This is a genomic window from Vibrio sp. 1CM23M, from assembly GCF_023161755.1.
Lineage (GTDB): Bacteria > Pseudomonadota > Gammaproteobacteria > Enterobacterales > Vibrionaceae > Vibrio > Vibrio coralliirubri.
The window spans coordinates 115,203-230,545 of record NZ_JALNTR010000004.1; the positions used below are offsets into that span (position 1 = coordinate 115,203).

Here is a 115,343-nt window from a genome sequence, read left to right on the forward strand (position 1 = left end):
AAGATACGCTTACCAGCCTTAACCGCAGACATAGTAGGAAGTAAACCAGCGGCACCAACAATCGCGGCCATTACCGTGTCTACGTCCTCTAGAGAAGCAACCTGACACATGCCTTCAGTGCCTGAAAGCACTTTTACGTTAGGGTAACTCGCGGACAACACTTCAGTCAGTTGAGACGCTGCATCAGGGCAAGCCATAGCAACATAGCTTGGTTGCCACTTTTCAACTAGCGCCAGCATCTTTTCAACATTCGAGCCTGCAGCCAGTGCAACCACTGAATAGAGATCTGGGTTTTGCTCAACGACTTTTAGTGTACTTGCACCAATTGAGCCGGTGGCGCCAAGGATAGTTAGATTTCGCATCACATATGACCGTAGAAATGTAATAAAGGGCAGAATCACTGCCCTTTTTTATTAGAATGCTAAATAAAGCAGAGCAAAGACAGGGAATGCAGCCGTTAAGCTATCTATTCTATCTAGTATACCACCATGACCAGGAATCAGATTACTGCTGTCTTTCACCCCAGAAACACGCTTAAACATGCTTTCAACAAGGTCACCTAGAACAGAAATAACAACGGTCACAAGGGTAATAACAATCATGTGAAGTGGGCTTGTGAATTGGATGTCAAACAAGTCAGCAAAGATCCAAGCCACGATCACCGCAGTAATAATGCCACCAATAAGACCTTCAATCGTCTTATTCGGGCTTACCGCTGGTGCCATTTTACGCTTACCAAAACTCTTTCCTGAAAAATAAGCACCGCTATCCGCCGCCCAAACAAGCAAGCAAACAAACATCACCAGTTTTGCACCGTGGTAAGGATCAACATCTATACCGTTAGCACGCAGGATAACCACACTCCAGAAGAATGGCAGCAGAGTCAACACACCAAAGGCGTGACGAAGAAGAGAAGAGTCTTTCCATGCAGGCATAGACTTAGGATAAGTCACCGCCATGCCACTCGCGATTACCCACCAAATTGAGCCAATCGTTAGAATAGCGTAGTGAGCAGTAGACAAGTTATTAAGGCTAAATGCATCAAAAGGGATAAAAGCAAAACTTGCAGCACTAACCACAACCGTTGGAATCAACGCTAAATAACGCGATTTGCTTTCAACAAACTGAGTCCACTCCCAAAAACCCAATAGCGAGATTACCGCTAGTGAAAGAATAAATGTAGGAAGTGATAACTCGAAAATACCTAGAATAACTAGGGGAGCTAAAATCAACGCCGTAATAATTCGTTGTTTCAAACCAAAAAATCCTTATTAACTGTCCATCAGAGCTTTAATTTGCTCACCGGTGCATCCAAAACGACGCTCACGGTTTACAAACCAAGTCACAGCTTCTACTAAGCTGTCTTCATTAAAGTCTGGCCAGAATTGTTCAGTGAAATACATTTCGGCGTAAGCCAACTGCCAAAGCATAAAATTACTAATGCGGCATTCGCCACTGGTGCGGATAAGCAAATCGACTTCAGGAATATCTGCCATGGTCAGGTGCTGTGTAATCATAGCTTCATCAATGTCATCTACATTAATATCGCCAGACTTTACCTGTTGAGCAATAGAGGTCATTGCTTGCTGAATATCCCACTTACCGCCGTAGTTAGCTGCAATATTAATAACCATACCGGTATTGGTGCTAGTCAAAGCTTCCGCTTCTTCTATCTTCTTTTGTAGTCGATCATTGAAACGACTTTTATCACCAATAACACGAAGTTGTAGATTATTTTTATGAAGCTTTTTAACTTCACTCGACAGCACTGAAATAAACAGTTCCATCAAGATACCGACTTCTTCTTCAGGACGACGCCAGTTTTCGCTACTAAATGCAAAAAGAGTAACGGCTTTAATGCCAAGTCTGGCTGCAGAAGAGATAGTTTTACGAACGGCTTGAACGCCGTTTTTATGGCCAAAGACGCGAGGCTTGCCCTGAGCTTTTGCCCAGCGACCATTACCATCCATAATGATAGCAATGTGTTTAGGAAGAGAGTCTGTGAACGCTTGAGAATTATGCATAAAAGAGTGAATCAAATTCTAATAGTCGAACAGAGTAGCATAAAAAAACGCTGCACCGTGAGTACAGCGTTTTTCCGGAAAGAAAAGAATATGGAAAATTAAACTTCCATCAACTCTTTTTCTTTAACAGCTAGAACTTCGTCTACGTTCTTAACCGCAGCGTCAGTTAGCTTTTGAATTTCGTCTTGTGCTTTACGATCTTCATCTTCAGAGATTTCTTTATCTTTAAGAAGTGCTTTTAGATCGCCATTCGCGTCACGACGGATGTTACGGATAGCAACACGACCACCTTCAGCTTCGCCACGAACGATTTTAACTAGGTCTTTACGACGCTCTTCCGTTAGCGGTGGAAGTGGAACACGGATAACTGTACCCGCAGACATAGGGTTTAGGCCTAGGTCAGATGTCAGGATTGCTTTTTCAACTAGAGGAGTCAGTGTTTTATCAAACACTGTAATAGCTAGTGTACGTGCATCTTCAGCGATAACGTTAGCTACTTGAGTCAAAGGCGTTGGAGCACCGTAGTACTCAACAGTAAGACCAGAAAGTAGGCTCGGGTGCGCACGGCCTGTACGAATCTTTTGTAGGCTGTTTTTTAGTGCATCAACACTTTTTACCATGCGCTCTTGAGCGTCTTTTTTGATTTCGTTAATCACAATTTCACCTTGATTATGTTCTTTCTTCAAGAAAGCTTTTTATTTGGAGTGATAAGGATAAGCTTACCAAGGTATAACACCTCAGTAAGCCCGAAAAATTAGTCAGCGTCGCTGATTAATGTACCTTCAGTTTCACCCATAACCACGCGACGTAGTGCGCCTGGTTTATTCATGTTAAATACACGGATTGGCATTTTGTGATCACGTGCTAGCGTAAATGCAGCCAAGTCCATTACTTTAAGTTCTTTATCAAGAACCGTGTTGTAAGACAACGTATCATACAACTCTGCGTCTGGGTTTGCTACAGGGTCAGAAGTAAATACACCATCTACTTTTGTCGCTTTTAGAACTACGTCAGCTTCGATTTCGATACCACGTAGACATGCAGCAGAATCCGTAGTGAAGAATGGGTTACCAGTACCAGCAGAGAAGATCACAACGCGACCTTGACGTAGTTGGCTGATTGCGTCTGCCCAGTTGTAGTCGTCACACACACCTTTAAGAGGGATTGCAGACATTACACGTGCGTTTACGTAAGCACGGTGAAGAGCGTCACGCATTGCAAGGCCGTTCATTACCGTTGCAAGCATACCCATGTGGTCACCAACAACGCGGTTCATACCTGCTTCAGCAAGGCCTGCACCACGGAAAAGGTTACCGCCACCGATAACAACGCCTACTTGAACACCTAGTTCAACCAATTCTTTCACTTCTTGAGCCATACGATCAAGGATCGTAGGGTCAATACCAAAACCTTCTTCGCCTTGTAGTGCTTCACCGCTAAGTTTTAACAGAATACGTTGATACGCCGGTTTAGGGTTCGTAGTCATGGAGTTTACCTTCCAAAGAGTTGATGATTAACAGTCATGGATAAAAACTGAATAGCTCAGTTTGCATTCATAACAGCTAAAAAATAATTCACTATTCATAAAAAGACCGCAGCATTTGCCACGGTCTCTTTTCAAACAATACGCTAAGGATTAACCTTTTTGTACCGCTGCAACTTCGTCAGCAAAGCTCATTTCAGCTGCTTTCTCGATGCCTTCACCAACTTCTAGACGTACGAAGTTAGATACTGAAGCGCCTTTCTCTTTAAGGATAGCGCCAACAGTTTGCTTAGGCTCCATGATGAAAGCTTGACCAGTTAGAGAGATTTCGCCCGTGAATTTCTTCATACGGCCAACAACCATTTTCTCTGCGATTTCAGCTGGTTTGCCTTCGTTCATAGCGATTTCAACTTGAACTGCTTTTTCTTTCTCAACTACGTCTGCAGGTACGTCTTCTGGGTTTAGGAACTCAGGACGTGATGCAGCAACGTGCATTGCAACGTGCTTAAGAGTTTCAGCTTCGCCTTCACCAGCAACAACAACACCGATTTTCTCGCCGTGACGGTAAGAAGCTAGTGCAACACCTTCAACGAATTGTACGCGACGGATGTTGATGTTTTCACCGATTTTAGTTACTAGTGCGATACGCGCTTCTTCAAATTTAGCTTGAAGATCAGCGATTTCTAGACGTTCTGCTAGAGCAACTTCAGCAACTTCGTTAGCGAATGCAAGGAAACCTGCATCTTTAGCTACGAAATCAGTTTGGCAGTTAACTTCAAGAAGAGCAGCTGCGCCGTTTGCTTCTTTGATGATGATTGCGCCTTCAGCAGCAACGTTACCAGCTTTCTTAGCTGCTTTTGCTGCGCCAGATTTACGCATGTTTTCAATTGCTAGCTCGATGTCGCCTTCAGCAGCAACAAGCGCTTTTTTACATTCCATCATGCCCGCAGCTGTGCGTTCACGAAGTTCTTTAACTAGAGCTGCAGTTACAGTTGCCATTCTCTATTCCTCAGTAAATTCTAAAAAAGATAAAAAACAGGGGCCTAATTAATTGGCCCCTGATATTGACTGTATTCAGTCCGTTAAGCCATCGATTATGACCGCTTAATGTGAACTAAATATGGCTCAGAGCCGCTATTATTCAGCTTCTACAAAACCGTCTTTTTCAGCAGCTACAGCAGCAACATCTTTGTTGCGACCTTCTTTAACCGCGTCTGCAGCAGCGTTTAGGTAAAGCTGTACTGCACGGATTGCATCATCGTTACCTGGGATAACGAAGTCAACGCCGTCTGGGTTAGAGTTAGTATCAACTACAGCGTAAACTGGGATACCTAGGTTGTTTGCTTCTTTAACTGCGATGTGTTCGTGATCAGCATCGATTACGAATAGAGCGTCTGGAAGGCCGCCCATGTTCTTGATACCACCAAGAGATTTCTCTAGCTTCTCCATTTCACGAGTACGCATTAGAGCTTCTTTCTTAGTAAGCTTGTCGAAAGTACCGTCTTGAGCTTGCGCTTCAAGTTCTTTCAGACGCTTGATAGACTGACGAACAGTTTTGTAGTTCGTTAGCATACCGCCTAACCAGCGGTTGTTAACGTAGAACTGGTTGCTGTTGATAGCAGCTTCTTTAACAGCTTCAGATGCAGCGCGCTTAGTACCAACAAAAAGAACTTTACCTTTCTTCTCGCCAACTTTAGCGATTTCAGCTAGAGCTTCGTTGAACATTGGTACAGTTTTTTCTAGGTTGATGATATGTACTTTGTTACGAGCACCAAAGATGAATGGCTTCATTTTTGGGTTCCAGTAACGAGTTTGGTGACCGAAGTGAACACCAGCTTTAAGCATATCGCGCATTGATACAGTTGCCATTTTAAAATCCTCTATGGGGTTAGGCCTCCACATCCCCCATGAATCCGACCCCTAACAACTAACCACTTTTCAGCCGTTATCTGTGTTGTTGAGGCACCCCGGAACATGTGTCGGAATGTGTGTGATTTAAAGAAATAAGTTAGTGAACATAAAGCTTGTTTCGCCAATTGGAGAAAACAGTCCTGATGTCCGGCGCGCTTTATACCATATTTTGTCTATCTATGGCTAGAAAAAATTCTAAAAATGGCGACTGCTATACTGATCCCTATCGGCGAATTTCACCTATAAATAGTGTCGCTATTCATTCACTTCAGGCTCAATAAATCGATCACGATTCACTCACGTTGAGCAGTATCCACCAGCAATGTATGGACATGGGAATGTTGCGCTAAAATGCTGCACTGATAGAATAGCCCCAATATGCACACTTAGGTGCTACCAAATTAAGAGATATGCAATGGCTGTAAAAATTAAAACTGCTGAAGAAATTGAAAAAATGCGCGTCGCCGGCAAGCTGGCTTCTGAAATTCTAGAGATGATTGAACCTCACATCCAAGTAGGTACAACGACAGAAGAGCTAAACCAAATCTGTCACGAGTACGCTCTAGAAAGAGGCGCATACTCAGCACCACTTGATTACCACGGTTTCCCTAAGTCAATCTGTACGTCTATCAACCACATTGTGTGCCACGGGATTCCAGCATCACAAGATGAGACTGGCAGCACAGGTCAATTCAAACCGGCGGTACTAAAAGATGGCGACATTCTTAACGTTGATATCACGGTAATCATTCCTGATGACGAAAACGCTGATCTAAGCGTTCGTCCACAAGGTTACCACGGTGACACATCTAAGATGTTCCTAGTGGGTGAGGTTTCACCAGCAAACAAGCGTCTGTGCATGGTTGCTCAAGAAGCACTTTACGAAGGCATGCGCCAAGTTAAGCCCGGTGTTCAACTTGGTCAAATCGGTACTGCTATCGAGAAGTACATCAAAACAAACAACAAGAACAACCCACGCGCTAAGTTCTCTATTGTTAAAGATTACTGTGGTCACGGCATTGGTTCTGAATTCCACGAAGATCCACAAGTGGTTCACTACAAGAACAGCGATCGCACCGTGCTAAAAGCAGGCATGTGTTTCACTATCGAGCCAATGATCAACGCGGGTAAGTTTGGCTGCCGTCTTGATGACCAAGATAGCTGGACAGTGTACACAGCAGACAGCAAAAACTCGGCGCAGTGGGAACACACACTGGTTGTGACAGATACAGGTTGTGAAGTACTAACACTACGCAGCGACGATACGATCCCACGTATCATGAAGAACGCTTAGTTCATCAAACTGAACGCTTCAGACTTTTAAAAATATCCTCGCCTTGTCGAGGATATTTTTTTATCCGCTCAATTTCGATTTTCCATCAGCTTCTGTTAAATTGTTTACTATTCTCATTTGCTTGCACGGATAGCAGACTATGCCTTATCAATGCCCTCTTACGTTCAATGACGAACAAATTGAAATCTGCGAATTAAAAAATCAGCTCGATATCTTCACGCAGTATCAAAAAAATGAATTTCTTAACCACCACCCCGTCACCGATTTGGTTTTACTGCGCTCCGAATACATGGATTTACTTCTCAATCGTTTGTGGGAAAATTTCGGATTCAACAAACTGCCTCATATTTCACTCGTCGCTGTAGGCGGTTATGGCCGTGGTGAACTCCACCCCTTGTCCGACATTGATATCCTTATCGTCTCGCAAAAAACATTGCCACCAGCACTTGGCGAAAAAGTCAGCCAGTTCATCACCCTACTCTGGGATTTGAGACTCGAAGTTGGTCACGCGGTACGTACCATTGCCGAATGTCTTGATATCGGTATTGATGATTTAACCGTTGCAACCAACCTGCAAGAGTCTCGATTGCTGTGTGGTAGTGAAGACACTTTTCAAGAACTAAAGCTGAAAATTCATTCCGATTCATTTTGGCCAAGTGAAACCTTCTACAAGGCTAAGATTCAAGAACAAAGAGAACGTCATGCTCGCTACCACGACACCACTTACAATCTAGAGCCGGACATTAAATCGACTCCAGGTGGACTCAGAGACATCCATACCCTGAGCTGGGTAGCGCGTCGCCACTTCGGTGCGACCTCTTTGTTAGAGATGAGCAAGTACGGTTTTCTAACCGATGCTGAGTATCGTGAGTTAGTTGAGTGCCAAGATTTCTTATGGCGTGTTCGTTTTGCACTGCACATAGAGCTGCGCCGTTACGACAACCGCCTCACCTTTGCCCACCAAGCTCAAGTCGCTGAACATTTGGGTTATACTGGCGAAGGTAACCGTGGCGTTGAGATGATGATGAAAGAGTTCTACCGAACACTTCGTCGCGTTGCCGAGCTCAACAAAATGCTGCTTAAATTGTTCGATCAAGCAATCATCAATGGTGGCCAGACTCAAGACGCTGAGATTCTCGACAACGACTTCCAGCGCCGTGGCTCACTGATCGAAGCGCGCAAGCCAGCTCTATTCCAAGCTAGACCAGAAACGATTCTCGATATGTTTATCCATATCGCTAATGACTCGACTATCGAAGGGGTAAGCCCACCAACATTGCGACAACTGCGAACGGCACGTCGCCGATTAAACCGCTTCCTGCATACTATTCCTGAAGCTCGTGACAAGTTCATGGATCTAGTTCGCCACCCAAATGCACTACACAAAGCCTTTAGCTTAATGCATAAGCTAGGCGTGCTCTCAGCGTACTTACCACAGTGGAGCCAGATCGTTGGCCAGATGCAGTTTGACCTATTCCACGTATACACGGTGGATGAGCACAGTATTCGCCTGCTCAAGCACATTAACCGTTTTGGCCAAATTGATAACCACGACAAGCACCCTATCTGTTGTGAAGTGTACCCACGCGTGCAGAAGAAAGAGCTGCTGATTCTGGCGGCTATCTTCCACGACATCGGCAAAGGCCGCGGTGGAGACCATTCAGAGATTGGTGCTGTTGAGGCATACTCTTTCTGTATTGAACACGGGTTATCAAAACCTGAAGCAAAACAAGTCGCGTGGTTGGTACAAAACCACCTGTTGATGTCTGTAACCGCTCAACGTCGTGATATTTACGACCCTGATGTAATCACTGAATTCGCAAAAAAGGTCCGTGATGAAGAATCACTCGAGTTACTGGTTTGCCTAACGGTTGCCGATATCTGTGCAACTAACCCAGAGCTATGGAACAGCTGGAAGCGAACGCTGTTAGCAGAGCTATTCCACTCTACTCAGCGAGCACTACGCCGCGGATTAGAAAACCCTGTCGATGTCAGAGATCGTATTCGTCATAACCAACAAATGGCGTCAGCTTTGCTGCGTAAAGAGGGATTCACCGCTCGTGAAATTGAAGTGTTATGGCAACGCTTCAAAGCCGACTACTTCTTACGTCACACACACAAGCAAATCGCTTGGCACTGTGAGCACCTACTTCGCCTAGAAGACCCAAGCCAACCACTCGTACTGATCAGCAAAAAAGCGACACGTGGTGGTACAGAAGTATTCGTTTACTGTAGAGACCAAGCGGCACTTTTTGCGACCGTGGTTGCCGAGCTCGACAGACGCAACTTTAACGTTCACGACGCACAAGTCATGGTCAGTAAAGATGGCCACGTTTTGGATACCTTTATCGTACTGGATCAGCACGGCGAAGCGATTGATGAAGCAAGACACAAAGCCGTCGCTAAGCATCTAACTCATGTTCTGGCTGATGGCCGCCCAACTAAGATTAAGACTCGTCGTACGCCACGTAACTTGCAGCATTTCAAGGTGAAAACCTTAGTTGAGTTCCTACCAACCAAGAGTAAGAAACGCACCTTGATGGAGTTAAGAGCTCTTGATACGCCGGGGTTGTTGGCTCAAGTCGGTGCAACCTTTGCAGAATTAGACATCAACTTACACGGTGCGAAAATCACCACCATAGGTGAGAGAGCTGAAGATTTGTTTATTCTGACCAGTGACGCGGGAGGAAGACTGTCTGAAGAACAGGAACAAGCGCTAAGAGAAAGATTAACTGAGCATGTTTCAGAACTCGCACCTTAGAAAGCTAATTTAGTGCTAGAAGTAAGTTATGACTAGGAAACAAGTTTAGCTCTAGGAACAGCTTTAATAACCAAATAAGTGTGGGCAAAGATAGAGAGCGATCTTGCCCACAACTTACAATCAATTCACAGATATCAACTATCTAGCTCGTCGTTAGGCTGCTACATTGATCAAGTCAATTACATAAAAGTATTACATTCATAACCTAGAGGTCGCTTATGTATCCAAACCTCACTGGCTTAGGTATCCACGAACCTAAACAGATTGAACGTTACTCCCTTCGCCAAGAAGCGCACAAAGATATCCTGAAGATTTACTTTCGTAAGCAGAAAGGTGAACTGTTCGCGAAAAGCGTTAAGTTTAAGTACCCACGACAAGTAAAAAGTGTGCTTGTTAGCGGCGGCAATAATCAATACAAAGAAGTGACCGAGATTAACCGCAACCTCACTCTTGTGATTGATGAACTCAACAAGATCACCAAACCGACGCCAACGGCTGAGGTGGATGTGAAGCAGAAGATCCTTACCGACTTACGCCACTTAGAGAAGGTTGTATCAAGTAAGATCGCAGAGATCGAAGCCGATCTAGAAAAGCTGAAATGATCCCGCGATGAGCGACTAACTAACATTAGTTTTACCGCTAAGATTGCATAGACACAAAAAGGGCTGATATCACTATCAGCCCTTTATTTTTATTCTATTTTCTATGTTTACTAGACGCCTAGTCTTTACTTAGACGACCGTACTTCAGCATTCACCAAGCTGGTATCCCACTCAAAGGTTTCAAACAACCTTAGCCACGTTTCATCTAGGCTGGCCTTCATTACTAATTCTTTCTTTGTAAAAGGATGAATGAAACGCAACTCAGAAGCGTGCAACAACAAACGGTGCGAATCTAAATCATCGCGGAACAGTCGGTTGTGCTTACCATCACCATGTGAAGTATCGCCAACGATTGGATGTCTTAGATGAGCCATGTGACGGCGCAGCTGATGTTTACGTCCTGTCTTCGGCATCATCTCAACTAAGCAATAACGACTGGTAGGAAAACGACCTGTTGAATACGGCACTTCGACTTTCGCTAACGGCTCGTAAACGGTGACAGCTTCTTGTGGTTCTTTATCTTCTTTTGCAAACTTGTCTGCGATCTTATCCAGCTCAACTTTGAGTGCATAATCGAGCGTGTCGCCCTCTTCTATCCAACCACGAACAATCGCATGATAGGTTTTTTGCATCTCATGGTTAGCGAACATCGGCATCACCTGTGAAGCAACCTCACTCGATAGGGCAAATACCAACACACCCGATGTCGGTCTGTCTAAACGGTGTAATGGAAATACATGCTGACCAATTTGATCGCGCAATGTCTGCATAACAAATTGCGTTTCGTGTTTATCCAGCCATGAGCGATGCACTAGCATGCCAGCGGGCTTATTCACCGCGACAAAATACTCATCTTGATAAATGATCTCTAACATTACGCGCATACCTCATCAATGCTCTGAATTGTCACTAGCAGTTCGACTTTGTCTGCCTCATTTTTCCACACTTCACCAAAATACGGATGGATAGCAAAGCCCTTCGGTAGCGCCATTTTCGCATCCATCATTGCGTTGATCTTAACGATAAAGATCCACTGCAACCACTCTTCTGGTTTTAGAGAATCGATAGCAAAAGGTTCAACGCTCGCCAAAGCTTCATCCGAAGGCGGAAGCGTACTCCATAGGGAACATTGGCGCATTTGTTGTTCTAATTGTTGAAGTAAAAGAGGTAACTTTGTGGCTGCTGTCATTTTTCACCAAGTTATTTATCTAGTGACCTTGAAATTGGGGCATAGAGTACCATCTATTTAGGAAAGAAAGTTAGGAGCTTTATTACTATGGAAACGATTCACACGCTCACTCAGTTACTAAAGAATAGCGGTTGCCAATACGATATCTACGACCTAGGTCGCCGTATTCAGAAGATCGACAACACCTTATTCTCTGATGTTGAGCAAGGGAAACAGCCGTACCCATTTCCACTTCAGAAACAAGCTCACTTAGCGATTAGTTACTGGAACGAACACAAACAACCGTGGATCTGGTTCCTAAAATTCAAACTGGACGAAAGAGGCCTATTACATCAAGGTGATGTCGGCAATTTCCTTAAGTTTGTTATCGAAGCGATGGGCACACGTTTGAACGGTGAGATCAGCGAAGAGCAACAACAAAAGCTGTCAAACAACCCATATACCTTCAAGCCTTCAGAAGACAAAATGGCCGTGTTCCATAGCCAAGTAAGAGCAGGTTTAGACCTTGCAACGAGCCAATACTACGAACACGCTCAACACTACTTCACAGGCGAACTCGGTTGGGACAACTGGAAAACCGTTGGCCTACAAGGCATCACTGATATGTGTGCTCGCTTAGGCAGCCAGCAAAACGGTGTCGCGATTCGCAAAGCATTGAATAAACTACCTTCAGAACCTCTATACGCGACACTTGGGGCACTTGAGCACACGCAAATCAATGACAAGCTCGCTCAACGCTTACAAGAAATGGCAGAGAATGAGATTAACAGTCAAGAGCCAGATCTGTTCTTACTGTCAGCACTGGTACGTGCCCTTTCTGGCGCCGAGCAAAGCACAACGAATTCCATAATTAACCAAGTACTGGCGAGCCCACGCTTAAGCCATCAAGAGGTGTTAATTGGTTTGGCTGGTCGTAGCTGGCACGCACTGCAAGATCCATCGATTGCTGAGCAATTCTTGTTACGCCTCGCACAAACAGGCAACCAGAACCTGTTCAATCAGTTATTTGCAGATTTAGTGATGATTCCGACACTAAGAATGGTATTTTTGCCGTTGTTGAATTCGAACCCATCACCAGAACTTGCCAATGCACTTGTTGAATTACAACAAGCGGCTAAGTCGCAATAGATACCAGACATAACAGCTCAGTAGCTCATAAGAAAAAGCTCAAATCACGAACGGAATAGAGAGATAAAAGGAAGTATGGATTAAATGATAGATAACTTATTGGCTATTTTGATGCTGTGCTTCTTTTGCTTTCTGTTTTGGCAGCAGCGCAGGCAATCCGAGCTTGCGAAAGCTGCCATTGCGAGAAAATGTAAAGAGCTCGACCTACAGCTATTAAGTGTTGCCTTTAGTGGTCATAAACTTAAGATGCGCCATGAGCTCACCACCATTTGGCGCTGGCACACCGTGTATCAATTTGAGTTTTCAGCGTTGGGTGATGACCTGTACCAAGGGAAACTGACCATGGTGGGTTTCCGTTCTATGCGGTTTGAGCTACAGCCTCATAGAATGTAACGTCGCAATACTCGGTATAACGATATTCATGATAAGGGCCAAACTGATCTTGTTTGGTCTCTTTAAATGCAAAGCCTAATTTTTCTAATAGCTTAATCGATGGGTTGTGGCCGACATTCACAGTCGCAACAACATTCGTTAGGCGCTCTTCAAAACGCACTAAACTAAAGAAAGGCTTTAGTACCTCACTAGCAAAACCTTGATTCCAATATTCTTTATCCAAAATAAAGCCAAGTTCATGCTTACCCTTTTCCGATGAAACAAAGACATGTCCAAGATATTCGCGGGTTTGGTTGTGGATGATCGCGCGGCAGAAGCCAACGTTATCTTGCAGTATTTCTTGAAAAAGATGCTTCGCAGAAGCGACAGAGTGAGGCCCATTCATTTCAGCGCGATTAATGGGGCAGCAATTTAACTTGATAAAGTCGAGTTCTAGCTGTTCAGTATAAGGTACCAACAGCGTTCTTGAGGTTGCTATCGTCATAAAACACTCCTTGTGTTGACCATTAGCAGAAAAGCAGATGTTGCGCTCTTAGATGAAAAAGCTCTCGATTAAAAAGAGCCTCCTAGACAGAGAAAGCCTCAGAAAAAGAAAAGCCCCGACACCGAAGTGTCAGGGCTAGGGTCTTACTCGCAGCAGTCCGGCTACTAATTAATGCTCCATGCATCATCCATAATAGTGGCTGTAATCCTTCAGCTCTTTCCTTTACTTCGCCGTCCTAGCGGTGTCCAATCATCCTGAAAGCTAACAATCCTAGTTAGCGCACATCACTTGTTCCGTGAGCGGTGTCCTTTACATCGTCCTGATGCTAATCCAACCCTTTAATCCTAAAGGTGTCCATTGTCATTCCGTTGCAGCTAACTTCCTGTTAACTGACTGTATCCCTACAATGTCCTTACGCTCCATGCTTGATCACTCAATCCTAAGTAACCAAATCTTCATCCTGAAGATAACCAAATCCTTGGTGCTTTCCTGTTCCGTGTCAGAATCCTTCCGACGAGGTTTAATTTACGCGATTTAGGATTTCGGACAATAGATTTGCATCACATTTTGAATTCAAGAAAGTTGTTAATTATATAAAACCAATGAAATTCAACAACTTATTTATATGCACATCAATCTCTCTAGCGATGTATTCGTGTTATCTCACAGCCTTTGTAAGAGATCTCTCACAAGCCATGGGCGGTTTTATGATTCGCTATCATTCACTAGAGCGAGTAAAATGACCAAAGACTAAAAATGGAGGTCAACATGCTGACAAAAGATGTTTCTGAAGAGTTGAAATCAGTGCTTGAAGGACTGCAAGCGCAAGGGAAAGAGCCGACAGTTGCTTTAGTTAAGGCTCGTATGAGCACATCCGTTCCGATGCCCGCTTTAATCACGACTATCAAGAGCTGGAAAAGCGCAAATCGCGTTCCTAAAGTTGAAGTCGCGACACAAGAAGAGCCGGCACTTGATCGTGTTAGCCAACTGGAAAAGCAAATCCTTGAACTCACTGCTCGCGTAGCCATACTTGAAGCCAAGTTATCTGAGCAATAAGTTAACTGGTCAATAAGACAACAGTTCAATAAGTTGACCGATAAATAAGCTAACAGAGAAATAGAACACTATGAAGATATGGGTTGATGCGGACGCTTGTCCAAAGGTTATCCGAGAAACAATCGTACGCGCAGCTGAGCGCACAGGGGTTGAATGTACCTTTGTGGCAAACCATCTGGTTCCCGTTCCTAAGCGCAATAACATTCACTCAATTCAAGTGCCAAGCGGGTTTGATATTGCTGATGATGAAATCGTAAAGCGCACTGAACCCGGCGATCTTGTGATTACATCCGATATCCCTCTGGCTGACGAAGTGATCACCAAAGGTGGGCAAGCCCTCAGCTCTCGTGGTGAGCTTTACACCAAAGAGACCATCAAAGCGCGTCTGAACATTCGTGACTTTATGGATACCATGCGCTCAAGTGGCATCCAAACGGGTGGACCAAGTGCCCTTTCTCAAACCGACCGTCGTGAGTTTGCCAACCACCTCGATCGCCTGCTAGCCAAACGTTAACCACAGCCTTCCTAACGACGAAACCTTTGATCGTCGTTTCTTAATAGCTGTAGCCCCGATGAAATTTTAATCGACATACTCCGTTCTTGATATTTATTACAATAACGGAGTATTGATTATGGTTCGTCGAATCACCCTCTCGCTATCCATTCTTTTTTGCAGCACTCAACCTTCCTTTGCCGATGAAAACTTTGCTGGTGAAGACCTTGCTAATAAAGAGTTCGGAATCATCGGAGGCAGCATCACCTATGGTGAAAGTGTTTTCTCCACTAAAAGTGCCCCTCAATTTGGCGCGACACCCAACCTATTCTACTCAGGCCCAAAAGGCTTTATTGATGGCAGCTTAGCCAATTGGCAACTGCTCCCTTACGTAGGGCTATCTGGAAATTGGCGCTTTGCTGAGGTGTCAGACACTTTTGTGGACCTACCTAATGGCATTCAAGACAGAGATGGTAATGGAGAGCTGGGGATAACGTTAGGTACGGTAGGCGCACGACTTACCTACTTACACGATGTGACTTCAGAACATAGCGGCTACGAAGTTCAGCTTCACTTAGGCAGAACATTAGAAACCTGGACGCAGCCATTCACCATTACGCCCTACCTAGAAATCGATTATCGTGACAAGAAACTGTCCAATCACCTTTATGGTATTTCTAACACCGAAGCTTCTGCCTCGGGACTAAACCAGTTTGATACGGAGTCGACGTTTGTTTATCAAGCGGGGTTGATCGGGCTCTATGAGTTCACGCCAACTTGGATTGGTATCGCTCGAGCAGACTTAATTCATCACGACAGCGACAGCGCTTTGATACAACGAGATTTAGGCTGGTCATTTGAATTTGGGGTTACCTATCGTTTCGCCGGATTATGAGTTTACTCGTCCAAATAAACGAGCCAACCTATTTTACATGCACCATTTTGAAATCGATCAAGATGGTGCTCCAAGCCTTATCCCAACAACGATATACACTTAACACATATCAGATATTGAAACGGATCATTACCTCCTCGTAGCGCAGACATGGATACTCCCTCTTTTAGTGAACACATGAGTGCACCATGCTACGTAAAACAACGACTATTTTTGGCTCGTTGCAATGGATCTGCTCCCTGCTCCTTGGATTCTCTTCTACTTCTTTAGCACAAGAAGATACCGTTCTCCCCTCAACACCAGACAACAAAGATAGCGGATTATTTTCACTGCTTGGGGGCCCGGCTTACATGCCAGAAACTGGATTTATGCTTGCCATCGGTGGATTGTACTCATTTAACACGACACCTGAACAACCGAGTAAAACTCAACGATCTTCCATTACATTAGTGGGTATCGCCAATGAGATGGATAGCGGCGTCGGTTTTGGTGTTCGCTCTAAACAAAAAATATTTTCTCCACAGAATAAACTGCGCTACTTCGGCCAATTGTCGATGGGCAAACAAAGCTTGTACTATTTCGGTACTGGTTATCAGTCAGGGGCCAATAACGGTAAAGATGAAGAGAACTTAGTCGACTATGACTTCGTCACCTACAACGCTGATCTCGGAATGCACTTGGGTAACAACATTTACTTAGGGCCAATACTTCGCCTGCAGTACAAAAAGGCGATTGAAGAATCTATTTCATCAAACGTCGCTCAAGATACCGATTTTATCTACGGTCAAGATAACCCCTTCACGCTAGGGGTCGGTGTAGCCTTACAATGGGATACCCGCGACATCGCAGTAAATGCACGTCAAGGTCAGTTTCTGAGCCTTGAATATGCGAGCTACCAAGACAACTTTGGCAGTGATTCCAATTTTGAAAAAGCTGAAGCCGATTACCGTCTGTACTGGACACCAATCAAAGGCTCCACCTTGGCTTTTCTCAATACTGCAAACTTCAGCGCAGGCGATGTTCCCTATTACGAACTGCCAACCTTTGGCGGCCAAGATTCCATGCGTGGCATCTATTACGGACGCTACCGTGATATGCACAGCGTCGAGCACACCGTGGAGTATCGCCAGTCATTTATGAGCAATGGTGATTACACCAAACACGGCTTTACGATGTGGACTGGTCTCGCAACAACGGCTGAAAACACCAATGACCTGTATCAGGATAAAATTTACAGCTATGGCGTTGGCTATCGTTATGAACTCCAACCTCGTATGAACGTTCGTGTCGACCTCGGCTTTGGCTCCAATGATGCACAAGGCCTTTACCTGTCGATCAACGAAGCGTTTTAAGAGGTCACAATGACAAAGTTTATAACGTTAAGTGCGGTTGTCGCATTGGCTATCGGCTCGACACCAAGTTGGGCAGAGGAAAGTGCACGAGTCGATTTTCCTGATGCCGAAACACAGCAGAAGCTCAATAAGAAGTGGGAACACGCTTTACCTTTTCATGCTCAAAAGGCCATTGATCTCGGTTATGCCCTGCCTCTACCGTTTTCTATTTCATTCATTGGTAACGCTTCTGCGCAAAATATCGAAATGTATGATTTGGGCGTGCAAGTTGGCGACGTAGATTTAGGAGACAGATACGATCTTTCGCAGGTGTCATTTGGCGATCCTGAAATCGAGAGCAAAAGCATGCAGCTGCGCGCAGCGGCTTGGGTGTTTCCTTTCTTACAAATGGGCGTACATGTTGGGCGTTTCTCGGGTGGTACACAATTAACAGCTGAAATACCGACCTCAATCTTTAAAGCTTGCGATAATCACCCAAGGTTGCCCACTTGCGCTAAAGAATCCGTCAGTACCCCAGAGTTTTACCCGGATGTGGAAGGCACAAACTGGGGGTTTTCGATGAATATTGTCGGTCAGGTTGGGGATTTCACTTATGTGCTTCCAGCCAGTATGACGCACTCTCGCACCGACGATGAGCGTACCAATACCAAAACCATGTTGTTCAGCCCTCGAGTTGGCCAACTTATTCAAACTGAAAACTGGGGTAACATTTTCCCCTATGTGGGTGCCGCTTACATGCACAGCGAAGGCTTAACGCAAGAAAACAACGCGTTAGGTGTCGAGGGGTTGTCGTATCAATTATCTCAACAAAGCGCAGAAGACTACTCTGCGATAATCGGAGCAAATTGGAATATCACAAAAACTTACGGAGCAAACCTTGAGTTCATTGGCGGCCCGGGCAGAAAAATCGTCAATGTCATCATGACTTACTCCTACTAGTTCCCGTTGGCATAACGAAAAAAAACCTGCGATAAACGCAGGTTTTTTTGTTCTCTATAAGAGAGCTATCTGTCAGCAAGAGTTGTCTTTAGGAACAAGTCATCTACAGACAAATCTAAACCTTAAGACTAAGGCGTGTAGTACGTTGCAGCACCTGGACCTACTGGTAGGCCAAATACGAATACCCAAACGTAGAACATTAAGCTCCAACCAACCAAGAATACGATTGAGTATGGAAGCATAGTTGCAATCAGAGTACCGATACCTAGGTTCTTCATGTAACGCGTCGCGACAGCAAGGATAAGACCGAAGTAGCTCATCATTGGCGTAATGATGTTGGTTGTTGAATCACCGATACGGTAAGCCGCTTGAATCGTTTCAGGCGCGTAACCAACTAGCATTAGCATTGGAACGAAGATTGGCGCTGTTACTGCCCACTGAGCAGAAGCTGAACCGATCATCAGGTTAATGAAGCCACACATTAGGATGAATGCGAAGAACAACATTGGACCCGTTAGGCCGATATCTTGTAGGAAAGTAGCACCTGCAACTGCGAATACTTGGCCGAAGTTAGTCCACTTGAAGAAAGCAACAAACTGAGCAGCGAAGAACACAAGTACGATGTACATGCCCATTGAAGACATAGACTTAGACATTGCATTGATTACATCACGGTCTGTTTTCATTGTGCCGGTAACTTTACCGTAAACAAAACCAGGAACTGCGAAGAATACGAAGATGAACGCTACGATACTTTTCAGGAATGGAGAACCTGAAACCGTACCTGCTGCTGAACGTAGAACACCATCAGCTGGAACAATCGTCCAAGCAAGAAGCGCTGAAACCGCTAGCACTGCGATACCCGCAAGCTTAAGGCCTTTCTTTTCAACGTCTGTTAGCTTGCCCATTGAATCATTTGATAAATCTTCAGACGCTTCTTCGTCATTGTATTTACCCAGTTTTGGTTCAACAATCTTCTCAGTTACAAATGCACCTGTAATCGCGATGAAGAAAGTAGAAACAAACATGAAGTACCAGTTTGATTCAGGACCAACGCTGTAAGTCGGGTCGATCATTTGTGCTGCTGTTTCTGTGATACCAGAAAGCAGTGGATCAACCGTACCGATTAGAAGGTTTGCAGAGTAACCACCAGATACACCAGCAAATGCTGCCGCTAGACCTGCTAATGGGTGACGACCCAAAGAGTGGAAAAGCATTGCTGCAAGCGGGATAAGTACTACATAACCAAGCTCTGAAGCCGTGTTAGAGATAATACCAGCAAAAACTACGGTTACCGTAACCATGCGCTTAGATGCGCCCATTACCATGCCACGCATCGCCGCAGATAATAGACCTGAGTGCTCAGCAATCGCTACACCTAGCATTGCAACAAGCACGGTACCTAATGGCGCAAAGCCAACAAAGTTTGTCACTAGATTAGTAACAATGAGCTGTAAGCCTTCAGCATTAAGTAAGCTTACAACGTAGATCATGCCGTCAGCAGCACGACCTGGAGCACCTTCTGGACGAGGGTCCATAACAGACACATCAAAATATCCTGCGATACCTGAAGTAACTAGAATAGCGACACAGAAGATTGCGAAAAGAGTGATCGGGTGGGGTAATAGGTTCCCCAAATATTCAACACCATCGAGAAAACGGGTAAAAATAGGTTTCTTTGGCGAGTTGTTTTTTATTGAAGCTGATGAACTCATCAGTTCCCTCCTTGTAGTGATTCCTATGCAATTGTGACAAAAATGTTCAAATTGCCAGCGAAGGGTACGCGACAAAATTATCAATTAGAAATTCAAAATGTTACAAAATGTGTAACAATCGACGATTTTTAACTCTATTTGAACAATTAATTAGCAAATAAATCTACATTAAATACAAAATCTAGATTTATAATTCACAAATACACATTCACTACAAATATAACTGATAATATAACCCATTGATTCACTTGAAAATAAAACACGCCATACTCTAAGTTAATACGCAATATTCTGCTAGGTTCTTCTCGAGGGAAAAGAAAAACAGACAAATGAATGAAGTTTGACTTTCCCCTCGTTTTTACACTCGCGTCACATCAATTTGACTGACTATTTCTGAACCGCTTTGAATCTCGGATTGGTTTTGCAGATAACATAATGACGACCTCTGCGCTTTACTATCTGGCAATCAGGATGGCGGCTTTTCGCGCTTTTAAGTGATTTCACAACTTTCATTCTATTTCGCTCCCTTACCTAATTGACCAAAACGACGAGTGAAGTTCGCAACACGTCCTTCTTTATGTAGCACTCGTTGTTTACCCGTATAGAAAGGATGCGACTTTGACGACACCTCAATCGTGAAGTAAGGATAAGTATTGCCGTCTTCCCATTCGATAGTACGGTCTGTTTTTAGCGTTGAGCCGATTAAGAAGTACTCATCGACACTGGTGTCATGAAAAACCACGGGACGGTAATCTGGATGGATATTCGGTTTCATTGTATTTCCCTTAAATGACTAGCTTGATATGTTATAACATATCAAATGATAATTATTATCAAAAGAAAAACAAGTGATTTTATGATATTTTTCCGTCTTAACTGAAACCAGAGAACACCTTACTATGTACACCATTGAACCTGTTGGCTTTATTGAGTCTCCTTATAAAGAGAAGTTCGCCGTGCCAAGGCAGCCTAGGTTAGTACCCACTTCTACCTCAAGAGTCAGGCTAGTTGAAGCAGCGAACTGCCTTGAGTCTGTTCGTGATATTGAACAATTTAGCCATGTGTGGTTGTTGTTTTTGTTCGATAAGAACCTTGAAGCAGGATGGAAACCAACCGTGAGGCCACCTCGCCTTGGCGGGAACGAACGTATTGGTGTATTCGCGTCTCGTGCCACATTCAGACCGAATGGAATGGGTATGTCCGCGGTTGAGCTCAAAGGTGTATCTCAAGAAAAGGGACAAACTTGGTTGGACTTGGGCAGTGTTGATCTCGTTGACGGCACACCGATCATCGACATCAAACCTTATATCCCCTACTCGGATTCAATTCCCGATGCACGAGGAGGGTTTGCCGCAGATGAACCAGCAGTGCTCGACGTTAACTTCTCGCAACAAGCCCAAAGTAAGCTGTCTGGTCACCCTAAGGCGCGCCATATCATTCAGGTGATCAAAGAAGTATTAGGCCAAGATCCTCGCCCTGCCTATAAGAAAGGTAAGCCTGACAACAAGGAATATGCGGTAAATTTGTTCGATCTTAACGTGAAATTCGTGGTTGAAACGTTTTTCATCAATGTAACTGACATTGAACGCTTTTGAGATCCCAAATAGGCTGATATTATATACGGCTATATCAGATTTGCTGTGGTTACGAACGACAGCAAGTTTTCTTTTATCAATGATGAAACGGATACCATAGAATGCGTACCAGTAACTACCTTCTTTCTACTCTGAAAGAGACTCCAAACGACGCAGAAGTTATCAGCCACCAGCTGATGCTACGTGCAGGTATGATCCGTAAGCTAGCTTCAGGTTTATATACTTGGCTACCTACTGGTCTACGTGTACTGCGTAAAGTCGAAAATATCGTTCGCCAAGAGATCGATAATGCAGGTGCCGTTGAAATCTTGATGCCCGTAGTTCAACCGTTTGAGCTTTGGGAAGAGACTGGCCGTTCTGAAAAGATGGGTCCTGAGCTACTTCGTTTCACAGACCGTCACTCTCGCCCGTTTGTTCTTAGCCCAACAGCTGAAGAAGTGGTAACGAGCCTAGTACGTAACGAGATCAGCTCTTACAAACAGCTACCTCTAAACCTGTACCAAATCCAGACTAAATTCCGTGATGAGCGCCGCCCTCGTTTTGGCGTAATGCGTGCACGTGAATTCTCGATGATGGATGCGTACAGCTTTGATATCGATAAAGAAGGCTTAGAAAAGTCTTACCAAGCGATGCACGATGCTTACTGTAAAGCATTCGACCGCATGGGTCTTGAGTACCGTCCAGTATTGGCAGACTCTGGCGCAATCGGCGGCAGCGGCTCTCAAGAATTCCACGTTCTTGCTGAAAGCGGCGAAGACCTAATCGCATTCTCTTCTGAATCTGATTACGCAGCGAACATCGAGAAAGCAGAAGCACTAGCTCCAACGACTGAAGCGGCAGCGCCAACTCAAGAGATGGAACTGGTTGATACGCCAAACGCAAAAACAATCGCAGAACTTGTAGAGCAACACGGTCTAGCAATCGAGAAGACAGTTAAGACTCTATTCGTTAAAGCTTCTGATGAAGTAGACGCTGATATCATCGCGCTAATCATCCGTGGTGACCACGAGCTTAACGAAGTGAAAGCAGAGAACCTTCCACAAGTTGCTTCTCCGCTAGAGATGGCTTCTGAAGAAGAAATCCGTGCACTTGTTGGTGCTGGTCCTGGTTCACTTGGCCCTGTTGGCCTAGAGCTACCATTCATCGTTGACCGCTCTGTTGCTGTAATGAGTGACTTCGGCGCTGGCGCAAACGTAGACGGTAAGCACTACTTCGGCATCAACTGGGGTCGTGACGTTGAGCTTGCTCAAGTTGAAGACCTACGTAACGTTGTTGAAGGCGACCTTAGCCCATGTGGTCAAGGTACTATCCAACTTAAGCGTGGTATCGAAGTTGGTCACATCTTCCAACTAGGTAATACTTACTCTAAAGCAATGAACTGTAACGTGCTTGGTCCTGATGGTAAAAGCGTAATCCTAGAAATGGGTTGTTACGGTATCGGTGTTTCACGTGTTGTTGCATCTGCTATCGAGCAAAACCACGATAAATTCGGCATCACTTGGCCAGACGCACTAGCGCCGTTCCAAGTTGCTATCGTACCAATGAACATGCACAAATCTGAGCGCGTTAAAGAAGCAGCTGAGAAGCTATACGCTGAATTAACAGCTATGGGTATCGAAGTTTTATTCGATGACCGTAAAGAGCGCCCAGGTGTTATGTTTAAAGATATCGAGCTAGTGGGTATCCCTCACACTATCGTTATCGGCGATCGCAGCATGGACGAAGGCAACTTCGAATACAAAAACCGTCGTACTGGTGATAAAGAAGCTATCGCAATGGACACGGTTATCGAGCACCTTAAAGCTCAACTAGCTTAGTAATCCGATTACTGACTAGATAAACATTGAAAGGCTGCCATTAGGTGGCCTTTTTTATGTCTGTCGTTTCCCTTCAAACTCCCTTCTATTTATCCCTAGAGTAAATAACGTAAGTTAATCCCCTGTTCATCTTCAAATCCGTATATTGGTGTCATCAACTTTTTGGACATGCTCACCATTGGAGGTATCGATGGATATCAAAAGCTTACTGAACCAAGCACTTAAATCAGATCTCGTAAAACAAGGCACTCAGAAACTTTCACAAGGGTCTTCAAGTTTAAGTGGCCTTTCTCAAGGCAGCAATGGCAAGAGTAGCAGTAAAAGTACACTCGGAGCCTTCGGTGCTGGCGCAGTTGGCGGCGGACTGTTAGGTGCGTTAATGGGCTCGAAGAAAACCAAGAAAATGGGTAAGAAAGCCGCTGGCATTGGTGGCGCAGCAGCACTTGGCGCTCTCGCTTATAAGGTCTACAACGACTATCAGTCTAAACAAGGCCAAACACCGAATGCCGAACAAGCTCAGTTTGATGAGAACGACTCAAACCATAGCGTGCTGATTCTCAGATCGATGATTGCAGCGTCCAAAGCGGATGGTCATGTTGATGAAGAAGAGATGGCCAAGATCGAACAAGCCGTCGAAAACATGGGTGCCGATTATCAACTGACCAAATTGGTCTCTGAAGAGCTGCACAAACCGCTCGATCCAAGCGAAATCGCTCAGCTCGCAACCTCACCTCAACAAGCGAGTGAGATCTATTTAGCGTCTTTGATTGTAGCGGATGAACAAAACTTCATGGAGAAGGCCTACCTCAAAGAGTTAGCCAAGCAACTCAACCTTGCAGATGAAGTTACTTATCAACTTGAACAGCAAATCTCTGGTTAAGCAGTCAATATCCGGCTAATCGGCAAGCTAGCAAAGTGATACGTTGAGCATCAACAGAATGAGATATTGAGCAAGAACAAACTAACTCTGAACTTAATCAGATCCACTTTGTTTTTGCTTATCTCTATGTGTATATTGAGATCAGTTATCATTTGGTTAGGTATAAAAATGAAAGTATACGATTGTTGTGATTTGGTGCGTGAACTGTATTCTCAAATTGGCAGTGGCGACCAAGGCTATATCCCTAAAGCGATCACCTGCGCGGTAAAAACATTGAATGACCTTGCTGCAGATGAATCTCTTCCTAAAGAAGCGCGTGAGCGTGCAGCATTTGCCGCTGCAAACCTACTGATCTCAGATTTCGAGGACTAATATGAACCTCGCTAATTTTGAAAAAATGGATCCTGTAATGTTGATGAGTATCGTCAATATGAAGCTACGTGACGACTTCGGCGGTGATTTGGATCGAGTGGTCAACTTCTACGAGATCGACAAAGCAGCATTGATCGCTAAACTTGCGTCGGCTGGTTTTGAATTCCTTCCAGAAGCCAAACAGTTTCGATAGTCATTTAGAACACGCTTGATTTTGAAAGGCCAACCTCAGTGTTGGTCTTTTTTATTGGTGATACGTATCGGATAAACATGTAGTTAGCCAGTTATAAATTATCTGTCTACATCTATACTTTTATATCTTAGAGTCAACGAACTCTCCTTGAACCAAAGCGTATTGTTGTATAGGCTACCTGAAATGGTCTATAAAACTCATCACCCAATCTGATGACAGCGAAGGATTAACAATGAAAAGACTCGGACTTTTGGCAGTTTTCGCTGCAACACTGACTGCAGGTTGCGCTTCAAATACACAGCAAGACAATTTTCGTGAAGCCTCTTTTGAGCTGTGTAACACCGAAGTCGATATTTACTCAGTAAGCCATGATGAAAGAGTACGCATTGTCTGCTCTGATGGCTCTAAATTCGCTTTAAACAACGAAGACACGCTAGACGTGATGCGTGATATCAATATCGATTACTGTGACGGCGAAGGCTTAGGCAAATTCAACGAGAGCCGTCATTATTACTCATTCAAGTGTAAGTCTGGCACCCTGCTTAGCATCAGAAAGTAAAACCAACATAAGAAAACCACAAAGGGTTGATGTGCAAGCATCAGCCCTTTTTTAGTACCCGCAATAACCAATCTTCAAAAACAAAAAAGGCCTCAATAAAGGAGCCTCTAATATCGTCATTTTTCAAAGTAGTCGTTTGACATTCTAGGAGAGCACGCGGAGCTTACGGATGTAAGTGAGCATGCTCAAGAACGTAGTACCTCAAAAACAAAAAAGGCCCCAGAAGGGACCTTTTAAACTCTTTTTCAAAGTAGAGGAGCGAAGTTCAAGGAGCTCACACGAAGTTTGCGCTAGCAAATGAGTATGTGCGACACAGAAATTCGTTCACTCTACGCAGAAAAATTAAGCGTAAACAGGTAGACGCTTACAGATCTCTAATACTTTTGCTTTCGTTGCTTCGATAACAGACTCATCGCCCATGTTATCTAGGATGTCACAGATCCAACCTGCTAGCTCTTTCGCGTCAGCTTCTGAGAAACCGCGACGAGTGATAGAAGGAGAACCGATACGGATACCTGAAGTAACGAAAGGGCTACGTGGATCGTTTGGTACAGAGTTCTTATTCACAGTGATGTTCGCTGCACCTAGTGCTGCATCTGCTTCTTTACCTGTGATGTCTTTGTCGATTAGGTCAACTAGGAACAGGTGGTTCTCTGTTGAACCTGAAACGATGTTGTAACCGCGTGCTAGGAATTCAGCAACCATTGCTTTTGCGTTAGCAACTACGCGAGCTTGGTATTCTTTGAACTCTGGCTCTAGAGCTTCTTTGAACGCTACAGCTTTACCAGCGATAACGTGCATTAGAGGGCCACCTTGGCCGCCTGGGAATACTGCTGAGTTTAGTTTCTTGTAAAGATCTTCGCCTTCGTTAGAAAGGATAAGACCGCCACGAGGACCAGCAAGCGTTTTGTGCGTTGTCGTTGTTACAACGTGAGCATGTGGAACTGGGTTCGGGTAAACGCCTGCAGCGATTAGACCAGCAACGTGAGCCATATCTACGAAGAAGTAAGCACCTACTTTGTCAGCGATTTCACGCATGCGCTTCCAATCACAAACTTGAGAGTAAGCTGAGAAACCACCGATGATCATCTTAGGCTTGTGCTCGATAGCTAGCGCTTCCATCTCTTCGTAATCGATTTGACCTGCTTCATCGATACCGTAAGGGATGATGTTGTAAAGCTTACCAGAGAAGTTTACTGGAGAACCGTGAGTTAGGTGACCACCGTGTGCAAGGCTCATACCTAGAACAGTATCGCCAGCATTCAGTAGTGCCATGTATACAGCGTTGTTTGCTTGAGAACCTGAGTGAGGTTGTACGTTTGCGTATTGAGCGCCAAACAGTTCACATGCACGTTCGATTGCTAGAGTTTCAACTTTATCTACGTACTCACAACCACCGTAGTAACGCTTACCTGGGTAGCCTTCAGCGTATTTGTTTGTAAGTTGAGAACCTTGAGCTTCCATTACACGTGGGCTTGTGTAGTTTTCTGAAGCGATAAGTTCGATGTGCTCTTCCTGACGAAGAGTTTCTTCTTGGATAGCTGCGAATAGATCCGCATCGTAATCAGCAATGTTCATGTCACGCTTAAGCATCTGTATCTCCTGACTCAGATTGTACTGAAAGTTTCAAAAAAACCACACAACGACCGAAAGCAAACGTTTTCGTCACCGTTTTGATGTGACGCATTCTACATAATTTGATCTAGGTCATAAAGAGCTAATTGCAATTTTATCATGCAGTTTTTTCATAATCACATATAAGATTCATCATGGTTATTTAGCTTATCCAACCAAAGATGACGCTTACTGTCAATTTTACGCTTTACACCCTGTAAAACGCAGATTACATAGGTTTACCTTAATTTTGCCCCTCAAGCTACCGAAAGCTAAGGTTTTTCTCTACTATGCACGCCTTTATTGGTTAGGTAATTATAAAAACGATGGAAAAACACTCACGTAAAGAAGATTGGGTAGCGATTCTCACTGGCACGTTTTTAGTGGCGTTAGGCGTCTTCTTTTTACAGTCAGCGAACCTGCTTACCGGTGGCACTACTGGCTTGGCTCTGCTTTTGAGTCAATTCTTGCCTGTAACCTTTGGTATTTTGTACTTTGTTGCCAATTGCCCATTCTATTTATTAGCATGGAAACGATTCGGCCGTAGCTTTGCTATTAGCAGTGCGATTTCTGGTGCTTTAGTATCTGTGTTTGCCGATCATTTATACTTAGTTATCTCGCTAGAAGTTCATAACGAGATCTATTGTGCTGTTGCTGGCGGCTTATTAATGGGCTTAGGTATGCTAATCCTATTCCGTCACCGCTCAAGTCTGGGTGGCTTCAACGTACTGTGCTTGTTTATCCAAGACCGCTACGGTATCTCGGTAGGCAAAACTCAAATGGGTATTGATGCATGTATTCTGTTTGCATCGTTCTTCTTCGTGTCGCCTTGGGTGATTGCCGTATCTGTATTAGGCACCGCAGTATTGAACATCGTATTGGCAATGAACCACAAACCAACTCGCTACTCGGTGAATTACGCGTCTTAATACCAATCACCCTGTGAATTACTAGCTGTTTTTAATAACAAAAACAGCTAGAATTTAGGTTTTATAAACCGTCGCCTTTTCTATGCAAGATTACCTCTCTAGCGCCAAAGACCAACAAGCCTCTATTTATATTGAAGGCTTGGAATTCAACCCCAACACTCGAGTCTTAAGTTGCGACGAGCAGGTCATCGATTTAGAACCTCGTTCTATTGAATTACTCGAACTGTTTCTGACTAGCGTGGGAGAACCGCTCGCTGCTGAGCACATCATTGAATCTGTATGGCAAAGTAACTTCATTTCTAAAAATGTTCTGACAAACCGAATCAGTACCTTACGTTCAGTACTTCAAAAAAACCTACCAGATAGCGACGCGACCAAAATACTGGTGACTTATCCACGCAAGGGTTATTTCCTTAACCCAAGTTCGGTTAGCTTTGCTGCGGCTTCCCCTGATACCGAAGCGGATGATACCGCCATAGAATCTCCAACCAGCCAAAAAGGATTGGGCTCCAATCCAGTTAACCCTTGGCTTGTTGTGGTGTCTTTGGTTTTACTGATCAGCACTGCGGTAATGGGTTATATGCTTTGGCAATCTTCGACTCGTGCTTCTGAAGTCGAACGCGACCAACGATTGATTCCTAAGGTGGAACTTCTCCTGAATCGATTGGATGCCATTGGCGATAATTCCAGAAAATACCGAAAAGTCGTAAAAGCATTAATACTTCAACAGCAGATTGAATACGCCTACACCGATCTTGCTAACCAAGATGCGCCAAGCTACTTCCTTGACCCTATAGATAGCTCTCCCTTCTTTCCGGGCGCAAAGAACATGCGTACCAGTGATTACCTGCTTAACATTCAGCTGAAGGATCAAGAAGTAGATAAACGCCTTGTCGCTAAAATAAGCCTGATTTACCCAAACTCAGGGAAGTTAGCGTTTGGTGGGGTTTACTCTATTGATGTTAATAATATCAGCAGCAGCGTTATGGAGATCAACCGAGAGTTGGCTAACTACTTTGCTCTGCCCGCACCGTTGTCGCCAGAATGGTCCGTCGATAATACCGAAGTCAGTGAATTGCTGAGTGGAAAAACCATCACGTTTGATGGCATCGAGCTCAACACCATGACGTCTACTCTGATTGCACGACAACTTGCTCTATTTGAAACGGATCAGAAAAAGCTCATTGCGTTCACCAATCTTGTTCAGACTCGGTTTAAGTTACTACCGGACGAACTCAAACTGTGGCTTGGTATCATTCATTTCAAACTGAGAGACCTACAAACCGCAAAAGAATTCCTGACCAATACCTCAGGAAACTCTACGATCGAAAATGCGTTGGTTTATATGATGGTTTCTCACATTGCTTATAAGCAAAGCAACATGGAGAAATTCCGCCTGAACTACATGGAGTCTCTGGTTGCGTTATTAAGAGTGGTTCCATCTGAAGATCTGTTCGCTCGACTATCTAAACCTGAATCCAAATCGACCTGCCTACAACCTTGGAAGAGCTTGAAGCTAAGCGTTAAAGAGCCTCTGATCATAAAGCAGTGGGAAAGCTTAATGCTTAATTACTGCACGGCTGTTGGGCAACAGATTTCAGGGCAAAATAAAAAATCGTTTAAAATAAATAACTTAAATATAAATTAAGGTTTTATGTAACTTCGTTTTTTGCCCTATTTACTCTTCAAACAATAGCATTCCTAAAAACATCGAGCCCATCAAGGGCTTCCAACTTTAGGAATGTTCAATATGAAAAAATCCATGACGCTGCTAACAGCTTCTCTCTTTGCTCTTTATGGTTGTGGCGGCGGAGGCGGTTCTTCTTCTGGTTCAACAGGTGGTAACAAAGGGCCAAGCAGTCAGGTTGACTACCCGATAGCGAACTCTGCATTTGCCCCTAAACCAGAAACAACATTGAGCTACTCATTTACCAAAGATGGTCAGACTGAAGGCGTGATGACAATGAACTACATGCCGTTAAGTGGTGAGCAGGTCATCGATGCATTAGAGGAAGAAACCGATAATGAAAATCTTACCCAAATCATCAATGATCTGATCAATTTCGGTATCTCCGAATTTTATGTTTCTGAAGACATTATGACGAATGTTGAAGGTACACAAGAAGGTGGCAGCATTTATTTTGCAGGTCCTGACCGCGGTCTACACGAAATCACCAAAGCTTACTTGATTGGCGACCAATACATCACAAGAATGATGTACAGCAGCCCACTGTTCCGATTGAAAGGGACAGACGTAAAAGAGAGCGACCCAATAATTGATATCAGTGAGGAGACGGTTTCACTACAAGTAAGGTTAGATGGTGCGGCAATCGCTAATATGCTGAATGACTTTGAAGACACCTCGTGGGTATCAAACCTTCCAACTGACGCCTCATGTCTAGTCACGTGGAAGCAACAGATTGAAGAAACAGGCGAACGTAAGAACTTCAAGATCTCTGATAAATTGATCGAAGCGGCTAAGCTCGCAGAGATAAACACATACAATCTCACATTTTGTACAAATACGATCGACTCTGCAGAGTTCGGCACGTCATCAGAGCGCTGGTTCAACCCTAGCATCGGCTTAATTGAACAGATTGAATTGATGTCTGTAGAACAATCTACGATCGAAGAATCAGCAGCGGTACTGACTTCGATTAACTAGCCCTGACTTAGATTCACTGAACCTGAGCGTAACTGCTGATAGCTAAAAACAATAAAAAAGGCTTTGGGGAGCACTCCAAAGCCTTTGTTCAAACCTAAATCTTTAGGGGGAACTGAGAATTAGGTTTATTGAAATAGTAACGAGGCTAATCTTCAATCAAGAGAATACGAGTCTCGTAAGGACGTAACACTTGATGATGTAATGCAACTGAAGTGTTCGCTTGTTGATAGTTAGACAACAAACTCTTCGCCTTAGTCATATCAAAACGTTCCGGTAAAACGCATTCTGCCTCTTCACCATAATAGTTGTTAATACACAGCAAAGTCTGCCCTTCGTTCTGACGTGCATACGCAAAAATTGATGAGTGCTCAGGCAGTAGGTCTTGATAACTGCCATCCGTAATCACTGGCACTTGTTTACGTAACTCAATCAAACTCTTATAGAAGTAAAAAACAGAGTCTTTATCTTCAAGCGCTTGCTCGGCGTTAATCTCAGAGTAATTATTCGCTACATCAAGCCATGGCTGAGCTTGTGAGAATCCTGCGTAAGGCTCACTGTTCCATTGCATTGGTGTACGAGAGTTATCTCGAGACTTCTGCGCCAAAATCGCCATCATATCTTGATGAGCCACACCATCACGGTTCACCATGATGTCGTACATATTGGTACTCTCAACATCACGATACTGGCTAATTTCAGTATAGCCAGGGTTAGTCATGCCAATCTCTTCACCTTGATAGATATAAGGTGTGCCTTGCATCATATGCACAGAAGCGGCTAGCATCTTGGCTGATTCAACGCGATATTGCTGATCGTTGCCTAAGCGACTCACCACTCTTGGTTGGTCGTGGTTACACCAGAATAGTGCGCCCCAACCTTTGCCGTTCAATCCTGTTTGCCAGTGATTGAAGATCGATTTGAGCTGCAAGAAGTCAAACGGAGCATTAGTCCACTTCTCACCATTGGTGTAATCAACCTTAAGGTGGTGAAAGTTAAATACCATCGATAACTCGCTGTTATCAATGTTTGAGTATTGCTGGCAGTGTTCCAACGTGGTTGAAGACATCTCGCCGACGGTCACGCTACCGTACTTCTGAAACACTGCTTCGCTGATCTCTTTCAGATATTCGTGCACACGTGGGCCATCGGTATAGAAACGACGACCATCACCAATATCATCATTAGAGAAATCTTGCTGCTTTGAAATCAGGTTGATCACGTCCAAGCGGAAACCGTCAACGCCCTTTTCAGCCCAGAAGCTGATAACGTCTTTCACTTCTTCACGTACAACCGGGTTCTCCCAGTTCAAATCAGCCTGTTCTTTGGCGAATAAGTGTAGGAAGTATTGCCCTGTCGCCTCATCTAATTCCCATGCATTACCACCGAACTTAGACTGCCAGTTCGTTGGTGCTTGGCCACCTACTGGATCTTTCCAGATATAATAATCGCGGTACGGACTGTTTTTGTCGCCCAAAGCAGATTGAAACCATGCATGCTCTGTCGAAGTGTGGTTTACCACGATATCCATCACGATACGGATACCACGTTGGTGCGCTTCAGACAGCAGTAAGTCGAAGTCTTCCATGGTGCCGAATTGAGGATTAATCGCGTAGTAGTCTGAGATATCGTAACCATTATCGATCATAGGAGATGCGTAAACCGGGGTTAGCCAAATCGCATCGACACTCAAATGTTTGAGGTAATCCAGTTTCGAAATGATCCCTTTGATGTCGCCAGTACCCTTACTGCCACTGTCACAGAAGCTCTTTGGGTAGATTTGATAGATGGTTGCGGTTTTCCACCAGCTTTCATCACGTTCAGTCATCGCCATCTCTAACACTCACTTACCAGAAAATATAAAATAAAAATCACCATGCAAATCATGGTCGAATAGCCGTTATAACTAAAAGAAAAAGCTATAACTAAGAGAAAAAGCGATAACTCACATTGGAGTCATCGCTTATTAAATGCATTACGCGTTCGCGGTTTCTAACTCACCCTTTGATTGGGCTCGCTTGTAGAAGAACAGTGTTAACGTGATAGGCAGTACTATCGCCACCAGCATCGCGACTAGGTAAATCGACCAATATTGAGGTTGAATCGATAGGATGCCCGGCAAGCCGCCAACACCGATACCATTCGCCATCACACCCGCGCTACCACAGATTGCGGCTGCAACAGCACTACCAATCATTGCGCTCAGCATTGGGAATTTGTATTTAAGGTTAATACCGTACATCGCAGGCTCTGTTACGCCTAAGTAGGCTGAGATTGCTGCAGGAACCGAGATGTCTCGTTCGCCTTCACGCTTGCTCAAAATAATGATGCCCACTACTGCCGATGCTTGTGCAATGTTTGATAGCGCAATCAAAGGCCAGATTGGCGTGCCGCCTAAGTCTTGCATCAGTTGCAGATCTACGGCGTTGGTTGTGTGGTGAATACCCGTGATAACCAAAGGTGCGTAAAGGAAGCCGAATACCACTGAACCAAGAATCGCAAAGTCACCTGTCATTGCCGCTTTGGCCGCGAATGCCACACCATCGCCTAACATACGACCGAATGGGCCAATGAAAGCGTGCGCTAGAATCACAGACAAAATAATCGATACAAATGGCACAACCACTAGGTACAAGTAAGCTGGGACGATGCGCTTAAGATTGGTTTCAATGAACGCCAAAGCCACACCCGCTAACATCGCAGGGATCACCTGAGCCTGGTAACCGACTTTCTCAATCACGAACAGGCCAAAGTCCCACACCTCAGGTACCGATTTACCTATCATGTAAGCGTTCATCAATTGCGGGGAAACCAAGGTCACACCGAGCGTGATACCCAAAATAGGGGTTCCGCCAAGCTTCTTAACCGTCGCCCAACACACACCAACCGGTAGGAAGAAGAAAATCGCTTCGCCAATCAGCCATAAGAAAGAGTGAACAGTTGCCCAGAATTGGCTGATTTCAACGAGGGTTTTGCCGTCGAACATGCGAATGTCGCCAATCACATTACGGAAACCAAGAATCAGACCACCAGTAATGATGGCAGGCAGCAGTGGTACGAAAATTTCGGCTAAATGGGAGATACCACGCTCAAGGAAGTTCATATTTTGACGAGCAGCCAACTTCGCCTCATCTTTTGATGATGCATCTTTACCAGTTTGCTCAATCAGAAGTGCGTACACCTCATCAACCTCGGTGCCAATCACGACTTGGAATTGACCTGCGTTCGTAAAGCAGCCTTTTACCAGTTTAAGCTTCTCTAATTCTGCTTTGTTCGCTTGTTCCGTATCGTTCAATACAAAACGCAGTCGAGTCAGACAGTGGCTGACACTCGCAATGTTGTCTTTACCACCGACTAACTCGATAAGACGCGCAACGTCTTGCTTCGCTATCTTACTCATACTACCCCACCCTGGTTTCATTCAATTACTCATCTAAACCATGCAAGCTATAATCACTCAGACTTAGATTTATGGGAACATTCCCAATTACGGTTATTATAATGCCCGCATGAATGATAAATTAAAATGGGAACAGTCCCATTAATTGAAAGAGATCACACTCTAATTTTAATCTAAGCGGTTCAATTTCGCTTAATTGACTGGATTATAGAATAGGAGATTGCGTGTGATGAGAGATCTCTGAATTACCTAAAAGCTGAGAGATCAATAGATTAGCAGCCAACTTACCTGCAGATTGGTAACCAGGATCAATGCTAAATACTCGCGGGAACAAGAAGGAAAGAAGATCATTGCCACCAACGCCGGTGACGACCACATCTTCACGCTGTAACTCTTGCAGACGTTTGATGACGCCAAGGGCAAGGGTATCACTGGCACAAACGATCGCTTGAGTCTCGGGAGTTAACACCTCATCCACCAGCTGATAAGCGCTTTCGTGATGAAGTTGACCAGTACGATAGTTTGCCACTGAACCTGTGTTTTCACACCAATCGAGATAAGCCTTAAGACGCAGCTCACCGGTTGATTTATCACTAGGATCAACACCAATAAAGCCAACGTCAGAGATCCCCTGATCCGATAGATGCGCTAACGCACTATTGATCACCTGTTGGTTATCGTAGTTAATCGACGTTACGTTCTCGGTATCCAGAGCAATCACCACCGCTTTGTGTTCCCACGCTTCGATCGCAGGAATATCGCAGTCAGTAAAGCCAAATACAATAATGCCATCAACGTTACGACGCTTTAGAACTTGCAGGTGCTCATTGGCTTTATCTCTGTCAAGTTGGCTTTCCATGATCACGACATCGTAGTCCGCTCGATACAACTCAGCCAGCATAGTGCTAACGGCTTTGTTTTCTGAGGGAGAGTCCAAACGAGAGATGATCACGCCGATGACTTTTTGGCTGCCACCACGCATCGATTGCGCAGACTTTGAAGGCGTGTACCCAGATTCTTGAATTACTCTTTCCACCCTTTCACGGGTTTCAGGTTTCACTTTTGGATCATTGGTCAGAACGCGTGATACGGTTGACTTACCAACACCGGACAGCTTTGCAATATCAAGAATAGTGAGTTTTTTGCTCATAAAAAGTCTAACGTTAAAGGGAAGAGAAGAAAAAGTGAGGGTAGATTCCCTCACTTAACTGTTTGTAAATCTTAGAAGTTAACTATGACTTACTTTCGACAATTTTTATAGACGACACGACCAAGTTCTAGACGTGCGTTGTCACCTTTAGTGCGTAAAGTGACGCTATTGATCAGTTCAGAGGTGCCATCATCTAAGATGTACTTCGTTCCTGAACCTGCCGTTATTTGAGTGAGACGATATTCATTCTCAGGCAAACGTAATACCGCTTTTTCATTACCAAGGTAAGCGACCTTAAATGAAGCGTCAGACTCACATTGATAAGTCACGAATTGATCGTCCGATACTGCACCATCAGGCGTTGCGGATTTAGAACACCCGAATAACGCTACCGTACATAGAGATGCTATCAACAATGCTTTCATACTGCGTTCCTCATCTTTATATAGTGAACAACACTTATATCTAAGTGAAAAAGACTTAGTGTCTTAACCTTTTAAGAATGCTGGTACATCTTTAATGCTATCAAGTACCACGCTAGCCAACGCTTCACCTTTTTCAGTGATTGGTTTGCCCGTTCTTACCAGTACTTTTGTGCCAACACCAGCCGCTTCTGCAGCCATCATGTCTTCCGCTTTATCGCCGATCATGACCGAGTTAGCCATATCAATCTTCAGAAAGTCACGAGCAGAAATGAACATGCCTGGCTTTGGTTTACGACATTCACAATCTTGCTTGTAGTCTCCAATACCGTGTTCCGCATGGTGCGGGCAGTAATAGATGCCATCAAGCTCAACGCCGTTATCGACAAAGTTCCAATCCATCCACTGCGTCAAAGAAAGAAAACGATCTTCGCTAAACATGCCGCGAGCAATACCAGATTGGTTGGTCACTAGCACCAATAAATAACCCATATCTTTAAACGCTTTCGCCGCTTCAAACACACCATCGATGTATTCAAAGTCATGCTCATCATGTACGTAGCCGTGATCAACGTTAATCACACCATCACGATCTAAAAAAACAGCAGGTTTAGACAAAATTTTATTCTCTATCAACTCTCTATTAATCATTAATTATTACACGCTTTATTTGCTTCATCACTATCTATTTAGTTTTGCGTTCGTTAACGATTTGTTTCAAGCTTAACCATACAATCGACGTTTAGCCGTCTAGACGTAAAAATATCTATTGACTTAGATCATAGAACACCATAGCATCGTCTGTAAATCGAGCGAGCTATCGACATATTATTCTGTTCTACCTGCACGGGTTTCTCTATGATTAAAGTGAATCAAGTCAACAAGGTTTTTTATCAAGGCACTAAAGAAATCAATGCCTTAATTGATATCAACCTCCACATTCCTCAAGGTCAAATCTTTGGAGTTATCGGCTCTTCAGGTGCAGGCAAAAGTACCCTGATCCGTTGTGTAAATATGTTGGAAGCCCCGACCTCAGGTGAAGTGATTGTTGACGGTATTGACCTGACAAAACTCAGCAAATCAGAACTCAGCGAAGCTCGCCGTAACATCGGCATGATCTTCCAACACTTCAACCTGCTGTCTTCTCGTACTGTATTTAACAATGTAGCACTGCCTCTAGAACTTGCAGGTAAAGATAAAGCGATTATTGAAGCGAAAGTCAGCGAGTTACTTGAACTGGTTGGCCTTGCTGATAAGCGTGACACCTACCCGGCAAACCTAAGTGGTGGTCAAAAGCAGCGTGTAGCTATTGCTCGCGCACTGGCCTCTGACCCGAAAGTACTGCTATGTGATGAAGCAACCAGCGCATTGGACCCAGCAACAACTCAATCTATCCTTGAGCTGCTGCGTGAAATCAACCGCAAGCTGAACATCACTATCCTGCTTATTACTCATGAGATGGATGTAGTGAAAAGCATTTGTCATGAAGTTGCGATCATTGGCGGCGGTGAATTGGTAGAGAAAGGCACAGTCGGTGACATCTTTGCTCACCCTAAGACAGAGCTAGCACATCAGTTTATTCGCTCAACATTGGATCTGACGATTCCTGAAGATTACCAAGCGCGTTTGCAAGAGACTCGCGTAAACAGCAGCTACCCGCTGGTACGCCTTGAGTTTACCGGTGCAACGGTTGATGCTCCGCTGATGACGCAAATCGCACGTAAATTCAATATCGATGTCAGTATCTTAAGCTCTGACCTTGATTACGCCGGCGGCGTGAAGTTCGGCATGATGGTCGCTGAACTGTTCGGTAATGAAGCAGATGATAATGCTGCTATCCAATTCCTACGCGACAACAATGTAAAAGTAGAGGTGCTTGGTTATGTCCTTTAGTTTCAACGAGATTGCTGACTGGATCAGCCTTAACGGTAACCTTCTATTAGGCGCAACAGGCGAAACGCTTTACATGGTTGCTGTCGCAGGCATCGTTGGCTTCGCGGTTGGTATCCCATTAGGCGTGATTTTACACACGACTAAACGAGGTGGTCTGCTAGAGAACACCAAGGTAAATAAAATTCTCGGCGCGATTGTGAACGTCGGCCGTTCAGTGCCTTTCTTAGTACTGATGGTGGCTATTATCCCACTGACTAAGATGCTGATTGGTACCTTCATCGGTACAACAGCAGCGATTGTTCCACTGACGATTGGCGCTATCCCATTCGTGGCTCGACTTATCGAAAGTGCACTACTTGAAGTACCAACAGGTCTAGTAGAAGCGGCTCAATCAATGGGCGCAACACCAACACAAATCATCAATAAGGTTCTGCTTCCAGAAGCACTACCGACTATCATCAACTCAGTAACGATTACGCTAGTGACTCTGGTGAGCTACTCAGCAATGGCCGGTACTGTGGGCGGTGGTGGCCTAGGTGATGTCGCGATTCGTTACGGATTCCACCGCTACGATGTGACCATCATGGCTGTAACAGTAGTGATGTTGATTGTGCTGGTACAAATTATTCAATCAATCGGTGATTCATTAGTTCGCCGCGTTGACCACAGATAAAGACTCACACATAAAGAGTAGAGTCGTCTGAACCCAATTAAATAGATTTATTAAAAGGAGATTATTATGAAATTTAGCCTTAAAGGTTTACTAACTATCGCAGCAGCAGCTTCAGCGCTAGTTCTAGCAGGTTGTGGTGATAAAGAAGTGGATACTTCTAAAGTAAAAGTTGGCGTAATGGCAGGTGCAGAAGCTCAAGTTGCTGAAGTGGCAGCTAAAGTAGCGAAAGAGAAATATGGCCTAGATGTTGAGCTAGTAACGTTCACAGATTACGTAACACCAAACGCAGCTCTAGATGACGGTTCTATCGACATCAACGCATTCCAACACGCACCTTACCTAGATCAGCAAGTGGCTGACCGTGGCTACAAGCTAACTATCGCTGGTAACACGTTTGTTTACCCAATTGCTGGTTACTCTAAAGAAGTAAAATCTGTCGACGAAATCCAAGACGGCGCGCGTATTGCTGTACCAAATGACCCTACAAACCTAGGTCGCTCTCTACTGCTTCTTGAGCAACAAGGTCTTCTTGAACTTCGTGAAGGCGCTGGTCTTCTAGCTACAGTTCGTGACATCGTGGGTAACCCTAAGAACCTAACGATTGTTGAACTAGACGCAGCTCAACTGCCACGTTCTCTTGATGATGTTGCTCTATCTATCATCAACACAACTTACGCGAGCTCTATCAACCTGACTCCACAAAAAGATGGCGTATTCGTTGAAGACAAAGATTCTCCTTACGTAAACCTAATCGTTTCTCGTGAAGACAACCTAAACGCTGAGAACGTACAAAACTTCGTTAAAGCTTACCAAACTGAAGAAGTGTACAACGCAGCTTCTGACATCTTCCAAGGTGGCGTCGTTAAAGGTTGGTAATCAACTAAACGACAGCACTGTATAGATACCCGAAGGGGCTGACATAACGTCAGCCCCTTTTTATTGGTTAGGATTTACCAGAAAGTTCGACTTACCACCAAGCTTCCACTTGCATACCAACACTCATTTCACTGTTTTTACCTTCACCGAAGGCATTGTCGTTTTCAGCATCATTCAGGTAAGTGGCGAAGATACGGAATTCAGGACGAGACCAGAAACCCACTTGTGGAACCCAAGCCTGAGCGATGGTGAATTTACCACCTGCCCCATCTTGGTTATCAATCGTTTCTACAAAACCACCAATTTCAAGGATGGTACGCATGCGCTTGTCCCACTTATAAAGCGGACGAATGACGGCACTGAAAGAGTCATCATCACTGTTATTCGCGCCGACACCCGTAGACATGGCATAACGAACAGTATGGCCAAACTCAATATTCTCGCCAATCGCAAGCACGCCCCAGTTAATCAAACGGAAGCCATCGGCGTCGTTGTTGTTTGCATCACGAACGATGCCTTTACCCGTTCCAAAAGTCGTCATCTGCTCGGCATAACCAGAGTTAGCAACCTGTAGAATGGTTTTGTTGAAACCGCCTGATAGGTTTTGATTCAAGCTCGCCGTTAGCATTACGCTGTCATCCGCATCCACCGTTTGACCTTGTTTTTCATTGGCGAAGTTCATATCAATACCGACCTCAAGATCAGCATTGTTCCACAATGGAATGCCTGCATAACGTATATCAGCAATCATGGCTGTGGTTTCTTTGCCATCAAACACATCGCCAGTCACCGTGTCTTGAATCAACGCCACCGATAATTTACCTGGGCCCATGTTGATGTGTTCAACGCCGGCACCAATACCACTGACATCCCAGTAGTAGTTATCAACGATGTGTACATCATGACGTTGGTAGTAACGCTCACCCGCCCAAATTCCAATGTCCTTATCTTCAAAAAGCCCCACCGCTTGAACATTCAATTGCACCACATCCACGCTTTTATCCGCGGCATTCTCATCTTGGCCTTGCCAGTACGACAACATGGAATCAACTAAAAATGAAACGTCGTCCTCAGCATACACCTCTTTCTTAAAGCCAAACTCACCATACAGGTCATTTTCGTTGCCGAGTCGGCCAACTTTACTCACCTCCCACTTACTGTTTGAGCCGCCTTCATTACTCAGGCCAACGCCGCCTCGCATGTAGCCATTGAATTCCAATGGTGTGGTTTCATCAGCGTATAAATTAGGGGCAAGTAAAGCAGTAGAGAGTGCAGCAGCAATAGGTAACAGTTTCATCGTCCATTCCTTTCAGATCTAGAATCAGGTTATTATTTATAAATGGGAACATTCCCATGGGATCGATCCCATTTATATTGAGCAGAATATAAATTGAAAGAGAACTGATTGATTATTGTGATCAGGCTAACTATTGAGGTGACTAAAAGTTGATGGGTGTTGGATTATTTCGGTGAATACATGAGGACTACAGAGAGAGACATACAGCACAGAATGAGCGTACTTAAGGGCGAAATAGATTCGACAATATTGGAAAAGCCCAATACTGATTAATGCTCAATATGGAGGTCAAAGAAAGAGAAACAGACGAGAAGCTAGCAGAGAGAAAACAGAGGAGAAGCTAGCAGAGAGAAAACAGAGGAATAAGTATCGAAGTATTGATCAACACTTCGATACCTTGAATCGAAAATTAAGCTTTATGGATTACTTAAGATGATCCCAAGAGATGTTTGATACCAGACGGCAGTCATCACACTTGAAATAGAAAATATCGTGGATAGGCGCATCTAGCAGCCATTCGCCACCACATTGCGGGCATTTGCGCTCTTTTTCAGCTTTTAAGCTAATGCCACCCACGCGGTACAAGTAGTAATAAGTCGGGATCTTCGTGAGATATTCAATGCGTCCTCTCAAGCCCCAACCGCGTTTGAACAACACACTTTTAGTATCACTAATCTCTGTCAGAGTTGCGTGTTCAGCACGACAACCACCACCCATTTGGACTTCATCACAAGCTTGCCATTCAGTCTGCCATTTCAATACGGCTTTATGGTCACCATTGAAGGTTGGCGGGTTGCGATACAGAGGGATCGGCAACAAGCTGTCACCACTGCGTAGCGGCGAACAGGTATGAACGAACGTCGTGTACAACACCTGCCAGCTTGGCGCTTCGTCTTCGGCCACTTCTTCAGAGTTAAGATCTCGCCCCAGTAAACGCATTTTAGGCGCAAGCAGGCTCGCGTTAGACAAGCGATCAAAACACACTTTTACGAAATCTGAGTGGTTACGCGGGTGCAAGCTGTCTTGCTCTGGGCAGACAACGCGAACATAAAATTCGCCGTCACCCATCACGATAGGAAATTCACGACCCAACACTTGCCCGTTATAACGAAGTGCATCCATTAAGCCATTAACAGCCTTGTCGACAGCGCTTACCGTTGTGTTATCAAAACACTCAAATTGAAGTTCTAGTACGTACATCTATTTATACCGCTGGTTGTAGCTTTTCTAAAAATTCTGCCAATGTCTCGGCGAGTACATCACGATTTTTGGTGCCTAAGCGCTCCAAAATCACGTTACCTGTTAGGTTACAGATAGAGATAACATCCAGCTCTGCATCGGTCGCGGCAATGAAAACCGTTGGTTTTAGCTTTAAACGACGCTGAGTTACTAGGTGACCTAAAATGTTTTCTTGTAGGCATTCGAAGTCTTCATCACTCCAAATCTGTAACAGGGTCAGCTCGTTACCATCAAAAGTCGCGTTCATATCTGCGCTGAATTGTGCGCCGTAGAAAGTCTTGATGTCTTCATGCAGAGTCAACTCAATACCGGTTTCAACGTTGGTGAAATCCGCGAATTGCTCACGTGGATAGTGCTTCCACAACACGGCATCGCCACTCTTTTCTTCTACGCATGGCGATACGATGTCCACCAACTCCTCATTACGAGGTAAGCTTTGGTGTTGCTGCTGCCACGCGTCAACGTATCGCTGACTAAAAGAAAGTAGTGCGTCTTGAGCACGTTGAGTCATGAAAATCTCCTAAACACAAAATAATAAATAGAATCCGAGCCCTTTCCGCACCGATTAAGCGATGACTTAATGACAGGGTAAGGGGGATTCAGTAAAATCGACCCCATTCTAATCGAATTTGAAACGAAAGTATGAGCAAATATTCTGACGCAAAAGAGCTAGCGGGTTTAACCCTTGGCCAAAAAACTGAGTACTCTAACCAATACGATGCAAGTTTATTGCAACCAGTGCCTCGTAGCCTTAATCGCGATGATCTTGCGCTAAACGGCGAGCTGCCTTTTGTCGGTCATGATATTTGGACGATGTACGAGCTTTCGTGGCTAAACACCAATGGCCTGCCACAAGTGGCTGTCGGTGAGGTTTTCATCCCTGCAACCAGCCCAAATTTAATTGAATCAAAATCTTTCAAGCTGTACCTGAACAGCTACAACCAGACTCAATTTGAAAACTGGGATCAAGTAACCGAGCGCCTGACCCAAGATTTGTCAGCATGTGCAGGCGAAACGGTGATTGTGAATGTAAACTCAATAACCGACTACACCAACCAACCTATCGTGACAATGGAAGGTGACTGTATCGACAACCAAGACATCCAAATCACTAGCTACGACTTTGAAGCGTCACTGCTTGAAGGCGCTGCTGGCGAACAAGACGTTGAAGAGACACTGCATAGCCACCTATTGAAGTCGAACTGTTTGATCACCAATCAACCGGATTGGGGCAGCGTTGAGATCGCATATTCTGGTAAGCAAATTGACCGTGAAGCTCTGCTACGCTATTTAGTTTCTTTCCGTGAGCACAATGAATTCCACGAACAATGTGTTGAACGTATCTTCACTGACATCATGAAATACTGTGCACCTTCGAAGCTAACTGTGTTCGCACGTTACACGCGTCGTGGTGGTCTGGATATCAACCCATACCGTTCAACAGAGCAAGATAGACCAAGCCACAATAAGCGTATGGCTCGCCAATAATCAGGCGAGAACCACCCACACTTATTTGAACCTACCAAATCTTTAAAGGGACATTGAAATGCGTTGGTTATACGTTGTTAGTCTATTTATTTTAAGCTTGAGCACATCGGTCAATGCGTCGGTTTATTCGTCGGCGCTACTCAATGAAGCCAATAACTTGGTTGAGATCGAGCCGAGCCAAGCAAAACAAATGGCCAACAGCTACCTAACGCTTCGTGTCCTTTCTGATCAACGCGAGAAAAGCCCTTCTGCTATTTCTCGCGAAGAGACAGACTCTTCGATTCGAACACCAAACAGCAGTATTGATGCGTATAAGATCTTAGCCAAAGCGGAATACAACCTTGGCAATATGCGTATTGCGATTCAGCACATAGACAAAGCCTCCGAGCTAGCGCAAACCTATAAGCTTGATTACCTAAAAATAGATCTTCAGATCCTAAAAGTTCGCTTACTTTGGCTGAGTGATAGAAAATCAGCCAAAGCAAAATCAGCACTCACAAGCATTGAAGCAAATCTAGAGTCGGTGAATAAAACCTTGCGCTTAACGGAAGGCATTACCTATCGCTTGATCATGTTGAAAGCCGACATCGCCTCTTACGACAACAAGATCGATGAAGCCGAAAAGTTCTATCAAGAAGCCAAAACCTATCTCGATCAACGTTACTCTGAAAAAGTCACCATCGACTATCACATATCAGTCGGTGAGTTTTATCTGACTCACAAAGAGTACAACCACGCATTATCTGAGTTGCTGTATGGATACTGGAAATCGGTAGAAGGTAATCTGAGTTCACGTTTAGCTAAGGTAAACCGCCTGCTTGCACAGCTTTTCTTTGAGCGCCAAGTGTTAGATAAAGCGCTAGAACACCTATCTCAAGCTGCTGATTTCTATGACAACTTTGAAAACTCGCCGGTCTTAGCACAAGTGCTTAAGAAAATGGGGGATGTGTACTTCTATCAAGGGAAATATAACCTTGCCTTGGTACACTTCTTCAACGTTCTTGATCACGAGAGTACTGACCGAGATATCCACCAAGTCATTGATATCCGGCTAAGTCTATCAGCAACCTACTTACGCCTTTATAACTACCCTCTAGCAGAACAGTACCTAACCCGTGCCCTTGAGCTGCTGGTATATACCGACATTCCAAAGCTGGAAGGTCGTGCTGCACTGTTATCGGCTGGGTTGGCTTATCACCTGCAAGAAAGCGAAGACGTGATTAAGCATGCAACACGCGCACTTGAGATCTCACGCCAGATAGAAAACATGCGCCTTTCACAACGCTCGTACTACTTACTTTCTTTAGGTTATGAGCAGGCTGGTCGTCCACAGCAGGCGCTAGCAAACCTCAAGCAGTACAACAGCCTTGTTTCTTTAGAGCAGCAAAAACTTAACCGTGTTGGCGAAGATGCATTCCGCCAACAGAAAGAGTTTGCCGAGCAGACCTTGCACTATGCAGGCCAAGCGCAAGAGCTAGAAAAATACAAACTGGAGCATCGTAAGTTCCAAAAAATATCGTTCGCCCTATTCTTGTTCAGCATTGTCTTGTTCTTCTTTGTGCTACGCCGAGGCTACCTCATTCAAACCTTGGCCAAAGAAGTGGACTCACTACGCACAGATCTCTTTACGCACTCGCGTTCGAAGCTTCCTAACCTAAGAATGCTCAATGCGAAGCTCTCAAACTCTTTGGAGCAAACCAGCCAAACCTTTGAGCAATGGCAGATGGGTGAATTGATTCATGAACCACTGAACGACCGTTTGCGCTTTGTGATGATTGATTTGCCGTTCTTGCGCAACATGTACACGCAGAACGGTTACAAAGCCGGTTTAGAACTGGAAGATGCTTTCGGTGAATTCCTCAAATCTAAGCTTGAAGGTCCAGCTCGTGTTTACCACTTCTCGGATGCGAACCTGCTTTATATCGAGCCCAACGCCGACCGTGATTTATCGCCTGAGGCCATGTTCAGAAAAATTCAATCTTGGGTGAATGACTTCGAAACAGAGCGTAACATCAACCGAACGGTCCGTATGGGCATCGCTGACTACCCGTTTTTACCACGCGCTTACACCGCAATTAACGATCAAGAGTTGCTCGACGTATTATTGATGTCGACCAATCTAGCTCGTGAGATCAGCCTCAAAGAGCGGAGTAGCCAATGGGTATACCTAAAAGCTATCGATAATGCACCAGCAGCGAGCCTTGCAACTGGTAACATAAGAGAAGCGTGTAAACATGCGATTAATCAAGGGTTAATAAAAATACAATCCTCGTACCAGAATGAGGACAACATCAAAAAAATGCTAAAAGATGACTGATTTGCGAGCGGTTAAGAGCCGCAAGTCGTGACCTTATTTTTAGTTTTGTTATTATCGATGTAACGGAATTTCATCAAAATGATCGAGATCGGTCTACGCGGCGCTAATCAATACATCTATGGGCATTCTTGAAAAAGACATTCAGGCGCAACTCCACCAGCTGAAATCTCAGTTGGAGCAGGTCCGTTTGACGCAAAGAGACACCTCGTTCAAGTTTATTAGAGAACAGAAAGTTCTAAAGCGTATCGTCACATCTTTAAGTGACGCATGTGTTGGCAGTAACAGCCATTTAGATGAAAACCTCATTGCCCTTAGGGAAGAGCTAGAAAAGCAAAAAGACATTAGCTCGATGATCCCAAAGCTGGCAGTATTAGAAAGGATGCTTAAGCAGAAAACGTTGGCTATGGATAAACAGAACGGATATCTGGACGATAGCATTAAGCACAGTGGGGAAACGCTGCAGCGCATAACTGGCCTTCCAGCGCAGCTAAAACGCGACCTACGAAACTTACTTAGCTTCTCCGAATGCAATGGCAGTCAGAAAGTCGACCATGCCATGAAACTTCTCGGTATTTATGAGCGTGCCATAAAGATTATGGCGAATAACTCACGCACCCATTTTGCCGACGCTGCGCACTCTCCGGAACAAGAGCTCCTTTCCGACCTATCAAACGAATTACAACATCTGATCACTGAACTCGACTTCGAGGGTGAATCGGGTGATCTGCTTACCGATATTCGAGCAAAGCTGCTGCTTGGTGTTTCTACACAAAACCTACTTGAGCTAACACTTCAGATCCTCAAACTGGTTATTGAAGGCACCAACCTAGAACGTAAAAAATCTGAACAATTCATCGACCAGCTTAACTCTTCTCTAGCGTCCAGCATCAAAACGGCAGACCAAAATGCCGACCAGAGCCAGAGCTACTTTGAGCACCGTCAAGGTCTGAACTCTGAGTTAAATGAACTTGTCACTAGAAGCCAAAGCTCGGTAGATAAAGCGAAAGATATTGATAGTTTAAAGCTTTCGATTAATCCGCTACTCAGTGAAATCGCCTCTCTTTCGGAAAGGCTGAACCACGCAGAGCAAAAAGAACAAGCTCTGATAGAGAGAATGAGTTACGGAAAGACTCAGTTAGATTCACTCTATGAAGTGACCCAAGATTACCGTAAGCGTTTGGAAGATCAGGCTCAGCGAATGCTGCTTGACCCTCTTACTAAGGTTTACAATCGTACTGCCTTTACTGATCGCTTAGAGCTTGAGTATCGCCGCTGGATCCGCGCGCAACACTCGCTACGCGTAGTACTGCTCGACATCGACAACTTTAAAGCAATTAACGATAGCTTTGGTTACACCGCGGGCGACAAAGCACTCAAGATCATCGCAAGAACCATCACCAAAGAAGCCGGCACCACTGATACTGTGGCTCGCTTTTCAGGTGAAGAGTTTGTGTTACTGCTACCAGAGCAAACAGATGAATATTGCCATCAGGTGATTCAGAACATTCAAACTCAAGTAAGCCGCCTGCCCTTTAAGTTCCGTGACCAACAAATCACGATCACTTTATGCGCGGCAAGTACTCAGTTTAAAGAGTCTGATACACCGGAAGAAGTGTTAGAGCGACTCAATACAACGCTAAATAAAGCAAAACAACGCGGTAACAACCAACTTGTTTGGCACTAGGCCAGCCCTAGATTTAATTTATTTCATTTTTTCAAATACTTATCACATACCATTTCCCTCAATGTTTGCTAAGCTAATGATTAACATTCGCTTAACAAGCATTCTTGGCAAGCAACGCTGTCGTATCCGTTTCGTCTGGTTAACTCTCTCCTACCTTTAACCAAACACTTTCAACGTTTGCTTCTCACTCTCGAGCCAGAGGGTCACTTCAACGTCCCCTGCTCTTTTCAATAAGGAGGCACTATGATCACTCATATCAGCCCTGCCGGTAGCATGGATTTACTCTCTCAACTTGAGGTTGAGCGTCTTAAGAAAACCGCGTCTAGTGATCTGTACCAACTGTATCGTAACTGTACGTTAGCGGTTCTGAACTCGGGTAGCCATACCGACAACTCCAAAGAGTTGCTCGACAAATATCTGTCGTTCGATGTCGAAGTCGTTCGCCGTGAGCGTGGTATTAAGCTCGAACTGAGCAACCCACCTGAGCATGCCTTTGTCGATGGTGAAATCATCAAGGGTATTCAAGAACACCTATTCTCAGTACTGCGTGACATTGTTTACGTCAACATGCACTTAGCCGACAACCAAAGGCTCAACCTGACTAATGCCACTCACATTACTAACCTTGTGTTTGGTATCTTGAGAAATGCAGGTGCGCTGACGCCGGGCATCGAGCCTAACCTGATTGTATGTTGGGGTGGTCACTCTATTAATGCCAGCGAGTATCAATACACTCGTGAAGTCGGTAATGAACTCGGCCTACGTGAACTGAACATCTGTACCGGTTGTGGACCGGGAGCAATGGAAGGCCCAATGAAAGGGGCTGCCATTGGTCACGCGAAACAACGTTACACCGATCATCGTTATCTGGGGCTTACCGAGCCTTCGATCATTGCGGCTGAGCCACCAAACCCAATCGTGAACGAACTGGTGATCATGCCAGATATTGAGAAGCGTCTTGAGGCATTTGTTCGTATGGCGCATGGCATCATCATTTTCCCAGGCGGCCCCGGCACGGCCGAAGAGCTGCTGTACATATTAGGGATCATGATGCACCCGAATAACGCCGAGCAGCCAATGCCGATTGTCCTAACTGGTTCGAAAGAGAGCGAAGCTTACTTCCGCTCAATCGATAAGTTCATTGGTGAAACTCTAGGGCCTGATGCGCAGAAACATTATGAGATCGTGATTAATGATCCAGCACGCGCTGCGAAAATCATGAAACAAGCGATGCCAGATGTGCGCTCTCACCGTAAAGAGACCGGTGATGCCTACAGCTACAACTGGTCGCTGCATATTGAGCCTGAGTTCCAACTGCCATTCGATCCAACACACGAATCTATGGCGGCGCTTGATCTTCATATGGACCAAAAAACAGAGAGCCTAGCCGCTAATTTACGTAAAGCGTTCTCAGGTATTGTCGCAGGTAACGTCAAAGCCGAAGGTATTCTAGAGATAGAGAAACACGGCCCATTCCTGATTGATGGCGACAAAGAGCTAATGACCAAGATGGACCAACTGCTAAACGACTTTGTTGAGCAACATCGAATGAAGCTACCGGGCGGTACGGACTACCTGCCTTGCTATAAAATTGCACCGAGCGAATAGGCACACTCATTAACGAGTAACTAAGTGAGTGATAACCAATTGGTAAGCATAAAGTTAATCAGGTTATGACGTTTACGTCGCTAACGTTTCAACTCACCAAGTGATACGTTACTATAAGGGGCTAGCAGCCCCTTTTTTATTGCCTATTTAGTGGAAACTTATGTCTATCCATCTTGTTATTATCGATGCCTTAAACCTCATCCGACGCGTGCACTCTGTTCAGCCGGATCCAACCGATATAGCAAGAACCATCACCACCACTACTCGAACTCTCAATAAGATTCTGAATGAATCAAAGCCCACCCACATCATCGCGGTATTTGATCACCATTTACAAGATCGAGGCTGGCGCGCAGATGTGCTCCCTGCTTATAAGCAGAACCGTAAACCGATGCCAGAACCATTAATGAAAGGCCTTGATGCTATTCAACAAGCTTGGTGGGAGTTAGGCATTGATTCACTGCTGTCTGATGGCGATGAAGCGGATGATCTCGTCGCAACACTGGCAAAGAAAGTGGCTGACCACGGAGAAACCGTCACCATCATCTCGACAGACAAAGGGTATTGCCAGCTGCTATCACCCACTCTACAGATCCGTGATTACTTCCAGCACCGCTGGTTAGATAAACCCTTTATCGAAGCGGAATTTGGCGTTAAACCTGAACAACTGGCGGATTACTGGGGATTAACAGGTGTGAGCTCTAGCCAAGTGCCGGGTATCCCAGGTGTCGGGCCAAAAGCAGCCAAAGAGATATTAACCACATACCCAGATATTGAAGCGGCCTATCAAGCAGAAGACCTGCCGAAAAAGTATCGTAAAAAGTTCGACGAACACATCGAATCCGCTCGTGTATGTAAGCAAGTATCGGCACTCAAAACAGACATTGATTTAGGGTTCAACCTGCAAGATATTCGTTACGAAGCAAGCTCTTAACTCTCTGTGACTCGATAATATTGATACAAAAAATGCCCCTTAAAGGAGCATTTTTTATCACTGACACACTAACGTAAATATTAGTGCGGTGAGATGTTTGAAAGCGCCTGAATGTGAACCGTGATCTCTTCGCGATCGTGGTAAAGGTGCTTAGCCTGCATCTTGAACTTCACTTTGTTCTCAATAAGGAACACTTTTAGGTTCTCGATATCTTGCAGTACTTCATCGTAACGGCCTTTCATAGGCAGTTTAAGGTTGAACAGTGCTTCTTTCGCCCAACCTTTGATGATCCACTCCCCCATAAGGTGTGCAACACGAGCTGGCTTCTCAACCATGTCACAGATAATCCAAGTTACGTTCTTACGGTCTGGTTCAAACTTAAAGCCATCCACCATGTGGTGCTTAATTTGACCCGTTTCCATTAGGCTGTCTGCCATCATGCCGTTATCAACACAGTGAACGAACATCGAGCGCTTAACCAATTGGTAAGTCCAACCACCTGGACACGCACCTAAATCAACCCCCCACATACCTGGAGCCAGACGCTCGTCCCACTCATCACGAGGGATGAATACGTGGAATGCTTCTTCTAGCTTCAATGTAGAACGGCTTGGCGCATCTGATGGGAATTTCAGACGAGGGATACCCATAAAGAACTGTGAGTTGTTCGTTGGGTAAGAGTAACCAACAAAACAGTGCCCTGGAGCGATAAAGCATAAATGAAGCACAGGCTTCTTAGCGTTATCTTTCGCTGTCATCAGGCCTTTACCACGCATAGCTTGACGCATCGGCACAGTAAACTTACGGCAGAACTTCAAAAGCTCTTTTGCTTCGTTAGTGTCTGGCGTTTCAATACGGATATCACCACAACGAGGGAAACCTTCTTTCTCAGAAAGCGCCTCAAGAATTGGAGAAATACGGTCATCGGTTGGCAGGTCTTTAATTTCAACAGCCACTGCTAGCATTTGACGAGCAAAGATCAGTGATTGGAAATCGATCTCTTTGATCAGCTTATCCGCTTCACCTGCTTGGTAACATTCAAACAATACAAAGCCTGTATTGTTCTTTAGGCGAGGAAAACCAAACACTTCCAGTTGTGTTGCCTTGTCTTGAATTTCGCCAGCACATTCTTTTTCAAAACCAGAGCGACAATAAAGTAGTACGTGTTTCACTGAGTTACCTCTTTTATATTCAAAGCAGCGAAGGAGAAGACTCCCCAACCAATGATAAATAGTAGACCACCAAACGGTGTTATAGGGCCAAACCATTTTATTCCTGTCAGTGCCAAGCTATAAAGGCTGCCACTAAAACAAAGGATGCCGATGATAAAGCAAATTGCCGCAATGAAAAAATATTTTTGTGATTTAGCGCCAAGTTTCATCTGAAGCAGAGCACCACACGCCAATATCGCCAGAGTATGGATAAATTGGTACTGAACACCGGTCTCAAACACACCTAGCAGATATTCAGGCAAGATAGCTTTCAAACCGTGAGCTGCAAAGGCGCCAAGCATCACAGCAACCGCGCCAGAGATGCCAGCAAACGTGAGTAAATACTTACTTCTCATTGAGTACCTCTTTAATAAACGCCGCTAGTTTCTCAACGGTTAACGCAATATTCTGCTGCTCGGTGTAACCAGAACTCTTACGAGGTTTAAAGCTGTGGTCGCCATCGGGAATAAATTCAACACGAATAGAATCAGACAGATCAAAGTCAGCAAACTCTTCACGCTTACCAAAGGTATCGCGCTCACCTTGTAAAATGAGGCAAGGCTTTGCTAACTCAGCTAAGTGCTCACCTTTGTACTTTTCAGGCTTACCTGGTGGGTGGAAAGGAAAGCCTAAACACGCCATTGCTGCCACTTTATCAACTTCAGACAAATGGCTCGCCATACGCCCTCCCATCGACTTACCACCAATCACAAGCTTATCGCCATCAACCTGCTCAATAATCTCTTGGTAGGCTTCAAGTAGCTTAGGCGCTCTGTCAGGTGGACGACGCTTACCATCTTCAGCACGTTTAATCATGTAAGGGAAGTTGAAACGAATCACTCGTATCCCTTTAAAAGCTAACCCTTTGGCTACCGACTGCATGAACTCATGATCCATGCCTGCGCCAGCACCATGGGCAAAGATAAAGGTGATCGGATTGTCTTCACCATCAATGATGACGTTATTCATCGAGTAAGTCCTCTTGTTCACTTTGCGCTTTCGCCAGCATCCAATCACGGAAGGTCGCGATACGACCCATGTCGGCTTGTTTCTCATGACAAACCACATAGAAGGCGTTCTTACTCACCAACACTTCATCAAAAGGTGCAATCAAACGACCCGCTTCGATTTCAGGCTGCGCCAACACGTTGTTACCTAGAGCAATGCCCTGGCCGTGAGCCGCTGCCTGCAGCACCATGGTTGAGTGACTGAAGATAGGACCGTGATTAACGTTTACGCCATCGATGCCATTTTGCTTAGCAAACTGTTTCCAATCCTTTCGAGAGGTATCATGCAGTAGCGTATGGCATGCCAAATCACTGAGAGATTCTAATGGTTTTACTCCTAGCAGCACGGAAGGTGAGCAAAGAGGGATCAAGTATTCTTGGTAAAGCTTATCGGCTCTAAGCCCCGACCAATTACCTCGGCCATAATAGATAGCGACGTCTACATCATCGGTCAGCGAACCTTCATCCATATCAACAGCTTTGATTCTTACATCAATATCAGGTTCTTGCTGATTAAAGTCAGCGAGCCTTGGTACCAACCATTGAATCGCAAAACTCGGCGGTAAACTGATGGTCAATGCGCCCTTCTCACTTCGCTCCAGCACTTTGTCTGTCGCTTCTGCCAGCGATGTGAAAATATCTTTGATATCCAAGAAGTAGCTTTGACCTTCTTCAGTCAGCAGCAAAGAGCGGTTTCTTCGGCGAAACAGCTTCAAAGATAAGAATTCTTCAAGCGCTTTGATCTGATGGCTGACCGCCGCTTGAGTAACAAACAACTCTTCTGCGGCACGCGTAAAACTCAAGTGTCGAGCTGCTGCTTCAAACACTCTTAGCGAGTTTAATGGGGGTAATCGACGAGACATAGTTACTCTCTAAATAAGCATTAGTTTTTTTTATCTGAAACATTATAATTTGTCCATTGCCTAGCGGCCAGAGAAATTCTATATTTCATCCCGCAGCAGCTAGCCTGAACGGCTTGATTCTCTCTAGAATCAATTGGCTTAGCTCCTGCGATGTTGTGTTTGCAAACTCGTTCTTTTCGAGTTGGGTAGAGTTCTACCAAATGTTTTGTTGCAGTTTATACTGAAACGAGGCATGTACTTCCTGTATTTATTTTGACCTGTCTGTCAAATTTGTTTACACCGCCTTATGGGCGGTGTTTTTTTATGTGCAAAGAAATGTAACAACAAGTTTATCAATAGCTGTGCTAATTAATCTTTATTATTTTTCATCGCCAATCACAGAATCAGACACCCACTCAAATAATCAACTGAACACATACAAATAGCACCATTGAGTTGCACTAAAAAGTAACAGAATACTTCAAGATACTCACACTTCTTCGGTACTTATAAGCCCGTTTAGAGCTTACTCTTTCTATCAATCAAAAATTTCAAAGCTGAGCATGACGATAGCACGCCCAAACTCACGCCTCTGTCTGACTACTGTAAATCATTCACAATAGAAAATAAAAAAGCCGCTTACTTTTCAGTAAGCGGCTTTGCAAAATGATTAACGGTTGGTCAATACACCACTATGGGCGGTAAACCTTAACGTTATGGAAGCCTTGCTCTTGTAGGTAAAGCGCCTGTAGACGGCTCATTACACCACGGTCACAGTACAGCAAGTACTCTTTCGCTTGGTCTAGGTCGCCAAACTGAGTCGAAAGCTTGAAGAATGGGATGTGTTTAATTTCAACACCCTCGATCTCTAATGGGCTTTCGTCTTCTTCTTCTGGGCTACGGATATCAAGAACGATAGCGTGCTCAGCAACAGCTTGAACTTGTTCAACTTCAGGCGCTTGCTCTTGGCTCTCTTTCTCGATGTCACGGATATCCATAACACGAGCGTTCTCGATCACTTGATCCAGTACTTCAAAGTTAAACTTAGCTTCTTCTGCTTCTAGTTTGCCTTTCTTCGCTTTCACTGTTGGCTTCTTAGAGATCACACCACAGTACTCAGGCATTACTTTAGCGAAGTCTTCAGTACCGATGATACGAGAAAGGTCAATGATGTCTTCTTTGTCCCAGTTGATAAGCGGACGAAGAATCAAAGTGTCTGTCACGTTGTCGATGTGGCGAAGGTTAGTTAGCGTTTGGCTAGAAACCTGACCAAGTGCTTCACCTGTTACTAGAGCTTCAATACCGAAGCGCTCTGCAACCATACCACCAGCACGCATGAACATACGCTTAAGAACAACGCCCATTTGGCCGTCTTCTACGTTCTCAAGGATTTCAGCAACCACGGGTTCAAAGTCTACAGAAATGAACTTCACCTTTGCAGATGAGCCGTATTTATTCCATAGGTAGTGAGCCACTTGCTTAACGCCAATCTCGTGCGCTGGGCCACCAAGGTTGAAGAAACAGTAGTGAACCTTAGAGCCACGTTTGATGTGCAGGTAGCTTGAAACACCAGAGTCAAAGCCGCCAGAGATCAAGCTTAGTAGATCTTCTTGAGTACCAAGAGGGAAACCACCTAGGCCTTTGTGACGAGCTAGAACTTGGTTAAGTTTGTCGTTAGCCACTTCAACCTTAACGGTTACATCAGGGTTCTTAAGTCGAACTTTCGCTGACTCAACCGCTTGGTTTAGACCGCCGCCTACGTAGCGTTCAAGTTCAATAGAAGTAAAGTCATGCTTACCACGACGCTTAGCACGAACAGAGAAAGTCTTGCCTTCAATGTCAGCACGGCTGCGTTCTAGTACTTGCTCATAAATATCGTGCAAGTCTTTGAACTCAGACTGTTGTACTTCAAGAGAGTGGTGAATACCTGGAGTGTGAGTCAGAGCTTCTAACACTTCTGCGTAGTACTGGTCACTCTCAGACGTCACTTCGATATGATCGCGACGGTTGAATACCGCAACACTTTCACAGCGACGTTGAATAACGTTACGAATGTTGCACTCTAGAATCCTTGTGAAGCGCTTACGCACCGATTCACTTTTTACAAAAATTTCCGGATGGGGCTTAACAATAAATTTCATAGTACTTTCACAACATTAATGTTCAAAATTTTGAAAACGCTCATCGCTAAGTAAATTAGAGAATTTACACAGCACTTGAAGCAAGAATAGATCATATCTAAATCTAAGGGCGCGAATTATACATGAGAAAGTGAAGCAAGGAAAAGAGTGCTTGCTGTAACACCCTCATTAAACCGCTTGTTATTAACAGTAGCAGGTTTCGAATCGACATAAATGCCGCAGAGAGAACCATCGAAGACCAGCAAACAAAAAGCCCAACCTCATTATAAGGTTGGGCTTTCGATGCTATCTGGATGCTACCGTGTGTACACCTATCGGCTATTCATTAATAACAGGCACTTCGTCACTGTAAAGCGGCTCGCCCTGCATGATGCTGATTTCAACGCGGCGGTTGAGGCTACGTTGCCATTCAGTATCGTTCGGCTCGACTGGCTCGGTATCCGCCATGCCGCGTACTCTCAAGCGTTGATGAGAGAAACCACGCACCTTTTCCATCTCTTGAGCAACAGACACTGCTCGCTGTGATGACAAGTCCCAATTAGAGCGATAAAGCTCGGAATCAAGACGTTGATTATCGGTGTGCCCTGAGATTCGAACGATACCCGGAACATCTTTCACCAACTCAGCCACCTGTCTCACCAAAGGTCGGAACTTAGGCTGTAGGAAAGCAGAACCCGATGGAAATGCGCCTTTTTCACGAATTCGAATCACTATTTGCTGGCCAAGATTTTCAACTTCAATCGCGCCTTGGTCGATCTCTCGTTCCAACGCCTTCTTGATGCTTTCCATCAAGGTTTCCATCTCTTGCGATTGAGCCTCGGCTTGTTGTTGCTGTTGGTCTGACTCAGAGTTTTGATTGTCGTGAGTCGAAACCTCTGGCGACTTGCCTCCGGTCATCTTGCCTTGGTCACGCATGGTACCGCCAGCACGCTCAGATTCACCTTCATGAAACTCAAGCGTTTGCTGTGTAATATCAATGGTCTGTTGCATGATCACATCAATCGGTGTCGGCTCTGGGCGACCAGGGCGGAACTCTTGTGCAATGATGCTGGTGCCTTTAGGAATGTCTTTCACTTCCAAGCGGTTTTGTACACCAAACGCAAATTTCATCGAGCCAGCGATCTGCTTGAACTTCAGTACGTCCATCTCAGAGAATGAGAGCAGTAGTACGAAGAAACACATCAGCAGTGACATCAAGTCAGCAAATGTCCCCATCCATTGAGGCAACCCTGGAGGAGGACATTTACATGGATTCTCTTCATCCATCTTCAACTCCTCTTACGCCGGTTCACCATCAATCGTACGCTTACCTTCGTTTAGGTAGCTCTTCAGGTAACCATCGATTACTCGTGGGTTCTGACCATCTTGAATCGCGAGTACGCCATCCATAACCAAACGACGGTTGAGGGTCTCTTGGTCACGACGCAGCGCAAGCTTGTCCGCAATTGGGAAGAACACCATGTTCGAAAGAATCGCACCATATAGAGTGGTCAAAAGTGCCACCGCCATCGCAGGACCGATCGCTTTTGGATCATCCATGTTAGAAAGCATGGCAACCAAGCCAACCAAGGTACCAATCATACCCATCGCGGGTGCTACATCACCAAATGCAGAGAACACCTTTGCGCCCTGCTCATGACGCTCTGTGGTTAATGCGATGTCTTTTTGCAGTGCAGCACGAACTACATCTCCATCATGGCCATCCACCAAAAGGTCGATGCCCTTTTGCATGAAACTGTTGTTAATTTCCATCTCTTCCAGTGCTAAGAAACCACCTTTACGAGCCGCATCAGCCATCTCTACAACTTTCGCAATAAGATCTTCAGGCTCATCCGCTTTAAACATAAAAGCTTTGCCTGCGATTTTAGTCGCACCAAAGAACTGTCCCATGGTGAACTTCATTAGAACAACAAAAGTTGAGCCACCAACGACGATCAAAATGGATGTCGTGTCATAGAACATCCCGAGGCTTCCACCTAGGATCATTGCCATAATTACAAAGGCAAATCCACCAATCAAACCTATTAGGGTTGCTAAATCCACTGAGCACTCCTCATGCTTTTTTGTAGCTCTATGTCGACGATAATCTTTGTATCGGCAAGACTATAAGATCTTTTAGTAAATTCTTGGCCTAAGTATCACACTTTTCGTTTTTGAATCCCAACTATTGGCTTACTTTGCTCTTATACGTAGCGCATAAACTCGATAAAGCTAAGGTTATTCAAGCAAAGTGCGTTCAAGCCCCTTAAAAACGAACTTTCTAGCAAAATTTCTTGGTTACATTTGACCATCTCAGCGGCCTAGGGTAACGTTCGTTCATCTTTCCAAACGCAGATTTATTATGGCTACTAAGAAACCTGAAAATATGAGCTTTGAAGCAGCAATCGAAGAGCTTGATGGCTTGGTTGATCAACTAGAAAATGGTGATCTAGCTTTAGATGATGCGCTGAAAAAGTTCGAACGAGGCATCTCCCTCGCTCGTGCCGGTCAAAGCAAACTAAATGATGCTGAACAGCGTGTTAGCATCCTACTGCAAAATGATGAAAACGCAGAACTTAGTGACTTTAACCCACAACCAGAATAACGAATTGTATGAGATCCCCTATGATCGAGACTTTATTGTCTTATCAAGCACGTAATAACGAGCAATTGAACCTTTGGCTTGATCGCCTACCACACCAAGATCAGAACCTGATCAACGCGATGCGTTATGGGTTACTTTTAGGCGGTAAACGCGCACGTCCATTTCTTGTCTACATTACAGGGGAAATGCTCGGCTGCACCGCTGAAGAACTCGACACTCCAGCATCTGCAATCGAATGTATTCATGCCTATTCTCTGATTCACGACGACCTTCCAGCAATGGACGACGATGAACTGCGTCGTGGCCATCAGACTTGTCACATCAAATACGATGAAGCAACGGCAATTTTAACTGGCGATGCACTACAAACTCTCGCGTTTACTATACTTGCGGAAGGTACATTAAGTGCTGACGGTGAAAGCAATCGCGTTCGAATGATTCAACGCCTAGCTGAAGCCTCTGGTGCACAAGGTATGTGTATTGGGCAAGCACTTGATATTGAAGCTGAAAACCGCTCTGTCACGCTAAAAGAGTTAGAAGAAGTTCACCGCAATAAAACGGGCGCGCTAATGAAATGTGCGATTCGTTTAGGTGCGCTTGCTGCTGGTGAAAAAGCGCTTGAAGTGATGCCTCAATTAGACAAGTACGCCGATGCCATTGGATTAGCATTCCAGGTTCAGGATGATATTTTAGATATTACTGGCGATACTGAAACTTTGGGTAAACCACAGGGTTCTGACCAAGAATTGAACAAAAGCACCTACCCTTCTTTGTTAGGTTTAGAGGGCGCTCAAGAAAAAGCGCAAACTCTGCTACAGGAAGCGCTTCAAGCTTTGGCTGCAATCCCATACAATACCCAGTCACTCGAAGAGTTCGCCCGATACGTCATCGAGCGCAAGAACTAAGACAATAAGCGCGCATTACCTATGACTCTTGATATATCAAAGTACCCAACTCTTGCTTTGGCTGATAAGCCAGAGGATTTGCGTCTACTTCCAAAAGAGACGCTGACACAGCTTTGTGATGAATTACGTACCTATCTTCTTAACTCAGTGAGCCAGTCAAGCGGTCACTTAGCGTCAGGCTTAGGTACAGTGGAGCTGACAGTTGCTCTGCACTATGTGTACAACACGCCTTTTGACCAGTTGGTTTGGGATGTTGGCCACCAAGCATACCCGCATAAAATTCTTACTGGTCGTCGCGACCGCTTGTCGACTATCCGTCAAAAAGATGGGCTGCACCCATTCCCATGGCGTCAAGAGAGCGAATACGACACCCTTTCTGTTGGTCACTCTTCAACGTCGATCAGTGCTGCACTTGGTATGGCTATCAGTGCGAAGAAAGAAGGCAAGAACCGTAAAGTCGTGAGTGTGATTGGTGATGGCGCGATTACTGCGGGTATGGCATTTGAAGCCATGAACCACGCGGGCGATATTCACAATGACATGCTGGTTATCCTGAACGATAACGAGATGTCGATCTCTGAAAACGTAGGTGCGCTAAACAACCACCTAGCTCAAGTTCTTTCTGGCAGTCTTTACACGTCAATTCGTGAGGGCGGCAAGAAAGTGCTATCAGGCGTTCCGCCGATTAAAGAGCTGGTTCGTCGTACAGAAGAACATCTAAAGGGCATGGTTGTCCCTGGCACCATGTTCGAAGAGTTAGGCTTTAACTACATTGGCCCAATTGATGGTCACGATGTCAATGAGCTGATTAAAACGCTGAAGAACATGAGAGACCTAAAAGGTCCTCAGTTCCTGCATATCATGACTAAGAAAGGCAAAGGCTACGAGCCAGCTGAGAAAGATCCAATCGGTTACCACGGCGTACCGAAATTCGATCCAGCACACTCCAGTCTCCCTAAGAGCACCAGCTCTAAACCAACTTTCTCTAAGATTTTTGGCGACTTCCTGTGTGATATGGCCGCGCAAGATCCTAAGCTGATGGCGATCACGCCTGCAATGCGTGAAGGCTCTGGCATGGTACGTTTCTCTAAAGAATATCCAGAACAATACTTCGACGTTGCTATTGCTGAGCAGCACGCTGTGACGCTAGCAACCGGTATGGCGATTGCGGGTGATAAACCGATTGTGGCTATCTACTCGACGTTCCTACAACGTGGCTACGATCAACTGATCCACGATGTAGCTATCATGGATCTACCGGTCATGTTCGCGATTGACCGTGCAGGTCTTGTCGGCGCAGATGGTCAAACACACCAAGGTGCGTTCGACTTAAGCTTTATGCGTTGTATTCCAAACATGGTGATCATGGCACCAAGTGACGAAAACGAGTGTCGCCAAATGCTATACACTGGCCACCAACACACAGGTCCAAGTGCCGTTCGTTACCCTCGAGGTAATGGCATGGGCACTGAGATCCAAAGTGAGTTTACTGCGCTTGAGATTGGTAAGGGTCGTATCGTTCGTGAAAGTGCGAAAGCAAAAGATGGCTCGAAAGTCGCTATCCTAAGCTTCGGTACCTTCTTAGAAAGTGCGCTTCAAACCGCTGACGCTATCGATGCGACCGTTGCAGACATGCGTTTTGTGAAACCGCTAGACGAAGCTCTGATCAAGCAACTTGCTGCTGACCACGATGTACTGGTTACTATCGAGGAAAACGCAATCGCAGGTGGTGCGGGTGCGGGTGTGATTGAATTCTTGATGCAAGAGAAACTACTGATGCCAGTATTGAACCTTGGCCTACCTGACAAGTTCATTGCTCAAGGCACTCAAGGCGAGCTACATGAAGAGCTAGGCTTAGACGCGAAAGGTATTGAGAAGTCTATTTCTGACTACCTTGCTAAATAACTTTCACAAGCAAGCGGCATAAACGACAAAACAAAAAAGGTTGGCCCTAGGGTCAACCTTTTTAGTATCCGTTAATTAGTTTGGTGTACCACCAACTAAGCCTTGAGCTAACTCACACTAACCAACCCGCGAAATGCGCTACGGCATACAACGAAATCGCCGCCATAATACCCGCCACAATATCGTCAATCATGATACCCAAACCACCATGAACTCGCGCATCTAACCAACCAATCGGCCATGGTTTTACCATGTCAAAGAAGCGGAAAAGCACAAAACCAGTCAGCAGCCATTTCCAGTCATCAGCAGGGATATTCAGCATCGGCACCAAGCTCATGGTGATCCAAAAGCCCGCAAACTCATCCCAAACGATAGAACCGTGATCATGCACGCCCATATCATCAGACGTTACTTGGCAGATCTTAATACCAATAATGCAGCTTACAACCACCACTGCAACGTAAGCAGGGAACGGTAGCTGAACCAACAATAAGTACAATGGAATAGAGGCGAGCGTACCCATGGTGCCGGGAATAATAGGCGATAAGCCACTACCAAAACCTGTTGCTAAGAAATGCCAAGGGTTTTTAAGAGAAATAAGAGAAAGTGGGTTTGTCATCAATTAACCTTAAAGTGATCGTAACCAGTTAAGTTCCAACTCAGTGGTTCACCATTATTGTGTAATTCAAAATATTCTACAGGTCTTATCTGGCCAATGCAGGTGACTTTTGTGCCAGTGTGTGACAAAGCACTTTCCAATGACCCTTTATTCTCTTCCGGCACAGTAAAGCACAGTTCGTACTCTTCACCACTGGTGAGCGCATACTGTTGAGCCGAAGCGACATCAGAAGCAAACTGGCGTAGCTCTGGAGAGATAGGAAGGCAACTCACATCAATGCTTGCACCAACCTCTGAACGCTTCAGGATATGCTTTAGGTCAGCAATCACGCCGTCAGAGATATCAATAGCAGACGAAGCAAGATTAACGAGCGCCTGGCCCGCGAGCACTCGTGGAGAGCTGATGTAGTGTCTCTCTTCAAGCTCAAGTGCATAAGGCTTAGCTTTGTTCTGTTCGGGGTTAAGTAACACTTCGAGGCCAGCTTTACTGTCACCTAGGCTACCCGTTACGTAAATCCAGTCCCCCACTTTAGCGCCATCTCTACGCAGTGCTCGTCCTTCAGGAACAAAGCCCTGTACAGTCAATGTCAGACTTAGTGGCCCTTTAGTTGTATCACCACCAATTAACTGGATACCAAAGTAGTCTGCGAGTTTAAAAAAGGAGTCACAGAAAGGAGCAAGCCATGCCTCATCCACTTCAGGCATGGTTAACGCAAATGAAACCCAAGCAGGCGTCGCCCCCATAGCAGCAAGGTCGCTAATGTTAGACGCCAAGGCTTTATGTGCAACCCAAGCTGGGTTCGCTTCCGCTAAGAAGTGAGTACCCGCAACTAAGGTGTCCGTGCTGATCGCTATCTCAACATTGCTTGGCGCTTTGACCAAAGCACAATCATCACCCGCAGCCAGAAGTACGTCTTTACGTTGTGGTTGTCGATTTACAAAATATTTTTCAATCAGGTTAAATTCGCCAGACATCACATGCCCTATCTTTAGTCTCATAAAAATCGCTGTAATCATGGATATTACAGAAATTTAGTTACAAAAAAGGCCAGCATGATAGCTGACCTTTAGATTCAATATACGAACGTCTTATTTCTTACGAACGTGCGGTGCAGCTTTATCAAGCACACCGTTAACAAACTTATGGCTGTCTTCTGCTGCGAATACTTTCGCAAGCTCGATAGCTTCGTTGATAACCACTTTGTATGGTACATCTTCGCGACGAGTCATCTCGTACATAGCTAAACGTAGAAGCGCTAGTTCCATCAGATCCAGATCTTGCATAGGGCGAGATACGAATGGACGAAGCTTGCTATCAAGTTCCATGTGGCTAAGAGCAACACCAGTTAGCAGGTCGCGGAAGTATGCAACGTCTGTTTCTGGCATAGCAAGTGCAGGTTCTGCAGCATGATGCTCTTCTTCATCATACTTACCACCAGATAAGAACTGTTCTTCAACGGTAGCAATATTTTCTTTAGTAATTTGCCAAGAATAAATTGCTTGTAGAGCAAATTGACGTGCGTTACGACGTGCGGCTGGTTTCACACTGGCCCCCATTAGGAATCGATTTCAGAAAGAACGTTGATCATCTCAAGTGCGCTAAGTGCTGCTTCTGCACCCTTATTACCAGCCTTGGTTCCTGCGCGTTCAATAGCTTGATCGATCGTATCAACAGTAAGAACACCAAACGCTACTGGAAGAGAGTATTCCAGAGACACTTGTGCCAAACCTTTATTACATTCACTACAAACATAGTCAAAGTGAGGTGTACCGCCACGAATTACTGTACCAAGAGATACAATCGCATCGAACTTGCCTGTTTTTGCAACGCGCTGCGCTACAAGTGGAAGTTCAACTGCACCAGGGCAACGAACAACAGTGATGTTGTCTTCGCTTACTTGTCCATGACGCTTTAAAGTATCGATTGCACCAGAAAGTAAACTTTCGTTAATAAAACTGTTGAAACGAGCAATAACGATAGCAATTTTTGCATTTGGCGCTGGGAAGCCACCCTCGATCACTTTCATAAGCCTTCCTTTAACTATTTTCATCAAGTGAGAATCGCCGGATTCTAGCACAAAACTGTGAGCAATATCTAATGGTAATTTAGAAGAACAGACACCGGCAATGTAAAGATGATAATGCAGCGCCAATCCCAAGCATATAGGAACAGCGAGTAGCCAAGTTTGTGTATTGAACACGTTTTGAGTCGAACTTGGCTACTTTGCTCTTTTGGCAAGATTTATCACCAAAAGAGCCACTGAAATCATCGGTAAATTATGTCGCTACAAACGGAGAGACGTCTGCTTGTTGACATAGGATTTATTCGCAAACGTACTCAACAACGTTAAGACCAAAACCACCCAATGCGTGGTAACGCTTAGTGCTCGAAGAAAGCAGACGCATATCGTGTACGCCTAGGTCTTGAAGAATCTGAGAACCGACACCAACACGACGAGAAGTACCTTGCTTCTTAGCCATGGTTGGCTGCTCGTTCTTATCTTGCGCTTCGAATGTCTTCACTTTGTGGATCAAAGAATCAGACGACTCTTCGTTGCCAAGAATAACCAACACGCCGCCTTCATCACCAATGCGCTTCATCGCTTTATCTAACGACCAGCTGCGCTCGGTACCGCGGTCTGAATGAAGCAGATCGGTAAATGTATCATGCAGGTGAACACGCACTAAAGGAGCGCCTACAGACAAGTCGCCCTTTTGCATTGCGTAGTGGATCTGGTTATCAATTGTATCGCGGTAAGTCACAAGCTCGAAATCACCAAACTCTGTTGGTAAATGACATTGTGCAACGCGCTCAATTGTCGTTTCAGTGTTGTTACGGTACTCAATCAAGTCAGCAATAGTGCCAAGCTTGATGTCGTGCTTTTCTGCGAACACTTCAAGGTCAGGGCGACGCGCCATAGTACCGTCGTCGTTTAGGATTTCTACGATAACCGATGCTGGTTCACAGCCCGCTAATCGAGCTAAATCACACCCCGCTTCAGTGTGGCCAGCACGCGTTAATACGCCACCTTCTTGAGCTGTCAGTGGGAAGATATGACCAGGTTGAACTAAGTCAGCCGCTTTTGCGTCTTTCGCTACTGCAGCTTGAACCGTCACTGCACGATCGGATGCTGAAATACCGGTTGTTACACCCTCTGCCGCTTCAATCGAAACCGTAAAGTTAGTGGTGTACTGTGCATTATTGTCTTGAACCATAGGTGCTAAACCCATACGGTTTGAACGCTCTTTAGTCAGCGTTAGACAGATCAAACCGCGGCCGTACATTGCCATGAAGTTAATCGCTTCTGGCGTAACATGTTCTGCTGCCATGATCAGATCGCCTTCATTCTCGCGATCTTCATCATCCATCAGGATAACCATTTTTCCTAGGCGAATGTCTTCAATAATTTCTTGAGGAGTACTAATTGGCATTGTTCTATATCCTTTGAAATGGTTCTGCTTCCTAGAACCGACACTATTTAAACCTGATGATATTGCTTCGCTTTACAAAGTCTCGCTTAATTACTTTGTATTAACGGTTAGGCAAAACCATTCTGCTGTAAGAATTCCATCGTTAATCGAGATTCAGGCTCAGATTCTTGTTGCTGACCTTGCAGTAAACGCTCCATGTAACGCGCTAATACATCGACTTCTAAATTCACTTTACGACCTACATTGAATTGGTCGATGGTGGTTTCTGAAGAGGTGTGAGGAACGATAGTCAGCTTGAATGCGTTCTTGCGTAAATCGTTCACAGTCAGACTGATGCCATCGACCGTTATTGAGCCTTTTTGAGCGACGTATTTTGAGATCTCTGCTGGCATTTCTACCCAAAACTCAATTGCACGGCCAACTTGGTTGCGTTCAACAATCTCACCCACGCCATCAACGTGACCAGACACAATGTGTCCACCGAAACGCGTGGTTGGTAACATTGCTTTCTCAAGGTTAACTTTATCGCCCGCTTGGTAATCGACAAAACCCGTTTTTTTCAGGGTCTCAAGCGAAAGGTCTGCACTGTAGCTGTGGTCGTTGAATTCAACGACTGTCAAACACACACCATTGGTTGCGATACTGTCGCCTAACTGAACGTCAGCCATATCAAGCTTGCCAACGTTGACCGTTACGGTGATGTCTTCTCCGCGGGGAGTGATTGCACTCAATGTACCTACGGCTTCTACAATTCCTGTAAACATTTTAAAACTCTTTTTGTTGTCAACGACACGTATGCAGTTGGAGTAACTATTTCGAGAGTGGTTTCGCTGCTATTGGTTTAGCCACAATTGGTTTCGCCACAATGCGAATATCCACACCAACCTGTCGAACATCTTTAATTTCTAGGTCAATAACGTCAGACATTGAAGTGAGCCCTAATGCGCCCATCAAACCTCGTCCGTCACTGCCCATAAGTTTAGGTGCTAAATAGAGGATTAGCTCATCCACCAGCTGTTCTTCAATCAAGCTTTTTGCCAATGTTGCGCCCGCTTCGACCCAAATATGGTCGATATGATTGGCAGGTAATTGACGCATCAGATCGTGCAAATCGAGCTGACCTGCATCTGTGGTTCCTACTTCAATATCCGCAGACGCTTCAGCCACTCTTAACACTGGTGTTGGCGACTGATATAACTTGAGCTCAGGACGCAGTTGATTTTGACGATCAAGAATCACGCGAATTGGCTGACGAAGTTCATCTTCAGCGTAATGAGCTTTAATACTGCTTGGCAACTCTGCCCAGCGAACATTCAACGAGGCGTTATCTTCAATCACCGTTTGGCTTGTGGATAACACTGCGCCCGCTTTTGCTCGATAATTCTGAACATCACGACGCGCTTCTGGCGATGTGATCCACTGGCTTTGGCCATTTTCCAATGCAGTTTGACCATCAAGGCTAGCCGCCATCTTCAACTGAACAAATGGCATGCCAGTTTGCATACGCTTGATAAATGCAGGGTTCAAATCAAGAGCATCTTGCTCTAACAAACCAATTTCAACCTCAATACCCGCGTCGCGTAGCATTTTGATACCACGACCTGCGACTTTTGGGTTTGGGTCCTGCATGGCACAAATCACTTTGGTTACTTGAGCCTTAATCAAACCTTCAGCACAAGGTGGCGTTCGACCGTAATGAGAACAAGGCTCTAGCGTGACATAAGCCGTCGCGCCTTTTGCTTTGTCGCCCGCCATTCGCATGGCATGTACTTCAGCATGAGGCTCACCTGCTTTCGCGTGAAAACCTTCACCAACGATCTGACCATCAGTTTGTACAATGACACAACCCACATTCGGGTTGGGTGCAGTAGTGTAAATGCCGCGTTTTGCTAACTGAATAGCACGCGACATCATTTGAAAATCTAGGGGAGTAAAGTTTGACATGATTGAGGAGTTAATCCTCTAATTTAGCGATTTCTTCGCCAAACTCTCGGATGTCTTCAAAACTGCGGTAAACAGAGGCAAAACGAATGTACGCCACTTTATCCAATTCTTTCAATTGGCCCATCACAAGATTACCAATCATCTCGCTTGGTACTTCACGCTCACCAGTTGCACGGAGTTGTGACTTAATCGTACTGATCGCAAGTTCAATCGCATCAGCACTCACTGGGCGTTTTTCTAGGGCGCGCTGTACACCACCCACCATTTTATCTTCATTAAATGGTTCGCGGTTTCCATTCGACTTTATGACCTTAGGCATCACAAGTTCTGCCGATTCGAACGTAGTAAAACGTTCACTACATGCAAGGCATTGACGGCGACGACGAACCTGATGGCCATCGGCTACCAGTCTTGAATCGATTACTTTAGTGTCGTTCTCTGAACAAAAAGGACAATGCATATCACCTCCAAATAATTGAATATCAGTGTAACGGAATTGCCAAACGTTAGGAAAGAAAAAGGGCCAATTAAGGCCCTTTTGTGTGGTGATTCATTGATTATTGCTACTCGATCGCCATTTCAAAAATGAGCTGAGGAGTAAAATTAACGACCAGCGTTAACCGCGGACTAAATAGTTCGCTTTACCTACCCATTTGTAGCTTGTCAGCTCTTCTAAGCCCATTGGGCCGCGAGCATGCAATTTCTGAGTAGACACGGCAACTTCAGCACCTAAACCAAACTGTGCACCATCAGTAAAACGTGTTGATGCATTCACATAAACCGCTGCAGAACCAACAGAGTTAATGAAACGCTCTGAGCTCTCTAGGCTGTTAGTCATGATCGCGTCTGAGTGACTCGCGTTGTGTACACGCATGTGGTCAATCGCTTCCGCCACATCCGCAACAACTTTCACGCCTAACGTGTAGCTTAGCCATTCAGTGTCAAAGTCGCCTTCAACCGCATCACGTTGGTCCTCAAAACCAGTAAGCAATGATTTTGCACTCGCGTCAGCAACCAAGGTTATTTTGCCCGCTAAACGCTGTGTTAGCTTAGCAAGGAAAGCTTCAGCAATCGCTTCATGCACTAGCAGTGTATCCAATGAATTACATGCCGATGGACGTTGAACTTTTGAGTTTTCGACCACATCGACAGATTTCTCAATATCAGCGCTTTCATCAACGAAGATATGGCTGATACCAAAGCCGCCGATGATTACTGGGATGGTGCTGTTCTCTTTACACATCTTGTGCAGGCCAGCGCCGCCACGAGGAATGATCATATCCACGTAGTCGTCCAGTTTAAGCAGTTGAGAAACGAGTTCACGATCAGGCTTCTCGATGTACTGAACAGAAGCGGCTGGAAGCTCCGCTTTCTCTAATGCAGACTGGATAACTTTAACCAGTTCCATGTTCGAGAAGAACGTCTCTTTACCACCACGTAGGATACTTGCGTTACCTGTCTTCAGACACAGAGCTGCAATATCGATAGTTACGTTCGGACGCGCTTCGTAGATAACACCCACCACACCAAGTGGCACACGGCGGCGAGACAGTGACATACCGTTTTCCAGTACCTTACTGTCGATTTCGCTGCCAACTGGGTCATTCAGGCTAATCACGTTACGCACATCGTTAGCGATACCGGTTAAGCGCTCTTCATTAAGAAGTAGACGATCAAGCAGTGCATCAGTTAGACCAGCTTCGCGACCTAATTCGATATCTTTCGCATTCGCTTCTAAAATCGTTGCAGCGTTTGCTTCTAGTTCATCAGCGATAATCGCCAATGCTTTATTCTTTTGCGCCGTTGATGCGGTCGCTAGGTGGAAAGCAGCGTCTTTTGCTGCGATACCCATGTTAGTTAAATCCACGTTTAACTCTCCCTAAATTCTGTCTGTCTTTGGATGCAAAAAGGCGATTCGCCTTATCATCACGAGCTACTCTTGAATCACAACTAGGTCGTCACGGTGAATGACTTCTGACCCATAATCGTATCCAAGGATGTCGCCAATATCTTTACTGTGCTTACCTGCAATTTTTGCTAGGTCTTGGCTTGAGTAGCTAGCGATACCACGCGCTACTACTTTGCCTTTGCTGTCTGTGACTTGGGTAACTTCACCACGAGAGAACTCGCCTTTAACTCGAACAACCCCTTTTGCCAACAAGCTACTGCCTTTGGTGTTAACAGCGTTTACGGCGCCGTCGTCGACCACGATGTCACCAGCTGAAGCAGGACCCGCTAAAATCCAGCGTTTACGGTTTTCAAGCGCTTCGGCTAACGGCAAGAAACGTGTGCCTTGTGGGTTGTCACTCAGTGAGTCAAACACCACATTTTCAGCACTGCCCGCAGCAATAATCACTTCGATGCCAGCGCGACGAGCAATATCCGCAGCCTGCAGTTTTGTCGCCATGCCGCCAGTACCTAACGTCGTACCGCTGCCGCCTGCGATCTTACGCAGTGTGTCATCAATGGTTTTCACTTCTTTGATGAGCTCAGCATTTGGATCTTTACGAGGGTCAGCCGTAAACAGGCCTTTTTGGTCTGTTAGTAGCAAAAGCTTATCAGCACCGCACAAAATACCCACTAAGGCCGACAAGTTATCATTGTCGCCCACTTTAATTTCGTTGGTGGCTACTGCGTCATTTTCGTTTACTACCGGAATAATATCGTGCTCAACAAGTGCGTTGATCGTGTCACGTGCATTAAGAAAACGCTCGCGATCATCGAGATCAGCACGAGTCAGTAGCATCTGGCCAATCTTAAGACCATAGATAGCAAACAAAGACTCCCAAACTTGAATCAACTGGCTTTGCCCAACTGCCGCAAGCAACTGTTTACTCGCCATTGAGTTGGGAAGTGCGGGGTAACCAAGGTGCTCACGTCCTGCTGCAATTGCACCAGACGAAACCATAACCACAGAGTGGCCTTGTTTTTTTAATTCTGCACATTGACGAACCAGCTCAACCATATGAGCGCGGTCTAATGCCAATGTTCCACCAGTTAAGACACTGGTACCCAGTTTAACAACGACAGTTTTACGCTGTGTTGTTGTCCCGCTTTGATGATTTGTTGTCATGAAGTCTTTTATGGATAAAACAAATAAGAGGTGATGTTTTAGCAATCAAAAGGGGAATTCACAAGCAGAAAAGGTGCGAAATCGCACCTTTTTGCTTTATATAGAAGAGTAACCTTTAAAATTAGACGAATTCGACAGACTCTTCGTCTAATTGGATACTGATTTCAAACTTACTTTGAAGTTCATCAACCAGTTTCTTGTGGAAGGCTTCTTGAGTTCGAGAGACCTCAGCTACCGCCTTTTTAGGTAACGGCAAAGAATCCCAGTTACCATCGATGTTGTACTTGCCGATATTGTACTTCGCCGAATATCCCTCTTCTGACTTATCCAATTCCAGCCACCAGCCCCAAAACTCGCGTTCTTCTGGTGATTTTTTATCGTTCACACATACAGACAAGCAATCAAAGATATAGTGGCCTTCTTCTGATTGCGGTTCCCTTAAGTAAGGCCCGATCGCCTTTAAAACATTCAACAAGCGGTAATGCGTAGGTTGTTGTGTCACTTCTGACATATTGAATCTCCATTTTCAATGTTAAGAATGACGTTACTCAGACTGTTATACGTAGAAACTACGCATTTGGATTTTATAAATTACCTCTGAGTATCAGGTACTTAGTTTGTACACTTTTCATGCTTAACTAATTTAGGAGAAATGTCATCTAAATAATTCATCCTCAAGCCACTTTATCGCCAATTCGAGGGATTGCTCATAACCTTGTGTAATTGACTTAGCTTTGATTTTCTTCGCTTTTCCGTAATCACTGTAAATAGCAACCAGTTGATTATCCATTGGCGGTGAAACCGGGTCACCTTCCAGAGCCAATGCCAAGATAGGAACGCTGGTTTTACTGTTTGACAGCAAACCTTGTACCTTAAGTGACCACGCCATCAACTGCCCAGAAAGGCTATTGATATCGACCGCCCCTTTACCAAGGCGCGAAGCCAACACATCTAGATGCATTTTAGGCATCTGCTTAAGTTTGTCTGCATGAACAAAGATATCGTGAATTGGCGCGCCTAAAGAGATACACGCTTTAATCTTATGTTGCTCAAGGAAAGATAATCTCACCATCGCATTGCCACCGAAGCGGAAACCAAACAAGCCGACTTTGTGGTGATCGACCCATGGGATGTTAGGCAATTCATTCAGCACTGCTTGGTGAAGACAAGATGAGTCTTCTGTTAACGGCCAATGTGCACTGTGCCCTATCGATGGCATGTCTACCGTTAACATGGCAATGTTCTTTGGTGCTAAGTAATCCCTAAACAAGCGCCACATATCGGTTTGCAAGCTATCTAAACCCGCGCTGACAATCACAACCGGTTGTGGTTTATCTGTCTTGGTTAGATGCAAGTTCGCTTTGATCTTCTTGTTTTGGTATGGAATATCAATCTGTTTGACGATCAACTTAGTGTGCTTGATCGCTTCAGAATACGCTGCATTGGCCAGCACTTGAGCCTGAGCTGCCAAGTTGTCGTTCTTGAGATGTGGGTAACCCGCAATACTAAAGCACAGCGATGCTGAAAACAGCTCTTCAGCCATCTCTTCACCGTTCTTCTCATTAGAACGATTTTGATGCTGCATACCCAGCTTGGTCCATTCGTATGCCCAGTTACCACTTCGGTAACCCATAACCGTATCAAGCCACTCGTCGATTGTACGAGAGTTATCTGATGACGCGATGCGAGCCAATACCGCTTCTTGCTCTATTGGATTAACGCCTTGCCATACCCACTGAAGACGTCTTAGGTTTCGATACCATGATGAGTTTTGCTGTTCACGCTTCTCATCCAATAACGCTTCAGAGCTTGGCATGTATTGTGTCAACATTGAGGTCTCTTTCGCCTGCTTGTGCTTTACAAACAAAGTTTCCGAAAGGTTCGAGCTCGTTTCTTCTGGTTCAGACATTGGGATACTTAATAAGAAATGGTTGTCACTAATAATATAAAAAAAAATGACCCTATAAAGGGTCATTTCTCAAAAAACTAAGTTTACGCTTATTTTGACTTGCGATTTACTGGCTCAACGTAGCTTAGGCTAGTATCCCAAGGTTGCTCAATCCATGTGTCTTGAGCGATATCAACAATGTACTCGTCTAGCAAATCAGCGCCAGATGGTTTTGCACATACAGCGATCAGTTTCGCTTTAGGGTACATTTCGCGAAGCTTACGTGCAGTGTCACCACTATCAACCAAGTCTTCAACGATTAGGAAGCCTTCGCCGTCACCTTCAGGTGCTTTAACTACTGTCATATCACGTTGGTGATCGTGGTCGTAGCTAGAAATACAAATCGTATCTACGTGACGAATACCTAGCTCACGAGCCAAGATTGCACCAGGAACCAAACCACCACGGCTTACAGCCCAGATGCCTTTCCACTGCTCTGCTGGCATTTGCTTTTCAGCAAGTTGACGGCAGTAAGTCTGCATGTTGTCCCAAGTGATAACGAATTTGTTGCTCATAGTATAAAACCTAATAATTTTGTCATGTTATTAGAGGCTATTTCAAGCATAGCCTCTTCAGCGATTAAGCAGAAATCTAGACGATTAAGCGAAAATGTATTTAAGAATAAAGATAGCCGACATTACCCACACAGCAGGTGAAACGTCGCGACCTTTACCACTTAGCAGCTTAATTGCAGCGTAAGCGATGAAACCTAGTGAGATACCCTCAGCGATAGAGTACGTCAGCGGCATAAGCAGACATGTTACCACGACTGGTGCTGCTTCCGTAAGATCACGCCAATCAATGCCAACTAGGCCAGACATCATCAGAATTGCTACATAGAAAAGTGCACCTGATGTTGCGTAAGCCGGAATCATACCTGCAAGTGGCGAGAAGAAAAGAGCCAATAGGAATAAGATACCAACAACAACAGCCGTTAGACCGGTACGGCCGCCTTCAGCAACACCCGCAACACTCTCAACATAAGAAGTAGTATTTGATGTACCTAGCAATGCACCAATAGATGTTGCTGTAGAGTCAGCAAGCAATGCTTTGTTCAAACGAGGTAGTTTGCCGTCTTCTTTGATTAGGTTTGCTTTCGTTGCAACACCAACCAGAGTACCCGCTGTATCGAACAAATCGACGAACAAGAATGCGAATACCACTGAAATCATACCGATTTCAAATACAGCAGAGAAATCAAGCTGCATGAATGTAGGAGCAAGGCTTGGTGGTGTAGACATGATGCCGCCGTATTGAACGTCACCAATAACAATGCCAAGAGCTGTAATAGCTAGAATCGCAATCATTACTGCGCCTTTCACGCCACGGTGAACAAGAGCAATCGTTAGGAAGAAACCAAGTGAGCCTAGGATAGGAGCAATCGCGGTAATGTCGCCCAGTGAAACTTTAGTTGCTGGGTTAGAAACAACGATGCCTGCATTGCTAAGAGCAATAAACGCTAGGAAAAGACCGATACCTGCAGAGATACCAACACGCAGAGACATAGGGATCGAGTTGATAATCCATTCACGGATCTTAAAGATGCTTAAGAAGATGAAGATTACGCCTGATACGAAAACCGCTGCCAGAGCAACTTGCCACGTATAACCCATACCCATTACAACAGCGTAGGTAAAGAATGCGTTCAAACCCATGCCTGGAGCTTGAGCAATTGGGTAGTTAGCAACAAAGCCCATGATGAAACAGCCAATAGCAGCCGCTAAACAGGTTGCTACAAATACAGCGCCATGGTCCATACCAGCATCAGCTAGAATCATTGGGTTTACAAAAATGATGTAAGCCATTGTTAGGAAGGTTGTTAGACCTGCGATGATTTCAGTGCGCACATTGGTGCCATTTTCACTGAGTTTGAATAGCTTTTCGAACATTATCGAATCCTATAAGGGTAAAAAGTAAACGGTTGCGTAATCGATTGGCTGTGGATTATAAAGTTATCAAATAACAAATTCCAGATAGAATTAAGGCTCTAATCGATATTTATCAGAATGCCGTATGAAACAAAGCGATTAAAAACTAAGATAACATCGATAAATAGTGTTTAAAAACAAACAATTAAAAACAAAAAATCCAGAAAAATTAGTTGGTTGTTTTTTCTACCATCGGTTATTTTCATTGAGAATCTAGCCAGTAAATTCTGAATTCAAACCCACAATAGTTATGTATTTTTCAACAGGATCAGTAATAAGGCGCAAATTGATATTTCGGCGTTTAAAAAACAACCACGCAGAACTGCAGGGAAAGTGACAAGCGAAAGCGGTTTGGAAAAGTAGCAGGCAAAAAAAACGCCACTCAAAACTGAGTGGCGGTAGAATCTGTCAACCAAAAGGGCTGTAAAAGAATTCCAATATATAGGGGTGAACAAAACTGTTCGAGTTACATGCTTACAGTATTAGTAACCAAAGCTTGTAGGGTATGCAAAGTTGCTAGTGTAAACAGAGCTGTTAATCCAGAACATTGCAGATGGTAAACCTTTCATAACTATCACCTTAATAAATCAATAAAAAACGAATTTGATTTCTCGGTTCCTTGGAGGCGATAAAACGGACTCATCCTTTGAGCATTTACTCTTCATCTCAGAAGTTGGTTATTAATATACCCTAAAGAAAAAAGATTACAAGTATTTTTTGCTGTACGTCACACTTCTTGCCATTTGTGGTTATTTTGCAAACTCATTCTCGTAATTAAATTACAGAATAGAATTAAACAAACGTTTGCTTGCGCCATTTATAAGCATCCAGGCGCTTAATTGTGATCAGATGGACAAGATCGCTTTCAAAATTTGAGCTATTTGAGGTTTAGAACCGCTACTCGTCAAAACGCTCAAGTGGTATGCTGTTGCCATCAAAACAGACCCATATTTTAGATTTTTGTTCTAGGTTTTTACCCATACAAAACCTAAATATATGGTTATTAAATAAAAAAGGAGTCATCCGTGTCTGAATTCCATTCTGAGATCAGTAAATTATCCCCTGCCCCTATCTGGCAGTTCTTCGATAAGATTTGCTCAATCCCACACCCTTCTAAGCATGAAGAAGAGCTTGCTCAATACATTATTGCTTGGGCAACCGAGCAAGGCCTAGATGTACGTCGTGACCCAACGGGCAACGTATTCATCAAAAAGCCAGCAACGGCGGGTATGGAAAACAAAAAAGGTGTAGTGCTACAAGCTCACATCGATATGGTTCCACAAAAGAACGAAGACACAGTTCATGACTTCGCTAAAGATCCAATCCAACCATACATTGATGGTGAGTGGGTTACAGCTAAAGGCACAACGCTTGGCGCTGACAACGGCATGGGCATGGCTTCTTGCCTAGCGGTTCTTGCTTCAAACGAAATCCAGCACGGCCCTATCGAAGTTCTACTAACAGTAGATGAAGAAGCAGGCATGACTGGTGCTTTCGGTCTTGAAGCGGGTTGGTTAGAAGGCGATATCCTTCTTAACACCGATTCAGAGCAAGAAGGCGAAGTGTACATGGGTTGTGCTGGCGGTATCGACGGCGCAATGACATTTGAAATTGCTCGTAACGCGATTCCAGCTGACTTCGTAACACGTAAGCTAACGCTAAAAGGCCTAAAAGGCGGTCACTCTGGTTGTGACATCCACACAGGTCGTGCAAACGCAAACAAACTGCTTGCTCGCTTCCTAGCGGGTCACGCAAAAGAGCTAGACCTTCGCATCGTCGAATTCAAAGGTGGTAGCCTACGTAACGCGATCCCTCGTGAAGGTTTCGTAACGGTTGCTGTTCCTGCTGAAAACCAAGAAAAACTGGCTTCACTATACAACTACTACACTGAGCTGCTTTCAACAGAGCTAGGTAAAGTAGAAGACAGCATCGTGACTTTCAATGAAGAAGCTTCTGTAGAAATGGGCGCACTTGCGTCAGCAGACCAAGCTCGCTTTATCGCGGCACTTAACGCATGTCCAAACGGCGTGATTCGTATGAGTGACGAGATTGAAGGTGTTGTGGAAACGTCTCTAAACGTAGGTGTTATCACAACAGAAGAGAACTCAATCACAGTGCTTTGCCTGATCCGCTCTCTTATCGATTCAGGTCGCTCACAAGTAGAAAGCATGCTTCACTCTGTTGCTGAACTAGCAGGCGCTAACATCGCGTTCTCTGGTGCTTACCCAGGTTGGAAACCAGACGCAGATTCAGAAATCATGCATATCTTCCGCGACATGTACGAAGGTATCTACGGTCACAAGCCAAACATCATGGTTATCCATGCTGGTCTTGAGTGTGGTCTATTCAAAGAACCTTACCCGAACATGGATATGGTTTCTTTCGGCCCAACCATCAAGTTCCCGCACTCTCCTGATGAGAAAGTGAAGATCGACACCGTTGAGCTATTCTGGAACCAAATGGTTGCATTGCTTGAAGCGATCCCAGAAAAAGCTTAATTCGATAAGCTATGTTTGTTCAGTAAATGGTGTTTTACAGTAAACACCGTTTATCGACACAAAATAAAACAGGTACTCAATGAGTACCTGTTTTTGTTTCTAATCTTTGTAATCGACTATTTGTGACTAAAGAAATAATTAAGCGCGTGAAGCCGCGTAGCTTTCTAACTCATCAATTGAAGTTTGTGCCACAACTTCGCCATCGATGAAGTACGTCACCATCTCGCCATCACGAACACCGATTAACGTCGCACGCTCACCAGACTGGTAAGTAATGTCCATTTGGATCGTGTTTTCATCAATCTGCTGCATTTGACCTTTTTCGATCACATCTGCACTCGTGATAGGACCCACTGGCGCTTCCGTTAGAGACGGATCAAGTTGGTGGTTGATGTCTAGGTAAGTATCAGTCTTAGTATCAAAGATGTGCGGAGCACCTGTTAGTGGGTTGCTACCTGTCCAGAACTCCAGTGAGTTGAATACTAGGTAATCGGCAGCAACTGTTAGACCGTATGCAGGTGCAAGTAGCATGTTCAAACCACCACGAGCGTAACGGTTATCAACAGCCTTGATGTTGAACTTCATTAGGTAACCCGTTACTGCGTTGCTACCAACACAACCAGATAAAGCAACAGATACCACCGCTAGTGCTACAACTTTTGAAATTGTTTTTTTCATTTTGATCTCAATATTTAAATTTGGCCGCCAAAAAATGGCGGTGGATAATACCAACGAACTGAATGACAAATATCAGCGCTAAATCAATGTATTGTCAGAAAATTCACAATTTGAAACACCCTTCAATTAGCCAAATAAAAAACTGAAACCAATTCAGAAGCCCCTTCATAAAAAACTTTTGTCGTCACCGTAAAGCGATTGATTCGTACTAAAAATCAACGATTGCTACATTCCGTGTTAACGAATTATCACCATGTTGAGAACAACCTAAATGGCAAGACTAAAACCTAATCAACCATTCGAATTACTTGGTTATACTGTTCAGCCAGGACAGCGAATGGAGATTGAACTGCAAGCGGCTCAGCTTTACACGCATTCTCCACTTTCGATCCCGATTGAAATTATTCACGGTCGCCAAGCAGGCCCAACACTGATGGTAAATGCGGCTATCCACGGCGATGAGCTAAACGGTGTTGAGATTGCACGACAACTGACCAATGCGATTGATCCAAAGAAACTGAAAGGGACATTAATTGTTGTGCCTATCGTTAACGTATTTGGCTTTATCCATAAATCTCGTTACCTACCAGACCGTCGTGACCTAAACCGTTGCTTCCCTGGCAGTGAGAAAGGATCGCTAACATCACGCATCGCTTACACCTTCTTCGAGAACGTGGCAAAGCACTGTGATTACATTCTGGATCTGCACACGGGCGCGATTCACCGTACCAATCTGCCACAGATTCGTGCAAACCTATCGAACCCTGAAACACTGCGCATCGCAAAAGCGTTCGCAACACCCGTGATTATTGATTCTCCACTGCGCGACGGTTCACTGCGTAGCGAAGCGGAAAAACTGGGTATTCCTGTATTAACTTACGAAGGTGGTGAAGCGCTGCGTTTTGATCACCTAGCGATTCGTGCGGGTTACCTTGGCGTACATCAAGTGATGAAAGAAATCGGCATGCTGCGCCCTAACCGTAAGAAGTTACCCGAGCCAGTATTGAGTAAATCCACCAGCTGGATCCGCGCTGAATCAGACGGTATTTTGCGTAACATGGTAAGACTTGGCGAACAGGTTGAAGCAGGACAAACCCTTGCTTACATCAGCTCTCCATTGGGTCACCAAGAAGGCCAAGTGATCACAACCAAAGGCGGTATCGTGATTGGTCAGCAAACTCTACCTTTGGTCAACGAAGGTGATGCTGTGTTCCACATCGCTTACTTCAAGCAAGACGATGAAGAAGTCGGACAATCAGTAGAAAGCTACATTGAAGAAGTGGCAGAAGACGATTGGCTAACTGCACTGAATAACTGATCAGACAATGCTTAAAATTTTAAGAGCTCGACGTTAAAAGCGAGAAGCCAAAACAGTGCTCTTAAACACAATAAAACAGAACTCCACAAACTAAAAAGCCCCAATACACTTTTAACTAGAAAGAAAAAAGTTGTATCGGGGCTTTTTTTTCACAAATCCCTTATCTTAAAATTAAGGGATCTATAAATTAGTCATGCACTGAATTATTCAGCGTCTTCTTGCTCTTCTGCACGAGCTTTAGCGCGTGCTTCACGTGCTTGCTCAGCTTTAAGCTCTTTAGTGTGACGTAGTTCGTCACGCTCTTTACGCTGCTCTGATTTACGCTCGTTACGTTCAGCTTGGTTAGCGATGAAAGATGCTAGCTCTTTCTCTGCCCACTCTTGTGCTAGAGCTTCAGTTTCGAAACCAGACTCACGCTTAGATACTGTAGTGCTGCGAGACGTTACTTGACGAGTAATCTCTGCACACCAACCGTTGCGTTTTTCTGTAAGGCGGATATCAAATTTTTTGTTCTTAGACATGTTCTATTTTTTCCTAAGGGAGATCATTAAGGGATCGGTCAACTTTGATAACTCCATCTAAGTGAGCATCTTTTAACACCATCCCTTGGTAAGCGCGGTATTAGAGCACAAATCAATGAATATTGCTGCAAATATTTGCAGCGGATCACACTCCAATGCTGCAAATCGTTTGCGCCTGATTTCAATCGGTTCGTAACTCTCGGTTCACCATCAACTTCTGTCCTGTTTTATCGACAACAATGAAATGGACTATGCTCAAACAGAGATAAATGAAAGAGATACCTGCTTACTCAGGTTTATAGACTCTACTGTCTCACCTACTCCGCCCATAATTAAAATAGCTAAGGAGTTGCTATGGATAGCTTCATCAAAAATTTACCCAAAGTTGAGCTGCACTTACATATAGAAGGCACACTAGAGCCAGAGCTGATGTTCCAACTCGCCAAGCGTAATAACGTGTCGATTCCCTTTGAGACCCCTGACCAAGTCCGAGACGCGTACCAGTTCCACAATCTTCAATCCTTTCTCGACATCTATTACCAAGGTGCAAACGTGCTGATTCATGAACAGGATTTCTATGACCTAACGTGGGCTTATCTACTCAAGTGCCAGCAAGATAATGTGGTTCATACTGAGATATTCTTCGACCCTCAAACTCACACTGAACGCGGCATTGCCTTTGAAGTCATCGTTGGTGGGATTACTCGAGCTTTGAATCAAGCAAAGCAAGAACTTGGCATCAGCAGCCAACTGATCATGTGCTTTCTACGTCACCTTGATGAAGACAGCGCTTTTGAAAGACTCAAACAAGCCCTTCCTTATAAAGATAAGATCATTGCCGTTGGGTTAGATTCATCAGAACAGGGCAATCCGCCAGAGAAGTTTAAACATGTATTCCAAGAAGCGATCAACCAAGGCTTTCTGACTGTCGCACACGCCGGAGAGGAAGGCCCAGCACAAAATATTATCGACGCAGTGAGCTTGCTAGGCATTACCCGTATTGATCATGGTGTTCGCTGTGTAGAAGATGAAGAGCTAATGGAACAGCTAATAGCAAAACGCACACCACTGACCGTCTGTCCGCTGTCGAATACCAAGCTCAAGGTGTTTGAGACCATGCAACAACACAACATCGTCGAATTGTTGAGAAAAGGGCTGTGCGTCACCATCAATTCCGATGATCCGGCTTACTTCGGCGGCTATATGAATGATAACTTCCTCGCCGTCGCCAATGCTCACCCAGTAACCAAAAACGAATTAGCGCAGTTCAGCATTAATGCCATCGAAGCCAGTTTTATCTCACCTCATGCCAAAGAAGATCTCATCACACAGGTACGCCAATACCTTGCTGCGAATACTTGATGAGTTATGACGATCAAAAAGGGAAGCTCTGAGCTTCCCTTTCTATATCAATCGATAATTAATTGGCTTAGCCCGGGTGACCATCCACCCTTGGCGTTAACAGCATCATCCCAAATTTCCAGATAAACAGCCCGAATGATAACGTCCATAAACCGGCACTGATGTTGACCATCTCAAATAAATACGCCGGGAAGAATGTCACACCTAAACTACGAACGAGTGCCGCAATAAAAATAGCCGAGAAAGCCAAAGCCATACTTGGCCCTTTATAGATCGCACGACCGGTATGCCCCATCGTCACGCGCGTAATCATTGCCAGAATTAACCCACTCAAACCACCAATCGCAAACAAGTGCAGCATGTTGTGGCTCGCGAACGGGTTGTCTAGCAAACCGCGTAACAGCAAGCTGAGAGGGATACACAAGTAAGCCGCATGCAGTGACCACACCAAAGGCTCAGACAAGGTTGTCCAAGGCTTCCAACGGATAAAGCGAACTAACTGAGTCACGCCAGCAAACACCATTAACTCATTACCTACTTGAGCAAAGGTCAATGGGAAGAAGCTCAATACAAATAAGCCAACCAAAGGTAGATTCGCTAACCATTCCAACCAAACCAATGGCTGAGCTTTTTCAAAATCAAAACGACGCGCCGTAAAGAATGGGATCACTCGCCCACCCATCACTGATAACAGCAAGGTAAACCACCACAACATAGCCTGCCAAACTGCAGACGATGGGAATGGAGGCATCCCCTTAATGGTCGCGTAACTAGCAAAGTTCGCCACGATAGCCAATATAAACAGCGGCACAAAGAATAGATTCTTCCAGCCTTTCGACTTCACGACTCGGAAACCAATTTCGTAGGCGGCGAAGATTAAGAACAGCGCCTCAACCGACGAAATCAACCATAACGGCGCGGGGGTCCAAAACAGAATACGAGGTGCGATCCATAAACCAACCAAGGCTGCCAATCGATAGTGCTTGGTGCCGTTGACACCCGTCCACGTTTGTACCGCCGTTAACACAAAACCAACCACTATCGCCATTGAGAAACCAAACAGCATTTCATGTACGTGCCACCAAAGCGCCGGTACTTTTAGCATTTCAGGCTGACCGTTTTGGAACATGATGACCCAAGCGACAATCGCGATCACGGCATAGAGACTGCCTAAAAAGAAGAAAGGTCGAAAGCCTAAACGCAGGTAGGCTGGAATCGCGTCTTCTACACTTTTATCTGTGATATTTAACAAACTCGCTCCTAATTCTCAGATAAGCGGCCAAGGTATTACCTAAACCAAATTTTGTGTGCATCAAATCCGATGCAATATGCAGATCACTTTGCATGAAACGCGCCAATTAGATAAAACCAGTAAAAACAGCGACTCACGAGATTCAATAGCCAATAAACAAGTCAAAAAAACACAACCAAAAGAGTCATAAAGACCTATAGATGTATAAATAGAAACTTACTGACTTTTGGTATCTCGCCACATATAGTAAGACTAGACTTAAATGGAACAACTCAGACAAGGAATGCGATGTATATTTTTGGTTATGGCAGTTTAATCAACTCATCTTCACGCCAGCTTACCGGTCAGACAGGGCAAGCGATCCCTGCGATTGTTCATGGCTTAATTCGCCATTGGAGCAAGATCGATGACAGTTATGTCTTATCACCTTTGATCGTCAATCTTGGCGAAGGACAAGTGAATGGTGTGTTGCTTGAGGTGGATGATATTGCACTGGCTGAGTTTGATCGCCGTGAGCGTGGTTATCACCGAATCGAATTAAAGGCCTCTCAGATAGAAAGCCAAGATGAGTTCAAACAGGATCAATCGATCTGGGTTTACATCAAAGACGAAATTGAAGCACCTTGCGAAAACAGCCCTATCGTTCAAACCTACGTCGATACGGTATTAGCAGGATGTTTAGAGGTGTCTGAAAGCTTTGCGGCGCATTTTGTTAAACACACACAAGGTTGGCATCACCCATTAGAAAATGATCGCCACCAGCCTAAATACGGCAACCTTGCTGGGGTTTCCGAACATCACCACAGTGTGATTGATGGCTTGATACTAACTGTACGCAGCTAGTTGATTTAGGTTGGTGAACACATTGACTCACCAACCTAAAGTGAGCTTAAACGACACGAATACCTGCAGGCATAGCACGTTCAGGTGTTAGCAATACACTTTCAGATTCATCTTCCGTTTCTGCACATAGCAACATGCACTCAGAAGTGTGGCCTCTCATCTTCGCCTTCGCTAGATTGCACAGAACAACAACCTGCTTACCCATCAACTCTTCTTCTGTGTAGTAAGGGACTAGGCTGGTCACCGTTTGCAGCGTCTTGTCACCAACATCCACTTGCACGATGTAAAGCTTGTCGGCGTTTTCATGACGCACAACCTCAATGATCTTACCCACACGCATTTCTAACTTAGCAAAGTCACCATAAGAGACAGTATCCATTTCTCACTTCCTATATTGGTTTATTTTTACCCATTAAATCATTTACTAAAATTAAGTAAAATGTAAATGTTTACACTAGCATTAAGCCTAATAATTACAAGCGGTAAAGATCTCATTACTGGAAGTAAAATGAGAGTTTCGTTGCCTTACTATCATTGTCGGTGTTAAATAGATGCAGCAATGTATAGAGGTTAAAAATGGCAACAATTAAAGATGTAGCAAAGGAAGCTGGTGTTTCTGTTGCAACCGTATCTCGAGTGATCAACAAGTCTCCCAAGGCGAGTGCAAGCTCGGTAGAGTCTGTAACGAAAGCGATGTCTAAACTCGGCTATCGCCCGAATGCCAATGCTCGAGCGCTGGTAAGCCAAAGCACGAACACTGTTGGTGTATTGGTCGGTGACATCTCCGATCCCTTTTTTGGCACGCTGGTTAAGGCTGTCGATAATGTCGCTCGTGAGAACGGAAAACATATCCTTGTCGGTAATGGCTCACACGATCGTGAAGAAGAGAGACAAGCGATTGAGTTGCTGATTAACAGCCGTTGTGACGCCCTGGTGATCCACTCGAAAGGCCTGACAGACGAAGAACTGATTGCCTATGCAAAAGAAGTCAAAGGCTTAGTACTGATCAACCGTTATATTGCTGAGATTGCCAACCGTTGTATTTTCTTGGACAACAAGAAAGGCGCATATCTTGCGACGGAATATCTGATCCGCCATGGCCATCAGAACATTGCCTGTATCGCCTCTTCGCATAGCATTGAAGATGCCGATGAGCGTATCCAAGGTTACTTAGCGGCACTCTCAGATTATAAAATAGCGCTCTCTGACAGCTATATTGAATACTCAGCGCCTACCAGTGACGGTGGCGAATACGCCATGACCAACCTTCTGACTAAGTCACTGCCAATCACAGGCATTGTGGCGTACAACGATTACATGGCAGCAGGTGCTTTGTCTGTCCTTGATGAAAACGGTATTCAAGCACCAGACAAAATGTCGATCATCGGTTTCGATGATGGCTTGATTGCCCGCTATGTTCATCCAAAGCTCACCACTATTCGCTACCCGATTCAGATGATGGCAGAGAAAGCGACACGACTCGCGTTGCACTTAGCCAAAGGTGAAAACACCTCTACTGAACCAATGATGTTCTCTCCAACTCTGGTACGCCGTAATTCGGTAGAGAAAGTCTAAGTTCTGGACGACTCATCAAGCAATAAACAAAAAAAAGCCCTAACAGAATCGCTTCTGTTAGGGCTTTCCTACCTTACTCAGATACTCAACAATCGCGCTTAATAAACCGCACTCTTGTTGAGCGCCACTTTTGCTCATCCCCCAAAAACAACGCGATAATTCACATCGTCCTATTCACAAGCAAAAGACATTGGCGTAACCGCTTTGAGCTAGAGCGTACTAGTTTGAAGAATCCCCCGAAAATTCAAACTGGTAACAGGTACTGTAGTTATATTCTTGTTCAGGCTTGAGAATACAACTGTCCTGCTTCCACTCTGGGTGGTTAGGAGAGTCAGGTAAGAACTGGGTTTCTAGCGCCAAACCAGCGTAGTCTTCATAGCTGCCACCACTTCGGTTTGGTGTGCCACCAAGCCAGTTTCCGGTGTATAGCTGCATTGCAGGTTTGGTTGAAAATACTTTTAGTGTGACGAGCGCATCTGGTGAGGTTACGGTCGCGGCACATTGAGTGCGTTTGCAGCCATCAGCCAATAAGAAAGAGTGGTCGTAACCCTTTGCTGCTTTCTGCTGTTCATCGCCCAACAAACGCTCTGAGATCATCATAGGCTGATTGAAGTCAAAGCTGGTCGATTTCACCGATTTAAGGTTACCTAACGGAATACCCACCGAATTGGTCGGTAAGAACTGATTGGCGTTGATACTGACAATGTGTGACAAACAGTCGTGTCCAGCTTCAGCGCCAAGTAGATTGAAGTACGCATGATTCGTTAGGTTGACTACAGTCGGCTTGTCTGTGGTTGCAGAGTAATTAATGGAAACTCGATTATCTTCAGTGATGTCATAACGCACCGACACATTCAAATTCCCCGGGAATCCTTGGTCGCCATCAGCAGACTCAAGAGTGAACACCACTGACGTTTCGGTTTGCTCGGCAATATTCCAACGGCGTTTATCAAATCCGTTCGGGCCACCATGTAAGGTATTGCCCGCTTGGTTGGTTTCCAGATTGTAATTCTGACCATCAATTTTGAAGCGACCATTAGCAATGCGGTTAGCATAACGGCCAACGGTTGTGCCCATATAGCTGGCTTGTTTATCGAAGTTCTCCATTGAGTTAACACCCAACAAAACTTCTCTTTTGTTTCCTTTTACTGGCAGGATACAGCTCAACCATGTTGCACCAATATCCATGAATGTCACTTGCATGCCATGCGTATTTGATAGCGTCACTAACTGAGCGGGTTGGCCATCATAGGCTGGAGTCTGCGTCATGGATTGATGCAGGTTTTGCTCTTGTGTCATTCTAAATTCCTTCTAGTGCCAGTAAAAAGCCTCTACCTGAAGTAAAGGCTGTAGCATTTGGCCTACCATGATCTTTTTACTTGGTAAGCTCTATATTAAGTCTCGAAGCCGTTAGATTACTTCAACTAAGCCTGCTCCGTCTTTCGCTTGGCACACATAAATAGATTCTTTTAGACCCGTCGCCGCTTGATATTTCTGTTCAACGGTTGTTTTGATTTCATCAACCAATGCAGGTGGAACCAATGCCACAATACAACCACCGAAACCACCGCCAGTCATACGCACGCCGCCTTGCTCACCGATCACTTCTTTGACCATATCAACCAGCGTATCGATTTCTTTCACCGTGATTTCAAAATCATCACGCATTGATGCATGCGATTCAGCCATGAGCTCACCCATACGCTTCATGTCGTGAGTACGCAGAGCTTGAGCCGCTTCAACGGTACGGTCATTTTCAGTGATCACGTGACGAGCACGTTTCGCGACCATTTCATCTAACTCAGACTCTTTCGCTTTGAATTGTTCAATAGTCACATCACGAAGTGCCGGAACACCAAAGATGCGCGCCGCTTCTTCACACTGTTCACGACGTGTGTTGTATTCGCTGTCGACCAAGCCGCGTTTCTTGTTTGAGTTGATGATAACCACAGCCATATCTTCTGGCATTGAAACCGCTTGAGTCTCTAGGCTACGACAATCCAAAAGCATCGCGTGGTTTGCGCGACCTTCTGCAGAGATCATTTGATCCATGATGCCACAGTTACAGCCAACGAATTCGTTTTCAGCTTGTTGGCCATTAAGCGCCACTTCGGCTTGGCTGATCTCTAGGTTGTAAAGCACCTTGAATGTTTGACCAATCACCACTTCCAGTGCCGCAGAAGAACTTAAACCTGCACCTTGAGGTACGTTACCCGTTACAGAGATGTCTGCACCTGTAAATTCAAAGCCGCGACCTTTTAAGCACTTCACCACACCACGAATGTAGTTAGCCCACATTTTGTCTTGTTGGAAGGTGATCTCTTGAGTTAGGTCGAACTCATCGACTGCATTGCCGTAGTCCACTGATACTACGCGTACAATGTTGTCGTCACGCTTAGCCGCTGCGACTACCGTTTGGTAGTTAATGGCACACGGTAGAACAAAACCATCGTTGTAGTCAGTGTGCTCGCCGATCAGGTTCACACGACCTGGTGCTTGGATAATATGAGTCGCTTGGTAACCAAGGACTTGCTCAAAAGATGCTTTCACGTTTTGGATTAGATCAGACATAAGTAAACTCTCTGGTTAAACTCTTTGTTCAATTGGTTATGGCCCCTTTACGGCACCACTTTAACTCTTTTAGATCCCCTATCTCGTTCGTCTCTCACGGTAGGGAATGACAACATCGGCTTCTCACCTGCCGTCATTCCAGAATCGAGAGACGAGATATCAGGAATCTCGCTCGTCATCTACGAAACAGGCTATTCCTGCTCTTTGTAGTGAACGTCACTCAAATCACGCAGACGCTGCGCCGCTTGTTCTGCGGTTAAATCACGCTGAGACTCAGCCAACATTTCGTAGCCGACCATGAATTTACGAACCGAAGCGCTGCGCAACAGTGGCGGGTAGAACAATGCATGCAGCTGCCAGTGATCGATATCCGTACCTTCTTCGAAGAACGGTGCATAGTGCCAGCCCATTGAGTAAGGGAATGAGCACTGGAATAAGTTGTCGTAACGACTGGTCAGCTTCTTAATCGCAAGCGCTAGATCATCACGTTGTTCATCAGTCAGTTCGCTCATACGGCGGATGTGTGTTTTTGGTAGCAACATGGTTTCAAATGGCCACGCCGCCCAATAAGGAACCACAGCAATCCAATGTTCAGTTTCAACCACAGTGCGAGAACCGTCTTTCATTTCAGCTTCAACGTAATCCACTAAAAGATTCGAACCTTGTTGTTCGAAGTACTCTTTTAACAGTTTCTCTTTGCGTTCAATTTCGTTGGGTAAAAAGCTGTTTGCCCAGATTTGACCGTGTGGGTGTGGCTGAGAACAGCCCATGGTCTCACCTTTGTTTTCAAACGCTTGAACCCATAGGTAGTCTTTACCTAGCTCTTCAATCTGTTCATTCCATGTGTCGATAACACCGCGAATCTTGTTTACTGGTAACTCTGGCAGCGTTTTGCTGTGGTCCGGAGAAAAACAGATCACGCGGCTCAACCCGCGAACACCTTGAGTCTTGAATAGAGGGTTTTCAGACTCTGGAGCATCAGGTGAATCAGGCATCAACGCCGCGAAATCATTACTGAATACGTAAGTGCCGTCGTAATCTGGGTTTTCGTCACCCGAGATACGTGTATTGGTTGGGCACAAGAAACACTCTTTCTCATACGCAGGAAGCTGCGCAGTCGATGGTTTTTCATCTTGGCCACTCCAAGGACGTTTTGCTCGGTGCGGTGATACTAAGATCCACTGACCCGTTAATGGGTTATAACGACGATGCGGGTGGTCTACTGGGTTAAATTCAACTTTTGACATGTTTAGATTGCTCTCAAATTTTGTGTCTTGGTCAATTCACCAAGATGAATAATTCTTCTACAAGGAGATTCCCTATCACGCTCGTGCCTCGCTGTAGGGAATGACGTTCAGAAATCGTAGTTTTTAAATTCGTCATTCCAGAATCGAGGTACGAGATATCTGGAATCTCTTTTCTCAATAACCTAAAAGTTACTTAGTAACCTTGTGGATTATTCGACTGCCAATTCCACGTATCCGCCGTCATCTCCATCACGCTACGCGTCGCCTTCCAGCCAAGCTCGCGCTCTGCTTTTTCAGTGCTTGCCCAACATTCGGCAATGTCACCAGCACGGCGTGGACAAAGCTCATAAGGAACCGGTTTGCCCGATGCTTGTGCGAAGGCTTCAACCATCTCGAGTACACTTGAGCCTTTGCCCGTACCTAGGTTGTAAATGTGTAAGCCCGCTTTCTCACCAACCACTTTTAGTGCTGCGACGTGACCGTCCGCTAAATCCATTACATGAATATAGTCACGAACGCCTGTGCCATCGACTGTTGGGTAATCGTTTCCAAAAACAGCCAGTTTTTCACGGCGACCGACGGCTACTTGAGCAATAAACGGCATTAAATTATTTGGGATACCTTGTGGGTCTTCACCCATAGTGCCCGATGGGTGTGCGCCGACTGGATTGAAGTAACGCAGTAAAGTCACGCTCCAATCGTTCTCCGCGTTGAACAGATCGCTCAAGCACTCTTCCACCATATATTTGCTGCGACCATAAGGGTTGGTTGTCGCGCCAGTTGGTGAAGTTTCAGTAATAGGTACTACTTCTGGATCGCCGTAAACGGTAGCCGAAGAACTAAATACGATGCTTTTCACGCCCGCTTTCTTCATGCTTCGAGCTAACACCAATGATCCATTAACGTTGTTATCGTAGTACTCCAAAGGCTTAGCCACCGACTCCCCTACCGCTTTCAGGCCAGCAAAGTGAATCACCGCTTGGATATCGTTTTCTGAAAACACGCTATCTAGAAAAGATTGGTCACGAATGTCGCCAAGATAAAATGTTGGTCGCTTGCCAGTTAACGACTCGATTCGTTCCAGCACTAGCTCTTTGCTGTTGCAAAGGTTATCAACAATGATCGGCTCCATACCCGCCTGTATCATTTGAATGCATGTATGACTTCCGATGTAACCCATGCCGCCCGTAACCAGTACTTTCACAATCAACCTCTCTTTGTCGTCATTCGTGGGCTAACTCGAACTGACATTCAGCTCAGTAGCACCGTATGTCAGAAATAGTAGCAGCCATTTTGACTATAATTCTGTGATCAAAACCACGAAGTGTAAACGTTTACACTAACTTTAATCATTGGTACTGTTCATGACATAGAGGAAATGTATAGCTGTTAACCTCTAATTCATTGAATTTTAATAAGATAATTATAGATAGTTAGATTTGAGACATCACAGATGAGTTGGAGATTTATTTTACTAAAAGTTAATGCAATGACGTCCAGTTTGATTACAATAGGTTTGTAGAATAAAGAGGTGCATTGCTTTTTACTAAATACCAATTTCAAAGCAGCGCAATGTTCCAATAACAGGAAGTGAGTATGGCAACGTTAAAAGATATCGCGACTGAAGCGAATGTATCATTGGCTACAGTTTCAAGGGTTCTCAATGAAGATCCAACATTAAGCGTCAAGGAAGAGACCAAGAGGCGTATCTTTGAAATTGCAGAGAAGTTGGAATACAAAACCAGCAGCTCACGAAAAACCGTTAGCAGTAAAAAACAAAACCATCACTTCCTAGCACTGTATAACTACAAACAAGAAGCGGAAGTTAACGACCCTTACTACCTATCGATTCGCCACGGGATTGAAACCCAATGTGAAAAGATGGAAGTTAAGCTAACCAACTGTTATGAAAGTAAAATACAGATCAATTCAGCACCGATCACAGGTGTTCTTTTGGTAGGAAGAATGACACCAGAGGTTATCGAGCAAGCTAAAAAGCTGAGCGATAATATCTGTTATGTCGATTTTACCGATCACTCAGAACCTTATGACTCTGTCGATATCGACCTGGCTTTGATCAGCAAAGAGATCACCAACTTCTTTATCAACCAAGGCTATGAGCGCATCGGCTTTATTGGTGGCCAAGACGACGTCAACACCCCTGATATTCGTGAAGTGGCCTTTGCTGAATATGGTGGCCTCAAAAATGTTGTCAGTGAGCAAGATATCTACCGCGGTGACTTCTCTAGCTCATCAGGTTACAAGCTTGCAAAACAGATGCTCGCGACGGGCGACTACCCTAAAGCCATGTTTATTGCGTCAGATTCCATCGCAATTGGCGTTTTACGAGCAGTTCATGAGCACGGATTAAACATTCCTGAAGATATTGCGCTGATCAGTGTAAACGACATCCCAACAGCTAAATTTACCTTCCCATCTTTATCAACTGTTCGTATTCACTCTGAACTGATGGGAATTCAAGGCGTTAACCTGCTGATCGAGAAAGTACGCGACGGCCGAACCATCCCACTACGTGTCTATGTACCAAGCAAACTCAAGCTGCGCGATACAACAAAATAATTAAATATATCAAGTAGATAAATAAAGGCTACCTTTGTTGAAGGTGGCCTTTTTTGTGCCCGTCACATACATCAATCGACACATATTCCCCTCTTTAACCTGCTGCATTAAACAGCCAATAGCATTCTTTTAAGTGGATCACACAGCACCGTAAAAAGACCATAAAAAACGTGATGAAGTTAAAGTAAAACGTTTTCACTAATTTCATTTAGTAAAACTTTTACTAATAATTACCTCAGTCCAAAATACTCGTATTCACTACGACCCAATTACGCATAAGAACGTCGGTCAGCAAACTGCATTCAGACCGAGAGAGAGGCAACGTGAACAACTGGGAAAACTTCCTGAACTTACATGAGAACCGTATGGCACCGCGTGCATACTTCTTCTCGTACGCATCAGAAAAAAATGCAAAAACGTTTCAGCGTGAACTGAGCAGCCACTTCCAACTATTGAGTGGTCAATGGAATTTCAGCTATTTCACCAATCCGCTATTGGTTCCTGAAGAGTTCTATTCTCAAGAAATGAGCGGCTGGGGAAACATCACGGTTCCAAACATGTGGCAAATGGAAGGCCACGGCGATCTTCAATACACAGATGAAGGTTTCCCATTCCCAATTGATGTGCCTTTCGTACCATCAGACAACCCAACCGGCGCATACCAACGCTCTTTCTTCCTTAGCGAAAGCTGGGACGAGAAACAAACCATCATCAAATTTGATGGCGTTGAAACTTACTTCGAAGTTTACGTAAACGGCGAATACGTGGGCTTCAGCAAAGGCAGCCGCCTAACCGCTGAGTTCGATATCTCTAGCCAGGTAAAAGCAGGCAACAACCTACTTTCTATTCGTGTGATGCAGTGGGCCGACTCCACCTACATTGAAGACCAAGACATGTGGTGGACGGGCGGTATCTTCCGTGATGTTTATCTAGTAGGTAAAGAACAACTGCACGTTCAAGACGTTACCGTTCGCACTGACTTCGACGACGCTTACCAAAGCGCGACCCTGTCGTGCAAAGTGGAACTAGAAAACCTAGCAGCAGCGGCAAACGCAACCCTTGAGTACGCATTGCTTGATGGCAGCCAAGTTATCTCGCAAGGCTCAGTAGATAACTTAAGTGTCGATGGCAATACGAATACTCAATTCTCTATTGATGTGGTTAACCCTGTTCAATGGAACGCTGAGAACCCTTACCTGTACCAACTGCTGCTGACGCTGAAAGACGCTGACGGCAAGGTGTTGGAAGTGATTCCACAGCGAGTTGGTTTCCGCGACATTAAAGTTCGTGATGGTTTGTTCTACATCAACAACAAATACGTGATGCTGCACGGCGTGAACCGTCACGACAACGACCACCTGAAAGGTCGTGCTGTAGGCATGGATCGCGTAGAGAAAGACTTAGTGTTGATGAAGCAACACAACATCAACTCAGTACGTACTGCACACTACCCGAACGATCCACGATTCTACGAACTGTGTGATATCTACGGCCTATTCGTGATGGGCGAAACCGATGTTGAAACACACGGCTTTGCTAACGTTGGCGACCTAAGCCGCATCACTAACGATGCTGCGTGGGAAGCGGTGTTTGTTGAACGTATCGAACGTCATATCCACGCTCAAAAGAACCACCCTTCTATCATCATGTGGTCTCTAGGTAACGAGTCTGGTTACGGCTGCAACATCCGCTCTATGTACGATGCTGCAAAAGCAATTGATGACACGCGTCTGGTTCACTATGAAGAAGACCGTGATGCTGAAGTGGTCGACATCATTTCAACCATGTACTCACGCGCTCAACTGATGAATGCCTTCGGTGAGTTCCCACACGAAAAACCACGCATCATCTGCGAATACGCACACGCAATGGGTAACGGCCCGGGTGGTTTAACTGAATACCAAAACGTGTTCTACAAGCATGACGCAATTCAAGGTCACTATGTTTGGGAATGGTGTGACCACGGCATTCTAGCGCGTGATGAAGCAGGCACAGAATTCTACAAATACGGCGGTGACTACGGTGACTATCCGAACAACTACAACTTCTGCATGGATGGCTTGATCTACCCAGACCAAACGCCAGGCCCTGGCTTGAAAGAGTACAAGCAAGTGATTGCCCCAGTGAAGCTTCGCGATTTCGATGCACAAACCGGCACCTTCACGGTAGACAACAAGCTTTGGTTCTCAAACATCAATGACTACACCATCACTGCGGAAATCCGCGCTGAGGGTGAGACCATTGCTGTAGAGCACATCAAGGTTGAAGAACTGGCTGAAAACTCTAGCCGCGAACTGACACTTAACTTGCCACAGCTTGATGAGCGTGAAGTGTTTGTGAACTTTACGGTTCGCAAGGATTCTCGTACTTCATACAGCGAAGCGAACCACGACATCGCGGTTTATCAGTTCCAAGTGAAAGAGAACACAGCACAACTTGAAGCCTTCACCAACAACAATGCGACAGCACTGAATGTTGAAGAGTCTCGCTTAGCCTACCTAATCAAAGGCCACAACTTTGCTCTGAACTTCTCGAAAGTGAACGGTAAACTGACATCATGGTTAGTCAATGGCGAGGAACTGATTAAGTCTGAGCCTAAGCTGAACTTCTTCAAGCCAATGATCGATAACCATAAGCAAGAGCACGATGGTTACTGGGAGCCAGCACACCTACAGATCATGCAGGAACACTTCCGTAGCATTGACCTTGAGTGCGTGAATGTCGAGCAGGTAAACGGCAAGGTAGAGATCACCACCACCAGCATCATTGCTCCACCAGTATTTGATTTCGGTATGCGTTGTGAATATCGCTACCAGATCAGTGCTGAAGGTCAGCTAAACGTTGAACTGAGCGGCGAGCGTTACGGTGATTACCCTCACGTGATTCCAGTCATTGGTTTCGACATGGGCATTAACGGCGACTTCGACCAAGTTCAATACTACGGCCGCGGCCCTGAAGAGAACTACCAAGACAGCAAGCAAGCCAACATGATTGATGTTTACCAATCAACCGTGGCTGACATGTTCGAGAACTACCCGTTCCCACAAAACAACGGCAACCGCCAACACGTTCGTTGGGCTGCGCTTTCAAGCCGTGCGGGTAATGGTATTGCAGTAAAACCACAGCAAGAAATCAACTTCAGCGCATGGTTCTACACCAACCAAAACCTGCATCAAGCACAGCACACTATTGAACTAGAGAAGAGTGGCTACATCACCCTAAACCTAGATCACCAAGTGATGGGCTTAGGCTCAAATTCTTGGGGCAGCGAAGTGTTGGATTCTTACCGCGTGTACATGGACGAGTTCCGCTACGGCCTAACTCTGATTCCATTCCAAGCAGGCGATTGCGACGCACAACACCTAATCAATCACAACTTTGGTGACGAGTTCTTCACGGCGAATACGCCAACAACTCAACCACAACAGAACGAGGCATAAGCGATGATCGTTTTAGACAACCTAGAGCAATTTAAAGTCGTTTACCGCGACGGTCGTAAATGGCAGCGCTGTGTAGAAGCGATTGAAAACATCGGCAAAATCAAAGATGGCGTGATGTATTCCATTGGTGACTCACTGGCTTACATGATTGAAGACGGCGTGGCTCGTAACACAGAAAACTTCACCGGTAACCGCCGTTACTTCGATGTGCACTACTACTTGGAAGGTCGTGAAACGGTTGAGTTCGCTGATAAGTCTCAGCTTGAACAGACCCAAGCTTACAGCGATGAAACCGACCGTGAACACCTCATGGGTAACGGCGAGACTCGTGAGTTAGTTGAAGGCCAAGTAGCAATCTTTGATAACAGCAAAGCTTACCGCTTTCACGGTGATAACCGAGTTCGCAAAGTGGTGCTGAAAGTGACCATTGAAGACGGCTACTTCCTTAATAAGTAAGTAACGGAAGCTAAATAAGTAACCGATATTAAGCTACCGAAGCCAAACAGCTGAAAGTAGCAACCACAAGATCTATTCACAGTGTGACTGAGGCTTGCCGTTCAAGACTCAGCCACACTGCAAACGCCTTTATGCTTCTTCCCTACAAGGAAGCTTAAAGATATAACGACTATAATTACGTGACCCTTGGAGGACACTATGTCTGAATCTGTACGCGGTAAGTTAGGCAAATTTGCCCTACTCTCCATGACATTTGCAGCGGTATTTAACGTTCGCAACATTGTAAACAACAACATCGAATTGGGATTGAGTTCTGCTCCTATCTTTTTGCTCGCGACCCTTATTTACTTCATTCCATTCGTGTTCATTATTGCTGAATTCGTATCTGCAAATAAAAATTCTGAGTCAGGCATGTATGACTGGCTTAAAAAACCGCTGGGCTCAAAAGCAGCCTACCTAGGTTCGTTCCTATACTGGTTCGTAAACCTTTTCTGGTTTGTATCTCTGCTACCAAACGTAATCGCTTATGCGTCTTACGCGATGTTGGGCTATGAATACGCCTTCTCGCCAGTCGTCACATCGGCTATCTCGATTGCTCTGTTTGCAGCAGCGACACACATCTCAACCAAAGGCGCGAGTTGGCTAGGTAAGATTGCCGAGATCGTGGCCTACGGTGTATTCGCTCTGTTTGCAATCTACGTTATCGGTGCACTAATGGCACTGGGCGGCAACCATGAGCCAGTAGAACCAATCACGCTTGAAGCAATGACACCGACCATCAACTGGGCAACGCTAGGTATCATGTGTTGGATCTTCCAAGCAGCCGGTGGTGCAGAAACCGCAGCCGCTTACCTAAACGATGTTAAGGGCGGTCACAAGTCTTTCATCAAGGTTATCATTGGTGCAGGTATCGCAATCGGCGCAATGTACGCAGTTGGCTCTCTACTGGTAAACGTATTCGTTGCTCGTGATGAACTGACCTACGCTGGCGGCATGGTTGAAATCTTCACAGGTATGGCGAACTACTTCGACATTTCACAATCTCTAACGGGTCGCTTCGTCGGCATTATCCTATTCGTTGCCATGTTCGGTTCGATGATGATGTGGACAGCAGCTCCAGTAAAAATTCACTTCTCTGAAATTCCTAAAGGTGTTTACGGCGAGAAGACAACAGAGCTTAACGAACACGGCGTGCCAGTACGTGCAGCTTGGTGGCAGTTCGCGTTTGTATTCGTGATGCTTGTGGTGAACGGCTTCGGCTCTGAATCAGTACAAGACATGATGAACACAGCAATCAACCTAACCGCTGGTACAGCAATGCTTCCACCGATCTTCATCATGGTGGCGTACTTTGTATTCCGCTTGAAGCATGACGACACACCGCGTGATTTCCGCATGGGTACTCGAGTTCAAGGTATGGCAGTGGTTTCGGTACTGATTGGTATCTTCGTTGTGAGCATGACAGCATCGGCATTCCCGACAGGTGTTGACCTTGTTCAAGCCTTCTTCATCAACGTCTTCATGACAGCGGTATTCTCTGGTCTTGCTTGGTGGTGGATCTCTCGCTTTGAAAAAAAGCAGGCAGGTAAAGACGCAAAGCTAGAAACAGCTAAGCAATCGTAGCTCTCTGATTCCCCCCAACTTTAAAAGCGCCTACCAAGGCGCTTTTTTTTGTTTTAAATCAGACAATTAAATGACAAACCAAGAAATAAAAACGACGTTCCGTCAAGGTTTCAGTTCACGAAAAACACCAATTAATAGGTAATAAAACTCGAATAAAAACCAAGGTAAAATATTAACTAAATTTATTTACTCAAGGTCACATATTTGATCAATTTCGATTAACTTCCCGCCGCTTAATCTTTAATCTTCTTGCTGAAGAGACAAACTGATTCATATAAAAAAGCGACACAAAGCCCCTACAAGCCTTATAAATCGTCGCTCATGAAACAAGCAATCTCTTCAATGAACTTCTTAACCTTTAACTCTTTGTTTTGGTAATAACTTTACTGAAAAACCAGAGAGAAAAAGCCCAAAGAAGTCCGATCGTAAATCTATAAAAACAACAATGAGCCAACCCTGACAAAACAAAGCGGGTGTTTGCCAAACCAACATAACAATAAAAGTGCGGCCTAGAGCTTCCCTCTCTAGGACCAAGTTATAACGATCATCAACGTGATTCACCGGAGAACATCATGTCCGAAAATAAACGCAGTACGATAGGCAAATTTGCCCTACTGTCTATGACCTTCGCGGCGGTATACAGCTTCAATAACATCATTAATAACAACATCGAGATCGGTCTTTCCTCGGCTCCGATGTTCTTTCTAGCAACCATCTTTTACTTTGTGCCATTTTGTTTGATCGTTGCAGAGTTTGTATCACTGAATAAAGACTCTGAAGCGGGTGTTTACTCTTGGGTTAAAAGCTCTCTAGGCGGCCGCTGGGCGTTTATTTCAGCTTACACCTACTGGTTTGTTAACCTGTTCTTCTTTACCTCTCTGCTGCCTAGAATCATCGCTTATGCGTCGTATGCGTTCTTAGGCTTTGAGTACATATTCACGCCAATGACCACCGCAATTCTGAGTACGATTTTGTTTGCGGTCGCGACTCATATCTCTAACAACGGTGCGAAGTTACTGGGCCCTATCACCTCACTAACATCATCACTGATGCTGCTGCTAACGATGTCTTACATCTTGTTATCTGGCGGTGCTTTAGTAGGCGGTATCGAGCCTGCTGACCCAATCACCATTGAAGCCATGACACCAAGCTTCAACTGGGCATTCCTTGGCGTAATCACTTGGATCTTCATGGCGGCAGGCGGTGCAGAATCGGTCGCGGTTTACGTTAACGACATCAAAGGTGGTCACAAGTCTTTCGTTAAAGTGATCATCATCGCGGGTATCTTCATCGGTGCACTTTACTCGGTAGGGTCTGTACTTGCTAACGTGTTTGTTTCGCGTGAAGAACTTAAATTCACAGGCGGCTCAGTTCAGGTATTTGAAGGGCTAGCAAGACACTTTGGCCTGTCTGAAATCTTAATGAACCGTTTCGTTGGTGTGGTTTCATTCACGGCGATGCTGGGCTCTCTGCTAATGTGGACGGCAACACCCGTTAAGATTTTCTTCTCTGAAATCCCTAAAGGCATCTTCGGCGAGAAAACTGTCGCGCTTAACAAACAAGGCGTTCCAGAGCGCGCGGCATGGATTCAGTTCTTCATCGTGATTCCACTGATGTTCATCCCAACGTTGGCCTCTGACACCGTTCAAGACTTGATGAGCACCATCATTAACATGACTGCAGCAGCTTCTATGCTACCGCCACTGTTCATCATGATTGCTTACCTTCACCTGCGCGTGAAACTGGATCACCTTCCTCGTGATTTCCGCATGGGTTCTCGTACGGTCGGTATTACTGCAGTATCGATTCTTATCGCTATCTTTACGGTTGGCTTCTTCGCTTCTACCTTCCCAACAGGCGCAGACATCATGACCATCATCTTCTACAACGTGGGTGGTATTGTGATCTTCCTTGGCTACGCATGGTGGAAGTACGGTCAATACGAGAAAAGCTTATCTCCAGAAGAGAAAAAACTAGAAGCAAAGCCTGAACCGGCGAACGCTTAGCTTTACCCTACACTCTCATTGAAAGCTTAAGGTACTTACATTTAAACTTCAGGCACTCGCATTTGGTGAGTGCCTTTTTATTTGTCGGTACATTCCCACTCAACACCTAAATTCCACCAAAGCCTTCAAGAAAGAAGACATTCGAGTCCACAATCGAACCACCTATAAAGTAATTCACCAACTGAATAGCTATCACCCTAGCCATGCCTCTACACATTCAACTTAAAGTCAAAATAAAAACAAAGTAAATATTTACTAAAAATAGATCACACTTTTAAACTGAATTAATTTTAAACACCAAATTTATCATTAATATCGGTTTTGCGATCGTAAGTAACCTGACCAATACGCCTTGAAGAGCACCCCATATTAGAAGTCAGAACTGCTTGCGAACCTTCATTGATAACCCCGACACAGAAGTGATTAAAATGAAAAGTAGTTTTACTAAAACCACTCTTATTACAAGCTGTATTCTTGCTGCCCTAAGTACCACTGCCCACGCGGAAGAGTCCGCAGCAAACCACAGTGATACTCAGCCTCCTAAAACAGAAACTGAAACCCTATTTAACTTTTATGGTGAGCTTGGCCTTGGTGGTCACGTGGCACTAGAAGGTGATGACAAAGGCCGTTATGCAGACGGCACTTACATTGAAGCTGGCTTAGCTATCGAGCATGGCAATTGGTTCGGTCTTGCTTACATGGAAGGCTGGACAGTGCAAGCCGACGACGAAGGCAACGCTTGGGCAACTGGCCATGGCTGGGGCGGCTTTGAAGGTGGTTTTAACCGCTTTTACGCTGGCTACCGCACCGACAATAAAACAGAATTCATGATTGGTCGTATGGACTCTTCACTGGATGACGTTCAATGGTGGGGTGACCCTACGGTTGAATACGGTTACGCGATCTCGAACACACGTGACGTGCACCTTGGTGTGAAGATCCAAAACCTAGAAGGCAAGCTTCGCTACAGCGTTTCATTCGCGCCAGAGTCTGACTTCTCTGAAGACGATGCTCTCATTCACTTCGGTAAATACGACAACTTCGCAGACCAATGGAAAGATAAGAACGCCATGGTCAACGGTTACCTCCAATACGATCTGACCGACGACTTAACCCTAATGGGTGGTGGTGAAGTACGTAACAACGATGGCGGTGAACTATTGCTATTGGGTGCTGAATATAAAAACTTTGCGACTCGTATTTGGCACGACACAGACAAAGGCAACCAAGAGTCATTTGGTAGCGAATCCGGTATTCAAACCAGTGCTTGGTACGAAGCGGCACAGGGTGTTTACCTTTCAGCAGCCTACAACTACGCAAACTTTGATGGTGACAACGGCGACAAAGAAATCACCTCTTACATCAACGCGGGCGTTTGGTACGAATACGGAAACGGCACATTTGCGACTGCTTTCGATAGCCGCTTTGGCGTAGGCAGCGACACTGAAATCGGCGACGCGCAAGTGTTCGCAATGCAATACTTCTACTGGTAATAACAGGAATTGATCATGAAACTGAATAAATCATTCGCAGCTCTCGCTATCGGTGCAGCCCTTGTCGTTACTGGTTGTGCATCAAACTCCATCTCTGGCTCAAGTTCTGATGCAGAACAACTGCAAGCCAACGAATTTAAGAACGTTATAGACCGTACTGGCTCGCCAGAATACATGCGTGACTACGACTTCGATGACCACCAACGCTTTAACCCATTCTTCGACCTAGGCGCATGGCACGGTCACCTACTGCCAGACAGTGCAGAAGGCATGGGCGGATTCCCAGGTACAGCACTGCTTACCGAAGAATACATCAACTTCATGGCTGATAACTTCGACCGCCTAAGCGTGTTCAAAGATGGCAAAAAAGTGGCTTTCACCATGGAAGCTTACAGTCTACCGGGCGCATTGGTTCAGACACTAAAATCTGACGATGTGACCGTAGAAATGACGATGCGTTTTGCTTCAAACCGTACCTCTCTACTAGAAACTAAAATCACCACTGACTCCCCGGTTGAATTAGTGTGGGATGGTGAACTACTAGAAAAGACGCATGCCAAAGAAGGCGTTTCGCAAACAGAAAAAACCATTGCTGAAACGTACCCTGAGTACGACCGTCAAATCGTCGCAACCGACGATGGCCTAAAAGTAACCTTTGGTAAGGTGCGTTCAACTTGGGATCTACTGACTTCTGGTGAGTCTGAGTACCAAGTTCACAAGTCGATTCCAACACAAACCACAGTCGATGGCCTAGCGTTTACTTCAACGGCAAACATTGAAGCATCGACCACCATCTACACCACATACTCGCATGTTCTAACGGCAGAAGAAGCGAAAGCTGAACAGCCAGAAATCAAAAAGATCATGGCAAACCCTACCGATTTCTTAGCTGCATCAGCAGAGCGTTGGGAAGGCTATCTTGAGATGGGTTTAACCAACCCGAACGCAACACCAGAACAAGAGCGTGTTGCGGTTAAAGCGATGGAAACCCTAAACGGTAACTGGCGCGGCGCTGCAGGTGCGATGGAGTTTGACTCTGTGACACCTTCGGTAACAGCGCGTTGGTTCTCGGGCAACCAAACTTGGCCTTGGGACACCTGGAAACAAGCCTACGCAATGGCTCACTTCAACCCAGACGTAGCGAAAGACAACATCCGCGCGATGTTCGCTTACCAAATCCAAGCCGACGATGCCGTTCGCCCTTGGGATGAAGGCTACGTGCCAGACTTACTTGCTTACAACCTAAGCCCAGAACGTGGCGGCGACGGCGGTAACTGGAACGAACGTAATACCAAACCAAGCTTAGCGGCATGGGCAGTAATGGAAGTCTACAAGACCACCAGCGACGAAGCTTGGCTAGAAGAGATGTATCCAAAGCTAGTGGCATACCATGATTGGTGGTTACGCAACCGTGATAACAACGGCAACGGTGTACCTGAATACGGCGCAGCACGCGACAAAGCACACAACACACCTGAAGGTGAAATGTACTTCACAGTGGTTCGTGGCGATAAGCACGAAACAGTCGTAGGCCAAGCGGCACTGGATAAAGTGGTAGCAGAAGGCAACTACGATTACATCGAGAGCCCGGCACAAACGGCTGCATCTTGGGAATCAGGTCGTGACGATGCAGCCGCATTCGGTTTCATCGATAAAGACCAGCTAGACGCGTATGTCGCCAACGGCGGTAAGCGCAGCGATTGGGATGTTGAGTTCGCTCAAAACCGCGCTGAAGATGGCACGCTACTGGGCTACTCACTACTGCAAGAATCTGTCGACCAAGCAAGCTATATGTACAGCGATAACAAGTACCTAGCAGAAATGGCTGACATTCTTGGTAAAGACGCAGAAGCGAAAGAGTTCCGTGAAAAAGCTGAGCATCTATCGAACTACATCAACACCTGTATGTTCGACGAAGGTACTAACTTCTTCTACGACATTCGTATCGAAGACAAACCACTAGCGAATGGCTGTGCAGGTAAACCGATTGTAGAGCGTGGTAAAGGCCCTGAAGGTTGGTCACCATTGTTCAATGCTGCTGCCACTCAAGCTAACGCTGATGCAGTTGTCTCTGTAATGAAAGATACAGAAGAGTTCAATACCTACGTTCCACTAGGCACAGCAGCGCTTTCTAGCCCTGCATTTGGCCCAGACATTTACTGGCGTGGACGTGTATGGGTGGATCAATTCTACTTCGGCCTAAAAGGAATGGACAGCTACGGCTACCGTGACGATGCGATTGAAATGGCAGGCGCGTTCTTTGACCACGCCGATGGATTAGTTCAAGACGGTCCTATTCGTGAGAACTACAACCCATTGAACGGTGAACAGCAAGGCGCACCAAACTTCTCTTGGAGTGCAGCTCACCTATACATGCTTTACAACGATTTCTTTACTGACGCAGAGTAAATCAAACCTATACCTGTCTTCTGGAATTCAATGAAAAGATAAACTCATAAATTTCAGACTTTGGCACTCAGTATCTCGCTGAGTGCCTTTTTCACACCTGAAGCAAAATAAGCGAACAAACAGTTACTTAGACTATTTGGCCCACTATGATCCTTTTACTCTATTCGCTGCACGTTAGCCTATATCACCACAATGGAAGCGCACCTGATAATGGTAATGCTCTTTCAATAATTTAAATTCATCATGGACACTTGGCGTCCACGAGTCATCACCGCCAACCCCCATATGGAAGCCATCCACATAAACAAACAGCTGTTCTTGTTCGGTTAAGTCACAAGTATGTTTTGCCTTCTGTAGCTGCTGTAACCCAAAACGACTGACTGAGAAATGGAGGTCTCCTTGCAGTTCAAATGATCCCACTTTTGCCTCACGAACATCACAACGCAAGCCGCAATCAGAAGGGAAAATATACGGGGTATGCATTTGTTCAATGTTCTGCTGATATCGCCCCATATGGGCTGACATTTTTCGATCTGGGTAGTTTTCGTGTGGCCCACGACCAAACCATTCCACCCCATCAGGCACATGGTTCAAAGCAAACTCAAAACCGACTCGTGGCAGAGACGGCAAACCTTTCGCCGCTTGAACATCCACATCTAATTTGACCTCACCATCGGTAAATAATTGGTACCGCCAAGTCGACAACAAACGAACCTGCCCTTCCACTGTGTGAGCAATGATTGCCGTCACCGACACCCCGTTTTTCTGAGTGATGGATGAAAATTCGATACATTCAGGAGTGAGCCTATCTAACCTCATCGCCTGCCAGCGTGCGATCCATGAATTGGGGTCGACGCGGTTTGCTTCACTGACACCGATATCGTTGTCCAATGGTGCACGATAAAAGTTATCTCGAAGGCCACTAGCAAGTTGTTCCACCCCTTTGATTTTCCAGCTCTCTAATGTCCCAGACAATCTGTCGAACTCTACTTGATAAGCATCACCAATCACCGTCAGCAGCGTGTCGGTTTCAGTCACTTTCGGTGGGTATTGTGAGAGGTTAGCATCCAACATCAATTGCGGCTGAATAGGTAAGCTAAGCTGTTCAATCGCGGTCACATGGCCTTTATCCGCCCATGCAGTATTGGTGTTTAATACCACTTCAAGATTAAGGAAGTTGAGCGCATTAGCCGTCTTCGGGATAGTCACACCATTGAGTTCTATCTGAACACTCTCGCCCGCACCAACCATCAATTCGATACAACCATCGCTCGTTACTACACCATTCTGAGTAACCGTCCAATTCAACGTTTCAATGCTGCTGGTCACAAATATATATTCGCTGTGCACCTCTATCACCAGAGGCGAAGTCGAAACCAGTCTAAACTGGTAAAACTGCTGTGCTTTTTTCACTTCATGAAGCGTTGGATGCACCGTCCTGTCGGGGAATACCAAACCATTAATGCAGAACTGGCGATCATTAATCTCGTCGCCGAAATCACCACCATAGCCCCAGTACTGTTTGCCGCTCGAATCGGTTTTGGTGATCCCTTGATCGACCCAATCCCAAATAAAACCGCCCTGTAATCTTGGGTTGTCTCTAAACGCCTGCCAGTATTTATCAAAGCTACCCAGACTATTCCCCATAGCATGGGCGTACTCACAGAGAATGAGAGGACGATGCTCGTTTGGTAGAGCTATCGCTTTACGAATGCCCACGCGAGGTGTCACCTCAGGTTGACTCTCAACCACAGGTAAATCCCAATCAACCCGCGCATACATAGGACATAAAATATCGGTCGCTGCTGTATCTGCCCCGCCACCTTCATACTGAACGGGACGTGTTGGATCAGTTTGTTTCACCCATTGATACATCGCATGGTGATTGCGACCAATACCCGATTCATTACCCAGCGACCAAATGATCACGCTGGCGTGGTTTTTATCGCGCTCCACCAGCCTTGTCATTCGTCTCATGTACGCATTCAACCATGACGCATCATCGGATAAACGGCACATCGGAAATTGACCATGAGTTTCCACATTCGCTTCATCAACCAGATACAGACCATACTCATCACATAGTTCATACCACAATGGATGATTCGGATAATGAGCGGTTCTAACGGCATTGAAGTTATTTTGTTTGAGCAGTTTGATGTCTTGAATCATCCCCTCTCGAGTCATGGTGTGACCCAATTCAGGGTGATGTTCATGACGATTGACGCCACGAATCAGCAACGGTTTTCCGTTAACTTTTAGCAAACTATCGGTAATTTCAACACTTCGAAAGCCGACATCGTAAGCCTCACAATCGATTAGCTCATCATGTTCATCGAGCAATGACACCACACAGCGATATAAGTAGGGTGACTCGGCACTCCACTTGTTCGGGTTCACCACTGAAATGCTGTGTTCAGCGACTTCAGACCAAGGCCCTTTCTCATCCACAACTCGCTCACCAAAGCCCACGATTTGAGGTTCACAAACCAACTGTCCTTGAGCATCATAAAGTTCAGCTCTCAGCTTATCGCAGCCTTCTACATCATTGCTGTGCTTGGTTATTTGCGTAGAAATATTTAAAACCGCATCGCGATAGCAAGCATCTAGCTGAGTCTCAATACCAACATCCTCAATGGCGACCTTGGGCTTTCTCAATAAAGTCACATCACGGAATATGCCGCTGAGCCACCACATATCTTGGTCTTCGAGATAAGAACCATCAGACCAACGCAGCACCATGACTGCGAGCGTGTTCTCACCCACTTGCAAGTATTCAGATACATCAAATTCCGCCGGTAATCGACTGTCTTGCGAATAGCCAACCCACTTGCCGTTACACCACAAATGAAAAGCAGAATTCACGCCATCAAAGGTCAGCCTATGGGTATCTAATAGCTCCGGTTCTGTGCAGTTAAAATGCGTTCGGTAGAGCCCTGTCGGATTATCGCTAGGGACGAAGGGAGGGTTATCAGCGAAAGGATACTTCACATTGGTATAGATCGGTTTATCAAAGCCTTGCATCTGCCAGTTGCTTGGCACTGTGATCGACTTCCATGAGGAATCATCAAAATGTTCCGATACTACCTCTTCGCAGACCAACTCTGGTGAATCGAACAGCTGAAACTTCCAAGTCCCATTGAGAGACATAGTGCTCGACGAGTTCTTCGTCATAGCCTCAATCAACGAGGTATAACTATTTAAAGGAGCATGAGCCTCAACAACATTATGATGGGTGATGTGTTGATTTTCCCACTCACGGGCAGAGATGATTTGAGAGAAAGTTCTCATGACGTGTTCCTTACCAAAAGCCGTTTAACGTGAACCATTGCAAGTGATGCTCAGCGCCTCATTGTGTTCAAACATTACGAACGCCAACTAAGCAGCTCTTGCAATAATCCCTCAAGTGAAGAAAAAAAGCCGCAGCCAGAACAGCTGCGGCTATTGAAATGTTACTTAAAGGTACGCTTGCTCACTTTATCGAGTTTTTTCAAGATTTTATCGATTCGTTCAGGGTGAACCATAAACTCTTGGAAGCCTTTCATGCCTTCTTTGGCCATCGCAGGATCGGTGTCTCGGTCATAGAATTGAGCCGTACCATCACTGGATGCCAACATCGCGACGCCTTTGTCTAAGAACGGGTCAGACTTCGCTTTAGCTTTGTTGTTGGTTGGGATCTGTAACAGCATCTCATTGATCAGCTGCTGGTTTTCAGCGCGAGCAACAAACTCTAAGAACTTACGAGCATCTTCTTTGTTTTTCGCTTTTGAAGGTATGTGCAGCGTATCCATTGGTGCATCTTCAGACATAGCAATACTTGGGTCGATCACCGGGAACTGGAAGAAATCCATCTTGCCTTCCAACTCAGCAGGGAAGTTAGGCGTGATGAAGTTACCCATCAGGTACATCGCCGCTTTACCGTTGTACAAGAAAGGTTGAGCTTCTTGCCATGAATAAGACGCGTGGTTTTCTAGGAAGTAACCAGGCTCAACTAACTCAGCCCAATTAGCGAAGGTTTTCTTCACTCGCTCATCAGAGTAAGGCACCTTGCCTTCCATTAACTGAATATGAAAATCCAAGCCGTTAGTTCGCATGTTGATGTAATCAAACCAACCAGCGGCGGTCCAAAGATACTTGGTACCAATCGCAAACGGCGCTACACCATTTTCTTTAAGTATTGCAGACGCAGATTTCAAATCATCCCACGTTTTCGGCTCCGCAATTCCATATTGCTCAAAGATGTCTTTGCGGTAGTAGATACCCCATTGATAATACGTGTACGGCACACCAAACTGCTTACCTTGTACTGTCATCGCAGGCGCGGCAGCCGCAAAGTCTTGCTTCATGTTGTTGTCTGCCCAAATATCACTGACATCCTCAAACAAGCCACGGTCAACAAAGGCTTTCATTCGGTTGCCCGCATACCAAAAAACCACATCCGGCGGCGAAGTGACCAACCAATTACGAATCGTTGTTTTATACGACTCGTGATCGTACAAGTTGTACTTCACCGTAATATCTGGGTTTTCTTTTTCAAAGCGGTTAATGATCTCACCCCACGCCTCTTTTGGCGCAGGATCAGAAGCATCTGAGTTGATAACGAGTGTCCCTGCAAACGATGTTGCAGACATGGAGGCAGCGAGCACTGCACTGGCAGCGATATGTTTCACGTATTTCATATTGAGGTCCTTGTTATGGAGCTAAGCTCTCTAAGTCCAATTCTTATTGTTTTATCTCGTAGGGTTGTTCGTGTTTTAGTTTCTCTTCAATGATTCATCCATTTGGGATGTCGGTAGCAATAACGATTTAAAGCCGTCGCTCTTGCTAGATTCGTGTATCGATTCTTATCTCGTGATTTACCCTTTGGTCGCACCTAATGTTAGGCCTGCGATAAAGTGCTTTTGCATGGTAAAGAACAGCACTACCGGTGGGATAGCCGCGACCACGGCACCCGCCGACATAAACTGCCAAGACGCCAGCCATTGGCCTTGAAGTGAGCTCAAACCCGCAGTTACTGGGCGAACGTCATCACTCTGAACCAGTACTAGAGCCCAGAAGAAATCGTTCCAAATAAAGGTAAACACCAATACGGCTAACGCAGCTAAAGCTGGGCGAACCAAAGGGAGTACGACATGCCAGAATATTTTCCACTCACTCACCCCTTCAACACGCGCTGCTTCGATCAGGGCATCAGGGATCCCGACAATAAAATTACGCATGAACAAGGTACAGAAACCGGCTTGGAAAGCGATATGGAAAAAAATCAACGCCCAGTGGGTGTCGTATAGACCGAGTCCAATCGTTAAATCACGCACTGGAATCATCAAAATTTGGAACGGAACAAAGTTGCCCGCGATGAACATCGCAAAAATCCACACATTGGCTTTGAAGTTGTACTTCGCCAAAGCATAGCCAGCCAGTGTCGACAACGCGACGGCACCAGCAACCGCTGGCAATGTGATGATTAAACTATTGATGAGGTACTGCCCCATCGACGTTGAGGTAAATACTTGAGTGTAGTTTTCAATGAACTGAATCTCGCTTGGCCAGCCCCAGTAGTTACCTTTGTTGATGTCTTCCATCGAACGAATCGAGGTCATCATTACGGCGATAAGTGGTAATAACCACATCACAATGGAAATAGGCAGTGCAACTCGGTAGCTAATGTTGGTAAAGCGACCGGCTTTTTGAATTGGTTGCGGAAACATTATTTTTCACTCCTTAACATGCGCCACAAGAAGTAAGCGATATAGATATCCATAATCAGGAACAACACAACGGAAACCGCCGCACCATAACCCATTCGATAGTTAAAGATAGACTCTTCATACATCTGGTACGCAAGTACTGTCGAGCTGCCCCAAGGGCCGCCTGCCGTCATGGTCGCCACTAGATCAAATGAACGCAGAGCACCAATCACGGTGACAACCACGGCGATAAAGGTTGCGGGTCTTAACTGTGGAAGCACCACATACCACAACATGCGCCACTTCTTTGCACCATCAAGTCGAGCCGCTTCTAACTGCTCAGGATCGAGGTTATTCAGCCCAGTTAAATATAAGATCATGCAATAAGAGATCTGAGGCCATAAGCCAGCAGCGATGATTCCGTAGGTCACATAGTCTTCGTCAGCAAGTATCGAAATTGGCTCGAAGCCAAGCGACCCGAGTGCAATATTGAAAAGTCCAAAAGAGGGGTCATAGAACCAAGCAAATACGAGGCCTACCACCACTTGAGAAATAACGAATGGGAAGAAAAACAGAGATTTTACGACACGAATACCTTTCACTTGCTGGTTGAGGAAAAGGGCAATCGCCAAGCCACAGGGTGGCGCAAGCATAAAGAAGATCAACCAAAGAAAGTTATTCGTTAACGAAGTATAAAAAGCATCTGAGTCAAAAAGCTCACGATAGTTCTCAAGCCCCACCCACTCCTTTTCACCTAATCCATCCCACTCAAAGAAGCTCAGCCAAATACTGTCCAAGATGGGATAGATAACATAGAGAGAGAATATAGCGATGGCTGGTGCCAAGAACAGCCAAGGCGAGACCTTGGAACTGATGCGCCTTTTCTTCTTCGCTGATGGGGTGCGATTTTCTGGGTATATCGTTTTCACAGATTGCTCCATTTCCCAAAATTCCTTGTATTAAAAGCTTGGTTTACTACTTGGTTAACTTCCATCTGAATTTATAAATCCCAATCATTAGCTCAGCATTTATAATGATTACGTTCAAATATTAGGCTTATTGATAACATTACGCACAGTTATGCTTTATTTATGTAAACGTTTTCACAAAAATCAGTATAGATCGCGAGATTTATATGACAGTGATCAATAAATCATGCGAGGCACCTAACAAATTTCTGATGAAAGCGTATGTTTTAAAGGCAAAGAGATGTAGCCCAACGAAGCAAGGAGAGAGCATGGCTGATATCAGCTTAAAAAAGGTCATCAAGCGATATGGTGATATACAGACCATTCATGGTGTTGATCTAGAAATAAATAATGGCGAATTCGTCGTATTCGTTGGACCATCAGGTTGCGGAAAATCAACCCTCTTACGCTTAGTTGCTGGCTTAGAAGAAATCACTGAAGGCGAGATTCATATTGGAGACGATCTTGTTAACGATGTCGATCCTGCTGAGCGTGGTGTCGCAATGGTATTTCAATCCTACGCACTCTACCCACACATGACCGTGGAAGAAAACATGGGCTTTGGCCTGAAAATGAATGGCGTAGCGAAGGAAGTCGTTAAAAAGCAAGTCACCAGTGCGGCAAAGACACTCCAATTAGAGCCTTTATTGAAGCGTAAACCGAAAGAACTGTCAGGTGGGCAGCGTCAACGTGTAGCGATCGGCCGAGCGATAGTTCGCAACCCTCGCGTATTCTTATTCGATGAACCGCTCTCGAACCTCGATGCTGAACTTCGTGTCGATATGCGCTTACAAATCGCCAAATTGCACCAAGATCTGCAAAATACCATGATTTATGTCACGCACGATCAAGTCGAAGCCATGACGCTTGCAGACAAGATCGTGGTATTAAGAGATGGTCGTGTTGAACAAGTCGGTTCTCCACTCGATCTATACCACTCTCCACAAAATGAATTTGTGGCTGGCTTTATTGGCTCACCGAAAATGAATTTCTTACCGTGTGTTGTTAACAACACCTCAGAAACGCACGCCCAACTCGCTGTTAACGGTGTCAGCCAAATTACCCTCCCCTTACCAAGTGATGGATTAAAAGAGGGACAAAGCATCACGCTAGGCATTCGACCTGAACATTTAGAGATTAACAGCGGCTCCGATATCACCATTGAATTTCAAAGTGAGGTGGTCGAGCGACTAGGGAACAGCACTTATATGTTTGGCCAGTCTTGTGGCGTGGATAGCTTTAAGGTACACCTACCAGGAGACCAAGAGGTCACTCGATACCAATCACTTGAACTGAGTTTCTCTTCAAAAGATTGCCACCTATTCGATGATCAAGGGCAACGAATTAACTAGACTTTAAAACGGTAGAGCTAGCTCGATGTCGCTAGCTTTGCCATTTTTCAAACTCACTTTCCGTTCATTTCAAGCAATTACTTGCTCCCATTTTGTTCCTCTTAATGGCTTATGAAATCCCGCTCAAAAATTTCATCACTCTCATTGAAACATTGGTTTCTGAAGACTTATTCAAATTTTATTTATCCTTATTAGCCTTCCGGACATTAATTTGATAGTCGTTTACTAAATAATCGCTAAACTATAGTGTCGCCTACCCCTTTTTTGAGAAAACCTAAATGCCTAATGCTGATTCCACCCTAAACAAACGTATGGGAATCGTTGCGCTCACCTGGCCAATTTTTATCGAAGTTCTTTTAAGAACCGCACTCAACACCAGTGATGTATTCATGCTATCGGGATACTCGGACAAAGCTGTGTCTGCCGTTGGTGTTATTTCTCAGATATCCTTTTTCCTGATCATTGTTTCGACCATGGTCAGCAGTGGTACGGGTATTTTAATCGCGCAGTACAACGGTGCCTCCCGCACTCAAGAGAGCGCTCACGTGGGTGTAGCAAGTATCATTCTAGCCATTATTGCAGGTGTGCTACTGAGTGTGATTGCCGTTCTTGTTGCTGAATATTTTATCCCGCTTTATCAACTCGAACCTCAAGTTGAACAGTACGCGCAAGAATACCTGTTCATCAGTGGTGCTCTCACCTTCAATGTAACCATAGGTGTGGTTCTCACCACTATTTTGCGCAGTCATGGCTATTCAAAGTCACCAATGGTGATCAATATGATTGCAGGCGTTATCAACGTATTCGGTAACTACTGTGCCTTATATCAACCTTTTGGTTTGCCTGTATACGGCGTGCAAGGAGTTGCGACCGCGACCGTCATTAGCCAAGTAATCGGGATGTTGATCTTGATTGGTGTGGTCAGAAGCAAAGGGATTGATCTACCAGTGAAGCAGTTTAAATCTGTGCCGAAAGCCATCTATCAAAAAATCATTAAGATCGGCTCGATGAACGCCGGAGAAGTGCTCTCTTATAACATGGCTCAGATCAGCATTACCTTCTTTGTAGTGCAGATGGGCACCTCTTCACTGGCTGCGTTTACTTACGCACAAAACATCGCTCGCCTCTCTTTTGCGTTTGCACTGGCAATTGGTCAAGGCAGCCAAATTCAAACAGGCTATTACATTGGTAAGGGTTGGATCGACGAGATCACCAAGCGCGTGCAACGCTACTTTGTGGTTGGCTTTATCGCGTCAACCGCGATTACCTGCATGGTATATGTGTTCCGGTTCGAAATTCTCGATCTGTTCACGCAAGATCCAGAGATCATTGCGTTAACGGCTGCACTGATTGCAGGTTCCATCATTCTTGAAGCTGGCCGAGTATTTAACCTGATCTTTATCTCTTGTCTAAAGGCTGCTGGCGACATTAAATTCCCGATCAAAATGGGTATTCTCAGCATGTGGGGCATTGGGGTTGCCATGAGCTATTTGCTTGGCGTGCATTGGGGTTATGGCGTATTGGGGGCTTGGATGGCAATCGCGATGGACGAGTGGTTCCGCGGAATCATTATGGCCTATCGCTGGCGAGCTAAGAAATGGACTCGATTCTCTTTTTAGACTTTTTAGCCTTCCATTTATCTTCACAAGATCGAAAAACGCCGCTCCTATTTCCAAAGAGCGGCGTTTTCGTTTTTAATTACCCTAACTCATCTACGCGGTCGCAAGTCCTTTCTTACGCTTTGCTAATCGGCCAAAAATACCGACTAACATCACGATGCCACACACACCGTAAACCTGCATGATAGTTGGATCATCAGATACAAAGCCCACATCAGAGAACATCACGTAAGCACCTAATACCATGTAGAGAATGATAGCCGAAGCCTCGAAACGGAACTCCCAAGGCGTCACATCAATATTCTCATTGACTGGCATCACGTACTCAGACTCACGTGGCATAAAGTAGCCAATGATGAACATCAGCGCTGTACATACAACAAACAGAATCGCCAATTGGTGTAAAAAGTGAATAGGTGTTTTGAACACTAACTGCATCGCAGCGTATGAACTTACAAATACCACCAATGCCACTTTAGCCGCTAGAGCTGGCACACGTTTAGAGATGTAACCCACAAACACGATAGTGAAGATTGGCACACTGAAGAAGCCCGCTACCATTTGTAGGTATTGGAACAAACCTTCTGGTGCGTACATGATGAATGGTGCGATACATACCGAGATAATCGCGATCACAACGCCAAAGATACGGCCTTTACCCACTAGCTCTTCATCCGTTTTACCTTGGCCAAACAAAGGTTTGTAGACATTCAATGCAAATAGAGTGGTCGAACTGTTAAGCACACCATTAAATGTACTTAGGATGGCACCAAACATAACCGCGACAAAGAAGCCAACCAACGGCTTAGGCAAAACTTCGTTTACCAAGCGCGTGTACATAGTGTCTGGATTACCGGCATCTGCACCAAACATGTGGAACGCGATGATGCCTGGAATAATTAGGAACAGCGGAGAGATAACCTTAATTGCACCAGCAAGGATAACCCCTTTCTGACCTTCTTTCAGGTTTTTAGCACCTAGTGCACGTTGAATGATGGATTGGTCAGTACCCCAGTAGTACAAGTTCACCAGAAGCAGACCAGTAAACAATGTTGAGAACGGCAGTGGATCGGTTTCTGTACCCACCGATTGAAGCTTCTCTGGCGCGGCATAAAGCAGAATATCTAGGCCAGCACCAAAGCTACCTTCGCCCAATACCATCAAACCGAATACTGGAATCATCATGCCGCCAACAATCAAGCCTACGCCATTAATGGTATCTGCAATCACAACCGCCTTTAGGCCGCCATAAATCGCGTAAAAGAAGCCAAGTAAACCAATCGTCGCCGAAATCAGTGCAATTGAACTAAACTCTGAAATATTTAGTAAGGCCTGAACATCGAAGATTTCACCCAAAACAACGGCGCCCGCGTAAAGTGTGGTAGGCAAAATGTTGATCACGTATTGGCACAAGAAAAGTAAAGTCACAAACTTCTTCACCGACATGTCGTAGCGGCTCTCTAAAAAATCAGGAATAGTGGTGATGCCTTGTTTTAAATAACGAGGAACCAACATCAAAGCGATGATCACCAAGGTGACACCAGAGGCCACTTCCCACCCCATGACACTCATGTTGTGGGTGTAAGCTTGTGCGCTCATACCCACGAAACTGGTGGCACTCAAGTTCGTTAAGATAAGTGAGCTGGCGATTAAGCCGCCGGTTAAGCTTCTTCCGCCAAGAAAGAAACCATCTTGTGAGGTGTTTTTGTCATTTTTCACTTTGTTGTAGGTAAACGCGACTACAAACCCAGTAAATAACAAAAATGACAACAGAACGGTAATAGACATTTTGTTTTCCTTAAGTAGAGTTATTGCGGCAGCAATACCTCGCTGCCGATTATAATTTTTATATTTAGATTTTTATTTGTAGGGGTACTCAGAGTCAGAGATTCACATCTTTTTTAGATGCACAATCAAGGCAGACTCTGGGTCGAGAATAGGTAAGGTCAATCCAATCTCTTTGAGGTTATCGCCGCTTAAAGTCAGTGTTTTATCTAACCATTGAGGGCGTTGTTTCATGAGTTGGAAACTGGTTTGTGGCATCTCCACTAACTTCACTTGATACAGCGCACAGTCTTCCACGCAGCTAATACGAAGTGGTGATGGCAGAGCATATTCTGGCATCGCCAACTGACACACGGTGATCAGCATTTCATCATCATTCTGCACCCCATAGATGTTCTGGTTCTTGTCCGCAGGATCCATACGGAAACTACGACCTGAATGCAAAATATGGCGGAACTGCTTGTGCAGAGAGATGTAGTGAGAGAAAGCTTGTTTCTCTTGTTGCGACTCTTTAACCGGGTCAAGCTCAACGCCCATGTGCCCCATCAAAGCGGTGACACCACGCATATTGATACTGTGACGACGATTGGTTGAGTGACACTCAGCAGGTCCAATGTGCGCGCCCATCACTTCTGGTGGAAAGAAGTAGCTCATGCCTTTTTGAATCGCTTGGCGCTCCAATGCATCGTTACAATCGGATGCCCAGAATCGATGTGTTCTCTTAAGGATTTCAAAATCAATACGACCACCGCCTGATGAGCAAGATTCAATCTCGACCTTAGGGTGTGCTTGATTCAGTTGATCAACGAGACGATACAAGGCTTGAGTTTGACCATGTACCGCAGCCTTACCTTGGTGACCCGGCTGAACTAATTCACGGTTCATGTCCCACTTTAAGTAGCCGATATTGTACGTAGTCAGAAGCGCATCAAGGCGAGAGAACAAGTAGTCAAAGCACGCTTCATTCTGCAAGTCTAAAACATACTGCCAACGACCAGAGGGTTGATGATAACCTTGTAAACCTAGTACCCAATCAGGATGGTTACGGTATAGGTTTGAGTCTTGGCTGACCATCTCAGGTTCAACCCACAACCCAAACTCCATGCCCTGTTGGTTAACGTGTTCAATCACAGGTTCTAAGCCATTTGGGTATTTCACTTCATCGAGATACCAATCGCCTAATGCCGTTCGTTCACCATCACGACCAATAAACCAACCATCATCAATAATGAATCGTTCAACACCCATCGCGCCGGCTTCGGTTGCCATCCGCATAATGTATTCCGGTTTATGGTCGAAGTAGATACCCTCCCAAGTATTCAAGTGCACTGGGCGAGGTTTATCGGTAGGGAATTGAATAATGTTGTCACGAACAAACTGCTGAAAACGTTGAGTAATACCGTTCAAACCAGAATTGCTGTAACAGCCATAGAGCCAAGGTGTCTGGTAAGTTGCCTCTGGTTCTAGAATCGATTCGCCCGCTAACAATAACTCTCCCGCTTGTACAAAGCGGCGGCCATCACTGCGGACATCAGCACGCATTTGGTGGTTGCCACTCCAACCTAGATGGAAGCCCCACACCAAACCGTTCTGCTCTGAGAAACCTTGCGTTCCTGCAAACATGCCAGGGAAGTTTTCATGTGAAGTTCGACCGCGACGGTTCTCTTGCATGAAACCACCGTGTTCAAAACGCTGACGTTGCGTTTGGAACTCATGACACCAACGACCATGAAACGTCATCAATTCATTGGCGTGATTTGGCAGCGGCAACGTTGATGACAGCTTATTTAAAGAGTATTTACTGTCCCCTTTATTGGTTACTGTGACGCGCTTTTGAACCACATCCGATTCGTAATCCAGTTTAATTTCGACCGTCAATTCAAGCTTAGACACGGTGTCTTCTAGAACAAAAGTGACTTGCTGATCCTGAGCTTCTACGCAGACGGTGTTAAAAACGGGAGCCCAATCAAAACCATCACGATGCCCTTCAATTCCCGGTGCATTAAAATGACCGCTACCCAACTCAGGACAAAGAGAAAGCGGTACATCGACATCAAGGCGTGCTTGAGAAATCGGTCTCTCGGTTGATAACAAAAGATCTTCATCAATACTGGCGATCTTAGCGCCCCAGTGAAGAACCTCTGGAGTACGGCCCGATTTGATGATCAAACTGTGGTTTTTACTTGTTAGATGAATAAATTCGCTCATAGCCAATCTCTATTGTTTTCGTAAACATAAACTAAGATCAATAGTGAACCTGAAGACTGAAATTAGTACCAATATGGCTAAATAACGTGATCTAAAAACACTTATTCGTTGCTAAAATTTGCACAAGATCGACTGTTTTCGGAAACATATTTAATGTTTCAAATGACATTTTTTTGAAAGGGAGCAGAGTTTCATTTCGCTAAATTGGATAAGCTCATCGAACGACGGGAATATTCGATGGACGGTGTGATGAGTGTAACTTTTAAAGATGTAGCGAAGCTGGCTGGCGTATCGACTCAAACAGTATCAAGGGTGACGAACGGCTCGCAAGATGTCGCAGAATCCACTCGAAACAAAGTGAATGCTGCGATAAAAAAGCTTGGATATGTGCCCAATAAAGGTGCTCAAATGCTCAGCCGCTCCAAGTCCACCAGCATAGGGTTAGTGACTCTCGACATGGCCTTACACGGCGCCGCAATGATCGCCAATGGTGTGCGAATGCAGGCTCACGATATGGGGTATGGCACCGCTTTTTCTGTGGTATCAGAACCAAATCTCACCAACACCCGCGAAGCCATTCGTGAACTGATCGCCCAACAGGTCGACAGCATCATTCTCAATGTGCCTTTAAAGAGTGCAGACGCCGAATTGCTGGTAGAACAATATCAACACTTAAACCTCATCTTCATTGATGTCCCTTCCAACAGCCAAGTTAACTATATATGCGGCGATCATGCCGAGGGCGCAAAGCTGGCGGCTCAACATCTTATTGAAAATGGTCGCAGTGAATACTTGTTGATCAGCGGGCCTAATGAGTCCAGTGCCTCACAAATCCGTCTTCAAAGTTGGTTGGGTGTGCTAGCAGACGCAAACTGTCAGATACAATTTCAACATCAAGGAAACTGGCAAGCAGAAAGTGGCTACCTTGGCATTCGAGACGCCGTCGCGAAACAAATCCGGTTTGATGCTGTGTTGGTCGCCAGTGATCAAATG

Annotated in this window: 102 protein-coding genes (2 of these 102 cut by a window edge); 45 read left to right on the top strand and 57 right to left on the bottom strand. The window is 45.1% G+C overall.

Annotation, left to right across the window (positions count from 1 at the left end; translation table 11 throughout):
• From ispC to rpsB, 7 genes are all read right to left on the bottom strand, one after another.
• On the bottom strand, positions 1–362 hold the 5' end (the start) of the coding sequence (gene ispC, locus MSG35_RS14770) for a 1-deoxy-D-xylulose-5-phosphate reductoisomerase (protein WP_050619941.1). Its footprint begins 847 nt before the window's first position; 362 of the gene's 1,209 nt are visible here — the first part of the coding sequence; its start codon is at positions 360–362; the stop codon falls past the left edge of the window.
• A 51-nt stretch (positions 363–413) separates the two neighbouring features.
• Positions 414–1,256: a phosphatidate cytidylyltransferase gene (locus tag MSG35_RS14775; protein WP_048606675.1), complete on the bottom strand. Its 843-nt coding sequence runs from the start codon at positions 1,254–1,256 to the stop codon at positions 414–416.
• A gap of 15 nt (positions 1,257–1,271) precedes the next feature.
• Positions 1,272–2,024: an isoprenyl transferase gene (locus MSG35_RS14780; protein ID WP_017063364.1), complete on the bottom strand. Its 753-nt coding sequence runs from the start codon at positions 2,022–2,024 to the stop codon at positions 1,272–1,274.
• Positions 2,025–2,122: 98 nt separating this feature from the next.
• Positions 2,123–2,680 carry a ribosome recycling factor gene (frr, locus tag MSG35_RS14785; RefSeq protein ID WP_017060741.1) on the bottom strand — a complete coding sequence of 186 codons (558 nt, stop codon included), beginning with the start codon at positions 2,678–2,680 and terminating at the stop codon, positions 2,123–2,125.
• A gap of 98 nt (positions 2,681–2,778) precedes the next feature.
• Positions 2,779–3,510 (bottom strand): UMP kinase, encoded by a 732-nt coding sequence (pyrH, locus tag MSG35_RS14790; protein ID WP_017630771.1) that lies wholly within the window; start codon positions 3,508–3,510, stop codon positions 2,779–2,781.
• 150 nt (positions 3,511–3,660) lie between these two features.
• Entirely contained in the window at positions 3,661–4,506 is an 846-nt protein-coding gene (gene tsf, locus MSG35_RS14795; protein WP_048606678.1) for a translation elongation factor Ts, read from the bottom strand.
• A gap of 138 nt (positions 4,507–4,644) precedes the next feature.
• A complete protein-coding gene (gene rpsB, locus MSG35_RS14800; RefSeq protein ID WP_032547152.1) occupies positions 4,645–5,376 on the bottom strand; it encodes a 30S ribosomal protein S2 in 732 nt (243 codons plus the stop codon).
• A gap of 457 nt (positions 5,377–5,833) precedes the next feature.
• On the opposite strand from rpsB, the gene map reads away from it, so the two are divergent.
• From map to MSG35_RS14815, 3 genes are all read left to right on the top strand, one after another.
• A complete protein-coding gene (map, locus tag MSG35_RS14805; protein WP_248384431.1) occupies positions 5,834–6,712 on the top strand; it encodes a type I methionyl aminopeptidase in 879 nt (292 codons plus the stop codon).
• A 139-nt stretch (positions 6,713–6,851) separates the two neighbouring features.
• Positions 6,852–9,473, top strand: coding sequence for a bifunctional uridylyltransferase/uridylyl-removing protein GlnD (glnD, locus tag MSG35_RS14810; RefSeq protein WP_248384433.1), 2,622 nt, complete (start codon positions 6,852–6,854; stop codon positions 9,471–9,473).
• A gap of 218 nt (positions 9,474–9,691) precedes the next feature.
• The gene (locus tag MSG35_RS14815; protein ID WP_004734354.1) at positions 9,692–10,075 is read left to right on the top strand and encodes a DUF3461 family protein; all 384 of its coding nucleotides are present in this window, start codon (positions 9,692–9,694) and stop codon (positions 10,073–10,075) included.
• A 125-nt stretch (positions 10,076–10,200) separates the two neighbouring features.
• On the opposite strand, the gene truC is transcribed toward MSG35_RS14815, so the two are convergent.
• Both truC and MSG35_RS14825 read right to left on the bottom strand, forming a co-directional pair.
• Positions 10,201–10,950, bottom strand: coding sequence for a tRNA pseudouridine(65) synthase TruC (gene truC / locus MSG35_RS14820; protein ID WP_004734355.1), 750 nt, complete (start codon positions 10,948–10,950; stop codon positions 10,201–10,203).
• Positions 10,950–11,264: a YqcC family protein gene (locus MSG35_RS14825; protein WP_248384435.1), complete on the bottom strand. Its 315-nt coding sequence runs from the start codon at positions 11,262–11,264 to the stop codon at positions 10,950–10,952. The genes truC and MSG35_RS14825 overlap by 1 nt, the downstream gene beginning before the upstream one ends.
• A gap of 87 nt (positions 11,265–11,351) precedes the next feature.
• On the opposite strand from MSG35_RS14825, the gene MSG35_RS14830 reads away from it, so the two are divergent.
• Positions 11,352–12,392, top strand: a complete 1,041-nt coding sequence (locus MSG35_RS14830; RefSeq protein ID WP_248384436.1) for a DUF3549 family protein — start codon at positions 11,352–11,354, stop codon at positions 12,390–12,392.
• Positions 12,393–12,476: 84 nt separating this feature from the next.
• Complete coding sequence (locus MSG35_RS14835) at positions 12,477–12,785, top strand: DUF3301 domain-containing protein (protein ID WP_017060748.1); 309 nt, start codon at positions 12,477–12,479, stop codon at positions 12,783–12,785.
• Here MSG35_RS14835 and MSG35_RS14840 read toward each other — a convergent pair.
• On the bottom strand, positions 12,751–13,269 hold the full coding sequence (locus tag MSG35_RS14840; protein ID WP_048612224.1) for a GNAT family N-acetyltransferase: 519 nt from the start codon (positions 13,267–13,269) through the stop codon (positions 12,751–12,753). The genes MSG35_RS14835 and MSG35_RS14840 overlap by 35 nt on opposite strands.
• Positions 13,270–14,037: 768 nt before the next feature.
• On the opposite strand from MSG35_RS14840, the gene MSG35_RS14845 reads away from it, so the two are divergent.
• The 5 genes from MSG35_RS14845 (at position 14,038) to MSG35_RS14865 (ending at position 18,004) form a co-directional block, all read left to right on the top strand.
• Complete coding sequence (locus tag MSG35_RS14845; RefSeq protein ID WP_061038722.1) at positions 14,038–14,325, top strand: hypothetical protein; 288 nt, start codon at positions 14,038–14,040, stop codon at positions 14,323–14,325.
• A gap of 70 nt (positions 14,326–14,395) precedes the next feature.
• Complete coding sequence (locus tag MSG35_RS14850; protein ID WP_009847429.1) at positions 14,396–14,839, top strand: YaiI/YqxD family protein; 444 nt, start codon at positions 14,396–14,398, stop codon at positions 14,837–14,839.
• A 118-nt stretch (positions 14,840–14,957) separates the two neighbouring features.
• On the top strand, positions 14,958–15,713 hold the full coding sequence (locus MSG35_RS14855) for a MipA/OmpV family protein (protein WP_248384438.1): 756 nt from the start codon (positions 14,958–14,960) through the stop codon (positions 15,711–15,713).
• Positions 15,714–15,901: 188 nt separating this feature from the next.
• Entirely contained in the window at positions 15,902–17,065 is a 1,164-nt protein-coding gene (locus MSG35_RS14860; protein ID WP_248384440.1) for a BamA/TamA family outer membrane protein, read from the top strand.
• Between the two features lie 9 nt (positions 17,066–17,074).
• Positions 17,075–18,004 (top strand): hypothetical protein, encoded by a 930-nt coding sequence (locus tag MSG35_RS14865; RefSeq protein ID WP_248384442.1) that lies wholly within the window; start codon positions 17,075–17,077, stop codon positions 18,002–18,004.
• A gap of 128 nt (positions 18,005–18,132) precedes the next feature.
• Here the strand turns inward: MSG35_RS14865 and MSG35_RS14870 are convergent, their stop codons facing one another.
• The 3 genes from MSG35_RS14870 to MSG35_RS14880 form a co-directional block, all read right to left on the bottom strand.
• Positions 18,133–19,719: an AbgT family transporter gene (locus tag MSG35_RS14870; RefSeq protein WP_048606691.1), complete on the bottom strand. Its 1,587-nt coding sequence runs from the start codon at positions 19,717–19,719 to the stop codon at positions 18,133–18,135.
• Positions 19,720–20,106: 387 nt separating this feature from the next.
• On the bottom strand, positions 20,107–20,232 hold the full coding sequence (gene ykgO, locus MSG35_RS14875) for a type B 50S ribosomal protein L36 (RefSeq protein ID WP_004734365.1): 126 nt from the start codon (positions 20,230–20,232) through the stop codon (positions 20,107–20,109).
• 1 nt (position 20,233) lies between these two features.
• Entirely contained in the window at positions 20,234–20,494 is a 261-nt protein-coding gene (locus MSG35_RS14880) for a type B 50S ribosomal protein L31 (protein WP_009847432.1), read from the bottom strand.
• A gap of 124 nt (positions 20,495–20,618) precedes the next feature.
• On the opposite strand from MSG35_RS14880, the gene tsaA reads away from it, so the two are divergent.
• The 6 genes from tsaA to MSG35_RS14910 all read left to right on the top strand — a co-directional run bounded on the left by tsaA (position 20,619) and on the right by MSG35_RS14910 (position 25,135).
• On the top strand, positions 20,619–21,314 hold the full coding sequence (gene tsaA, locus MSG35_RS14885) for a tRNA (N6-threonylcarbamoyladenosine(37)-N6)-methyltransferase TrmO (RefSeq protein WP_248384444.1): 696 nt from the start codon (positions 20,619–20,621) through the stop codon (positions 21,312–21,314).
• A gap of 101 nt (positions 21,315–21,415) precedes the next feature.
• Positions 21,416–23,131: a proline--tRNA ligase gene (locus MSG35_RS14890; RefSeq protein WP_019821597.1), complete on the top strand. Its 1,716-nt coding sequence runs from the start codon at positions 21,416–21,418 to the stop codon at positions 23,129–23,131.
• Positions 23,132–23,321: 190 nt separating this feature from the next.
• Positions 23,322–24,011: a tellurite resistance TerB family protein gene (locus MSG35_RS14895; RefSeq protein WP_017086220.1), complete on the top strand. Its 690-nt coding sequence runs from the start codon at positions 23,322–23,324 to the stop codon at positions 24,009–24,011.
• Between the two features lie 168 nt (positions 24,012–24,179).
• A complete protein-coding gene (locus MSG35_RS14900; protein WP_008222923.1) occupies positions 24,180–24,383 on the top strand; it encodes a YaeP family protein in 204 nt (67 codons plus the stop codon).
• A gap of 1 nt (position 24,384) precedes the next feature.
• Complete coding sequence (locus MSG35_RS14905; protein ID WP_010436438.1) at positions 24,385–24,576, top strand: DUF4250 domain-containing protein; 192 nt, start codon at positions 24,385–24,387, stop codon at positions 24,574–24,576.
• 232 nt (positions 24,577–24,808) lie between these two features.
• A complete protein-coding gene (locus tag MSG35_RS14910; RefSeq protein WP_248384445.1) occupies positions 24,809–25,135 on the top strand; it encodes a hypothetical protein in 327 nt (108 codons plus the stop codon).
• 342 nt (positions 25,136–25,477) lie between these two features.
• Here MSG35_RS14910 and glyA read toward each other — a convergent pair whose 3' ends face one another.
• Complete coding sequence (glyA, locus tag MSG35_RS14915; RefSeq protein ID WP_048612231.1) at positions 25,478–26,728, bottom strand: serine hydroxymethyltransferase; 1,251 nt, start codon at positions 26,726–26,728, stop codon at positions 25,478–25,480.
• Between the two features lie 347 nt (positions 26,729–27,075).
• Here glyA and MSG35_RS14920 point away from each other — a divergent pair, with 347 nt between their 5' ends.
• The 3 genes from MSG35_RS14920 (at position 27,076) to MSG35_RS14930 (ending at position 30,343) form a co-directional block, all read left to right on the top strand.
• Positions 27,076–27,678, top strand: a complete 603-nt coding sequence (locus tag MSG35_RS14920) for a YitT family protein (RefSeq protein ID WP_017060757.1) — start codon at positions 27,076–27,078, stop codon at positions 27,676–27,678.
• An 82-nt stretch (positions 27,679–27,760) separates the two neighbouring features.
• Positions 27,761–29,326, top strand: coding sequence for a winged helix-turn-helix domain-containing protein (locus MSG35_RS14925; protein WP_248384446.1), 1,566 nt, complete (start codon positions 27,761–27,763; stop codon positions 29,324–29,326).
• 102 nt (positions 29,327–29,428) lie between these two features.
• Entirely contained in the window at positions 29,429–30,343 is a 915-nt protein-coding gene (locus tag MSG35_RS14930) for a hypothetical protein (protein ID WP_248384447.1), read from the top strand.
• Between the two features lie 145 nt (positions 30,344–30,488).
• Here MSG35_RS14930 and treC read toward each other — a convergent pair whose 3' ends face one another.
• The 5 genes from treC to gmhB form a co-directional block, all read right to left on the bottom strand.
• A complete protein-coding gene (treC, locus tag MSG35_RS14935; RefSeq protein ID WP_248384448.1) occupies positions 30,489–32,174 on the bottom strand; it encodes an alpha,alpha-phosphotrehalase in 1,686 nt (561 codons plus the stop codon).
• Between the two features lie 141 nt (positions 32,175–32,315).
• A complete protein-coding gene (gene treB, locus MSG35_RS14940; protein ID WP_122082233.1) occupies positions 32,316–33,740 on the bottom strand; it encodes a PTS trehalose transporter subunit IIBC in 1,425 nt (474 codons plus the stop codon).
• 205 nt (positions 33,741–33,945) lie between these two features.
• Positions 33,946–34,890 (bottom strand): trehalose operon repressor TreR, encoded by a 945-nt coding sequence (gene treR, locus MSG35_RS14945; RefSeq protein ID WP_061038716.1) that lies wholly within the window; start codon positions 34,888–34,890, stop codon positions 33,946–33,948.
• A gap of 89 nt (positions 34,891–34,979) precedes the next feature.
• Positions 34,980–35,315, bottom strand: coding sequence for an MliC family protein (locus MSG35_RS14950; protein ID WP_048606709.1), 336 nt, complete (start codon positions 35,313–35,315; stop codon positions 34,980–34,982).
• 63 nt (positions 35,316–35,378) lie between these two features.
• Complete coding sequence (gene gmhB / locus MSG35_RS14955) at positions 35,379–35,963, bottom strand: D-glycero-beta-D-manno-heptose 1,7-bisphosphate 7-phosphatase (RefSeq protein ID WP_017060762.1); 585 nt, start codon at positions 35,961–35,963, stop codon at positions 35,379–35,381.
• Between the two features lie 207 nt (positions 35,964–36,170).
• On the opposite strand from gmhB, the gene metN reads away from it, so the two are divergent.
• The 3 genes from metN to MSG35_RS14970 all read left to right on the top strand — a co-directional run bounded on the left by metN (position 36,171) and on the right by MSG35_RS14970 (position 38,754).
• Positions 36,171–37,205, top strand: a complete 1,035-nt coding sequence (gene metN, locus MSG35_RS14960) for a methionine ABC transporter ATP-binding protein MetN (RefSeq protein WP_017060763.1) — start codon at positions 36,171–36,173, stop codon at positions 37,203–37,205.
• Positions 37,195–37,878 (top strand): methionine ABC transporter permease, encoded by a 684-nt coding sequence (locus MSG35_RS14965; protein WP_048612236.1) that lies wholly within the window; start codon positions 37,195–37,197, stop codon positions 37,876–37,878. Before metN ends, MSG35_RS14965 begins: the two co-directional genes overlap by 11 nt.
• A 66-nt stretch (positions 37,879–37,944) precedes the next feature.
• The gene (locus MSG35_RS14970; RefSeq protein ID WP_019824947.1) at positions 37,945–38,754 is read left to right on the top strand and encodes a MetQ/NlpA family lipoprotein; all 810 of its coding nucleotides are present in this window, start codon (positions 37,945–37,947) and stop codon (positions 38,752–38,754) included.
• 91 nt (positions 38,755–38,845) lie between these two features.
• Here the strand turns inward: MSG35_RS14970 and MSG35_RS14975 are convergent, their stop codons facing one another.
• The 3 genes from MSG35_RS14975 to syd all read right to left on the bottom strand — a co-directional run bounded on the left by MSG35_RS14975 (position 38,846) and on the right by syd (position 41,801).
• Complete coding sequence (locus tag MSG35_RS14975; protein WP_050644932.1) at positions 38,846–40,051, bottom strand: carbohydrate porin; 1,206 nt, start codon at positions 40,049–40,051, stop codon at positions 38,846–38,848.
• A gap of 423 nt (positions 40,052–40,474) precedes the next feature.
• The gene (locus MSG35_RS14980; protein ID WP_017630798.1) at positions 40,475–41,251 is read right to left on the bottom strand and encodes a Zn-ribbon-containing protein; all 777 of its coding nucleotides are present in this window, start codon (positions 41,249–41,251) and stop codon (positions 40,475–40,477) included.
• Between the two features lie 4 nt (positions 41,252–41,255).
• The gene (gene syd, locus MSG35_RS14985; RefSeq protein WP_017089736.1) at positions 41,256–41,801 is read right to left on the bottom strand and encodes a SecY-interacting protein; all 546 of its coding nucleotides are present in this window, start codon (positions 41,799–41,801) and stop codon (positions 41,256–41,258) included.
• A 131-nt stretch (positions 41,802–41,932) separates the two neighbouring features.
• Here syd and queF point away from each other — a divergent pair, with 131 nt between their 5' ends.
• The 5 genes from queF (at position 41,933) to xni (ending at position 49,321) form a co-directional block, all read left to right on the top strand.
• On the top strand, positions 41,933–42,778 hold the full coding sequence (queF, locus tag MSG35_RS14990) for an NADPH-dependent 7-cyano-7-deazaguanine reductase QueF (protein ID WP_248384449.1): 846 nt from the start codon (positions 41,933–41,935) through the stop codon (positions 42,776–42,778).
• Between the two features lie 58 nt (positions 42,779–42,836).
• Positions 42,837–45,095: a tetratricopeptide repeat protein gene (locus tag MSG35_RS14995; RefSeq protein WP_248384450.1), complete on the top strand. Its 2,259-nt coding sequence runs from the start codon at positions 42,837–42,839 to the stop codon at positions 45,093–45,095.
• Between the two features lie 118 nt (positions 45,096–45,213).
• Entirely contained in the window at positions 45,214–46,779 is a 1,566-nt protein-coding gene (locus MSG35_RS15000; protein ID WP_081229491.1) for a GGDEF domain-containing protein, read from the top strand.
• Positions 46,780–47,022: 243 nt separating this feature from the next.
• Positions 47,023–48,387, top strand: a complete 1,365-nt coding sequence (gene ppnN, locus MSG35_RS15005; protein ID WP_248384451.1) for a nucleotide 5'-monophosphate nucleosidase PpnN — start codon at positions 47,023–47,025, stop codon at positions 48,385–48,387.
• Between the two features lie 160 nt (positions 48,388–48,547).
• Positions 48,548–49,321, top strand: coding sequence for a flap endonuclease Xni (gene xni / locus MSG35_RS15010; protein WP_050649646.1), 774 nt, complete (start codon positions 48,548–48,550; stop codon positions 49,319–49,321).
• 80 nt (positions 49,322–49,401) lie between these two features.
• Here the strand turns inward: xni and rlmM are convergent, their stop codons facing one another.
• From rlmM to pomA, 7 genes are all read right to left on the bottom strand, one after another.
• On the bottom strand, positions 49,402–50,493 hold the full coding sequence (rlmM, locus tag MSG35_RS15015) for a 23S rRNA (cytidine(2498)-2'-O)-methyltransferase RlmM (protein ID WP_017070491.1): 1,092 nt from the start codon (positions 50,491–50,493) through the stop codon (positions 49,402–49,404).
• Positions 50,490–50,888: a DUF423 domain-containing protein gene (locus MSG35_RS15020; RefSeq protein ID WP_059020016.1), complete on the bottom strand. Its 399-nt coding sequence runs from the start codon at positions 50,886–50,888 to the stop codon at positions 50,490–50,492. The genes rlmM and MSG35_RS15020 overlap by 4 nt, the downstream gene beginning before the upstream one ends.
• Positions 50,878–51,501 (bottom strand): alpha/beta fold hydrolase, encoded by a 624-nt coding sequence (locus MSG35_RS15025; protein ID WP_041472884.1) that lies wholly within the window; start codon positions 51,499–51,501, stop codon positions 50,878–50,880. Before MSG35_RS15025 ends, MSG35_RS15020 begins: the two co-directional genes overlap by 11 nt.
• Positions 51,494–52,402, bottom strand: coding sequence for a transcriptional regulator GcvA (locus MSG35_RS15030; RefSeq protein ID WP_012604639.1), 909 nt, complete (start codon positions 52,400–52,402; stop codon positions 51,494–51,496). Before MSG35_RS15030 ends, MSG35_RS15025 begins: the two co-directional genes overlap by 8 nt.
• A gap of 671 nt (positions 52,403–53,073) precedes the next feature.
• Positions 53,074–54,522 (bottom strand): tRNA uracil 4-sulfurtransferase ThiI, encoded by a 1,449-nt coding sequence (gene thiI, locus MSG35_RS15035; protein ID WP_017060776.1) that lies wholly within the window; start codon positions 54,520–54,522, stop codon positions 53,074–53,076.
• Between the two features lie 318 nt (positions 54,523–54,840).
• On the bottom strand, positions 54,841–55,788 hold the full coding sequence (locus MSG35_RS15040) for a flagellar motor protein MotB (RefSeq protein WP_017060777.1): 948 nt from the start codon (positions 55,786–55,788) through the stop codon (positions 54,841–54,843).
• A gap of 12 nt (positions 55,789–55,800) precedes the next feature.
• Complete coding sequence (gene pomA / locus MSG35_RS15045) at positions 55,801–56,565, bottom strand: flagellar motor protein PomA (RefSeq protein ID WP_017060778.1); 765 nt, start codon at positions 56,563–56,565, stop codon at positions 55,801–55,803.
• A 298-nt stretch (positions 56,566–56,863) separates the two neighbouring features.
• On the opposite strand from pomA, the gene xseB reads away from it, so the two are divergent.
• The 3 genes from xseB to dxs are packed head-to-tail and all read left to right on the top strand — an operon-like array spanning position 56,864 to position 59,916.
• Positions 56,864–57,106, top strand: coding sequence for an exodeoxyribonuclease VII small subunit (gene xseB / locus MSG35_RS15050; protein WP_004734405.1), 243 nt, complete (start codon positions 56,864–56,866; stop codon positions 57,104–57,106).
• Positions 57,107–57,126: 20 nt separating this feature from the next.
• On the top strand, positions 57,127–58,011 hold the full coding sequence (gene ispA, locus MSG35_RS15055; protein WP_248384452.1) for a (2E,6E)-farnesyl diphosphate synthase: 885 nt from the start codon (positions 57,127–57,129) through the stop codon (positions 58,009–58,011).
• Between the two features lie 21 nt (positions 58,012–58,032).
• Positions 58,033–59,916 carry a 1-deoxy-D-xylulose-5-phosphate synthase gene (dxs, locus tag MSG35_RS15060; RefSeq protein ID WP_048605516.1) on the top strand — a complete coding sequence of 628 codons (1,884 nt, stop codon included), beginning with the start codon at positions 58,033–58,035 and terminating at the stop codon, positions 59,914–59,916.
• 112 nt (positions 59,917–60,028) lie between these two features.
• Here the strand turns inward: dxs and pgpA are convergent, their stop codons facing one another.
• The 14 genes from pgpA to MSG35_RS15130 all read right to left on the bottom strand — a co-directional run bounded on the left by pgpA (position 60,029) and on the right by MSG35_RS15130 (position 72,820).
• Positions 60,029–60,535, bottom strand: a complete 507-nt coding sequence (gene pgpA, locus MSG35_RS15065) for a phosphatidylglycerophosphatase A (RefSeq protein ID WP_048605519.1) — start codon at positions 60,533–60,535, stop codon at positions 60,029–60,031.
• Entirely contained in the window at positions 60,535–61,509 is a 975-nt protein-coding gene (gene thiL, locus MSG35_RS15070; protein WP_248384523.1) for a thiamine-phosphate kinase, read from the bottom strand. The genes pgpA and thiL overlap by 1 nt, the downstream gene beginning before the upstream one ends.
• Positions 61,510–61,623: 114 nt before the next feature.
• Positions 61,624–62,091 carry a transcription antitermination factor NusB gene (nusB, locus tag MSG35_RS15075; RefSeq protein ID WP_004734399.1) on the bottom strand — a complete coding sequence of 156 codons (468 nt, stop codon included), beginning with the start codon at positions 62,089–62,091 and terminating at the stop codon, positions 61,624–61,626.
• Complete coding sequence (gene ribE / locus MSG35_RS15080) at positions 62,091–62,561, bottom strand: 6,7-dimethyl-8-ribityllumazine synthase (RefSeq protein WP_004741508.1); 471 nt, start codon at positions 62,559–62,561, stop codon at positions 62,091–62,093. Before ribE ends, nusB begins: the two co-directional genes overlap by 1 nt.
• A gap of 295 nt (positions 62,562–62,856) precedes the next feature.
• Positions 62,857–63,966: a bifunctional 3,4-dihydroxy-2-butanone-4-phosphate synthase/GTP cyclohydrolase II gene (ribBA, locus tag MSG35_RS15085; RefSeq protein ID WP_004734397.1), complete on the bottom strand. Its 1,110-nt coding sequence runs from the start codon at positions 63,964–63,966 to the stop codon at positions 62,857–62,859.
• Positions 63,967–64,073: 107 nt separating this feature from the next.
• On the bottom strand, positions 64,074–64,730 hold the full coding sequence (locus tag MSG35_RS15090) for a riboflavin synthase (protein ID WP_048658105.1): 657 nt from the start codon (positions 64,728–64,730) through the stop codon (positions 64,074–64,076).
• 46 nt (positions 64,731–64,776) lie between these two features.
• Complete coding sequence (ribD, locus tag MSG35_RS15095; protein WP_248384453.1) at positions 64,777–65,880, bottom strand: bifunctional diaminohydroxyphosphoribosylaminopyrimidine deaminase/5-amino-6-(5-phosphoribosylamino)uracil reductase RibD; 1,104 nt, start codon at positions 65,878–65,880, stop codon at positions 64,777–64,779.
• Between the two features lie 40 nt (positions 65,881–65,920).
• Positions 65,921–66,370 (bottom strand): transcriptional regulator NrdR, encoded by a 450-nt coding sequence (gene nrdR / locus MSG35_RS15100; protein WP_004734394.1) that lies wholly within the window; start codon positions 66,368–66,370, stop codon positions 65,921–65,923.
• A 156-nt stretch (positions 66,371–66,526) separates the two neighbouring features.
• The gene (locus tag MSG35_RS15105; protein WP_248384454.1) at positions 66,527–67,777 is read right to left on the bottom strand and encodes a glutamate-5-semialdehyde dehydrogenase; all 1,251 of its coding nucleotides are present in this window, start codon (positions 67,775–67,777) and stop codon (positions 66,527–66,529) included.
• Positions 67,778–67,843: 66 nt separating this feature from the next.
• Positions 67,844–69,028 carry a glutamate 5-kinase gene (proB, locus tag MSG35_RS15110; RefSeq protein WP_170960819.1) on the bottom strand — a complete coding sequence of 395 codons (1,185 nt, stop codon included), beginning with the start codon at positions 69,026–69,028 and terminating at the stop codon, positions 67,844–67,846.
• 76 nt (positions 69,029–69,104) lie between these two features.
• The gene (gene crl / locus MSG35_RS15115; RefSeq protein ID WP_017060787.1) at positions 69,105–69,494 is read right to left on the bottom strand and encodes a sigma factor-binding protein Crl; all 390 of its coding nucleotides are present in this window, start codon (positions 69,492–69,494) and stop codon (positions 69,105–69,107) included.
• Between the two features lie 144 nt (positions 69,495–69,638).
• Positions 69,639–70,892 carry an esterase FrsA gene (gene frsA / locus MSG35_RS15120; protein WP_048612254.1) on the bottom strand — a complete coding sequence of 418 codons (1,254 nt, stop codon included), beginning with the start codon at positions 70,890–70,892 and terminating at the stop codon, positions 69,639–69,641.
• Between the two features lie 89 nt (positions 70,893–70,981).
• Entirely contained in the window at positions 70,982–71,446 is a 465-nt protein-coding gene (gene tet(34), locus MSG35_RS15125; protein ID WP_009847475.1) for an oxytetracycline resistance phosphoribosyltransferase domain-containing protein Tet(34), read from the bottom strand.
• A gap of 84 nt (positions 71,447–71,530) precedes the next feature.
• Positions 71,531–72,820 (bottom strand): NCS2 family permease, encoded by a 1,290-nt coding sequence (locus tag MSG35_RS15130; protein ID WP_017060789.1) that lies wholly within the window; start codon positions 72,818–72,820, stop codon positions 71,531–71,533.
• A 1,064-nt stretch (positions 72,821–73,884) separates the two neighbouring features.
• Here MSG35_RS15130 and MSG35_RS15135 point away from each other — a divergent pair.
• Positions 73,885–75,357 carry an aminoacyl-histidine dipeptidase gene (locus MSG35_RS15135; RefSeq protein ID WP_248384455.1) on the top strand — a complete coding sequence of 491 codons (1,473 nt, stop codon included), beginning with the start codon at positions 73,885–73,887 and terminating at the stop codon, positions 75,355–75,357.
• 138 nt (positions 75,358–75,495) lie between these two features.
• On the opposite strand, the gene MSG35_RS15140 is transcribed toward MSG35_RS15135, so the two are convergent.
• Positions 75,496–76,035, bottom strand: a complete 540-nt coding sequence (locus tag MSG35_RS15140; RefSeq protein WP_048605541.1) for a DUF3332 family protein — start codon at positions 76,033–76,035, stop codon at positions 75,496–75,498.
• Between the two features lie 271 nt (positions 76,036–76,306).
• Between MSG35_RS15140 and MSG35_RS15145 the strand changes: the two genes are divergently transcribed.
• Positions 76,307–77,353, top strand: coding sequence for a succinylglutamate desuccinylase/aspartoacylase family protein (locus MSG35_RS15145; RefSeq protein ID WP_017060792.1), 1,047 nt, complete (start codon positions 76,307–76,309; stop codon positions 77,351–77,353).
• Positions 77,354–77,556: 203 nt separating this feature from the next.
• On the opposite strand, the gene MSG35_RS15150 is transcribed toward MSG35_RS15145, so the two are convergent.
• On the bottom strand, positions 77,557–77,874 hold the full coding sequence (locus tag MSG35_RS15150) for a DUF3622 domain-containing protein (protein WP_017056240.1): 318 nt from the start codon (positions 77,872–77,874) through the stop codon (positions 77,557–77,559).
• Positions 77,875–78,228: 354 nt separating this feature from the next.
• Here MSG35_RS15150 and MSG35_RS15155 point away from each other — a divergent pair, with 354 nt between their 5' ends.
• Positions 78,229–79,236 carry an adenosine deaminase gene (locus MSG35_RS15155; RefSeq protein WP_248384456.1) on the top strand — a complete coding sequence of 336 codons (1,008 nt, stop codon included), beginning with the start codon at positions 78,229–78,231 and terminating at the stop codon, positions 79,234–79,236.
• A 67-nt stretch (positions 79,237–79,303) separates the two neighbouring features.
• On the opposite strand, the gene MSG35_RS15160 is transcribed toward MSG35_RS15155, so the two are convergent.
• Positions 79,304–80,488 (bottom strand): NnrS family protein, encoded by a 1,185-nt coding sequence (locus tag MSG35_RS15160; RefSeq protein WP_248384457.1) that lies wholly within the window; start codon positions 80,486–80,488, stop codon positions 79,304–79,306.
• A gap of 288 nt (positions 80,489–80,776) precedes the next feature.
• Here MSG35_RS15160 and MSG35_RS15165 point away from each other — a divergent pair, with 288 nt between their 5' ends.
• The gene (locus MSG35_RS15165) at positions 80,777–81,331 is read left to right on the top strand and encodes a gamma-glutamylcyclotransferase family protein (protein ID WP_248384458.1); all 555 of its coding nucleotides are present in this window, start codon (positions 80,777–80,779) and stop codon (positions 81,329–81,331) included.
• Positions 81,332–81,377: 46 nt separating this feature from the next.
• On the opposite strand, the gene MSG35_RS15170 is transcribed toward MSG35_RS15165, so the two are convergent.
• Positions 81,378–81,710: a tRNA-binding protein gene (locus MSG35_RS15170; RefSeq protein ID WP_017060796.1), complete on the bottom strand. Its 333-nt coding sequence runs from the start codon at positions 81,708–81,710 to the stop codon at positions 81,378–81,380.
• A 197-nt stretch (positions 81,711–81,907) separates the two neighbouring features.
• Between MSG35_RS15170 and MSG35_RS15175 the strand changes: the two genes are divergently transcribed.
• Entirely contained in the window at positions 81,908–82,906 is a 999-nt protein-coding gene (locus MSG35_RS15175) for a substrate-binding domain-containing protein (protein ID WP_048612259.1), read from the top strand.
• A 219-nt stretch (positions 82,907–83,125) separates the two neighbouring features.
• On the opposite strand, the gene galM is transcribed toward MSG35_RS15175, so the two are convergent.
• From galM to galE, 4 genes are all read right to left on the bottom strand, one after another.
• Positions 83,126–84,205, bottom strand: a complete 1,080-nt coding sequence (gene galM / locus MSG35_RS15180; RefSeq protein WP_248384459.1) for a galactose-1-epimerase — start codon at positions 84,203–84,205, stop codon at positions 83,126–83,128.
• A gap of 111 nt (positions 84,206–84,316) precedes the next feature.
• Positions 84,317–85,477: a galactokinase gene (gene galK / locus MSG35_RS15185; protein ID WP_048612261.1), complete on the bottom strand. Its 1,161-nt coding sequence runs from the start codon at positions 85,475–85,477 to the stop codon at positions 84,317–84,319.
• A 191-nt stretch (positions 85,478–85,668) separates the two neighbouring features.
• On the bottom strand, positions 85,669–86,724 hold the full coding sequence (locus MSG35_RS15190; RefSeq protein ID WP_016784956.1) for a UDP-glucose--hexose-1-phosphate uridylyltransferase: 1,056 nt from the start codon (positions 86,722–86,724) through the stop codon (positions 85,669–85,671).
• A 193-nt stretch (positions 86,725–86,917) separates the two neighbouring features.
• Positions 86,918–87,928, bottom strand: coding sequence for a UDP-glucose 4-epimerase GalE (gene galE / locus MSG35_RS15195; RefSeq protein ID WP_017070355.1), 1,011 nt, complete (start codon positions 87,926–87,928; stop codon positions 86,918–86,920).
• Positions 87,929–88,320: 392 nt separating this feature from the next.
• On the opposite strand from galE, the gene ebgR reads away from it, so the two are divergent.
• The 7 genes from ebgR to ygjK all read left to right on the top strand — a co-directional run bounded on the left by ebgR (position 88,321) and on the right by ygjK (position 100,731).
• Positions 88,321–89,304 carry a transcriptional regulator EbgR gene (ebgR, locus tag MSG35_RS15200; protein WP_017069515.1) on the top strand — a complete coding sequence of 328 codons (984 nt, stop codon included), beginning with the start codon at positions 88,321–88,323 and terminating at the stop codon, positions 89,302–89,304.
• Between the two features lie 323 nt (positions 89,305–89,627).
• Positions 89,628–92,744 (top strand): beta-galactosidase subunit alpha, encoded by a 3,117-nt coding sequence (ebgA, locus tag MSG35_RS15205; protein WP_248384460.1) that lies wholly within the window; start codon positions 89,628–89,630, stop codon positions 92,742–92,744.
• A gap of 3 nt (positions 92,745–92,747) precedes the next feature.
• Complete coding sequence (locus tag MSG35_RS15210) at positions 92,748–93,200, top strand: beta-galactosidase subunit beta (protein WP_050644914.1); 453 nt, start codon at positions 92,748–92,750, stop codon at positions 93,198–93,200.
• Between the two features lie 198 nt (positions 93,201–93,398).
• Positions 93,399–94,823 carry an amino acid permease gene (locus MSG35_RS15215; RefSeq protein WP_048605567.1) on the top strand — a complete coding sequence of 475 codons (1,425 nt, stop codon included), beginning with the start codon at positions 93,399–93,401 and terminating at the stop codon, positions 94,821–94,823.
• A gap of 572 nt (positions 94,824–95,395) precedes the next feature.
• Entirely contained in the window at positions 95,396–96,829 is a 1,434-nt protein-coding gene (locus MSG35_RS15220; RefSeq protein WP_050633944.1) for an amino acid permease, read from the top strand.
• Positions 96,830–97,257: 428 nt separating this feature from the next.
• Entirely contained in the window at positions 97,258–98,322 is a 1,065-nt protein-coding gene (ygjJ, locus tag MSG35_RS15225) for a protein YgjJ (protein ID WP_048605573.1), read from the top strand.
• 15 nt (positions 98,323–98,337) lie between these two features.
• A complete protein-coding gene (gene ygjK / locus MSG35_RS15230; protein ID WP_248384461.1) occupies positions 98,338–100,731 on the top strand; it encodes an alpha-glucosidase in 2,394 nt (797 codons plus the stop codon).
• 174 nt (positions 100,732–100,905) lie between these two features.
• On the opposite strand, the gene MSG35_RS15235 is transcribed toward ygjK, so the two are convergent.
• The 4 genes from MSG35_RS15235 to MSG35_RS15250 form a co-directional block, all read right to left on the bottom strand.
• A complete protein-coding gene (locus MSG35_RS15235) occupies positions 100,906–104,022 on the bottom strand; it encodes a beta-galactosidase (RefSeq protein WP_248384462.1) in 3,117 nt (1,038 codons plus the stop codon).
• A 161-nt stretch (positions 104,023–104,183) separates the two neighbouring features.
• Positions 104,184–105,410, bottom strand: coding sequence for an extracellular solute-binding protein (locus MSG35_RS15240; RefSeq protein ID WP_248384463.1), 1,227 nt, complete (start codon positions 105,408–105,410; stop codon positions 104,184–104,186).
• A 177-nt stretch (positions 105,411–105,587) separates the two neighbouring features.
• Positions 105,588–106,439 (bottom strand): carbohydrate ABC transporter permease, encoded by an 852-nt coding sequence (locus tag MSG35_RS15245; protein WP_050644910.1) that lies wholly within the window; start codon positions 106,437–106,439, stop codon positions 105,588–105,590.
• Positions 106,439–107,359, bottom strand: coding sequence for a sugar ABC transporter permease (locus tag MSG35_RS15250; protein ID WP_050619981.1), 921 nt, complete (start codon positions 107,357–107,359; stop codon positions 106,439–106,441). The genes MSG35_RS15245 and MSG35_RS15250 overlap by 1 nt, the downstream gene beginning before the upstream one ends.
• 296 nt (positions 107,360–107,655) lie before the next feature.
• On the opposite strand from MSG35_RS15250, the gene ugpC reads away from it, so the two are divergent.
• Positions 107,656–108,738, top strand: a complete 1,083-nt coding sequence (ugpC, locus tag MSG35_RS15255; RefSeq protein WP_248384464.1) for a sn-glycerol-3-phosphate ABC transporter ATP-binding protein UgpC — start codon at positions 107,656–107,658, stop codon at positions 108,736–108,738.
• 278 nt (positions 108,739–109,016) lie between these two features.
• A complete protein-coding gene (locus MSG35_RS15260) occupies positions 109,017–110,357 on the top strand; it encodes an MATE family efflux transporter (RefSeq protein ID WP_017070359.1) in 1,341 nt (446 codons plus the stop codon).
• A gap of 93 nt (positions 110,358–110,450) precedes the next feature.
• Here the strand turns inward: MSG35_RS15260 and MSG35_RS15265 are convergent, their stop codons facing one another.
• Both MSG35_RS15265 and MSG35_RS15270 read right to left on the bottom strand, forming a co-directional pair.
• Positions 110,451–112,145 (bottom strand): solute:sodium symporter family transporter, encoded by a 1,695-nt coding sequence (locus tag MSG35_RS15265; RefSeq protein ID WP_248384465.1) that lies wholly within the window; start codon positions 112,143–112,145, stop codon positions 110,451–110,453.
• Positions 112,146–112,247: 102 nt separating this feature from the next.
• Positions 112,248–114,350: an alpha-galactosidase gene (locus tag MSG35_RS15270; RefSeq protein WP_248384466.1), complete on the bottom strand. Its 2,103-nt coding sequence runs from the start codon at positions 114,348–114,350 to the stop codon at positions 112,248–112,250.
• Positions 114,351–114,599: 249 nt separating this feature from the next.
• Between MSG35_RS15270 and MSG35_RS15275 the strand changes: the two genes are divergently transcribed.
• Positions 114,600–115,343, top strand: the 5' portion of a protein-coding gene (locus MSG35_RS15275) for a LacI family DNA-binding transcriptional regulator (RefSeq protein ID WP_248384467.1). It continues 330 nt past the right edge of the window; only the first 744 of its 1,074 coding nucleotides appear in the window; its start codon is at positions 114,600–114,602; its stop codon lies beyond the right edge, outside the window.

What these genes read in the sequence shown, in the direction of transcription:
- nrdR (WP_004734394.1), bottom strand. Translation starts at nt 66,370, where the DNA reads ATGCATTGTCCTTTTTGTTCAGAGAACGACACTAAAGTAATCGATTCA.
- MSG35_RS15150 (WP_017056240.1), bottom strand. Translation starts at nt 77,874, where the DNA reads ATGTCTAAGAACAAAAAATTTGATATCCGCCTTACAGAAAAACGCAAC.
- MSG35_RS14950 (WP_048606709.1), bottom strand. Translation starts at nt 35,315, where the DNA reads ATGAAAGCATTGTTGATAGCATCTCTATGTACGGTAGCGTTATTCGGG.
- ebgR (WP_017069515.1), top strand. Translation starts at nt 88,321, where the DNA reads ATGGCAACGTTAAAAGATATCGCGACTGAAGCGAATGTATCATTGGCT.
- pgpA (WP_048605519.1), bottom strand. Translation starts at nt 60,535, where the DNA reads ATGACAAACCCACTTTCTCTTATTTCTCTTAAAAACCCTTGGCATTTC.
- MSG35_RS14865 (WP_248384442.1), top strand. Translation starts at nt 17,075, where the DNA reads ATGACAAAGTTTATAACGTTAAGTGCGGTTGTCGCATTGGCTATCGGC.
- MSG35_RS14930 (WP_248384447.1), top strand. Translation starts at nt 29,429, where the DNA reads ATGAAAAAATCCATGACGCTGCTAACAGCTTCTCTCTTTGCTCTTTAT.
- MSG35_RS15000 (WP_081229491.1), top strand. Translation starts at nt 45,214, where the DNA reads ATGGGCATTCTTGAAAAAGACATTCAGGCGCAACTCCACCAGCTGAAA.
- MSG35_RS14895 (WP_017086220.1), top strand. Translation starts at nt 23,322, where the DNA reads ATGGATATCAAAAGCTTACTGAACCAAGCACTTAAATCAGATCTCGTA.
- treR (WP_061038716.1), bottom strand. Translation starts at nt 34,890, where the DNA reads ATGAGCAAAAAACTCACTATTCTTGATATTGCAAAGCTGTCCGGTGTT.
- ribD (WP_248384453.1), bottom strand. Translation starts at nt 65,880, where the DNA reads ATGATGTCGCGTGCTATTCAGTTAGCAAAACGCGGCATTTACACTACT.
- MSG35_RS15175 (WP_048612259.1), top strand. Translation starts at nt 81,908, where the DNA reads ATGGCAACAATTAAAGATGTAGCAAAGGAAGCTGGTGTTTCTGTTGCA.
- ribE (WP_004741508.1), bottom strand. Translation starts at nt 62,561, where the DNA reads ATGAAAGTGATCGAGGGTGGCTTCCCAGCGCCAAATGCAAAAATTGCT.
- glyA (WP_048612231.1), bottom strand. Translation starts at nt 26,728, where the DNA reads ATGCTTAAGCGTGACATGAACATTGCTGATTACGATGCGGATCTATTC.
- MSG35_RS14900 (WP_008222923.1), top strand. Translation starts at nt 24,180, where the DNA reads ATGAAAGTATACGATTGTTGTGATTTGGTGCGTGAACTGTATTCTCAA.
- ppnN (WP_248384451.1), top strand. Translation starts at nt 47,023, where the DNA reads ATGATCACTCATATCAGCCCTGCCGGTAGCATGGATTTACTCTCTCAA.
- xseB (WP_004734405.1), top strand. Translation starts at nt 56,864, where the DNA reads ATGGCTACTAAGAAACCTGAAAATATGAGCTTTGAAGCAGCAATCGAA.
- MSG35_RS15130 (WP_017060789.1), bottom strand. Translation starts at nt 72,820, where the DNA reads ATGTTCGAAAAGCTATTCAAACTCAGTGAAAATGGCACCAATGTGCGC.
- galK (WP_048612261.1), bottom strand. Translation starts at nt 85,477, where the DNA reads ATGTCTGATCTAATCCAAAACGTGAAAGCATCTTTTGAGCAAGTCCTT.
- MSG35_RS14920 (WP_017060757.1), top strand. Translation starts at nt 27,076, where the DNA reads ATGGAAAAACACTCACGTAAAGAAGATTGGGTAGCGATTCTCACTGGC.
- MSG35_RS14845 (WP_061038722.1), top strand. Translation starts at nt 14,038, where the DNA reads ATGCTGACAAAAGATGTTTCTGAAGAGTTGAAATCAGTGCTTGAAGGA.
- ykgO (WP_004734365.1), bottom strand. Translation starts at nt 20,232, where the DNA reads ATGAAAGTTGTGAAATCACTTAAAAGCGCGAAAAGCCGCCATCCTGAT.
- MSG35_RS14780 (WP_017063364.1), bottom strand. Translation starts at nt 2,024, where the DNA reads ATGCATAATTCTCAAGCGTTCACAGACTCTCTTCCTAAACACATTGCT.
- MSG35_RS14995 (WP_248384450.1), top strand. Translation starts at nt 42,837, where the DNA reads ATGCGTTGGTTATACGTTGTTAGTCTATTTATTTTAAGCTTGAGCACA.
- MSG35_RS14815 (WP_004734354.1), top strand. Translation starts at nt 9,692, where the DNA reads ATGTATCCAAACCTCACTGGCTTAGGTATCCACGAACCTAAACAGATT.
- frsA (WP_048612254.1), bottom strand. Translation starts at nt 70,892, where the DNA reads ATGTCTGAACCAGAAGAAACGAGCTCGAACCTTTCGGAAACTTTGTTT.
- MSG35_RS14890 (WP_019821597.1), top strand. Translation starts at nt 21,416, where the DNA reads ATGCGTACCAGTAACTACCTTCTTTCTACTCTGAAAGAGACTCCAAAC.
- treB (WP_122082233.1), bottom strand. Translation starts at nt 33,740, where the DNA reads ATGAGTAAGATAGCGAAGCAAGACGTTGCGCGTCTTATCGAGTTAGTC.
- MSG35_RS15165 (WP_248384458.1), top strand. Translation starts at nt 80,777, where the DNA reads ATGTATATTTTTGGTTATGGCAGTTTAATCAACTCATCTTCACGCCAG.
- ugpC (WP_248384464.1), top strand. Translation starts at nt 107,656, where the DNA reads ATGGCTGATATCAGCTTAAAAAAGGTCATCAAGCGATATGGTGATATA.
- ygjK (WP_248384461.1), top strand. Translation starts at nt 98,338, where the DNA reads ATGAAACTGAATAAATCATTCGCAGCTCTCGCTATCGGTGCAGCCCTT.
- MSG35_RS15140 (WP_048605541.1), bottom strand. Translation starts at nt 76,035, where the DNA reads ATGAAAAAAACAATTTCAAAAGTTGTAGCACTAGCGGTGGTATCTGTT.
- xni (WP_050649646.1), top strand. Translation starts at nt 48,548, where the DNA reads ATGTCTATCCATCTTGTTATTATCGATGCCTTAAACCTCATCCGACGC.
- pyrH (WP_017630771.1), bottom strand. Translation starts at nt 3,510, where the DNA reads ATGACTACGAACCCTAAACCGGCGTATCAACGTATTCTGTTAAAACTT.
- MSG35_RS14860 (WP_248384440.1), top strand. Translation starts at nt 15,902, where the DNA reads ATGCTACGTAAAACAACGACTATTTTTGGCTCGTTGCAATGGATCTGC.
- MSG35_RS14925 (WP_248384446.1), top strand. Translation starts at nt 27,761, where the DNA reads ATGCAAGATTACCTCTCTAGCGCCAAAGACCAACAAGCCTCTATTTAT.
- rpsB (WP_032547152.1), bottom strand. Translation starts at nt 5,376, where the DNA reads ATGGCAACTGTATCAATGCGCGATATGCTTAAAGCTGGTGTTCACTTC.
- MSG35_RS14825 (WP_248384435.1), bottom strand. Translation starts at nt 11,264, where the DNA reads ATGACAGCAGCCACAAAGTTACCTCTTTTACTTCAACAATTAGAACAA.
- metN (WP_017060763.1), top strand. Translation starts at nt 36,171, where the DNA reads ATGATTAAAGTGAATCAAGTCAACAAGGTTTTTTATCAAGGCACTAAA.
- MSG35_RS14910 (WP_248384445.1), top strand. Translation starts at nt 24,809, where the DNA reads ATGAAAAGACTCGGACTTTTGGCAGTTTTCGCTGCAACACTGACTGCA.
- thiL (WP_248384523.1), bottom strand. Translation starts at nt 61,509, where the DNA reads ATGTCTGGCGAATTTAACCTGATTGAAAAATATTTTGTAAATCGACAA.
- tsaA (WP_248384444.1), top strand. Translation starts at nt 20,619, where the DNA reads ATGTACACCATTGAACCTGTTGGCTTTATTGAGTCTCCTTATAAAGAG.
- MSG35_RS15215 (WP_048605567.1), top strand. Translation starts at nt 93,399, where the DNA reads ATGTCTGAATCTGTACGCGGTAAGTTAGGCAAATTTGCCCTACTCTCC.
- MSG35_RS15040 (WP_017060777.1), bottom strand. Translation starts at nt 55,788, where the DNA reads ATGGATGAAGAGAATCCATGTAAATGTCCTCCTCCAGGGTTGCCTCAA.
- MSG35_RS14970 (WP_019824947.1), top strand. Translation starts at nt 37,945, where the DNA reads ATGAAATTTAGCCTTAAAGGTTTACTAACTATCGCAGCAGCAGCTTCA.
- MSG35_RS15270 (WP_248384466.1), bottom strand. Translation starts at nt 114,350, where the DNA reads ATGAGCGAATTTATTCATCTAACAAGTAAAAACCACAGTTTGATCATC.
- MSG35_RS14905 (WP_010436438.1), top strand. Translation starts at nt 24,385, where the DNA reads ATGAACCTCGCTAATTTTGAAAAAATGGATCCTGTAATGTTGATGAGT.
- MSG35_RS14870 (WP_048606691.1), bottom strand. Translation starts at nt 19,719, where the DNA reads ATGAGTTCATCAGCTTCAATAAAAAACAACTCGCCAAAGAAACCTATT.
- ygjJ (WP_048605573.1), top strand. Translation starts at nt 97,258, where the DNA reads ATGAAAAGTAGTTTTACTAAAACCACTCTTATTACAAGCTGTATTCTT.
- MSG35_RS15265 (WP_248384465.1), bottom strand. Translation starts at nt 112,145, where the DNA reads ATGTCTATTACCGTTCTGTTGTCATTTTTGTTATTTACTGGGTTTGTA.
- MSG35_RS14880 (WP_009847432.1), bottom strand. Translation starts at nt 20,494, where the DNA reads ATGAAACCGAATATCCATCCAGATTACCGTCCCGTGGTTTTTCATGAC.
- gmhB (WP_017060762.1), bottom strand. Translation starts at nt 35,963, where the DNA reads ATGATTAATAGAGAGTTGATAGAGAATAAAATTTTGTCTAAACCTGCT.
- MSG35_RS15190 (WP_016784956.1), bottom strand. Translation starts at nt 86,724, where the DNA reads ATGTCAAAAGTTGAATTTAACCCAGTAGACCACCCGCATCGTCGTTAT.
- glnD (WP_248384433.1), top strand. Translation starts at nt 6,852, where the DNA reads ATGCCTTATCAATGCCCTCTTACGTTCAATGACGAACAAATTGAAATC.
- MSG35_RS15210 (WP_050644914.1), top strand. Translation starts at nt 92,748, where the DNA reads ATGATCGTTTTAGACAACCTAGAGCAATTTAAAGTCGTTTACCGCGAC.
- MSG35_RS15155 (WP_248384456.1), top strand. Translation starts at nt 78,229, where the DNA reads ATGGATAGCTTCATCAAAAATTTACCCAAAGTTGAGCTGCACTTACAT.
- MSG35_RS14965 (WP_048612236.1), top strand. Translation starts at nt 37,195, where the DNA reads ATGTCCTTTAGTTTCAACGAGATTGCTGACTGGATCAGCCTTAACGGT.
- nusB (WP_004734399.1), bottom strand. Translation starts at nt 62,091, where the DNA reads ATGGGGGCCAGTGTGAAACCAGCCGCACGTCGTAACGCACGTCAATTT.
- ribBA (WP_004734397.1), bottom strand. Translation starts at nt 63,966, where the DNA reads ATGCCAATTAGTACTCCTCAAGAAATTATTGAAGACATTCGCCTAGGA.
- MSG35_RS15030 (WP_012604639.1), bottom strand. Translation starts at nt 52,402, where the DNA reads ATGTCTCGTCGATTACCCCCATTAAACTCGCTAAGAGTGTTTGAAGCA.
- MSG35_RS14840 (WP_048612224.1), bottom strand. Translation starts at nt 13,269, where the DNA reads ATGACGATAGCAACCTCAAGAACGCTGTTGGTACCTTATACTGAACAG.
- MSG35_RS14975 (WP_050644932.1), bottom strand. Translation starts at nt 40,051, where the DNA reads ATGAAACTGTTACCTATTGCTGCTGCACTCTCTACTGCTTTACTTGCC.
- MSG35_RS14850 (WP_009847429.1), top strand. Translation starts at nt 14,396, where the DNA reads ATGAAGATATGGGTTGATGCGGACGCTTGTCCAAAGGTTATCCGAGAA.
- dxs (WP_048605516.1), top strand. Translation starts at nt 58,033, where the DNA reads ATGACTCTTGATATATCAAAGTACCCAACTCTTGCTTTGGCTGATAAG.
- thiI (WP_017060776.1), bottom strand. Translation starts at nt 54,522, where the DNA reads ATGAAATTTATTGTTAAGCCCCATCCGGAAATTTTTGTAAAAAGTGAA.
- crl (WP_017060787.1), bottom strand. Translation starts at nt 69,494, where the DNA reads ATGTCAGAAGTGACACAACAACCTACGCATTACCGCTTGTTGAATGTT.
- MSG35_RS15240 (WP_248384463.1), bottom strand. Translation starts at nt 105,410, where the DNA reads ATGAAATACGTGAAACATATCGCTGCCAGTGCAGTGCTCGCTGCCTCC.
- ispA (WP_248384452.1), top strand. Translation starts at nt 57,127, where the DNA reads ATGATCGAGACTTTATTGTCTTATCAAGCACGTAATAACGAGCAATTG.
- map (WP_248384431.1), top strand. Translation starts at nt 5,834, where the DNA reads ATGGCTGTAAAAATTAAAACTGCTGAAGAAATTGAAAAAATGCGCGTC.
- truC (WP_004734355.1), bottom strand. Translation starts at nt 10,950, where the DNA reads ATGTTAGAGATCATTTATCAAGATGAGTATTTTGTCGCGGTGAATAAG.
- MSG35_RS15245 (WP_050644910.1), bottom strand. Translation starts at nt 106,439, where the DNA reads ATGTTTCCGCAACCAATTCAAAAAGCCGGTCGCTTTACCAACATTAGC.
- MSG35_RS15250 (WP_050619981.1), bottom strand. Translation starts at nt 107,359, where the DNA reads ATGGAGCAATCTGTGAAAACGATATACCCAGAAAATCGCACCCCATCA.
- MSG35_RS15260 (WP_017070359.1), top strand. Translation starts at nt 109,017, where the DNA reads ATGCCTAATGCTGATTCCACCCTAAACAAACGTATGGGAATCGTTGCG.
- MSG35_RS15235 (WP_248384462.1), bottom strand. Translation starts at nt 104,022, where the DNA reads ATGAGAACTTTCTCTCAAATCATCTCTGCCCGTGAGTGGGAAAATCAA.
- MSG35_RS14830 (WP_248384436.1), top strand. Translation starts at nt 11,352, where the DNA reads ATGGAAACGATTCACACGCTCACTCAGTTACTAAAGAATAGCGGTTGC.
- MSG35_RS14835 (WP_017060748.1), top strand. Translation starts at nt 12,477, where the DNA reads ATGATAGATAACTTATTGGCTATTTTGATGCTGTGCTTCTTTTGCTTT.
- MSG35_RS14980 (WP_017630798.1), bottom strand. Translation starts at nt 41,251, where the DNA reads ATGTACGTACTAGAACTTCAATTTGAGTGTTTTGATAACACAACGGTA.
- MSG35_RS15020 (WP_059020016.1), bottom strand. Translation starts at nt 50,888, where the DNA reads ATGAGAAGTAAGTATTTACTCACGTTTGCTGGCATCTCTGGCGCGGTT.
- MSG35_RS15170 (WP_017060796.1), bottom strand. Translation starts at nt 81,710, where the DNA reads ATGGATACTGTCTCTTATGGTGACTTTGCTAAGTTAGAAATGCGTGTG.
- queF (WP_248384449.1), top strand. Translation starts at nt 41,933, where the DNA reads ATGAGCAAATATTCTGACGCAAAAGAGCTAGCGGGTTTAACCCTTGGC.
- MSG35_RS14855 (WP_248384438.1), top strand. Translation starts at nt 14,958, where the DNA reads ATGGTTCGTCGAATCACCCTCTCGCTATCCATTCTTTTTTGCAGCACT.
- MSG35_RS15090 (WP_048658105.1), bottom strand. Translation starts at nt 64,730, where the DNA reads ATGTTTACAGGAATTGTAGAAGCCGTAGGTACATTGAGTGCAATCACT.
- MSG35_RS15145 (WP_017060792.1), top strand. Translation starts at nt 76,307, where the DNA reads ATGGCAAGACTAAAACCTAATCAACCATTCGAATTACTTGGTTATACT.
- galM (WP_248384459.1), bottom strand. Translation starts at nt 84,205, where the DNA reads ATGACACAAGAGCAAAACCTGCATCAATCCATGACGCAGACTCCAGCC.
- MSG35_RS15025 (WP_041472884.1), bottom strand. Translation starts at nt 51,501, where the DNA reads ATGAATAACGTCATCATTGATGGTGAAGACAATCCGATCACCTTTATC.
- syd (WP_017089736.1), bottom strand. Translation starts at nt 41,801, where the DNA reads ATGACTCAACGTGCTCAAGACGCACTACTTTCTTTTAGTCAGCGATAC.
- treC (WP_248384448.1), bottom strand. Translation starts at nt 32,174, where the DNA reads ATGGCGATGACTGAACGTGATGAAAGCTGGTGGAAAACCGCAACCATC.
- tsf (WP_048606678.1), bottom strand. Translation starts at nt 4,506, where the DNA reads ATGGCAACTGTAACTGCAGCTCTAGTTAAAGAACTTCGTGAACGCACA.
- MSG35_RS15220 (WP_050633944.1), top strand. Translation starts at nt 95,396, where the DNA reads ATGTCCGAAAATAAACGCAGTACGATAGGCAAATTTGCCCTACTGTCT.